The sequence below is a fragment of the Gilliamella sp. LMG 34360 genome (genome assembly GCF_984568995.1).
The window spans coordinates 807402-922744 of the sequence record NZ_OZ474900.1; the positions used below are offsets into that span (position 1 = coordinate 807402).

Annotated in this window: 106 protein-coding genes and 1 tRNA gene (2 of these 107 cut by a window edge); 73 read left to right on the forward strand and 34 right to left on the reverse strand. The window is 33.0% G+C overall.

The annotated features are described in order from the left end of the window. The 3 genes from surA to pcnB all read right to left on the reverse strand — a co-directional run. Nucleotides 1-984 carry the 5' portion of a peptidylprolyl isomerase SurA gene (surA, locus tag AC5LW9_RS03665; protein WP_493456349.1) on the reverse strand. The gene continues 330 nt to the left of window position 1, outside the view, so 984 of the gene's 1314 nt are visible here — the first part of the coding sequence; the start codon lies at nucleotides 982-984; its stop codon lies beyond the left edge, outside the window. A gap of 85 nt (nucleotides 985-1069) precedes the next feature. After that, nucleotides 1070-3427, reverse strand: a complete 2358-nt coding sequence (lptD, locus tag AC5LW9_RS03670) for an LPS assembly protein LptD (RefSeq protein ID WP_198226335.1) — start codon at nucleotides 3425-3427, stop codon at nucleotides 1070-1072. 74 nt (nucleotides 3428-3501) lie between these two features. Continuing rightward, nucleotides 3502-4803: a polynucleotide adenylyltransferase PcnB gene (gene pcnB, locus AC5LW9_RS03675; protein WP_216355795.1), complete on the reverse strand. Its 1302-nt coding sequence runs from the start codon at nucleotides 4801-4803 to the stop codon at nucleotides 3502-3504. A gap of 470 nt (nucleotides 4804-5273) precedes the next feature. Here pcnB and oxyR point away from each other — a divergent pair, with 470 nt between their 5' ends. The 3 genes from oxyR (at nucleotide 5274) to AC5LW9_RS03690 (ending at nucleotide 8079) form a co-directional block, all read left to right on the forward strand. After that, nucleotides 5274-6200 (forward strand): DNA-binding transcriptional regulator OxyR, encoded by a 927-nt coding sequence (gene oxyR / locus AC5LW9_RS03680; protein WP_086327616.1) that lies wholly within the window; start codon nucleotides 5274-5276, stop codon nucleotides 6198-6200. A gap of 2 nt (nucleotides 6201-6202) precedes the next feature. Next, complete coding sequence (gene fabR, locus AC5LW9_RS03685; RefSeq protein WP_198226337.1) at nucleotides 6203-6847, forward strand: HTH-type transcriptional repressor FabR; 645 nt, start codon at nucleotides 6203-6205, stop codon at nucleotides 6845-6847. 194 nt (nucleotides 6848-7041) lie between these two features. Further along, the gene (locus tag AC5LW9_RS03690; protein WP_198235619.1) at nucleotides 7042-8079 is read left to right on the forward strand and encodes an alpha/beta hydrolase family protein; all 1038 of its coding nucleotides are present in this window, start codon (nucleotides 7042-7044) and stop codon (nucleotides 8077-8079) included. Between the two features lie 60 nt (nucleotides 8080-8139). Here the strand turns inward: AC5LW9_RS03690 and pntB are convergent, their stop codons facing one another. Together pntB and pntA are read right to left on the reverse strand one after the other, a co-directional pair. Further along, a complete protein-coding gene (gene pntB, locus AC5LW9_RS03695) occupies nucleotides 8140-9528 on the reverse strand; it encodes a Re/Si-specific NAD(P)(+) transhydrogenase subunit beta (RefSeq protein WP_065737752.1) in 1389 nt (462 codons plus the stop codon). Nucleotides 9529-9543: 15 nt separating this feature from the next. Then, entirely contained in the window at nucleotides 9544-11076 is a 1533-nt protein-coding gene (gene pntA, locus AC5LW9_RS03700; protein WP_493456350.1) for a Re/Si-specific NAD(P)(+) transhydrogenase subunit alpha, read from the reverse strand. Between the two features lie 694 nt (nucleotides 11077-11770). Between pntA and AC5LW9_RS03705 the strand changes: the two genes are divergently transcribed. From AC5LW9_RS03705 to uriT, 4 genes are all read left to right on the forward strand, one after another. Then, nucleotides 11771-12013, forward strand: coding sequence for a carbohydrate kinase family protein (locus tag AC5LW9_RS03705; RefSeq protein WP_334319862.1), 243 nt, complete (start codon nucleotides 11771-11773; stop codon nucleotides 12011-12013). 178 nt (nucleotides 12014-12191) lie between these two features. Then, on the forward strand, nucleotides 12192-12338 hold the full coding sequence (locus AC5LW9_RS03710; RefSeq protein ID WP_493456351.1) for a hypothetical protein: 147 nt from the start codon (nucleotides 12192-12194) through the stop codon (nucleotides 12336-12338). 21 nt (nucleotides 12339-12359) lie between these two features. Next, entirely contained in the window at nucleotides 12360-12629 is a 270-nt protein-coding gene (locus AC5LW9_RS03715) for a nucleoside hydrolase (protein WP_198235618.1), read from the forward strand. Then, nucleotides 12623-14011 (forward strand): uridine transporter UriT, encoded by a 1389-nt coding sequence (gene uriT, locus AC5LW9_RS03720; RefSeq protein WP_198226345.1) that lies wholly within the window; start codon nucleotides 12623-12625, stop codon nucleotides 14009-14011. Before AC5LW9_RS03715 ends, uriT begins: the two co-directional genes overlap by 7 nt. Before the next feature lie 122 nt (nucleotides 14012-14133). On the opposite strand, the gene AC5LW9_RS03725 is transcribed toward uriT, so the two are convergent. Continuing rightward, nucleotides 14134-14628 carry a DUF4198 domain-containing protein gene (locus AC5LW9_RS03725; protein WP_493456352.1) on the reverse strand — a complete coding sequence of 165 codons (495 nt, stop codon included), beginning with the start codon at nucleotides 14626-14628 and terminating at the stop codon, nucleotides 14134-14136. After that, nucleotides 14625-14855: a hypothetical protein gene (locus AC5LW9_RS03730; protein WP_493456353.1), complete on the reverse strand. Its 231-nt coding sequence runs from the start codon at nucleotides 14853-14855 to the stop codon at nucleotides 14625-14627. Before AC5LW9_RS03730 ends, AC5LW9_RS03725 begins: the two co-directional genes overlap by 4 nt. 321 nt (nucleotides 14856-15176) lie before the next feature. On the opposite strand from AC5LW9_RS03730, the gene mukF reads away from it, so the two are divergent. The 7 genes from mukF (at nucleotide 15177) to AC5LW9_RS03765 (ending at nucleotide 26782) form a co-directional block, all read left to right on the forward strand. Beyond that, the gene (mukF, locus tag AC5LW9_RS03735; protein WP_198226354.1) at nucleotides 15177-16499 is read left to right on the forward strand and encodes a chromosome partition protein MukF; all 1323 of its coding nucleotides are present in this window, start codon (nucleotides 15177-15179) and stop codon (nucleotides 16497-16499) included. 43 nt (nucleotides 16500-16542) lie between these two features. Next, a complete protein-coding gene (gene mukE, locus AC5LW9_RS03740; protein ID WP_198226712.1) occupies nucleotides 16543-17265 on the forward strand; it encodes a chromosome partition protein MukE in 723 nt (240 codons plus the stop codon). Between the two features lie 2 nt (nucleotides 17266-17267). Then, entirely contained in the window at nucleotides 17268-21686 is a 4419-nt protein-coding gene (mukB, locus tag AC5LW9_RS03745) for a chromosome partition protein MukB (RefSeq protein ID WP_198235614.1), read from the forward strand. Nucleotides 21687-22062: 376 nt separating this feature from the next. Beyond that, nucleotides 22063-22281, forward strand: coding sequence for a hypothetical protein (locus tag AC5LW9_RS03750; RefSeq protein ID WP_086326965.1), 219 nt, complete (start codon nucleotides 22063-22065; stop codon nucleotides 22279-22281). Nucleotides 22282-22853: 572 nt separating this feature from the next. Then, nucleotides 22854-23075, forward strand: coding sequence for a hypothetical protein (locus AC5LW9_RS03755; RefSeq protein ID WP_198226358.1), 222 nt, complete (start codon nucleotides 22854-22856; stop codon nucleotides 23073-23075). 310 nt (nucleotides 23076-23385) lie between these two features. Then, the gene (locus AC5LW9_RS03760) at nucleotides 23386-24678 is read left to right on the forward strand and encodes an HlyD family secretion protein (RefSeq protein ID WP_198226360.1); all 1293 of its coding nucleotides are present in this window, start codon (nucleotides 23386-23388) and stop codon (nucleotides 24676-24678) included. Further along, complete coding sequence (locus AC5LW9_RS03765) at nucleotides 24671-26782, forward strand: peptidase domain-containing ABC transporter (RefSeq protein WP_232352922.1); 2112 nt, start codon at nucleotides 24671-24673, stop codon at nucleotides 26780-26782. The genes AC5LW9_RS03760 and AC5LW9_RS03765 overlap by 8 nt, the downstream gene beginning before the upstream one ends. Nucleotides 26783-27449: 667 nt before the next feature. Here the strand turns inward: AC5LW9_RS03765 and lepA are convergent. Then, the gene (lepA, locus tag AC5LW9_RS03770) at nucleotides 27450-29246 is read right to left on the reverse strand and encodes a translation elongation factor 4 (RefSeq protein ID WP_232352921.1); all 1797 of its coding nucleotides are present in this window, start codon (nucleotides 29244-29246) and stop codon (nucleotides 27450-27452) included. Nucleotides 29247-29378: 132 nt separating this feature from the next. Between lepA and AC5LW9_RS03775 the strand changes: the two genes are divergently transcribed. Then, nucleotides 29379-29804: a MerR family transcriptional regulator gene (locus AC5LW9_RS03775; RefSeq protein ID WP_172397822.1), complete on the forward strand. Its 426-nt coding sequence runs from the start codon at nucleotides 29379-29381 to the stop codon at nucleotides 29802-29804. A 207-nt stretch (nucleotides 29805-30011) separates the two neighbouring features. Here the strand turns inward: AC5LW9_RS03775 and AC5LW9_RS03780 are convergent, their stop codons facing one another. The 3 genes from AC5LW9_RS03780 to secG all read right to left on the reverse strand — a co-directional run bounded on the left by AC5LW9_RS03780 (nucleotide 30012) and on the right by secG (nucleotide 31593). Beyond that, nucleotides 30012-30500: a hypothetical protein gene (locus AC5LW9_RS03780; RefSeq protein WP_198235610.1), complete on the reverse strand. Its 489-nt coding sequence runs from the start codon at nucleotides 30498-30500 to the stop codon at nucleotides 30012-30014. A gap of 625 nt (nucleotides 30501-31125) precedes the next feature. Then, nucleotides 31126-31211, reverse strand: a tRNA-Leu gene (locus AC5LW9_RS03785). Nucleotides 31212-31218: 7 nt separating this feature from the next. After that, nucleotides 31219-31593 carry a preprotein translocase subunit SecG gene (gene secG, locus AC5LW9_RS03790; RefSeq protein ID WP_086326976.1) on the reverse strand — a complete coding sequence of 125 codons (375 nt, stop codon included), beginning with the start codon at nucleotides 31591-31593 and terminating at the stop codon, nucleotides 31219-31221. Nucleotides 31594-32018: 425 nt separating this feature from the next. Between secG and thiI the strand changes: the two genes are divergently transcribed. From thiI to trmL, 4 genes are all read left to right on the forward strand, one after another. After that, entirely contained in the window at nucleotides 32019-33470 is a 1452-nt protein-coding gene (gene thiI, locus AC5LW9_RS03795) for a tRNA uracil 4-sulfurtransferase ThiI (protein WP_198235609.1), read from the forward strand. 131 nt (nucleotides 33471-33601) lie between these two features. Beyond that, nucleotides 33602-34312: a response regulator gene (locus AC5LW9_RS03800; protein ID WP_198226372.1), complete on the forward strand. Its 711-nt coding sequence runs from the start codon at nucleotides 33602-33604 to the stop codon at nucleotides 34310-34312. A gap of 41 nt (nucleotides 34313-34353) precedes the next feature. Next, complete coding sequence (gene cpxA / locus AC5LW9_RS03805) at nucleotides 34354-35733, forward strand: envelope stress sensor histidine kinase CpxA (protein WP_198226714.1); 1380 nt, start codon at nucleotides 34354-34356, stop codon at nucleotides 35731-35733. A 22-nt stretch (nucleotides 35734-35755) separates the two neighbouring features. Next, on the forward strand, nucleotides 35756-36241 hold the full coding sequence (gene trmL / locus AC5LW9_RS03810) for a tRNA (uridine(34)/cytosine(34)/5-carboxymethylaminomethyluridine(34)-2'-O)-methyltransferase TrmL (protein ID WP_198235688.1): 486 nt from the start codon (nucleotides 35756-35758) through the stop codon (nucleotides 36239-36241). Between the two features lie 154 nt (nucleotides 36242-36395). Here trmL and efp read toward each other — a convergent pair whose 3' ends face one another. Next, nucleotides 36396-36962, reverse strand: a complete 567-nt coding sequence (gene efp / locus AC5LW9_RS03815) for an elongation factor P (protein ID WP_034882790.1) — start codon at nucleotides 36960-36962, stop codon at nucleotides 36396-36398. Nucleotides 36963-36994: 32 nt separating this feature from the next. Between efp and epmB the strand changes: the two genes are divergently transcribed. From epmB to nudC, 6 genes are all read left to right on the forward strand, one after another. Further along, nucleotides 36995-38023, forward strand: a complete 1029-nt coding sequence (gene epmB / locus AC5LW9_RS03820) for an EF-P beta-lysylation protein EpmB (protein ID WP_198226374.1) — start codon at nucleotides 36995-36997, stop codon at nucleotides 38021-38023. Nucleotides 38024-38353: 330 nt separating this feature from the next. Then, a complete protein-coding gene (rpmH, locus tag AC5LW9_RS03825) occupies nucleotides 38354-38494 on the forward strand; it encodes a 50S ribosomal protein L34 (RefSeq protein WP_025314679.1) in 141 nt (46 codons plus the stop codon). An 11-nt stretch (nucleotides 38495-38505) separates the two neighbouring features. Then, complete coding sequence (gene rnpA / locus AC5LW9_RS03830; protein WP_198226376.1) at nucleotides 38506-38862, forward strand: ribonuclease P protein component; 357 nt, start codon at nucleotides 38506-38508, stop codon at nucleotides 38860-38862. A 14-nt stretch (nucleotides 38863-38876) separates the two neighbouring features. Next, nucleotides 38877-39152, forward strand: coding sequence for a membrane protein insertion efficiency factor YidD (gene yidD / locus AC5LW9_RS03835; RefSeq protein WP_198226718.1), 276 nt, complete (start codon nucleotides 38877-38879; stop codon nucleotides 39150-39152). After that, nucleotides 39152-40780, forward strand: a complete 1629-nt coding sequence (gene yidC, locus AC5LW9_RS03840; RefSeq protein WP_198226378.1) for a membrane protein insertase YidC — start codon at nucleotides 39152-39154, stop codon at nucleotides 40778-40780. Before yidD ends, yidC begins: the two co-directional genes overlap by 1 nt. Nucleotides 40781-40838: 58 nt before the next feature. Further along, nucleotides 40839-41642 (forward strand): NAD(+) diphosphatase, encoded by an 804-nt coding sequence (nudC, locus tag AC5LW9_RS03845; RefSeq protein WP_198226380.1) that lies wholly within the window; start codon nucleotides 40839-40841, stop codon nucleotides 41640-41642. Nucleotides 41643-41679: 37 nt separating this feature from the next. Here nudC and AC5LW9_RS03850 read toward each other — a convergent pair whose 3' ends face one another. The 3 genes from AC5LW9_RS03850 to hemB form a co-directional block, all read right to left on the reverse strand. Then, nucleotides 41680-42480, reverse strand: coding sequence for a hypothetical protein (locus tag AC5LW9_RS03850; RefSeq protein ID WP_198226382.1), 801 nt, complete (start codon nucleotides 42478-42480; stop codon nucleotides 41680-41682). Between the two features lie 87 nt (nucleotides 42481-42567). Beyond that, on the reverse strand, nucleotides 42568-43338 hold the full coding sequence (locus AC5LW9_RS03855) for a hypothetical protein (RefSeq protein ID WP_493456354.1): 771 nt from the start codon (nucleotides 43336-43338) through the stop codon (nucleotides 42568-42570). Nucleotides 43339-43719: 381 nt separating this feature from the next. Further along, nucleotides 43720-44733 carry a porphobilinogen synthase gene (gene hemB / locus AC5LW9_RS03860; RefSeq protein ID WP_198226386.1) on the reverse strand — a complete coding sequence of 338 codons (1014 nt, stop codon included), beginning with the start codon at nucleotides 44731-44733 and terminating at the stop codon, nucleotides 43720-43722. Between the two features lie 184 nt (nucleotides 44734-44917). On the opposite strand from hemB, the gene rpsU reads away from it, so the two are divergent. From rpsU to AC5LW9_RS03930, 14 genes are all read left to right on the forward strand, one after another. Continuing rightward, on the forward strand, nucleotides 44918-45133 hold the full coding sequence (gene rpsU / locus AC5LW9_RS03865; protein ID WP_034882800.1) for a 30S ribosomal protein S21: 216 nt from the start codon (nucleotides 44918-44920) through the stop codon (nucleotides 45131-45133). Between the two features lie 130 nt (nucleotides 45134-45263). After that, nucleotides 45264-47045, forward strand: coding sequence for a DNA primase (gene dnaG / locus AC5LW9_RS03870; protein WP_198235604.1), 1782 nt, complete (start codon nucleotides 45264-45266; stop codon nucleotides 47043-47045). Between the two features lie 84 nt (nucleotides 47046-47129). Continuing rightward, nucleotides 47130-48971: an RNA polymerase sigma factor RpoD gene (gene rpoD, locus AC5LW9_RS03875; protein ID WP_065737728.1), complete on the forward strand. Its 1842-nt coding sequence runs from the start codon at nucleotides 47130-47132 to the stop codon at nucleotides 48969-48971. A gap of 67 nt (nucleotides 48972-49038) precedes the next feature. Then, the gene (locus AC5LW9_RS03880) at nucleotides 49039-50010 is read left to right on the forward strand and encodes a bile acid:sodium symporter family protein (protein ID WP_493456355.1); all 972 of its coding nucleotides are present in this window, start codon (nucleotides 49039-49041) and stop codon (nucleotides 50008-50010) included. 69 nt (nucleotides 50011-50079) lie between these two features. After that, the gene (gene pitA / locus AC5LW9_RS03885; protein WP_493455058.1) at nucleotides 50080-51594 is read left to right on the forward strand and encodes an inorganic phosphate transporter PitA; all 1515 of its coding nucleotides are present in this window, start codon (nucleotides 50080-50082) and stop codon (nucleotides 51592-51594) included. 65 nt (nucleotides 51595-51659) lie between these two features. Further along, a complete protein-coding gene (gene uspA / locus AC5LW9_RS03890) occupies nucleotides 51660-52112 on the forward strand; it encodes a universal stress protein UspA (protein ID WP_065602434.1) in 453 nt (150 codons plus the stop codon). Nucleotides 52113-52302: 190 nt separating this feature from the next. Then, nucleotides 52303-53055 carry an SDR family oxidoreductase gene (locus AC5LW9_RS03895; protein ID WP_493456356.1) on the forward strand — a complete coding sequence of 251 codons (753 nt, stop codon included), beginning with the start codon at nucleotides 52303-52305 and terminating at the stop codon, nucleotides 53053-53055. A 139-nt stretch (nucleotides 53056-53194) separates the two neighbouring features. After that, nucleotides 53195-53524 (forward strand): hypothetical protein, encoded by a 330-nt coding sequence (locus tag AC5LW9_RS03900; RefSeq protein WP_025314694.1) that lies wholly within the window; start codon nucleotides 53195-53197, stop codon nucleotides 53522-53524. 359 nt (nucleotides 53525-53883) lie between these two features. Continuing rightward, a complete protein-coding gene (gene thrA, locus AC5LW9_RS03905; RefSeq protein WP_039128552.1) occupies nucleotides 53884-56340 on the forward strand; it encodes a bifunctional aspartate kinase/homoserine dehydrogenase I in 2457 nt (818 codons plus the stop codon). Continuing rightward, entirely contained in the window at nucleotides 56341-57279 is a 939-nt protein-coding gene (thrB, locus tag AC5LW9_RS03910) for a homoserine kinase (protein ID WP_086326973.1), read from the forward strand. It begins immediately after the preceding gene. Nucleotides 57280-57388: 109 nt separating this feature from the next. Continuing rightward, the gene (gene thrC / locus AC5LW9_RS03915) at nucleotides 57389-58678 is read left to right on the forward strand and encodes a threonine synthase (protein WP_086326972.1); all 1290 of its coding nucleotides are present in this window, start codon (nucleotides 57389-57391) and stop codon (nucleotides 58676-58678) included. A 616-nt stretch (nucleotides 58679-59294) separates the two neighbouring features. Next, complete coding sequence (gene nrdR, locus AC5LW9_RS03920; RefSeq protein ID WP_039129891.1) at nucleotides 59295-59747, forward strand: transcriptional regulator NrdR; 453 nt, start codon at nucleotides 59295-59297, stop codon at nucleotides 59745-59747. A gap of 9 nt (nucleotides 59748-59756) precedes the next feature. Beyond that, nucleotides 59757-60866 (forward strand): bifunctional diaminohydroxyphosphoribosylaminopyrimidine deaminase/5-amino-6-(5-phosphoribosylamino)uracil reductase RibD, encoded by a 1110-nt coding sequence (ribD, locus tag AC5LW9_RS03925; RefSeq protein ID WP_039129894.1) that lies wholly within the window; start codon nucleotides 59757-59759, stop codon nucleotides 60864-60866. 78 nt (nucleotides 60867-60944) lie between these two features. After that, the gene (locus AC5LW9_RS03930) at nucleotides 60945-61394 is read left to right on the forward strand and encodes a hypothetical protein (RefSeq protein ID WP_039128564.1); all 450 of its coding nucleotides are present in this window, start codon (nucleotides 60945-60947) and stop codon (nucleotides 61392-61394) included. A gap of 116 nt (nucleotides 61395-61510) precedes the next feature. Here AC5LW9_RS03930 and AC5LW9_RS03935 read toward each other — a convergent pair whose 3' ends face one another. From AC5LW9_RS03935 to AC5LW9_RS03950, 4 genes are read right to left on the reverse strand one after another with little or no spacing between them, the layout of a single operon-like run. After that, entirely contained in the window at nucleotides 61511-61948 is a 438-nt protein-coding gene (locus tag AC5LW9_RS03935) for a PTS mannitol transporter subunit IIA (RefSeq protein ID WP_493456357.1), read from the reverse strand. Nucleotides 61949-62005: 57 nt separating this feature from the next. Continuing rightward, a complete protein-coding gene (locus AC5LW9_RS03940) occupies nucleotides 62006-63421 on the reverse strand; it encodes a PTS fructose transporter subunit IIC (RefSeq protein ID WP_493456358.1) in 1416 nt (471 codons plus the stop codon). 12 nt (nucleotides 63422-63433) lie between these two features. Next, a complete protein-coding gene (gene pfkB, locus AC5LW9_RS03945) occupies nucleotides 63434-64354 on the reverse strand; it encodes a 1-phosphofructokinase (RefSeq protein WP_493456359.1) in 921 nt (306 codons plus the stop codon). A gap of 11 nt (nucleotides 64355-64365) precedes the next feature. Beyond that, entirely contained in the window at nucleotides 64366-65220 is an 855-nt protein-coding gene (locus AC5LW9_RS03950; protein ID WP_086326902.1) for a tagatose bisphosphate family class II aldolase, read from the reverse strand. Between the two features lie 342 nt (nucleotides 65221-65562). Between AC5LW9_RS03950 and AC5LW9_RS03955 the strand changes: the two genes are divergently transcribed. Together AC5LW9_RS03955 and AC5LW9_RS03960 are read left to right on the forward strand one after the other, a co-directional pair. Continuing rightward, nucleotides 65563-66390 (forward strand): DeoR/GlpR family DNA-binding transcription regulator, encoded by an 828-nt coding sequence (locus AC5LW9_RS03955; RefSeq protein WP_086326901.1) that lies wholly within the window; start codon nucleotides 65563-65565, stop codon nucleotides 66388-66390. 1 nt (nucleotide 66391) lies between these two features. Then, nucleotides 66392-67357: a sugar kinase gene (locus AC5LW9_RS03960; protein ID WP_198226408.1), complete on the forward strand. Its 966-nt coding sequence runs from the start codon at nucleotides 66392-66394 to the stop codon at nucleotides 67355-67357. Nucleotides 67358-67608: 251 nt separating this feature from the next. Here the strand turns inward: AC5LW9_RS03960 and hemW are convergent, their stop codons facing one another. After that, entirely contained in the window at nucleotides 67609-68742 is a 1134-nt protein-coding gene (gene hemW / locus AC5LW9_RS03965) for a radical SAM family heme chaperone HemW (protein WP_232352475.1), read from the reverse strand. A gap of 197 nt (nucleotides 68743-68939) precedes the next feature. Here hemW and AC5LW9_RS03970 point away from each other — a divergent pair, with 197 nt between their 5' ends. The 21 genes from AC5LW9_RS03970 (at nucleotide 68940) to yfbR (ending at nucleotide 91671) form a co-directional block, all read left to right on the forward strand. Next, on the forward strand, nucleotides 68940-69812 hold the full coding sequence (locus AC5LW9_RS03970) for a D-hexose-6-phosphate mutarotase (RefSeq protein ID WP_198226412.1): 873 nt from the start codon (nucleotides 68940-68942) through the stop codon (nucleotides 69810-69812). A 181-nt stretch (nucleotides 69813-69993) separates the two neighbouring features. After that, nucleotides 69994-70278 carry a 50S ribosomal protein L25 gene (gene rplY, locus AC5LW9_RS03975; protein ID WP_198226414.1) on the forward strand — a complete coding sequence of 95 codons (285 nt, stop codon included), beginning with the start codon at nucleotides 69994-69996 and terminating at the stop codon, nucleotides 70276-70278. 184 nt (nucleotides 70279-70462) lie between these two features. Continuing rightward, nucleotides 70463-71923 carry a glucose-6-phosphate dehydrogenase gene (gene zwf, locus AC5LW9_RS03980; RefSeq protein WP_198226416.1) on the forward strand — a complete coding sequence of 487 codons (1461 nt, stop codon included), beginning with the start codon at nucleotides 70463-70465 and terminating at the stop codon, nucleotides 71921-71923. A 13-nt stretch (nucleotides 71924-71936) separates the two neighbouring features. After that, nucleotides 71937-72635, forward strand: a complete 699-nt coding sequence (gene pgl / locus AC5LW9_RS03985) for a 6-phosphogluconolactonase (protein ID WP_198226418.1) — start codon at nucleotides 71937-71939, stop codon at nucleotides 72633-72635. A gap of 411 nt (nucleotides 72636-73046) precedes the next feature. Next, nucleotides 73047-73493: a division/cell wall cluster transcriptional repressor MraZ gene (gene mraZ / locus AC5LW9_RS03990; RefSeq protein WP_198226420.1), complete on the forward strand. Its 447-nt coding sequence runs from the start codon at nucleotides 73047-73049 to the stop codon at nucleotides 73491-73493. Nucleotides 73494-73511: 18 nt separating this feature from the next. Then, nucleotides 73512-74450 (forward strand): 16S rRNA (cytosine(1402)-N(4))-methyltransferase RsmH, encoded by a 939-nt coding sequence (rsmH, locus tag AC5LW9_RS03995; protein ID WP_198226422.1) that lies wholly within the window; start codon nucleotides 73512-73514, stop codon nucleotides 74448-74450. Then, a complete protein-coding gene (ftsL, locus tag AC5LW9_RS04000) occupies nucleotides 74440-74817 on the forward strand; it encodes a cell division protein FtsL (protein ID WP_198226424.1) in 378 nt (125 codons plus the stop codon). Before rsmH ends, ftsL begins: the two co-directional genes overlap by 11 nt. After that, nucleotides 74817-76595 (forward strand): peptidoglycan glycosyltransferase FtsI, encoded by a 1779-nt coding sequence (gene ftsI, locus AC5LW9_RS04005; RefSeq protein WP_198226426.1) that lies wholly within the window; start codon nucleotides 74817-74819, stop codon nucleotides 76593-76595. The genes ftsL and ftsI overlap by 1 nt, the downstream gene beginning before the upstream one ends. A 13-nt stretch (nucleotides 76596-76608) precedes the next feature. Further along, the gene (murE, locus tag AC5LW9_RS04010) at nucleotides 76609-78159 is read left to right on the forward strand and encodes a UDP-N-acetylmuramoyl-L-alanyl-D-glutamate--2,6-diaminopimelate ligase (protein ID WP_198226429.1); all 1551 of its coding nucleotides are present in this window, start codon (nucleotides 76609-76611) and stop codon (nucleotides 78157-78159) included. Beyond that, nucleotides 78156-79511, forward strand: a complete 1356-nt coding sequence (murF, locus tag AC5LW9_RS04015) for a UDP-N-acetylmuramoyl-tripeptide--D-alanyl-D-alanine ligase (RefSeq protein ID WP_198226431.1) — start codon at nucleotides 78156-78158, stop codon at nucleotides 79509-79511. Before murE ends, murF begins: the two co-directional genes overlap by 4 nt. Before the next feature lie 18 nt (nucleotides 79512-79529). Further along, the gene (gene mraY / locus AC5LW9_RS04020; RefSeq protein ID WP_065737704.1) at nucleotides 79530-80612 is read left to right on the forward strand and encodes a phospho-N-acetylmuramoyl-pentapeptide-transferase; all 1083 of its coding nucleotides are present in this window, start codon (nucleotides 79530-79532) and stop codon (nucleotides 80610-80612) included. Nucleotides 80613-80633: 21 nt separating this feature from the next. Beyond that, a complete protein-coding gene (gene murD, locus AC5LW9_RS04025) occupies nucleotides 80634-81968 on the forward strand; it encodes a UDP-N-acetylmuramoyl-L-alanine--D-glutamate ligase (RefSeq protein ID WP_198226433.1) in 1335 nt (444 codons plus the stop codon). Beyond that, entirely contained in the window at nucleotides 81965-83116 is a 1152-nt protein-coding gene (ftsW, locus tag AC5LW9_RS04030) for a cell division protein FtsW (RefSeq protein WP_065737702.1), read from the forward strand. Before murD ends, ftsW begins: the two co-directional genes overlap by 4 nt. After that, the gene (gene murG, locus AC5LW9_RS04035) at nucleotides 83116-84168 is read left to right on the forward strand and encodes an undecaprenyldiphospho-muramoylpentapeptide beta-N-acetylglucosaminyltransferase (RefSeq protein ID WP_198226437.1); all 1053 of its coding nucleotides are present in this window, start codon (nucleotides 83116-83118) and stop codon (nucleotides 84166-84168) included. The genes ftsW and murG overlap by 1 nt, the downstream gene beginning before the upstream one ends. A gap of 148 nt (nucleotides 84169-84316) precedes the next feature. Next, nucleotides 84317-85765 carry a UDP-N-acetylmuramate--L-alanine ligase gene (gene murC, locus AC5LW9_RS04040; RefSeq protein WP_198226439.1) on the forward strand — a complete coding sequence of 483 codons (1449 nt, stop codon included), beginning with the start codon at nucleotides 84317-84319 and terminating at the stop codon, nucleotides 85763-85765. Further along, a complete protein-coding gene (locus AC5LW9_RS04045; protein WP_198226441.1) occupies nucleotides 85766-86674 on the forward strand; it encodes a D-alanine--D-alanine ligase in 909 nt (302 codons plus the stop codon). 12 nt (nucleotides 86675-86686) lie between these two features. Continuing rightward, complete coding sequence (locus AC5LW9_RS04050) at nucleotides 86687-87517, forward strand: cell division protein FtsQ/DivIB (protein ID WP_493456360.1); 831 nt, start codon at nucleotides 86687-86689, stop codon at nucleotides 87515-87517. A 21-nt stretch (nucleotides 87518-87538) separates the two neighbouring features. Continuing rightward, nucleotides 87539-88792, forward strand: coding sequence for a cell division protein FtsA (ftsA, locus tag AC5LW9_RS04055; protein ID WP_198226444.1), 1254 nt, complete (start codon nucleotides 87539-87541; stop codon nucleotides 88790-88792). Between the two features lie 81 nt (nucleotides 88793-88873). Then, nucleotides 88874-90013, forward strand: coding sequence for a cell division protein FtsZ (ftsZ, locus tag AC5LW9_RS04060; RefSeq protein ID WP_065737696.1), 1140 nt, complete (start codon nucleotides 88874-88876; stop codon nucleotides 90011-90013). Between the two features lie 67 nt (nucleotides 90014-90080). Further along, nucleotides 90081-90995, forward strand: a complete 915-nt coding sequence (lpxC, locus tag AC5LW9_RS04065) for a UDP-3-O-acyl-N-acetylglucosamine deacetylase (RefSeq protein WP_065737695.1) — start codon at nucleotides 90081-90083, stop codon at nucleotides 90993-90995. 82 nt (nucleotides 90996-91077) lie between these two features. Further along, nucleotides 91078-91671: a 5'-deoxynucleotidase gene (yfbR, locus tag AC5LW9_RS04070; protein ID WP_198235583.1), complete on the forward strand. Its 594-nt coding sequence runs from the start codon at nucleotides 91078-91080 to the stop codon at nucleotides 91669-91671. A gap of 88 nt (nucleotides 91672-91759) precedes the next feature. Here yfbR and AC5LW9_RS04075 read toward each other — a convergent pair whose 3' ends face one another. From AC5LW9_RS04075 to AC5LW9_RS04125, 11 genes are all read right to left on the reverse strand, one after another. Next, nucleotides 91760-94207, reverse strand: coding sequence for an autotransporter outer membrane beta-barrel domain-containing protein (locus AC5LW9_RS04075; protein WP_198235582.1), 2448 nt, complete (start codon nucleotides 94205-94207; stop codon nucleotides 91760-91762). Nucleotides 94208-94330: 123 nt separating this feature from the next. Further along, a complete protein-coding gene (locus AC5LW9_RS04080; protein ID WP_065737692.1) occupies nucleotides 94331-95002 on the reverse strand; it encodes a response regulator in 672 nt (223 codons plus the stop codon). After that, nucleotides 94980-96623 carry a DcuS/MalK family sensor histidine kinase gene (gene dcuS / locus AC5LW9_RS04085; protein ID WP_198226448.1) on the reverse strand — a complete coding sequence of 548 codons (1644 nt, stop codon included), beginning with the start codon at nucleotides 96621-96623 and terminating at the stop codon, nucleotides 94980-94982. The genes AC5LW9_RS04080 and dcuS overlap by 23 nt, the downstream gene beginning before the upstream one ends. A gap of 117 nt (nucleotides 96624-96740) precedes the next feature. Next, nucleotides 96741-97904: an NAD(P)-dependent malic enzyme gene (locus AC5LW9_RS04090; protein ID WP_493456590.1), complete on the reverse strand. Its 1164-nt coding sequence runs from the start codon at nucleotides 97902-97904 to the stop codon at nucleotides 96741-96743. A gap of 114 nt (nucleotides 97905-98018) precedes the next feature. Then, the gene (locus AC5LW9_RS04095; protein WP_198226452.1) at nucleotides 98019-99314 is read right to left on the reverse strand and encodes a 2-hydroxycarboxylate transporter family protein; all 1296 of its coding nucleotides are present in this window, start codon (nucleotides 99312-99314) and stop codon (nucleotides 98019-98021) included. Between the two features lie 158 nt (nucleotides 99315-99472). After that, nucleotides 99473-99700 (reverse strand): substrate-binding domain-containing protein, encoded by a 228-nt coding sequence (locus AC5LW9_RS04100; protein WP_198226720.1) that lies wholly within the window; start codon nucleotides 99698-99700, stop codon nucleotides 99473-99475. Between the two features lie 109 nt (nucleotides 99701-99809). Continuing rightward, a complete protein-coding gene (locus AC5LW9_RS04105) occupies nucleotides 99810-100475 on the reverse strand; it encodes a DUF799 domain-containing protein (RefSeq protein ID WP_493456361.1) in 666 nt (221 codons plus the stop codon). Nucleotides 100476-100478: 3 nt separating this feature from the next. Beyond that, nucleotides 100479-100838, reverse strand: coding sequence for a DUF4810 domain-containing protein (locus AC5LW9_RS04110; protein WP_198226454.1), 360 nt, complete (start codon nucleotides 100836-100838; stop codon nucleotides 100479-100481). Between the two features lie 34 nt (nucleotides 100839-100872). Beyond that, a complete protein-coding gene (locus AC5LW9_RS04115; RefSeq protein ID WP_493456362.1) occupies nucleotides 100873-101544 on the reverse strand; it encodes a CsgG/HfaB family protein in 672 nt (223 codons plus the stop codon). 486 nt (nucleotides 101545-102030) lie between these two features. Next, entirely contained in the window at nucleotides 102031-102618 is a 588-nt protein-coding gene (locus tag AC5LW9_RS04120; RefSeq protein WP_086327326.1) for a hypothetical protein, read from the reverse strand. 184 nt (nucleotides 102619-102802) lie between these two features. Next, nucleotides 102803-103507, reverse strand: coding sequence for a lipopolysaccharide core heptose(II) kinase RfaY (locus AC5LW9_RS04125; RefSeq protein WP_039127007.1), 705 nt, complete (start codon nucleotides 103505-103507; stop codon nucleotides 102803-102805). A 565-nt stretch (nucleotides 103508-104072) separates the two neighbouring features. Here AC5LW9_RS04125 and AC5LW9_RS04130 point away from each other — a divergent pair. From AC5LW9_RS04130 to AC5LW9_RS04170, 9 genes are all read left to right on the forward strand, one after another. Continuing rightward, nucleotides 104073-104807: a GntR family transcriptional regulator gene (locus tag AC5LW9_RS04130; RefSeq protein WP_039127009.1), complete on the forward strand. Its 735-nt coding sequence runs from the start codon at nucleotides 104073-104075 to the stop codon at nucleotides 104805-104807. A 9-nt stretch (nucleotides 104808-104816) separates the two neighbouring features. Next, nucleotides 104817-105665: a class II aldolase gene (locus AC5LW9_RS04135; protein ID WP_025314740.1), complete on the forward strand. Its 849-nt coding sequence runs from the start codon at nucleotides 104817-104819 to the stop codon at nucleotides 105663-105665. 20 nt (nucleotides 105666-105685) lie between these two features. Next, nucleotides 105686-106144, forward strand: coding sequence for a PTS sugar transporter subunit IIA (locus AC5LW9_RS04140; protein WP_025314741.1), 459 nt, complete (start codon nucleotides 105686-105688; stop codon nucleotides 106142-106144). Nucleotides 106145-106155: 11 nt separating this feature from the next. Then, nucleotides 106156-106443 (forward strand): PTS sugar transporter subunit IIB, encoded by a 288-nt coding sequence (locus AC5LW9_RS04145; protein ID WP_025314742.1) that lies wholly within the window; start codon nucleotides 106156-106158, stop codon nucleotides 106441-106443. Nucleotides 106444-106445: 2 nt separating this feature from the next. Further along, on the forward strand, nucleotides 106446-107792 hold the full coding sequence (locus AC5LW9_RS04150) for a PTS galactitol transporter subunit IIC (protein WP_493456363.1): 1347 nt from the start codon (nucleotides 106446-106448) through the stop codon (nucleotides 107790-107792). 190 nt (nucleotides 107793-107982) lie between these two features. Beyond that, on the forward strand, nucleotides 107983-109491 hold the full coding sequence (locus tag AC5LW9_RS04155) for an FGGY-family carbohydrate kinase (protein ID WP_198226460.1): 1509 nt from the start codon (nucleotides 107983-107985) through the stop codon (nucleotides 109489-109491). Between the two features lies 1 nt (nucleotide 109492). After that, nucleotides 109493-110527 (forward strand): zinc-dependent dehydrogenase, encoded by a 1035-nt coding sequence (locus AC5LW9_RS04160; RefSeq protein WP_493456364.1) that lies wholly within the window; start codon nucleotides 109493-109495, stop codon nucleotides 110525-110527. Between the two features lie 74 nt (nucleotides 110528-110601). Then, on the forward strand, nucleotides 110602-110973 hold the full coding sequence (locus tag AC5LW9_RS04165) for a hypothetical protein (protein ID WP_025314746.1): 372 nt from the start codon (nucleotides 110602-110604) through the stop codon (nucleotides 110971-110973). A gap of 222 nt (nucleotides 110974-111195) precedes the next feature. After that, nucleotides 111196-111492: a GIY-YIG nuclease family protein gene (locus AC5LW9_RS04170; protein ID WP_025314747.1), complete on the forward strand. Its 297-nt coding sequence runs from the start codon at nucleotides 111196-111198 to the stop codon at nucleotides 111490-111492. Nucleotides 111493-111573: 81 nt separating this feature from the next. Here AC5LW9_RS04170 and AC5LW9_RS04175 read toward each other — a convergent pair whose 3' ends face one another. The 3 genes from AC5LW9_RS04175 to AC5LW9_RS04185 all read right to left on the reverse strand — a co-directional run bounded on the left by AC5LW9_RS04175 (nucleotide 111574) and on the right by AC5LW9_RS04185 (nucleotide 114470). Continuing rightward, nucleotides 111574-112563, reverse strand: a complete 990-nt coding sequence (locus AC5LW9_RS04175) for a serine/threonine protein kinase (protein WP_493456365.1) — start codon at nucleotides 112561-112563, stop codon at nucleotides 111574-111576. Nucleotides 112564-112579: 16 nt separating this feature from the next. Further along, nucleotides 112580-113191 (reverse strand): ribosome biogenesis GTP-binding protein YihA/YsxC, encoded by a 612-nt coding sequence (yihA, locus tag AC5LW9_RS04180; protein ID WP_039127030.1) that lies wholly within the window; start codon nucleotides 113189-113191, stop codon nucleotides 112580-112582. Nucleotides 113192-113258: 67 nt separating this feature from the next. Further along, a complete protein-coding gene (locus tag AC5LW9_RS04185; RefSeq protein WP_493456366.1) occupies nucleotides 113259-114470 on the reverse strand; it encodes an aspartate aminotransferase family protein in 1212 nt (403 codons plus the stop codon). A gap of 216 nt (nucleotides 114471-114686) precedes the next feature. On the opposite strand from AC5LW9_RS04185, the gene AC5LW9_RS04190 reads away from it, so the two are divergent. Beyond that, on the forward strand, nucleotides 114687-114956 hold the full coding sequence (locus AC5LW9_RS04190) for an oxidative damage protection protein (protein WP_039127035.1): 270 nt from the start codon (nucleotides 114687-114689) through the stop codon (nucleotides 114954-114956). 8 nt (nucleotides 114957-114964) lie between these two features. After that, a protein-coding gene (gene mltC, locus AC5LW9_RS04195; protein ID WP_086326725.1) for a membrane-bound lytic murein transglycosylase MltC crosses the window boundary here: on the forward strand, nucleotides 114965-115343 show its 5' portion. 692 nt of this gene lie beyond the right edge of the window; 379 of the gene's 1071 nt are visible here — the first part of the coding sequence; it begins with the start codon at nucleotides 114965-114967; its stop codon lies beyond the right edge, outside the window.

Consider the following 115343-nt stretch of genomic DNA (forward strand, 5'->3'; position numbering starts at 1 on the left):
TGCTTCAAAACTTATTGCACCACTGATTATTGATTTGCGAATATCATTCAACTTTTGTTTAGCTATTTCGTCTGTCACCAATACATTTGTTTTAATTAAAATATGGCGAGCATTCATTTCTTCAATAGTATATTTTTGGGGAGCTTCTGTACGAGTATCATCGACTTTCAAAATATGTAATCCAACGCCAGAACGAATTGGACCAATAATACTGCCTTTCGGTGCTCTAACAAGCCGTTCTTCAAAAATAGTTGGTAGTTCGTTGAGTTTATTCCAACCCATATCGCCACCTTTTAAAGCGAAATCATCATTTGAATATGTCGTTGCTAATTTTGCAAAACTTTCACCTTTTTGTGCCCGATTTATAATATCATTTGCTTTGTTAATTGCAGTGTCAATTTGTTGTTTAGATGCTTTTTCTGGTACTGATATTAGAATATGACTAATTTTGACATCTTTATTGTTGGCTGGTTGTTCAGCAAGATTTTTAGTCAATGTTTCAACTTCTTTTTCTGAGATTTTAATTCTAGGTCTAACCTCATTCATTCTGGTCTGTTCAATTAACATGTCATTATGAATTCGCTCCCGATAACTGCTATAACTAATACCCATTATCGAAAGTTGACTTCTGAGTTCATCAATCGTCATACCGTTTTGATCTGCAATTCTGGCAATAGCATTGGTGACATCATCATCATTGATTGTGATCTTGGCTTTCGCTGCTTTTTGTAAAATTAAATTTTCAATAATTAAGCGATCCAGAATTTGTTCTCTTAATACTTTATCATTAGGTAGATTGCTCACATCTGTACTGGCCTTAATAGTTTTTAACATGTCGTTAATATCACTTTCCAAAATGACATTATTATTAACTACTGCAGCTACTCGTTCAATAACCTTAGGTGCGGCAACGGTTGATAATGGAGTAAGTAGTCCTATGGTTAAACTTAAATTTAAAGTAATCAATAGTTTTGTTAGTTTCATATTTGCGCTACTCATATTGTTTGTTACAGTATAAATATTACTGTATTAATTTAATTAGTTATATTAAGTAAAATTAATATATTCATTAAAATGTTGTTGTGTACGGTAGTTTACCAAAGTTTAACATTTTTGCTTTCGCATCACGGTTACGCCCTAAACCTTGTAATTCAAAATTAACCGAGAGTTTATTTTCGTATTTACTACTACGCGTAATTGAGTCCCAATCTGTTAACTTCCGCCCATATTGTATGGTCATTCCCCAGCAACAATCACTGTAATGTAACCCTATTGAGCTATCGGCTGTTTGCCCTAAATTGATGTCGTAATAGTATGAACCTACTGCATTGATGGTTTGTGACAATGGCCACGCCGTAACAAATCCAGCTTGTGAGATATCTTGTTTATAATTCTTATATAAAGAGTTTAAATCAACCGTATTGATATAATTATGGTTAGCATAACGATAAGATAGCTGTAATAATTTTTCACTTGATGGGCGATATTCAAATATTGCATTAGCTAAGGATACGGTATCAATTCGAGTATCATACTGTATCCCACTTCTGAAAATCATATCATTAGTAATCCGCCAAAAATTATCTGAAGCCCAAGTGATACTACCAGTATCCGAATTCTCGTCTAATCCAGTATTATGTTCACTGGTTTTTGATTTAGTAAAATAAGTAATCTGTCCTATGGATAAATTAAACTTCTCAACTTTATTGTTATCGTAAAAACGAGTTGTTACCCCTGTGGCTATATTATTAGCAGAAGCAATTCGATCTAATCCACTGTATGGTTGATCTCTAAACAGACCTACATAATCAAATTGTAATAAGGTGGAATCATAAGTTCCTATATTAGACTGATTTCGGTATGGAATATAGATATATTTTACGCGCGGTTCTAATGTCTGGGTATAACCATTAATGAAATTGAAGTCACGTTCAAATATAATTTTACCGTCAATACTAAATTTAGGTATAAAGCGGTTTACATTTTTATCTAACTGTTTATATCGATCAATATTTCTTTTTATATTATCTTGATTATAATGGGTTGCCATTATACCGGCTGAAGTTGTTAATATTGTCCAAGAATTAGTTAAAGTATAATTAATTGATGGCTCAATATGAGTGCGCCAAGCTTTAGGATTATTCTTTCCAGAGCTTATAAAATGAGATACTTGGGAAAATGTTTTAAATTTTAGCGGTCCAAAATCATAATTATAATAATTAATATTTAGTTGTGGTTGAGTTTGATACAATGAATCTTTCACGCCATCTTGAAAGGCTTGAAAATGTCTATAGCCCAAGGTAATATCCCAGTTAGGATCATTATAACCCAGTTTATAAAACTGAGTGAGATATCCTGCTGTTTGGGATGTATATCTAGAATCTAAATCTGCTAAATATTGATTATCACTTACACGTGTCGAATCAACAGTAAAACGCCAATTGTAATTAATTAATTCATCGTTTTTCCAATAGAATAACCAGCGATGACGATTGTCGTCATAGTTATCACCGTTTAATAACCTATCCCTATCTTCATCATATTTTGCATCATGTTGTAACCAATCGAATGCAAGTGTACCCAAACCAAGCTCATTTAAATAACGGAATTCAGTTTGCAATTGAATACCTCGACGTTGCAATACCCTTGGAGTGAATGTAACATCATAATTAGGTGCAATATTCCAATAAATAGGTAAAGCAAAATCAATACCACTGACGCTGTCATAACTTATATTAGGAATTAATAAACCAGAGCGACGCTTATTACCTGTAGGTAATTGTAAGTAAGGCGAATAGAGCACGGGAACTTTACCAATACGAAATACTGCATTCCATACTTCAAGTAATTCTTCTTCATTATCGTGAATAATCGTTGAACCTTTAATACTCCAAGTACTGTCATCGACAGGGCATGAGGTAAAACTGCCATTTTTTAGAATTATCAATCGATTTTTCTCAAGTTTCATCTCATCAGCATCACCACGACCAAGACGATTGACAAGATGGTACTCACCAGGGCTAATTTGAGTATCATTATTATTAAGATTCATTGATGCATTATTGCCTTTTATATTGATCAAATTATCTTGATAATTAATGTTACCTTGTAAGATTGCCATACGATTATTTTTATTCGTTGAGTCAATTGTAACTTTATTCGCTTGTACTGTGCGGTTTCCTTGTTCTATTGAAACATCACCTTGATAAATGACTGTATTTGGATAAATAGCTTTAAATTGGTTTGCTTCGGCATTAACTGGTAATGTGTTAATATCACCTTTAACTAAAGGCCGATCAAATTTAGGAACATTGGCAAGACATTGTGGATTATTACTTTCAGCTTTAGGTAAACCTATAGCGTAACAGCTATTAGACAATGAAAGGGTAACGGTAATTGCAATAAATGACGGCGTTAATTTTTTCATCAATGATTAAAGGTAGTTATGATTATTATATGCTAAACATTATAACGATTATTTACAAAAGTGCGAACGAAAAATTAATGTTTGGCTCTTCGCTTATTTGTTTTACTCAATTGCTTAACCATTACTATTCTTTTGTCAACAGAAGTATGCTGAAATTCATCCCACCATTTAGCCAGAGCTAAAAGCTCACCTTTTTCGATGGATGCACGCATTTCTAATAAGTCATAAGCTGCACGGAATTTAGGATGTTCCAAAATTGCAAATGCACGTTTACCTTCACGTTTTTTCATTCGTAATTGTAAACGCCAGATATCTCCCATTATTGTTGTCAACCTTTTAGGTATTGCAATAATTCGGCATTGTTCACTTAGTACATCATTAATAGCCATTGAAAATGCATCATGAAATAATAAACCACTTTCAACGCAAGTTAATTGTGCCTGTTCAATAATTGGATACCAAAAAAAAGCGGCAAATAAAAATGCTGGATTAACACGTTGCTTATTAGTTATGCGGTAATCAGTATTTTTTAAAACTTGCTCAATCATTTTTTCTAAATAGCTATTATTATTTTGAGTAAATAGTCGTTCAATGACAGGAAATAGCTGCTCAAAAAGATGATATTTTCTTAATAATAAATAAGTGTTATAACCATTGCCTGATTGTAATAATTTTAGCGATTCATCAAAAAGTCTTGCTGACGGAATATTTTTTAACAAAGGTGCAAGATGTTTAATTGGTTCAGAGGTTGATGGCTCAATTTGCATATCAAGTTTAGCGGCAAAACGAATCGTTCTTAACATCCTAACTGGATCTTCTCGATAACGAACTTTTGGATCACCAATTAAACGAATGATTCCATTTTGTAAATCTTTTAAGCCACCACAATAATCACGTAATGTAAAATCTTTTATACTATAATAAAAAGCGTTCATTGTGAAATCACGACGAACGGCATCTTGTTCAATTGTTCCGTATACATTATCACGCAGTAACATTCCCGATTGGGAACGTTTGGCGATATTGTTTTGTTCATCTTGGTTGCTGTGTTCACCACGAAAGGTTGCTACTTCAATAATCTCTTTACCAAACATAATGTGTGCCAAACGAAACCGTTTTCCCACTAAACGGCAATTGCGGAATGTTTTTTGTACTTGTTCTGGTGTCGCATTGGTTGCGATATCAAAATCTTTGGGTGTTTTACCAAGTAAAAGATCACGAATACACCCACCAACTAAGTAAGCTTCATACCCTTGTTTGTTTAATCTATAAAGAACTTTTAATGCATTTTCACTAATATCTTTACGTGAAATATTATGTTCATTGCGAGAAATGGAAATATACCGAGATTTTTTTTGTTCTTCAATGTGAAACATTTTACGGCAAAAGCGAGAGACATGTTTAAAAATAGTGCACCTCTGAAAGTGTATTTACTCAAGTGATATTGCGCGAAATTATATCTCAATTACTTATAACTTTCCATTTTTCTTCATTTGTTAACTTTAACTATAGTAAAATTAAATATTTTATGATTTTAGTTTAATATTGTATTTAAATTTTTAAACATAATTATCAACAATAGCACTTTATATAGTACAATTAGCAATATTGCTGTAGAAAGCAACATTATCTATTTACATGTATTTTATGTGTAATTTTACTATCTAATTATGATTAACTAACCTATATTCAAAGATTTTTAATTTATTGAAAGAAATAGTTTGTATAAATAACATGATAAATATGTGAGTTATATTTTTAATATGTTAATTTTTTCAAAACAGAATTAGTCAATAAAAATCGTTTGAGTATATACCATTAACTGATAACTTATTTTGGGGACATTATGAATATTCGTGATTTGGAATATTTTGTTTCGTTAGCTGAATTTCGTCATTTTCGTAAAGCTGCTGATGCTTGCAACGTGAGTCAACCAACTTTAAGTGGGCAAATCAGAAAATTGGAAGATGAACTAGGCGTAATGTTACTAGAACGTACTAGTCGCAAAGTTTTATTTACTCAAACAGGAATGATGCTTGTTGAGCAAGCAAAAGAGATATTACGCAATATTCAAATCCTTAAAGAGATGGCTAGCCGCCAAGGTGAAGAGATGTCTGGGCCGATGCATATCGGTTTAATACCAACTATTGCCCCTTATTTATTACCACATGTAATAACGGTACTACATGAATCTTTTCCTCAACTAGAGCTTTATTTACATGAAGCACAGACTGCTAATATTGTCGCTCAACTTGAAAGTGGTAAGTTGGATTGTGCGATAATTGCGCAAGTAAAAGAAACAGCGCAATTTATAGAATTACCGTTATTTAATGAGCCAATGTTTTTAGCTGTTCCAGCAAATAATGAGTTAGCAAATAAACAAACAGTTAAACTCTCTAATTTAAAAGGTGAAAAATTCTTAATGTTAGAAGATGGGCACTGTTTACGTGAACATGCTATGGGATATTGTTTTCAAGTAGGTATTGACGAAGATAAACAATTTAAAGCAACCAGTTTAGAAACCTTGCGTAGTATGATTTCTGCTGGTCGAGGAATAACCTTGTTTCCTGAGCTAGCAGCTCCAAATGAAAGAATACGAGATAATATATGCTATATTCCATGTACTGACCCTGTTCCAGTACGTAGTATTGCTTTGATTTATAGACCTGGTTCACCTTTGCGTTCACGTTATGAAACAATAGCAAAAACGATTCGTGAACATATGCCAAAAGTATTTGCTGAAAAAGAACGTTTATTAACATCAACAAATTAAAAATGAAAAATATTAAAACCAGTGGTGTACGCGCACAGCAGAAACAGAGAACTCGTCGGTCACTAATTGATGCAGCTTTTAATCAATTGAATGCAGAGCAGGGATTTGCCAGTTTGAGTTTGCGTGAAGTTGCTCGAGAAGCAGGTATTGCTGCAACATCATTCTATCGACATTTCCGTGATATGGATGAATTAGGTTTAGCAATGGTTGATGAAAGTGGTTTAACTCTTCGCCAATTGCTGCGCCAAGCACGAAAACGTATTGAAAAAGGTGGTAGCGTGTTGCGTACTTCAGTAACAACGTTTATTGAGTTTATAGATAAAAATCCCAAAGTTTTTTTACTATTACTTCGTGAAAAAGCTGGGACTTCATCGGCCTTTCGGTCAGCCATTGCGCGTGAAATTCAACATTTTATTGAAGAATTGGTTGACTATTTGGATAATGCTAACCAAATGCCTCATCATTATAACGTAGCACAAGCAGAAGCAATGGTAACCATTGCTTTTAATGCAGGAGCAGAAGCGATTGATTTTGATATCATTCAACGTCAAAAATTAATCGAAGATCTTATTTTCCAGCTTCGAATGGTTTCACGTGGTGCCTATTATCTTTATCACAAAGAATTAATTAAAGAAGGAAAATTTTAATTATAAGTTTTTATACTCAAACGTATAGTTAACCTGAAACTTTTTGACAAGAATTAAATTACCATTCTGTTTATTCATTGCGTAGCCTAATAAAATAAACTATTGATTAACAATTTGTTAAATTTATTATATCGTTAATTAAGCGTAATTGTTAAAGTTAAAAATAGCTGCATATTTTAATAGGAATTAATTTAATGGTTAAACTATACTTTTTGCTTAATTTTCTTATTTTATTTTTTCCATTTATCTGTTCTGCATCAGAAAATATAGGTTTTAAGAAAATTCATTATGATAAACAAGATGGTAGACCTATAGATATTGCCGTTTGGTATCCTACTAACAATAACCATGGCGCTGTTACTATAGCTGAAAATGCTATTTTTTATGGTCATGAAGTTATTCCTGATGCTGTACCGAAAATCAGTACGACTAAATATCCATTAGCTTTGCTTTCACATGGTTATGGTGGAAGTTGGCAAAATCTAAGCTGGCTTGCTAATGAACTTGCTTTAAAAGGTTATATTGTTGCTGCTCCCAATCATCCAGGAACAACAATATTTGATCGCAATATTGAACAATCATCTAAACTATGGTTACGTCCACAAGATTTAAGTAAAACAATTGATGCTTTAATTAGCAATCAAACATTTTCAAATATTGTTAATTTTAATCAGATTGCCGCTATAGGGCATTCTCTCGGTGGTTGGTCTGTAATAGCGCTTTCTGGCGCTAGATTTTCGACTAATTCCTTTAATCAGGATTGTAAGATACATTCTTATTTGAAAGGTTGTCATTTGCTATCTGAACTTGGTTTAGCAAATTCAGAGCTGAATAAAAGTATGTTAGACCCAAGAATAAAAGCTTTCATATCTTTAGATGCTGGTTTGACAAGAGGATTTACAATTGAAAGCTTGCAAGAAATTAAAATACCTTCTCTTATTATTGGTGCAGGCGTTGATCTAGATGATACAAATGCTCAACTTGAATCGGGCTACTTTCAACAATTTTTAGTAAAGTCATCTTCCACTTATATTACTATTCCGGATGCAATGCATTTTAGTTTTATCCAAATGTGTAAAACTAATGCAATAGAGATATTAAACCAAGAAAAACATGGTGAAGGAATTATTTGTAAAGATGGAGGAATTCGCCAAAGAAGTGAAATACATAGTGAAATCACACGTCTTGTAGTTAACTTTTTGTCAGATATATTTTCAAATAATAAAAATTAATGCTCAAAAAAACTGCGACAAAAGTCGCAGTTCATTTAGCATGTTTATAATAGTTAATTATTATAAATTTTGTAATACTTTCTCAACACTATCTTTGGCATCGCCAAATAACATATAGCTATTTTCTTTAAAGAATAGTGGGTTTTGCACGCCAGCATAGCCGGTATTCATTGAGCGTTTAGAAATAATCACTGTTTTTGCTTTCCAAACTTCAAGAACAGGCATACCTGCTATAGGGCTATTAGGATCTTCTTCAGCCGCTGGATTAACAGTATCATTTGCACCAATAACCCACACAACATCGGTATCAGGGAAGTCGTCATTGATTTCATCCATTTCAAGAACGATGTCATAAGGTACTTTTGCTTCTGCTAATAATACATTCATATGACCCGGTAAACGACCAGCAACAGGATGGATACCAAATCTTACTTCAATACCCATTGCACGCAATTTTTCAGTAATATTACTTACTGCACCTTGTGCTTGAGCTACAGCCATACCATAGCCAGGAACGATGATAACAGAACGGGCTTCTTTTAATGTTTGTGCAACTTCAGCAGGTTGCATTTCACGATACTCACCTTGTTCTTCATCAGATGAACTCGCTGCGCTACCATCGCTCCCAAATCCACCAGCGATAACACTGATAAATGAACGATTCATTGCTTTACACATGATATAAGAAAGAATTGCACCAGAAGAACCCACTAACGCACCAGTTACAATTAGAAGATCGTTTTGTAACATAAAGCCTGCCGCTGCTGCCGCCCAACCAGAATAGGAATTAAGCATTGATATAACAACAGGCATATCCGCACCACCAATTGATGCTACAAGGTGGAAACCGAATACTAGTGCAATAATTGTCATGATAAGTAAACAAACTAGGGCGCCTGCACCAGTTTGTGCATTGATGAATGTAAACATCAAGATAACTGATACAACTATTGCCGCTAGATTTAGATAGTGTTTATTTGGGAGAGATAATGGTTTTGAACTAATTTTACCATTTAACTTTCCAAAGGCTACAATTGAGCCAGAGAAAGTAACTGCACCGATAAATACACCTACAAAAATTTCAACTAAATGAATTGTTATTTCATTCGCTGCAACTGTGTGTGGATCTAAAAAGCTGTTTATACCAACAAGAACGGCTGCCATACCCACAAAGCTATGTAACAAAGCAACCAATTCAGGCATTTGTGTCATTTCAACATTTTTCGCTAGATACAAACCAATAGCAGCACCGATAATCATAGCAATAATGATCCAGTGTAATCCGCCATTTATGCTGGCAATTGCTGCGATAAGAGCTATTGCCATACCGATCATACCGTAGATGTTTCCTGATTTAGCTGATTCTTGATTGGAAAGACCTCGTAAACTGAATATAAAAAGTAATGCAGCAATAACATAGGCTGCTTGAATAATTCCGTTACTTAACATTATTGATTCTCTCCTTTATTTGCCACGTTGGAACATTTTTAGCATTCTTTGGGTAACAAAGAATCCACCAAAAATATTAATACTAGCAATCAAAATAGCAATAAATGCTATTGCCGTAGTTAAGCCATTATCATCGCCGACTTGCAATATAGCCCCAACTAATATAATTCCGGAAATAGCATTCGTTACAGACATAAGTGGTGTATGCAGAGAATGGGTAACATTCCAAACTACGTAATAACCAACAACGCAAGATAGTGCAAATACAGTAAAATGTCCTAAGAAGCTTTCAGGCACTGAGTTTGCTAACCAGAAGTAAGCAAGAATAATTAACGTCAAAATCCCATATTTCTTCTGAGGATCCATTGGTTTTGGTTCTGGTTTTGCAATAGGTTCGGCTGCTTTTTTCTGAGGCTGAGCCGATACTTGAATTGGTGGTGCAGGCCAAGTGATTTCTTTATCTTTGACTACAGTTACGCCACGAATAACTACATCTTCAAAGTTAATATCAATGCTGCCATCTTTTTCTTTAGTAAGCAGTTTTAATAAATTAACAATGTTAGTCCCATAAAGTTGAGATGCTTGAGCTGGCATACGATTAGCTAAATCAGTATAACCAACAATTTTTACATTATTGTCTGTTTCAAATACTTCACCTGGTTTTGTTAACTCGCAGTTGCCTCCCGTTAAGGCTGCTAAATCAACGATAACGCTACCTGGTTTCATTGATTCAACCATTTCTTTCGAAATAAGTTTTGGTGCTGGTTTTCCAGGGATTAATGCTGTAGTAATAATGATATCTACGTCTTTTGCTTGTTCAGCGAATAATGCCATTTCAGCTTCAATAAAGGCAGCAGACATTTGTTTTGCATAGCCGTCACCAGAACCGGCTTCTTCTTCGAAATCTAACTCTAAGAAGTCAGCACCCATACTATTAATTTGTTCTGCAACTTCTGGGCGCGTATCAAATGCACGAACAATCGCACCTAAACTAACTGCTGCGCCAATTGCTGCAAGGCCTGCAACACCTGCACCAATTACCAAAACTTTTGCTGGCGGTACTTTACCTGCAGCCGTTACTTGACCAGTAAAGAATCGACCGAATTGATTTGCTGCTTCAATAACAGATCGATAACCTGCAATATTAGACATTGAGCTTAATGCATCAAGAGACTGAGCGCGCGAGATACGTGGAACACAGTCCATAGCCATTACAGTTATATTTTTAGCTGCAAGCTTTTCTAAAAGTTCTTGATGTTGGGCTGGATAAATATAGCTAATGAGAGTTAATCCCTCTTTCATTAGTAAAATTTCTTCATCAGTTGGTGCATGAAATTTTAAAATAAGGTCATTTTGCCAAATATCATGATTATTTTGAATTGTTGCTCCAGCATCAATAAATGCTTGATCTTCAAAATGAGCAGCGTGTCCTGCACCTTGTTCTACAGAAACTGTAAATCCAAGTTTTAACAGTTGTCCAACTGTTTGGGGAGTTGCTGCAACTCTAGCTTCATTGGCTAACCGTTCTTTGGGTATACCGATATGCATTGCATTTCATCCTTATGTTAAAGTGAGTTGGTAATAGTGCTTTGATTCTAGCATAAAATAGCGTCAGAGCGAGTAAGTAATTTATTTTTTATCATTCAGTCCACATTATTATTTTTTATAATATTATATGATTATCTTGATAGATACGCTAAATAGTAAAAAGCAATCGTAGATATAAAATATCTGATTGTTTGTTTTTAAGTCAAAATTGTTGCTTTTTTAAGATATTTTTCTATTTTTAAAGCAATTGACCGTATTTAAGTTTGGTTCCGTTTGCTTCTGTTTTACTTCATAAGATATGATGATTAATACTCTTTTAATGATTCAATTCAGATCTAATCCAAATTAGATATTCAGAAGAAAATCAAAAAACGAAGAGAAAATGCGAATAACAGCATGCGTGTTTTAAAGCAATTAATGTTAGCATCGTTGCTCAAATATTTAGGGGTATTAAAAGGTAGTAAAGTAATGTTAGTAAAAAAACATGACAAACCAAGCTTAAAATCATACTAATCAGTCTTTTGTTACTAGTTATATTGAAGAAAAGGTTTATTTTGCTATCTAAATTGAAACATATTAATTTATTTAATTTGAATATAATCTTCACATACTAACAGAAATTAATACGTTTAATTTATATCAATCTAAGAAAGAATCGATAAGTAATGCAGTTATTTATGTTTCAGATGAAAGTATGATTGCCATGTATGTTAGGGGGAATTTAACAATTACTAATAAAAAAATTGTAATCTTAGAACCTTATTTTAAAAAATCTGATATTTTATTAGACCAATTTGAAAATATTATTAATACTGTTTTTAATGCAATGAAATTACCTAAATCTGTAGGAGAAAAAGTTGTATTTAATCCTACTCCACACTCTAAAGATATCATTCAACTATTATCGCAAAACAGCACCGAGGCGAGTTTAATGTGACTAATTTAGATACAGCAAAACTTGTTGCTTAAAAAATATATTCAGTAGGTATTCAACCCATTATTTTTACTTTAGTTAGTAAAGATTCACTGATTTTTAATGGTAAAGATCATCAATACATTAACGCTTTTTAGCTGTAACTTTAGATATAACAAGTGCAAAAGATACTTTTTATGGAGTGCTTTGTGTCTCACTAGCAAAAGGCGAATCACTTTACTACTCAGCAAGTTATGCTTCTGTTTTTGCTTCTTTGACAATAAATAGTGAAGAAGCACTCAATATGCCGTTTCATCAAAGTTTACTTCAAAAAATGGCTAATAAATAAATTTACTAGAGGAAACGATTTATGACAAATCAGCCGAAAAAAATTATTTTAGATTGTGATCCCAGTCATCATGATACTAACGCGATTTTATTGGCACAGGGTAATCCTAATATTGAATTAATTGCTGTTAAACCCTTTGTCAGAAAAGTCGACAGAACGCTAAATATTAATAGTGATTCAGAATTAGATGTTCAAGTACGACCAGAAGCATCTATACAATTAGGCTCAAAATATTCAATTGATTTAATTCTTGATTCTTTAGAACGCTCCTGTGAGGTAAATGTATGTTAGATCAAAGTAAGGAAAAGAAAAATATTATAACATTAATGGTTGCGTTACTTGCAGCTTGTGTTGCATTTCAACTTAATGCAAGCATGTTAAGTCCAGTATTAGTAACAATAGCTAAAGAGTTAGGAACCAATGATGCAGCTGTTGGTTTATCGCAAACCTCTTTTTTTACTGCTGCCGCTTTATTTTCACTATTCTTACCTCGTTTGAGTGATATAAAAGGTCGTAAAAAAGTATTAACCTTTATGTTGCTTATTATGACATTAGGTACCATACTTGCAGCACTAGCACCCAATATAGAAGTATTGTATGCAGCCCGAATCATACAAGGTGTATCAGGTCCTGTTGTACCACTCTGTTTATTAATGCTTAGTTATGAAGTTAAAGATGCCAAACAATATGGTATGTTAATGGGAATTATTACAGCTGTAAATGGTGGTATTGCTGGTGTTGATGCAATTGCAGGTGGCTTACTTGCTACATATTTTGGATTCCGTTCAGTATTTTGGGTTATTGCTGTCGTTGCTGCTATTTCTACCTATTTTGTCTATCGTTTTGCTCCAGAATCAAAACCGTCAGCTGGAACTAAAATGGATTGGATAGGTGTTCTATTCATTGTTCTTACTATTGCAGCTTTGCTATTAGCACTTAATGAGGCTGGTAATATTGGCAATGCCAATTGGCTTTATGTCACTGGACTCACATTGTTTGCTATTGTTTGTTTTATGTTATTTTGGCGTACCGAAAAACGCAATAAACAACCTTTGGTTACAATCGAACATTTAAAAAGAAGAGCGACGTGGGCTTTATTATTAACCACAACATTAACCATGACAGGTATTTTTGCGATAGTAAATGGTTTAGTTATGTCAATAGCACAAAATCATGAAATAGGTTTTGGACTTGATCCTGATTGGGCTTCACTTATTCTTCTTACTCCATATGCATTAATTGGTTGGTTTATTGGCCCATTCTCAGGTCGTTTAGCTCCAACGATGGGATATAATAAAGTATTAAAACTAGGTTTATTGGGTTGTATTATTGGTATTTTAGTAATCATGTTTTATGGTATTCATTCCTTAACAATTTTATCTATTTGCGTTATAGCATTAGGTATTTTTTATGCAGGAATGGCTAATATTATCTTAAATGGATTAGGTATCGTTTTATCGCCATCAAATAATCCAGGGTTTTTACCGGGTATGAATGCTGGTGCATTTAATCTAGGTGCAGGTTTAAGTTTTGCATTGTTACCCGCTATACAAATGGTAAATGCAAATACATTAACTGGTTATTTCAACGGTATGTTATTGGGATTAATTATTACCATTTTAGCTTTACTTTCTAGCTTTCTAATTCCTAGACCTATTAATGCAGAGTTATAAAAAATATTAAACTTTCAGCGAATCCTAGATAATACTATCTAGGATTTTTAACTCTGAGTGCATTTAATAAATAGTCTCTTTATTGGTTTACTGCTGTTTAATGTTTTTCGAAAACTTATATTCTACTCTTCTGATATTAAAGTAAAAACTAATGTTGTGAAGAATTTATCTTGGGTAGCTAACTTGCTATTTTTAATTGGAAAACCAATTTCAACACCAATGACATTTAAACCTTGGTTAGGAACAATAATATCAACTTCTCCGTTATTATTGGTTTTTATAGTTTGATCTAAATTATTTACTACATCAATAATTATAGGAACATTTGCAAGAGGTTGACCGTCTTTATAAACAGTAATAGGTAATGTGTCCCCACGTTTTAATTTAGTTGGATCAATTTTAGGTACGATTTGTAATGGAATATCTTTAATGATTTTAGGGTTAGTAACTGATGATAAATAATTTACACTATATTTTATGGCATGAGTACCAGTAGTGGCGCCTTGGACTTGATTCATTGGTAAATTGACATATTTTCCATGTGCATTTTGCGCCCAGTATCCGTAATCAAAATCAATCGTTACCACTGATATTTTATCGGATGGCTCAACGGTCACATAATTACTGTGATCTTTTTTATGATAGATGATGGCACCCAATCATTTGTGTAGGCATGAATTTGTTTTACCGTATCTGGGTTATAACCGTTATCCAATGGGCCTTCACCTAAAATAATCTGTTTTTGATCAACTCGATTGGCAATCCATATACCATGGGCAGAGACTGTTTGAGTTATAAAGCAAGTAGCAAATCCTACTAGAGTTAAAAGAAATATTTTACGCATATATTCACCTTTATTTCAAATATAAGTGATAATGATTATCATTATTATTTTTGATGTTTGGTAATGTTAAGCTGAGCATGGGTGATGGATAGGATAAATTTTATAAAAGCAATATGGAATCTAAAATGAAGCTAGATAAATAAATGTTCACTTACTGTTTATATTCAATCACCTAATGATAAATCTTAAGTTTGGTTATTTTTAACTATTACAAATTGTTATATAATCGGTAATATTTTGTCTTTAAAACTATATATTGCGTTTATTAAACTTTTTAAGGTACTTTTACATAAAACGATACGTTAATCTAAGGAAACCTCTATGATGGATTTTTCCCAATCAGTACCTGAACTGGTCTCTTGGGCAAAAAAGAATGATTTTTCAATTACGTTACCTGTTGAAAGGTTAGCTTTTTTATTGGCTATTGCTGTATTAAATAGCGAGCGTTTCGATGGTGAAATGACTGAGTCGGAATTAATTGATGCTTTTCGGCATGTTTCACAGATTTTTGAACAAAGTGAAGATACTATCACTGTAAGAGCCAATAATGCCATTAATGATTTAGTGCGTCAGCGTTTAATTACACGTTTTGCAAGTGAAATGACTGATGGTTATTCGATTTATCGTTTAACTCCCCTTGGAATAGGGATCTCTGATTATTATATTCGACAGCGTGAATTTTCGTCACTCCGTTTATCCATTCAATTATCTATTGTGGCACAAGAATTGAAACGTGCTGCAGATGCAGCAGTCGAGGGAGGAGATGATTTACATTGGCATCGAAATGTCTTTGCCCCTTTAAAATATTCGGTTGCTGAAATTTTTGATAGTATTGATATAACACAACGAGTTATGGATGAGCAACAAGCTGAAGTTAAGCAAAATATATCTGCTTTATTAAGCCAAGATTGGCAAGCAGCAATTAGTAGTTGTGAAGAATTGTTAACAGAGACATCACAAACACTTCGTGAGTTGCAAGATACTTTAGCTGCAGCAGGCGATAAACTACAAGCCAGTTTGTTATTAATTCAAGATGCAACGCTTGATAATCCTGAACTTGATAAAATTAACAATGTAGTACTAGATTTACAAAGTAAATTAGATCGAATTATTGGTTGGGGGCAAAAAGCGATAGACCTTTGGATAGGTTATGATAGACATGTTCATAAATTTATTAGAACAGCGATTGATTTAGATAAAAACCGTGTATTTTCTCAACGATTACGTAAATCAATTCAGAGTTACTTTGATTTACCATGGTCTCTTACGTTTGCAAATGCTGATCGTTTACTTGATATGCGTGATGAAGAACTCGCATTACATGAAGCAGAAGTTACAGGTGAATTACCTTCAGAACTTGAATTTGAAATGATTGAAGAGATTCAAGAACATATTATTAAACATATTGAACAAAATTTATTGATTTTTAAACAAGAAAATAAACCACTTGATATTGGTATTGCAATTTGTAGCTATTTAGCACAATTTCCACGCGAGCAACATTTTGATATAGCAAGGTTATTTATCGATCAGGCTATTCGACTTGGTATTGCCGAAGATGATTTGCTCGGTATACCTAACGAATGGAAACCTATTAACGATTATGGAGCTAAGGTACAAGCACATGTCATCAACAGATACTAAAGATTTTGAAACACAACAAACAGCACATCATCTTGATGAAGTTATGGGACGCATAGCGGCAAGTTCACAAGCATCCATTGATAAATATATGCCAGTTAAATTGGCGCAAGCAATTGCAAATCCAATTTTTCCTGAGCTTGATAGTACTTTGCGTTCTGGGCGTCATATTGGCATTGATGAGCTTGATCATCATGCATTTTTAATGGACTTTCAACTAGAACTTGAACAATTTTACCAACGTTATAATGTTGAATTAATAAGAGCACCAGAAGGTTTTTTTTATCTCCGACCTCGCTCAACAACGTTAATTCCTCGCTCGGTATTATCTGAGTTAGAAATGCTAGTTGGCAAAGTGCTTTGTTACCTTTACTTAAGTCCAGAACGATTAGCTCATGAAGGGATTTTTACGTTGCAAGAGTTGTTTGATGAACTGATATCATTAGCTGATGAAAGTAAATTGCTTAAATTAGTTAATCAGCGATCTACTGGATCTGATTTAGATCGTCAAAAGTTATTTGATAAAGTCAAAACTGCTTTAAATCGATTACGTAGACTTGGTATGATTTTCTTCATTGTTGGTAATGACAGTAGCCGTTTTCGCATTAATGAATCAATTTTTCGTTTTGGTGCAGAAGTTCGTAGTAGTGATGATGTGCAAGAAGCTCAATTGCGTTTAATCCGTGATGGTGAAGCAATCAAGATAGAATCATCACTTACCTTAGATGATAATAATGAAGACCAAGATGTTAATGAGGAGATAGAATAATTATGATTGGGCATGGTAAATTTCACTCATTGACACTGATAAACTGGAATGGTTTTTTTGCTCGAACCTTTGATTTGGATAAATTGGTTACAACTCTTTCTGGTGGTAATGGTGCGGGTAAATCAACCACAATGGCAGCTTTTGTTACTGCTTTAATTCCTGATTTAACTTTATTACATTTCAGAAACACAACTGAAGCAGGGGCAACATCTGGTTCACGAGATAAAGGTTTACACGGAAAATTAAAACCTGGTGTCTGCTATTCTATGCTTGATGTAATTAATTCTCGTAATCAACGTATAATTTGTGGAGTACGTTTACAGCAAGTAGCTGGTCGAGATAAGAAAGTCGATATTAAACCTTTTTTGATACAAGGTTTATCTGTTGGTATTACTCCAACAGAATTAGTCACTCAACGTTTAAACGATAAACAAGCACGAATCCTTTCATTACCTGAGTTAAAAGAAAAAATTGAGGGAATGGATGGCGTAATTTTTAAACAATTTAACTCAATTACTGACTATCATTCGGTGATGTTTGACTTTGGTATATTACCAAAGCGTCTGCGTACATCGTCCGATCGTAGTAAATATTATCGCCTGATCGAAGCTTCTCTTTATGGTGGTATTTCAAGCGCTATTACCCGCTCACTACGTGATTATCTATTGCCCGAAAATAGCGGTGTACGTAAAGCTTTCCAAGATATGGAGGCCGCACTACGTGAAAATCGAATGACATTAGAAGCTATTAGAGTTACGCAATCTGATCGAGATTTGTTTAAACATCTTATTACCGAATCGACTAACTATGTAGCTGCTGACTACATGCGTCATGCTAATGAACGTCGTGTGCACATTGAATCCGTGCTAGGCTTACGCCGAGATATGTTTAAAACACAAGATCTGCTTTTAAGTAATCAATTCCGCCAAGTTGAAATGGCGAAAGAGTTGAAAGAATATCAAGAAGCACAAAGCGATTTGGAAACTGATTTACAAGCAGCCAATGATCATCTAAATCTTGCACAAACGGCATTGCGTCAACAAGAAAAGATTGATCGCTATCAAGCAGATTTAGATGATTTAAATGTAAAGCTTGAAGAACAAAATGAAGTAGTACTTGAAGCTAAGGAACAATATCAAATTTATCGTGATCAATTTGAACACACAGAACAAGAAGTTGATGAAATAAAAACACAACTGGCTGATTACCAGCAAGCGCTTGATGTTCAACAAACCCGAGCTATTCAATATCAACAAGCACTGCAAGCTCTTAAAAATGCGCAGTCTTTATGCCAATTACCTAAATTAGGTCTTAGTAATATTGAAAATCATTTTGAGGAGTTTGATGAAAAACAAAAAGAGATAACTGAACAAGTATTAGAACTTGAGCAAAGACTCAGTGTTTCTGATGCTGCGATCAATCAATTTGATAGAGCTTATCAAATTGTTGTCAAATTAGTAGGTGATGTGGTTCGCAGTGATGCATTTGTTGCAGCCAAAGAAGCATTAAGGATATGGCCGTCACAATGTTATCAAGCTGATCAAGCTGAACATTTACAATTACAACTAGATGAATTAGAACAACGTTTTTTTGAGCAAAAAGAAGCAGAATCATTATTAACCCAATTTTGTAAACGTATTGGACGTCAAGTTAATTACGATGATCTGGATGAATTAAAACAAGCGCTTGAAGTACAATTAGAAGAAAGTGCGGAGCTAGCTCATGAATCAAGTGAAAAACGAATTGAATTTAGACAAGAACTGGAACAAATTCAAGCGAAGATTACTGAATATCGGCAAAAAGCACCTACATGGTTAAAAGCGCAAGATGCTTTAATTTCTTTGCAAGAACAAACTGGTCAAACATTTACTCATAGCCAAACGGTCACACAACATATGCAGCAATTGCTTGAACAGGAACGCATACTTGTTACTGAACGTGATCAAATCAATTCTAGACGTAATCAACTGGATATACAAATTGAACAACTTAATCAACCAAGTGGGGTTGATGATGGACGATTATCGGCATTGGCAGAACGATTTAATGGTGTATTACTATCTGAAATTTATGAAGATGTCACTATTGATGATGCCCCTTATTTTTCAGCAGTATATGGTCCATCAAGGCAAGCTATTGTGGTGCCCGATTTATCCTTAGTAAAAACACAACTTGAAACTCTTACTGCAAGTGAAGAAGATTATCCTGAAGATATCTATTTTATTGAGGGTGACCCATCATCATTTGATGATAGTGTATTTGACTGTGAAGAAATGGATAAAGCAGTATTGGTTAAAACGGGGGAGCGCCAGTGGCGTTTTTCTAGCTTTCCTAAAGTACCATTATTTGGCCGGGCTGCGCGCGAGGTTCATCTTGAAAAATTATCAGTTGAACGAGACCAACTGCATGAACGTTATGCAACTGTATCATTTGACTTACAAAAGTTACAACGAATTGAGCAAAATGTTGGGCAATTTATCGGTCAGTATTTAGCGGTAGCTTTTGATATTGATCCTGAAGCTGAAGCACAAAAATTAGCAACTAGGCGTACTGAAATCGGACGTCAGTTATCATCACAAGAAAGTATTGATAAACAAAATCAGCAACAAGTATCAAGCCTTAAAGAACAATTAACTATCGTTAATCGACTTGTTGCACAAATGCATTTATTGGCTGATGACGATCTTGCAGATCGAGTTGATGACTTGCGTGAACAATTAGCAGAAGCACAAGAAGCAGTACAATATGTCAGTCGGAACCATAATACAGTTTCAGAGCTGGAGCCAATTGTTGCAGTTTTACAAAGCGATCCTGAACAAAATGAAGCTTTACGCGAGCAATACAACACCGTAAAAGCGCAACAACAAACTATTCGCCAACAAATATTTGCGTTAACTGAAGTGATGCAGCGTCGATCTCACTTTAGTTATGAAGACTCGGCTGGTATGTTAGGTGAAAATACTGATTTAAATGAAAAATTGCGTTCTCGATTGGAAGTGGTTGAAGCACAAAGAACTGAATCTCGTCGTCAAATGCAGCAATATCAAGATAAATATAATCAGTATAATCAGACATTTGCCTCATTAAAAAGTGCTTTTGAAACTAAGCGAGATATGCTTAATGAACTACAGAATGAGATAGAACAAATTGGTGTAAAAGCCGATGCGATTACCGAAGAGCGTGCCAGAATACGACGTGATGAAATTCATCAAAAACTTAATAATAATCGTCAGCAATGTACCTCACTTGAAAAACAATTGATTGTTTGTGAAGGCGAAATGACACAAATGCAAAAACGTTTGACCCAAACATTACGTGATTACAAGCAATTACGTGAACAAGTGGCACAAGCTAAAGCTGGGTGGTGTTTAGTATTAAGATTAGTCAGAGATAATAGTGTTGAACGTCGATTACATCGCCGGGAACTTGCTTATCTAAGTGCTGATGAGCTACGTTCTATGTCGGATAAGGCATTGGGTTCACTACGTTTGGCTGTGAATGATAATGAACATCTGCGTGATGTATTAAGGCTATCCGAAGATCCAAAACGGCCTGAGCGTAAAATTCAATTCTATATTGCAGTTTATAAACATCTGCGAGAACGAATTCGTCAAGATATAGTGAAAACTGATGATCCAATTGAAGCTATTGAACAAATGGAAATCGAATTATCTCGCTTAACTGAAGAACTTACTTCGCGTGAGCAGCAATTAGCGATAAGTTCCAAAAGCGTGGCAAATATTATACGTAAAACTATTCAACGTGAGCAAAATCGTATCCGCATGTTAAATCAAGGTTTACAAGCAGTGGCATTTGGTCAAGTTAATGGTGTACGTTTAAACGTAAATGTTCGTGAGGCCCATTCTTCATTATTAGCTGCTTTGTCTGATGAGCAAAGTGAACATCAAGATCTGTTTAGCAACAATCGAATCACTTTCTCAGAAGCTTTAGCTAAACTGTATCAACGCTTAAATCCACATATTGATATGGGGCAACGTACTGCGCAGAATATCGGTGAGGAGTTGCTTGACTATCGAAACTATTTAGAGATGGACGTTGAGGTTAATCGTGGCGCTGATGGCTGGTTACGTGCCGAAAGTGGTGCTTTATCAACTGGTGAAGCGATTGGTACTGGTATGTCAATTTTATTGATGGTAATTCAAAGCTGGGAAGAAGAATCTAAGCGCCTGCGTAATAAAGATATTTCACCATGCCGACTATTATTTTTAGATGAAGCCGCTCGTCTTGATGCTAAATCAATTGCAACGCTTTTTGAGCTATGTGAACGATTAGAAATGCAGCTCATTATTGCAGCACCTGAAAATATCAGCCCAGAAAAAGGGACTACATACAAATTAGTTCGTAAAGTTATTAATAATCAAGAGCATGTTCATGTTGTTGGATTAAAAGGCTTTGCTTAATAATATTGCTGGTGATTGCCAGCAATATTTTATTTTTTAAGAAATTTAGTCGTATATGATGTATGCTAAAGTAGAAAAATATTTTATCGTTTAATTTTGTATTTATGCAAAAAATAGTTCTATTTTTGTCAAAAAATATATTTTTTTTATTTAAAAAAGTTAAGGTTAAGTAAAAAAAATATCATTTCCCTTGAAATACTTATAATTAATCAAAAGGTTATTTATTTTCATGTGAAAATTAACTGTAATCATAATTGACTTGATTCAAATTTTATTTTCTGTTTAAATATTTATGAGTTTAAACAGTACCATGTATTAATGGTATTTTTTAGATTCTAGTATTGAAAATAACTATTGTGGAAAAAAGGAACACATTATGAAAGAATTAAATTTAGTAGAAGTAGAACAAGTTTCTGGTGCTGGCTGGATCGCTGATGCAGGCGGTGCTTTAGGTGCTGGTATTGGTGCTGTTGTTGATGCAGCTCATCATAACGTAAGCACTGCTGGACAAGATTCAGGTAGATTATTAGGCCAAGGTATCGGTCAAGTTGTTGAAGCTATTATCGGCTTACCTTTCCCAACACTTCGTCCTTAATTAATGTCTTAAAACGGGAAGCGATTATTCGCTTCTCGTTTTATTGTTAAAAATCATATAGGAATGAAATATATACCTTAAAGGTAAAATTTAGCGTTTTTATTTTGAAATCATTAATAATTGTTAAATTAAAATATCAACTAACATGTTAAATGGTTTATTTCTATATGGATTTTATTAGATATAAATTATCCATGAATATGAAAGTAAAAATTTTGTCATTATTTCCTTATTTATCATCAATTAATTTGAAAAGGGAAACATGTATATGAAATTATTTTTCTTGTTTACCTTCATACTATCAAAAAAATAACAACCTCCTTTTGCTTACCTAACATTAATTTTTTATCTATAAAAAGTTAATATTAAGTAAAAATAATCATTAATTTTAAAACATTTATGTTCAATTAAACCTTCATTTTTTTCATGTGAAAATTATGCGTAATAATAATTGACTTGATCGATATTTTATTTTCTGTTTAAATGATCATGAATTTAATTGATACCATGTAATAATTGGTGTTTTTTAATTCAAATTTGCAAAAAATTATTATGGAAAAAAGGAACATATTATGAAAGAATTAAATTTAATTGAAGTTGAACAAGTTTCTGGAGCTGGTGCTATTATGGATGCAGCAGGTGCTTTAGGTGCAGGCATTGGTGCTGTAATTGATGCAATCAATAATGATTTAACTCAATCTTCCCAAAATGCAGGTCAAATATTAGGCGAAAATATTGGTAAGATTGTAGAAACTCATTTAGGTCTACATTTTCCAGGTTCTGTTCGTTTTTAATTAATATTGTTTAATATAGTTAAACGAGAAGCGATTGTTCGCTTCTCGTTTTGTTTTAAAAAATGATCTAGTTATTTGAAAATAAACAAAAATTTAATTAAGAACTTATTTTATTTGGTTGGTCATATATTATGGAATCGATCTGATTTTTAAGTAAATTATATTCAGTAATAGACTTATTAATATATTTTAAACGTGATTTTTTTATCAAAATTAAAACTTATATAATTGAATAAATTATTGAAATAATTAAATAATAAAAATTATTATTAACAACTAAGTATAAAAGTACAAACAGGTAAAATATTTTATGGAAAATAATGGATTGTTTCGTCAAGAAGCTATTAATTACCAGAAAGCAAAATGGATGGGAAAAGCATTATTAATAAAAGGGTATTCTGCATGGTTTGTCTTTTTATTATCGATTGTTTTTATTATCGTTTTAGTACTTGCTGCCATATTCGGTACTTATACTAGACGAATTAATGTACCAGGTGAAATAACTACACAACCAAGAGCGATTAATTTATTTTCAACACAGCAAGGTTTTATTATTAACTCTCATGTAAAAGTAGGCGATAAAGTTAAAAAAGGTGACCCCATTTATGATTTAGATGTTAGTCAAACTACGCAGTTAGGTAATGTCACTCAAAACACAATCGAATCAATTAATAATCAAATCAATAATATATACGAAATTATCGAAACTCTAAAAGAAAATAAACTAATCACATCAAATGCATTGAAACAACAAATAGATGAATATAATAGATTTCATCAAGATTCATTATTACTCGTCAAAAATGCAGAAAAAGGTATGAGTGAAATGTTTGAAAGCATGCAAAACTATGCTGATTACCAAAAAAAGGGACTTATTAATAATGAACAATTCAATAATCAAAGATATTTATATTATCAGCAACAAAATTCTTATCAATTTTTACAAAATCAAATAATACAAGAGAACTTAAGTATCATACAACTCAATAGCGAATTAGTTACAAAAATAGCTGATTTTGATAACAAAATATCTGAATACCAATTTCAATTAAATGCTCTACAACGTCAATTAACAGAAGTAAATGCTAAAGGAACATTAATTATTAGCGCTCCTAGTGATGGGCGAATTGAATCACTTAGTGTAACAGACGGTCAGATGGTAAAAACAGATGATAGTCTAGCACAACTTATCCCTGCTAATGCTGATAGTTACTATTTAGTTCTTTGGGCACCTAATGAAAGTGTTCCTTATATTTCAGTTAATGATAAGATTAATATTCGTTATGAAGCTTATCCTTATCAAAAATTTGGGCAGTTTTCAGGTGAAATTATGTCAATATCCAATGTGCCTGCCTCTAGCCAAGAAATGTCAACGTATAGTAGTTCGCCATTATCTCAAAATAATATTAATTATCAAGCTTACTACAAAGTAATGGTTTCGCTGGATAAACAACAAATGGTTAAATTTAATAGTAAAATTAAATTAACAAATGGAATGAAAGCTGACATTACTCTATTTTTAGAAAAAAGACCTATTTATCAATGGATGCTATCACCTTTTTATGATATTCAGAAAAGTATTACAGGACCAATCAATGAATAGAAATCAGTTTCAGCATATACTTCAAAGTTTACATTTTGGTTGGAAAAGAAAAATACCACAAATTATACAGACAGAAGCAGCTGAATGTGGTCTTGCATGTTTAACTATGATTTGCCGTTATTATGGGATGAACGTAGATTTATTTAGTCTAAGGAATCAAATTGGCGTGTCATCACATGGAGTAACTCTTGCTACATTAATTAATATGTCAGCTTCTGTACATTTAAGAAGCCGTCCACTTTCCTTAGATTTAAATGAGATAAAACAGTTAAAAACCCCTTGTATTTTACATTGGGATCTCAATCATTTTGTTGTATTAGTTGCGGTTAAAAAAAGTAAATTTATTTTACATGACCCTGCATTTGGTCGCCGTGAAGTAGGTCTTAATGAAATGTCAAAACATTTTAGTGGGATAGCGCTTGAGTTGTGGCCAGATAAAGAGTTTAAACCTCGCACAGAACGCAGTCAACTTAGTTTGATTAAAATGCTCTTTCAAATTGATGGTTTAAAAGGGTTTTTAGTTAAAATTTTATCACTATCTATCATTATAGAATCCATTAATTTATTGCTACCCGTTGGAACTCAATTGGTCATGGACCATGTAATTATGGCAAAAGATCATAGTTTACTCGGATTAATCTGTGTAGGATTACTGTTTTTTATATTATTTAGAACATTTATTGCTATGTTACGTTCTTGGTCATCATTAATTATGGGATCTTTAGTCGATATTCAATGGAAAGCAGGTCTTTTTGGTCATTTAATGAAGTTACCATTAGCTTATTTTGAAAAAAGAAAACTTGGTGATATTCAGTCTCGTTTTTCATCCTTAGAAATAATTTGTAAAACACTAACTAATAATATAGTAAAAAGTATTATTAATATTTTGATGTCAATTGGTGTTTTTATCATGATGTTTTTGTATGGGGGCTGGTTGGTATGGATTGTCTGTGGTTTTACTCTAATATATATAATATTACGTGTGGCAACCTATCAGCGTTATCGACAAGCATCAGAAGAAAAAATAGTGAAAGAGGCAAAAGCTAATTCCCATTTTATGGAAAGCTTATATGGTATTGATACCTTAAAATCACTGAAACTCACTGAGTCAAGGGCTCAATATTGGCTCAATATGAATATTGATACAACTAACGCAAATATTCGTCTTACTAAATTAGAAATGATATTTAGTGGTGTTAACACATTGATTATGATGATTGAGCAAACGTCAATATTGTGGATTGGTGCTGCACTTGTTATGGATGATAAGATGACGCTAGGTATGTTTATCGCATTTACTGCATATCGAGCTCAATTCTCAGAACAGGCTGCAAATTTGATAAATATGGTATTAGATTTGAAAATGCTAAATTTACATACTGAACGACTAACCGATATTGTGTTAACTGATACTGAAAATGATATTGAATCAAAATACTCATTCCCTAAAGATATTCCTGTTGAATTTGAATTGCGCGATATAGCGTATCAATACGATAATCTTTCTAAACCTATTTTTACTAATATAAACATGAAAATTCGAGCAGGTGAAAGTGTTGCAATTATTGGTCCATCAGGTGCGGGTAAAACAACATTGATGAAAGTTATGAATGGATTGCTTACACCTACACATGGTGAAGTTCTTATAAACGGAATTGATATTTATAAATTTGGTGTCAATAATTATAGAGATATTATTGGTAGTGTATTACAAAATGATAAACTTTTTGCTGGTTCTATATCTGATAATATTTCAAGTTTCGATACTGAAAAAAATTATGAATGGCTTGTTGAATGTGCAAAATATTGCAATATTCATAACGAAATTATGAGTATGCCTATGGGATACGAAACGTTAGTGAGTGAGTTAGGAAATAGCTTATCTGGTGGGCAAAAACAACGGTTGCTAATTGCAAGAGCATTGTATCGTAAACCTTGTTTATTATTTCTTGACGAAGCAACAAGTCATCTAGATGATGATAATGAATTTACAATTAATAAGGCAATATCTTCATTAAAAATAACGCGTATTATTATCGCTCATCGAAAATCAACAATAGAAAGTGCTGATCGTATTGTTGATATTGGTTCAGTAAACCGTTAAAAATTAGCAAGTAAAATAGACAAAAATAAATAATGAGAAGCAAAAATTTTCACATATAAATAGGTAATAAAGTTTTTTAAAATTAAAGAAGTAGTTTGAGATGATAAAATACTTCAATTTATTAACAATAATATGTGATTTATAATTTTGGATGACAAAAGAATTAAAGCTAGTATAAACATTGTTACTACCATGTTTAATTAGAAAATTTTCTGCAATAGTAATATTCCTGATATTTTTCGCTTCTCATTTTCACTTCTCTATTTGCAGAAAGTTGCACATTAAAATTAAGAGTAAAAAAATTATTTAAGTTAGTTTATTCTGAATATTGAGATTCAATAATTAAAAAAATAGTTATTTAAGTTTTTTTGTTTTAGTTATGTTCAGAATACTAAGTCTATAGAATATGATAATTATCTAAATACAAAAATAAAGATATAGTAAGAACACAGTAGCTAATACCACAGGTATATAATGTCATCATTAATTTTCTGTTATCGAGAACTTTATATTGTTGTGTTAAGTGGGATTACATAAAAAATAATTTATATTATGTACGATAAAAAGTTTTGCCAACGATTGTCAGCAAAACTTTCTTTATCCGAGTTTATTAGAAAATAACAAAATATTAAATTATATACAATTAATACAGCAACTATTAGTATTATCAATGAATATCCAATACCGCATGAAATGCTTCTTGTGGGATATCAACACTGCCAAACTTACGTTGCCTAATTTTATTTTCCTTAATATTTTTAGCTATCTTTTTCTTTTTGGATGCAGATCCGGAATAGCCACGTCCTGTTACACTTTTACGTAATGGTGGAATGTCTTCCCTTGCAATGACTTTATTTTCAACTACTGATTGTACTGGCATTGGGTAGAGTTTACGAGGTATAACATGTTTCATTTTTTGAACTATTTGTTTACCGCGTTCAAAGCTCTTATCTCTTGGCAAAATAAAGGAAAAAGCATCGACAATTTCATCATTCAGCCAAATATCCATTTTAACCAAATCAGTTACAATATAACATCGGTCTCGATAATCTATTGATGCATATCCATGAGTAATTGATTTAAGTGAATCATAAAAATTATAAGCAATTTCTGAAATTGGCAGTTTAAATGTCAACTCGGCCATTTTATTATTCAGATAAATCATATCGACATAAATACCGCGTTTTTCCTGACAGAGTTCCATAATTTCGCCAATATTTTCCATAGGAATAATAATTGCTGCATCAATAAATGGTTCTTCAATATACTCGATCTTTTCAAAACTCGGCAGTAACATAGGGTTGTTAACGCTAATAATTTCACCATTTTTTAACGTTACACGATATTCAACGCTAGGAAATGTAGATAGAATTTCGATTCCATATTCTCGTTCAAGTCTTTCTTGAATAATTTCCATATGCAAAATACCTAGAAATCCACATCGAAATCCCGCTCCAAGTGCCATTGAATTTTCTTGTTTATAAATGAATGCTGAATCGTTAAGCGATAATTTTTCAACGGCATCTTTCAGTTTTTCTTGATCTTCATTTTTTATTGGAAATAGGCCGGCATAAACCATTGGTTTAACCTCTTTATAACCAGGCACTGCATTGGTATCAGGTTTATTGGGTTCAATTAATGTATCACCCACTTTTACATTTGACACAATTTTAATATTTGTAGAAATAAATCCTACTTCACCAGCCATAAGTTCTTCGACCGATTTCATGGCAGGTAAAAATACCCCTACTTGTAACGCTTCAAATTCAAGCTCACTTTTGAGCATTTTAATTTTCATCCCAGTACGAATTGAACCATTAAAAATGCGAACATGTAGCACAACACCTCGGTAGACATCATAATGGGAATCAAATATTAATGCCTGAAGAGGTTTATCTTTGTTGCCTTCAGGTGCAGGAATATTTTCAATGATGGATTCTAAAATGTTGTCAACTCCAATCCCAGTTTTAGCCGAAGCTAAAATAGCATTGTCTAAATTTATACCCTCAAGTTCTTCAAGTTCCTTAATTACACTTTCAGTATCAGCATTTGGCATATCAATTTTATTAATAACAGGAATGATAGTTAAATGTTGTTCTTGAGCTAATTTCAAATTTGCAATAGTTTGTGCCTGCACGCCTTGGGTAGCATCAACAAGTAACAATGCACCTTCACAAGCAGCTAAACTCCGTGAAACTTCATAATTGAAATCTGTATGGCCAGGGGTATCAATTAGATTTAATTCATATTCAATACTATCAGATGCTTTATAATACATACGAACAGTTTGAAGCTTAATAGTAATACCACGTTCTCTTTCAAGATCCATGTTATCTAATAATTGCTCTTTCATATCACGTTCAGAGACCGTATTTGTCATCTCAATTAATCTATCAGCTAGAGTCGATTTACCGTGATCGATATGGGCAATAATACAAAAATTTCTTATATTATTTGGGTTCATTTTAATTTCTCCCATACTTTTATTAAATATTGGCGTGAACTATAATGGTTAGAGTAACTCTAAGTCAAGTTTATCAAATCATTATGATTAATAAGCTATTTAATTGATTTTTATGAATACATGGGTATAAATATGGTAAATATAAATGACTGTATTGCATCAATAGCTCAAAATGGTGAACTAAACCAAACACCTAAGTATACAGTGACTAAAGCAGCTAAAATGTTAGGCCTATCAGTACATACACTAAGGTATTATGATTCATTGAAATTATTTCCATTTCTACAACGCGATCAGAACGAAAAGCGACTTTTCTCTGATGCAGATTTGCAATGGGCAAAATTGATTGAATGCTTACGTAATGCGAATATGTCAATTAAAGAGGTACAACATTATGTTAAGTTATGCTTACAAGGTGATGAAACATTGGATGAACGTCTAACTATCATTAATCAACAAGAAAAGATTTTAATTGATACCATAACTGAACTAAATGAGCAATTAGCATTATTAAGGTTTAAGAAAAGTTATTACAAAAAGAGTAATAATCTTAAATAAAAAAATAAGTTATTATTGATAAAATTTATAACTAAAAAGAGACGAGACCTTTTATATTGTATCTTTAAGTATAATTGGTTAAGAATAAATAATTTTTAGTTTTTTAAAAGGTATAAGCTAATATAATTGATAAAAATCTGCTTAGAACTCAGTCATTATCTCAATTATATTAACTTATTTATCTTATTCGAGAATCATAAGGTAATTTTAGAAATTACTTAAGTCAGATTGCCAAAGAATATAAGGATCATAGTCGTCATCACCATTTGGTAAAGCTCCTGTTTTCGGAGGAAGCATAAAATCAGTAGTGACTAGTTGATTGTTATCAATATAGTCTATTTTCCATTCTAATAAATCTTTTTTATTTTCTGGTTTATCAAAGTTAAAGGTAATTTTGGAAAGTGAATTATGATAAAGGAATTGTCGCCAACATTCATCAGAATCTTTAACACAAAATTCAACACTCAACGGTTGATATTTTTTACCATCTTTAAATAATACAGGTATTGCCTTTTGCTCTTGGTTATCGACAAAAAATGATAAAAAAACATTATCAGCCAACTGAGCTTTATACTCTGTGTATTGGTTATTATTTTGTGACTTAGGTTGTTTTTGAAAACTACTTTGGTTTTCATTAGCATAACTATGACTGCAAAATAAACTACTTAACAATAATATTGATATTAATTTTTTCATAATATATTCCATTGATGAGTTTAGTAATTATTTTGATAAAAAAAGAGAATAAAGACTAATAGAAAAACTATTAAATGAACTTTTATAGCATAGCCGAAAATAGAGGTGATATATACTTTTTTATATTTTTCTTTCGCTTTTTTAATAATAATTGATTTCTTATGATTTAAACAAAAAAATAAACCTTTATAAAAAGTATCATCAATTTATATCTAAAAATAAGGATAGGTCATATTTCAAAAATTTACTAATGGTGGTTTATATTCTAAAAATTAATTATTCTAAATAAAATAATTTTTAGATGTTATGTTTTATTAGTGATAATTGCTAAGTAAAAAATATAATAGTATGTTTAATAACATGATTAATTTAGTATTATATATTTTTATTTGTTGACAAAATAACGTTTTGATTTGGATATTAATTAACGAGGTGGTTATACGTACCATAGTTACACGATTTTTAGTTATATTGCATCCGTATAACTATTCATATACCTAAAAAATTTGGTTGTAAATGTGTATCTTACTGATGCTTAATGAATAACAGAATAGACGTTAAGCCTTGTGTTTGTTAGTTTTGATGTGTTTTAAAGAATTTAAAAGAATGTTTCTGTTTATTGATTTGGTGCCGTGGGCGGGACTTGAACCCGCATGCCCTTAGAGCACTACCCCCTCAAGATAGCGTGTCTACCAATTTCACCACCACGGCGCCGTTTTTATTCAGGAATATCTGATGTTGGATTTATTTGTCCAGGTTGAACAACAGGATCTGTTGTTGGAGTAATGCCACTCTCGCTTTGCTGAGTTGTTACCGGAGCAGTATCTTCGAGATTATCAAATTCACCAGTTGAGGTGATGTGAGCACGACTACCTAAATTAGATAAAACAATACTTATCACAAAAAATAATATACCTAATAAAGTTGTTGTGCGAGTCAAAAAGTTCCCACTTCCTGATGAACCAAATAAAGTTGCTGACGCACCCGCACCAAAAGAAGACCCCATATCGGCGCCTTTTCCTCGCTGAATTAAAACTAATACGATTATTGCTAGTGCAATGATCAAATAACTTATAATTAAAAGTCCGTACATTTCAACCTGTCAATTTTATGTTTTATACAACAGAATTTATTGAAGCGAAATATTAACGAAAGACAGAGCAACAAGCAAGTAAAATTTAAGGTATTGTTGGTATAATTTGAGTTTCGACGTTTTAAAACTATTATCAATATTAATTTTTATACAAAAAAATTATATTCGTTTACTGTTTTTAATCGGTAGGGTAGTTGATTTATAGAAATTCTTTATTTTTAGATACAAAATAAAACTTTATTACATCAATTATGATCAAGTTACAGTAATAAATATCATTTTAAATTAATATTTTCAAATGATTTGATATAACAAATTGTTTTTCTAATCCATTTTAGATTCAATATTTGTTGGATTAAATTGTATGTTTTTTTAGAAAAACAGTATAATGACCGCTATTTTTATTTAGAACATATCTTAGTTTTATGAAATTTATTGTTAAACTCTTTCCTGAAATCACGATTAAAAGTGATTCCGTTCGTTTACGTTTTATCAAAATATTAACTAGCAATATTCGTAATATATTAAAACATCATATAGAAGATGTTGCTGTTATTCGTCATTGGGATTTTATTGAAGTTCGTCCAAAAATAGCAAATAGTGAATCCTTAATTCTAGAACTACTAACCCGAATCCCAGGTATTCATCATATTCTAGCTGTCGATGAACTAACTTATGTCGATATGCATGATATTTTCGAAAAAGCTTTAAATTACTATGCCCCTTTAATTGAAAATAAAACTTTTTGTGTAAGGGTTAAACGCAGAGGAAAGCATGACTTTACTTCAATTGATGTTGAACGTTACGTTGGTGGTGGACTTAATAAATATGTGCCTTCAGCTAAGGTAAAGCTAACACGCCCTGAGGTTACGGTTAATTTAGAAATTGACAATGATAAGTTATTACTTGTTAAAGGTCGACATGATGGTATTGGTGGTTTCCCAACTGGTACTCAAGAAGATGTTATCTCACTGATTTCTGGTGGATTTGACTCAGGTGTATCAAGTTATATGCTGATGCGACGAGGTAGTCGAGTTCATTACTGTTTTTTTAATCTTGGAGGAAAAACTCACGAAATTGGTGTAAAACAGATGGCTCACTATTTATGGGAACGTTTTGGAAGTTCACATAAAGTACGTTTTATTGCTATCAATTTTTCAGATGTTGTTGGTGAGATTTTGGAAAAAATTGATGATGGACAAATGGGTGTAATCTTAAAAAGAATGATGATCCGTGCCGCATCTAAAATAGCTCAGCGTTATAATGTACAAGCTCTTGTGACAGGTGAAGCTCTTGGTCAAGTATCAAGTCAAACATTAACTAATTTACGCTTAATTGACAATGTTAGTGATACATTGATTTTACGTCCACTAATCACTCACGATAAAGAAACCATTATCAATCTTGCTCGACAAATCGGCACTGAAGATATTGCTAAAACCATGCCTGAATTTTGTGGTGTAATATCTAAAAGTCCAACTGTCAAAGCCATTAAAGAAAAAATTGAAGCAGAAGAGTTGAATTTTGATTTTTCAATACTTAATAAAGCTATAGAAGATGCAGAAAACATTGATATTCGTGAAATAGCTAAACAATCAGACACAACAATTCAACAGGTTGAAACCGTATCGACTCTTAATAACGATCATATTATTATTGATATTCGCCCATCAGATGAACAAGAGGATGATCCTTTACTATTAGGCGATAATGTTGAAATTAAAATAATTCCTTTTTATAAATTAGCCTCCCAATTTGGTGATTTGGATCAAAGCAAGCAGTATTTGCTTTATTGTAACCGTGGAGTGATGAGTAAATTACAAGCACTTTATCTTATTGATCAAGGTTTTTCTAATGTTAACGTATTAAAATTGTAGAACTTAACAATTATTTACTATATTGTTAGTATTGATAGCATTTTTTGCATATATAATAATTTGGCAAAGTGTGAAACCTTGATGTAATTCGATAAAAATAAATATGATATATGAGTAAACAGAGGATTGTAATGAACAAATTACTTGTAGTGGATGATGATCCAGAAATCGCCTCGTTGTTATCCGAGCTTCTTGAACTAGAGGGGTTTGAAGTTGAAACGGCGAATAATGGCGTGCAAGCTTTAGAGAAGTTTGATATGTCATTTGATTTGGTTCTGCTCGATATAATGATGCCTGAAATGAATGGATTAAATGTGTTATCTCAACTTAGAAGCAAATTTACTGTCCCTGTTATTTTTTTAACGGCTAAAGATAATGAATATGATAAAATTATTGGGCTTGAACTTGGTGCTGATGATTATATTTTAAAACCTTTCAATGATAGAGAACTTATAGCTAGAATCAACGCGCTATTACGTAGAACGCGCTGGGATAATTTAGTTAATGAAACAGATGATCTTCCTCAACAGTATACAGTTGATAAATTGGTATTAAATCGAAAACAGCAGTCAGTTTATTATGATAATAAGTATATAGAATTAACTGGTACGGAATTTCAAGTATTACTTAAATTTCTTGAAAATGGTGGTAAAATCATATCTAGAGATACGTTGAGCGAAACAGTCTTAGGTAAGGAATTTATTCCGCTTGCTCGCTCAATTGATGTCCATGTATCTAATTTAAGGAAAAAACTTCCTCCTCGTAGTGATGGTTTACCGTGGATTAAAACCTTACGTTCTAAGGGATATTTATTTGTTATTGATAATCATGATGATGTATAACGAAATCAGTATAGTTTTAAATTAGGTGTGGTGATATGTGGATTTTTGATCGTTTAACTGTTCGAATTTTCACTATCTTCCTTTTGACGATAGCTTTTTTTTTAGCATTAATCATTTTATTACCAAATTTAGATTCTAGAAACTTAACTTACATTGCAAATAAAGAGCGAGAAACCGGTAACGAGTTAGCTAAACAAATAGAAAAAGATCTATCCAATGTACCTAAAGATAGCTTTCGTTGGTGGATGCGTTTTATTGTTGTAATGGATACTTACCAAAAATCTGGTCAATTTTTATTTATTGTCACTCCAAATGAGCAATATATTACTGCCGACACCAAGAATATTGATTTAGTTAGAAATTTTAGCGAAATATCACATAATATTTCAGATCCAGCTAAGAAGATTTATGATTTCCAAGAAATTATAGGACCATTTTTGGTTCATTATGCTGATGAACCATATCAATTATATGTTTTACAACCAGCATCCGATGTTCAATCTCAATTTGTTAATTTACTTTTTGATCATCCTCTATTGTTATTAACACTAATGATGTTAATCAGTTCTCCTTTTTTACTATGGTTATCATGGAGTATCGCTAAACCTGCAAGAGGATTAAAAAAAGCGGCAGATCAGGTTGCTAAAGGTAATTTACAAGAGTGGCCTGAGCTAGAAAAAATAGGATCTACTGAATATAAAGCAACAGGCGCTAGCTTTAACCATATGTTAAGAGAACTTAAACGGATGCAAGAAGTACAACAACGTCTATTTTCCGATATTTCCCATGAACTTCGTACTCCTTTAACACGTTTACAACTTGCAACATCTTTATTACGACGTAAACAAGGCGAAAGTAATGAAGTTATACGTATCAATAATGAAGCATTAAAGCTTGATTCTATGATTGGTGATTTATTGTCATTAGCAAGACAGCAATATGATAATAATGAAATTCGTCAATTTAAGAAAATTAATCTATTATTCAAACAAGTACTTGATAATGCTACATTTGAAGCAGAACAAATAGGGAAAAAGTTTTTAGTGACTAACTTTCCAACTAGTCATACTATTTTATGTTATCCTATGGCTTTATGTAGTGCTCTTGAAAATGTTATACGTAATGCATTCCGCTATTCTAATCATGAAATCGTTGTTAACTTTATTGCGCAGCAAAATCAGATAATAATTAGTATTGACGATGATGGAATTGGTGTAGCTGACAAGGAACTTGAGCAAATTTTTAGACCATTTTATCGTACTAGTGAAGCGCGAGATCGTCAATCCGGAGGAACTGGTTTAGGGCTAGCTATTGTTGCTAATGCCATCATGCAAGATCATGGCAATGTTAAAGCAGAGAAAAGTCATCTTGGAGGACTTAGAATTGTGATAGTATTACCAATTCAGAAATATAAACAATAGAAGAGAAAGTATTGTGTCAAACATTGCCTTAAATATCGTTTTATTTGAGCCAGAAATTCCAGCTAATACTGGTAACATTATCCGTCTTTGTGCTAATACAGGTTTTAATTTGCATATTATAGAACCAATGGGATTCTTTTGGGATGACAAAAAGCTGAGAAGAGCAGGTCTTGATTATCAAGAATTTGTCAACGTAACGCGTTATAAAAATCTTACTCATTTTTTAGAGATAAACCAACTTAACCTAATCACACAAGTTTATGCATTAACGACTAAAGGTCAAAAATCTCATAGTGAAGTGAATTTTAAGTATAATGATTTTTTGTTGTTTGGTCCCGAAACTAGAGGTTTACCTGCATCAGTTCTTGATGCATTACCGCAAGATAAAAAGATTCGTATTCCTATGTTAGCTAATAGTCGAAGTATGAATTTATCTAATTCTGTTGCGGTGGTGGTTTATGAATCATGGCGCCAATTAAATTATTTTGGTGCAAAACAATTTAATTAATTCATTATTAACAATGAAGTTATCACAATTAATATAAAGATTAATCTGTTGTCATTGAATTAAATGTATACCATTTAAAACTACTTAAAACAAAAAAGAGGTTAACGTAACCTCTTTTTTTGGTTAATAATATTTTTGTATAAAACCACCATCATTATTTAACACGTGATACATATTCACCTGAACGAGTATCCACTTTAAGCACTTCACCAATTTGTACGAATAATGGTACACGAACAACCGCACCAGTTGATAAAGTTGCTGGTTTTCCGCCTGTTCCTGCAGTATCACCTTTTAAGCCTGGATCGGTTTCAATAACTTCTAATTCAACAAAATTTGGAGGTGTAACAGCGATAGGTTGACCATTCCACAATGTTAAGATACATTCAGCTTGATCAACTAACCATTTTGCATTATCACCAACGGCTTTAGCATCGGCAGATAGTTGTTCAAAAGTATCATTATTCATAAAATGCCAGAATTCACCATCAGTGTATAAATATGTTAAATTCATATCAACAACATCAGCGGCTTCAACTGATTCACCTGACTTAAAAGTTTTATCAACTGTTTTGCCTGAAAGTAGTTTTTTAATTTTTACTCGGTTAATTGCTTGTCCTTTACCAGGCTTATAAAATTCATTTTCAACAATTACACAAGGCTCGCCATCTTGCATTATTTTAAGACCAGCTTTAAACTCATTTGTACTATAAGATGCCATAAAAGCTCCAACTATCATTCTGAATTACAAAAATGAGTCATATTATACAGCAAAAAATTGAACAACCAAATAATAAAGATGAATGGATATTAGATCTAAACAATGTCGTGACAGATATCAAGGAACTTTATTCTTATTTAGAATTAGATCCTAATTCCATTTCAATTACTATGTTACAAGCGAAAAAACAATTTCCGCTTCGTGTTCCTATAGCTTTTATAAATCGAATGAAAAAGGGGAATTATAAAGATCCATTGTTATTACAAGTTCTTTGCGATGATCATGAAATGATTAATGTAGATGGATACAGTAATGATCCTTTGGATGAACAACAAAATACTATTCCAGGATTACTACATAAATATCATAATCGTGCTTTATTAATTACTAAAACAGCTTGTGCCATAAATTGTCGTTATTGTTTTAGGCGACATTTTCCTTACCATGAAAACCAAGGAAATAAAAAGAATCTTAGCATTGCGCTTGATTATATTACCAATCACCCAGAACTTGATGAAATTATTCTTTCTGGAGGAGATCCTTTAATGGCTAAAGATCATGAGATTGAATTTTTGATAAAAGAATTAGAAAAGATACCTTACATCAAACGGTTACGAATTCATACTCGTTTAGCCGTTGTGATACCATCACGAATTACATCAACACTTTGTCAGCTATTTGCTAAAAGCCGATTACAAATTATCATGGTTACTCATATCAATCATCCAAATGAAATTGATGAAAATGTAGCTAAAGCTATTTCACTGTTAAAACATCAAGGTGTAACTGTGTTTAATCAAAGCGTTTTATTAAAAAATGTTAATGATAAAGCCGAAACATTAGCGCAATTATGTAATAAACTATTTGATATTGGCATTTTGCCTTATTACATCCATTTACTTGATAAGGTGCAGGGGGCCGCTCACTTTATGGTAAATGATGAGAAAGCCAAACAAATAATGAAACAACTAGCAGCTCAAGTTTCAGGATATTTAGTGCCTAAATTAGCGCGTGAAATCGGTGGTGAAAAAAGTAAACGTGTCATTGCATTTAATAATTAAGAAATTTAATTTTCGTATCTCTTTTTTGGAGTTGTTTTTGATACATGATATCAGCCTATAAAGAAGATAAATTAATCTCATAAACTATTATTTTGCTGATTATTTATCGACAATAAGGATTAAAATATATGCTTAAATTAATAGGGTATGTATCAGTTTTTTATATAATTGTATCTTAATCAGGAGTTAATGGATTTCTTAAAAATTTATCTGTTAAAATCTCATTGACGACAAAGGAAATAAACACTATAATTCCGACCTCTTTAATTAATGCTGTGGAGTTTACACTCTACAACCTTGTTGATAAATTAGATTTGGATATAAATCGTCATGAAACGCACATTTCAACCATCAGTATTAAAACGCAATAGAACTCACGGTTTCCGTGCTCGTATGGCAACAAAAAACGGTCGTCAAGTTCTTGCTCGCCGTCGTGCTAAAGGCCGTGTTCGTTTAACTGTTGCTAGCTGATTTAAAGTTGAGTGATTAAATTCACTTATCCTCGGGAGTTGCGATTGTTAACTCCCTTTGATTTCAGTTATGTTTTCCAAGAATCCATCAGAGCTGGATCTCCTTTCCTTACGCTTGTTTCACGTAAAAATAATTTAGCACATGCTCGTTTGGGATTTGCCATAGCTAAAAAGCAGGTAAAGCGTGCCCATGAACGTAACCGTATCAAACGGCTTGTGAAGGAATATTTTCGTTATCATCAACATCAATTCCCTAATATTGATTTTATTCTAATGGCTAAATCTCCTGTTATTGACTTAGATAATCAACAAATAGTTGAGATATTTGATAAACTATGCCAACGAATCATAGCCAAGCAAAAAATTTAAATAAATTAAAATTAATGATAAAAAGGCATGTTTGTGCATTTAATTTATTGATAATTAATATTTTTATATTTTTTATTCGGATATATCAACGTATCCTTAGTCCCTTATTTGGTCCTAAATGCCGTTTTACGCCGTCATGTTCACAATATGCTGTAATTGCATTAAGACGCTTTGGAATAATAAAAGGTGGTTGGCTAATGGTTAAACGTGTATTAAAATGTCACCCTTTACATGAAGGAGGAGAAGATTTTGTTCCTCCTAAAATTAAAACCAATAGAGAAAAACACTAATGGGATCTCAACGTAATATTTTAGTCATTGCTTTACTTTTTGTATCTTTTTTTATTTGGAAAGCGTGGGAAGAAGATCATGCTCCCAAGCCGCCTGTGATTAACCAGTTAACACAACAGCTAGGGGAAGATAATTCAACTAATAGTGCCGTGCTTGGTAAAACAATCACTGTAAAATCAGATGTATTATCACTTACTATCAATACTTATGGCGGCGATGTGCAAGCTGCTCAATTATTAAAATATGAGCAAACACTTCATTCAGGTACTCCTTTCCAATTATTAACATCAAGTCCTGATTTTGTTTATGTTGCTGAAAGCGGCTTAACTGGTAAAGATGGCCCTGATAATGCAATTCAAGGATCAAAACGACCAGTATATCAAACAGAACAAACCGAATACGTATTAGCTGATGGACAAGATGAATTGCGTGTACCACTGACTTATCAGGTTAATGGTGTTAGCTATACTAAATATTATATATTACATCGAGGTAATTATGCTATAGATGTACAATATGACATAAATAACCAAAGTGGAAGTCCTATTGATGTTTCGATGTATGGTCAATTAAAACAAACTATAGAGTTACCTAAAGGTACTGTGACTGAAGGTGGCGGAGGGTTAGGCCTAAATGCTTTTCGCGGTGCGGCTTATTCTAGTTCTAACACTAACTATAGTAAATATAGTTTTGATGATATAAAAGATAAAGCTTTAGATGTAAGTACCCAAACAGGTTGGGTTGCAATGCTACAGCACTATTTTGTAACGGCATGGGTGCCAGCTCAGGATCAAAACAATTTATTTTATTCTCGGGCTACAGCTAACAAATCTCAAGCAACGATTGGTTTCAAAGGTGAATCAACTATTATTCAACCAGGTAATAGTCAAACTATTGGTGCAAAATTATGGTTGGGACCTGAAATTCAAGACCAATTGAAAGAGACAGCCAATCATCTTGATTTAACCGTTGATTATGGTTGGTTATGGTTCTTATCACAACCACTATTTTATTTGTTAAAATTTATTCATAGTTTTGTAGGTAACTGGGGCGTTGCAATTATTATTATTACTTTTATTGTCCGTGGTATTTTATTCCCATTGACACGTGCACAATATCGTTCAATGGCAAAAATGAAGTTATTACAACCTCGTATAGAAGCATTGAAAGAACGTTATGGTGATGATAAACAAAAAATGAGTATGGAAACCATGGCGATTTATAAACAAGAAAAAGTAAATCCATTAGGTGGTTGTTTGCCAATATTTATTCAAATGCCAATTTTCTTATCACTATTCTATATGTTAGGTAATGCTGTAGAGCTACGTCATGCCCCATTTGCGCTTTGGATTTATGACTTATCCGCACAAGATCCTTATTATATTTTTCCTTTATTAATGGGCGGTACCATGTTTTTAATTCAGATGATGTCTCCAACACCAGCGGCTGACCCATTACAAAAAAGGTTAATGACTTATATGCCATTAATCTTTACGGTATTCTTCTTATGGTTTCCAGCAGGTTTAGTTTTATACTATATCGTAAGTAACTTATTTACAATTGCCCAGCAACGCATCATTTATTGGGAACTTGAGAAAAAAGGACTTCACGAGAAGAAAAAGAAATAATATTGATAATAAAGGAGGTTAAGACCCTCCTTTTTCGTTGTTTTTGGTGTAAATTGATATGAATATACAGCAACAAATAAATTTGAATGGTAATGAAACAGGTTATTGGTTTGTCAGTAAAAATGGACGACTATGGTTACCAAATGGTGAAGTTCCTGTTGGAAATGCCAGACAATTAGGTTTTACAAATCTAATTGCCCAACCTATTGGTGAGTGGAATGGTCAAACAGCTTGGCTTATTTGCCGAGAAATGAAAACAGCAATGAGTTCAATTCGAACTTTGCTTGGTAATAATGAACAATCATTATTTTATATGGCTGGACGAGCCGTTCAATTATCAGAGTTTTATCGTTCTCATAAATATTGTGGTTATTGTGGGCACGAAATGCATATTAGTACAACAGAATGGTGTTGTATGTGTCGCAACTGTAATGAACGCTATTATCCACAAATTTCGCCATCTATCATTGTCGCTATTCGCAATAAAAATAAAATATTATTGGCAAAACATGTTAGGCATAATCAAGATAGTTTATACACTGTTTTAGCTGGTTTTATTGAAATTGGTGAAACGATGGAAATGGCAGTTAAGAGAGAAGTATTTGAAGAAGCAAAAATAACAATTAAAAATATTCGTTATGTAGGTTCGCAGCCTTGGCCATTTCCTAATTCATTGATGATGGCTTATTTGGCAGACTATGAAAGTGGTGAAATTCATGTAGATACTAGCGAGTTAGTTGAAGCAAATTGGTATCATTACTCTCAGTTACCTAAGATTCCCGAATATGGGACTATTGCTCGGCGCTTAATTGAAGATACCATTATACTTTGCCGAGAATATGATGAGTATGGTAATGATTAATCATATTCTCTTTAATATTAAAAAATAATAAATAAATCTATTGATATTCAATGGTTCTTATTAAATTAACGGTTTTTGACTCATTACCAGTCGTTACACAGATTGCTTTTGTCCAATCTCGGTTTTCATTATAATCAGAATAAGTACAAGTTTCAGTTATTTCAACTTCTTGTTCGTTTTTGTTATTAATTATGATGTCACCATTCGATGATAGTTTAAATGACTTAGTGATAGTTTTTTCTAATTGATTATTATCATTGTAAATAATATCTTTTTCTTGTACTAACACAGGAAATTTGGTTTTTTCATTAACTGGAATATAAGCATTATATAAAACCATCTCAACTCGATCTTGTTCATAAATTATTTTGCTATTAAAAATAATATTATTTTCTGCAAAGTGAGATAAAGTTGTTTCTACTAAATGGCCTTGCTCATCAAATTCAGAAATAGCAACGATATCTCCATTACTATTTTTCATGCCAAGAATGTTTTTTGCATTGTCAAAGGTAATTCCATATTCATTTCTAGTTTCTTTCATCCCGTAAATGTATTTGGCTTTATCATAATTGATTTCACCATATAATCCTTCTAAATTATAATTATCTACATAGCCTAAATTATTATAGTTAATTAATTTATTCGATGAACCTTCAATTTTTTGCTGTTTAAATAATTTGTTATCTGGTAATAATTCTGGTTCTGTATGAAAAAGATAACTGTTAATAACCGCAATTTGAGTTGGGTTTCTATTAGTTAGTTTTTTGTCATCACAACCACTAATTAATAATATACTGCTACATAAACTTATATTTAAAAGAGAAATATATTTTTTCATAACATTATCTTCCATTATTAGTATTATTGTTTAAAAATATTTAGAGTAGAACATCAAACTATAACTCATCGTACTATGTTTACTGTTTTAATGACCTTTACACCAAATAGATAGGGCTTCACAATTCCAATTTATCATCATTTCACACCATACAGCTCGCCATCGCCTTACGGTATTGTTCGTCAATTTTAGTTTTTTTTCTATTTGTGTATTGTCTTGCCCATCTATAAGTAAATCAATAAAGCTCAACCATAATTCAGATTTGGGTAAACGGTTTAGTTTAGTATTGCTTAAAAGATTAAAACTATGTCGACATCGTTTACACCGGTAACATGTTCGTTTGCCTATTTTGACCGTTTCTGTTGAGTTACAGTGTAAACAAGGGGGCGTTTGTGTATTAAGTAAAGTATTTATTTTTGATTTGATATAATTATGTTGTTCAATTAAGATTGGATTTAAGGTTGTCTGTTGTTTATTGATATACCATTTATATAATGGTAAATAATGTAGCTTTAAGCGATTAATTATTGCATGGTCACGGCGCATTATTTTCTCAGTTGAACATTCAAATATATTTGCTATTGCCTGATAACTGTAATTTTTTATACGGCTAACAAAAATGGTATCTAACCAATTAAAAGGTGTTAGACGGTTAAAAGGTGTATTCGTTGCTGCCGTAAAATATTTATAGCAAGCTTTACAACGGTAAGTGGTAGTTGGTTTTGAACGGATTAAATAAAATTCCTTTTTATCACAAAAAGGACAAACCTCAACATGTTGTGAGGCTATTCTCTCTAAATCATTACGAAAATCATTAAGCTCTTTATGTAATTCATTCGGTATGAGTTTATAAATCATTTTTCATTCCTTTGTAACTAATCTGATGAAATATTACCAAATTTTTACATAAACATATAGTTTTCCTGAAACTTTTTTACATGCTTTATGAAACACAGGTTGTTAATTTTATATTGGCATTAAATCATTTTAATTATTAATATTTACAATTGATAGACAAAATAATTATGAAAAGAGTGAAGCTATAAAATTCAAGCCATGATAATAAAATTGAAATACCATTAGTCATTTGGGGAAACTTGAAAATTTTTTTGTATTTAATAGCTAATTTTGTAAAAAAATAGAATGAATAAATCCGATAAAATAAATGAATTCTTTTACTTTTTTGATAAATATCCCCACTATATAAATATGGGGACTTTATTGTGAGTTCATTAAATTTTATTGTTTTTGAACTAACCATTCAGCTACTTGTTTAGCGAAATAAGTTAATATTCCATCTGCACCAGCGCGTTTAAAGCAAAGTAAGGATTCCATAATTACGGACTGTTTATCTAACCAACCGTTTTCAATTGCTGCGCACAGCATGGTATATTCGCCAGAAACTTGATAAGCAAATGTTGGAACGGCGAAGCTCTCTTTTACTCTTCTAACCATATCAAGATAAGGCATACCTGGTTTTACCATGACCATATCAGCCCCTTCGCTAAGATCTTGATAAATTTCTTGCAAAGCTTCATTACTGTTGGCGGGGTCAAGTTGGTAAGTTTTTTTATTACCGCCTTTTATATTTGGAGCGGATCCAACGGCATCACGAAACGGACCATAAAAACTTGAAGCATATTTTGCTGAATACGCCATGATTTGAGTGTTAACAAAATTATACTTTTCTAACTCATCGCGAATTGCGCCGATGCGTCCATCCATCATATCACTTGGCGCGATAATATCTGCACCAGCTTGGGCTTGAATTAAAGCTTGTTTAACAAGAATTTCGACAGATATATCATTTTGCACATAACCATGTTCATCAATAATACCATCTTGTCCGTGCGTTGTGTAAGGGTCAAGGGCTACGTCAGTTAGAATACCTAACTCAGGAATTTCTTTTTTTAATGCTCGAATCGCTTTGGGTACTAATCCATTTTCATTATAAGCTTCCTGTGCGAGTAATGATTTTTTTGCTGGTTCAATGGCTGGAAATAATGAAAGAACAGGAATACCTAGTTTAGCTACATATTCAGCTTCTTTTAATAGTATATCAATACTCATTCGATCAACGTTTGGCATGGATGAAACGGGTTCAATGATATTGTTTCCTTCAACGATAAAAACAGGATAAATTAGATCATTAATCGTTAGCTGATTTTCTGCAACTAAACGGCGACTAAAATCATAAACACGATTGCGGCGTAAGCGGCGCTTGGGGTACTGACCGGTAATAAACGATGACATAAAAATACCTATCTATATTAATAAAAATGGTTTTATTATCTAATTGAGTAGGGAGATTAGCAAATTAATTTGTTATGATACAATAATTGGATATTTTACTTTACAACATATATCCATTAGAGGTAAAATTGCGCACTAATTTTTAGTCCTTTGTGATATTAAACAAATTTGAGGTGAGAGGCACATGCCAGTAATTAAAGTACGTGAAAATGAACCTTTCGATGTAGCATTACGTCGTTTTAAACGTTCTTGCGAAAAAGCAGGAGTTTTAGCTGAAGTTCGTAATCGTGAATTTTACGAAAAACCAACTACTATTCGTAAACGCGCAAAAGCAGCTGCTGTTAAACGTCATGCTAAAAAATTAGAAAGAGAAAACGCTCGTCGCACTCGTCTATATTAATAGTTATACTAAAAGTTTAAATTGATATAAAATTCAATTTTATCTATTTTTTATAAAAAATTTTTACAAGCCGTACATATATATACGGCTTGTTGTCTTTGCGTATAGTGCCAATATCGGTTGAATTATCATGAAAGGTCTTATTCCTCGCGATTTTATTTTAGACTTGATTGCTCGCACAAGTATACTTGATGTGATCAGCAAACGTGTCAAAATGAAAAAAAAGGGGAATAATTACTTTGGTTGTTGTCCTTTCCATGATGAGAAAACTGCCTCTTTTTCATTGAATGAAAAAAAACAGATCTATTATTGTTTTGGTTGTGGGGCATCTGGTTCGGTTGTAAATTTTTTAATGCAATATGAACGTTTGTCTTTTCCCGAAGCTATTGAAGAATTAGCTAGTATGCAAGGAATTCGAGTTCCTTATACGGATAATGAGAATAACCAAATAGATCAATCAAAACAGATTGAATCTCGAAATATTCGCCGTGATCTGTATACGTTAATGGCCAAAATAACCAATTTTTACCAACAGCAATTAGCATTATCAACCTCGATTGATGCACATAAATATCTAGAACAACGTGGGCTAAATACGGAAATTATAGCTAGGTATAAAATTGGTTACGCCCCTAATTCAAGCCAATTAGCTTTTCAAACTATTGTAAAGACAAAAAACGAAGCAGAGTTATATGATAAAGCAGGGATGTCAGTTAATAATGATAGAGGTAATCGATTCGATCGCTTTCGCGGGCGAATCATGTTCCCAATTCGTGATAGACAAGGTAATGTGATCGCCTTTGGTGGAAGAACTATCATTAATGACTCGGCAAAATATTTAAACTCACCAGAAACGCCTATTTTTCATAAAGGTTTTCAGTTATATGGACTTTATGAAGCTTTGGAAGCCAATCGTAACCCTCTACAATTAATAATTGTAGAGGGTTATATGGATGTTGTATCTCTGGCCCAATATGATATTGATTATGCGGTAGCAGCTCTAGGGACAGCAACATCAGAAGAACATATTAAACTTCTATTTAGAGCTACAGATTCTGTTATCTTTTGTTATGATGGAGATAATGCAGGAAGGAATGCTGCTTGGCGAGCATTAAATGTTTTATTACCCTGCTTGATTGATGGTAAAGAGATAAGCTTTGCTTTTTTACCTCAAGATGAAGACCCAGATAGTTTTGTACGTAAAGTCGGTAAAACAGGTTTTGAAGATTACCTGAAAACCGCACCAAACCTGTCTAAATTTTTATTTGATGAATTACTAAAACAAGTTGATTTGAAAACACCGGAAGGGAAAGCTAAATTAAGTTCATTGGCGCTTCCTTTACTTGATCAAATAAAAGCAAAGGCTTTCCGATTAAATTTATTACAACAACTTGGGCGTTATTTAGGATTACTTGATTTGTCTCAAATAGAGCAATTGATGCAATCTAATCGCCAAAAATATGAAAGTAAGGTTCCAGAAACTGCACCAATAGCACAAATGAAGTTAACAACAATGCGTATTTTGATCGGTTTATTACTTCAATATCCTAATCTTGCGCAGCTTGTTTCCGATATTAATGCTATTGGTCAAGTGAAAATGGCTGGTATTGATATTTTTATTGAACTACTTGAATTATGCCAGCGCTATCCTAATATAACTACTGCACAAATATTAACTGAGTGTTTAGAAAGGCCGTTTTATAAGCAAATTAGTCGTTTATCAACCTGGGAGTTTCATTACCAAGATGATGATATAGAATCTATTTTTAAACATACTTTAAAAGAGTTATATGATAATATACTCGCCCAAAGACAAGATGAACTAATCGCAAAAGAGAGAGTCTCCGGCTTAAGTACCGCAGAGAAAAAAGAATTAGCGACATTAATACTTGTTTTATCAAAAAAAGACTAAATATATAGGGTATACGTAGATAACAGCTAATGTTCTACATATATAATATACACATGACCAAATAACTAAAAGTGGATACCTTTTATGGAGCAAAATTCTCAATCACAGCTAAAACTCCTAATTATTCGTGGTAAGGAGCTAGGATACCTAACCTATGCTGATGTCAACGATCACTTGCCTGAAGAGATTATTGATTCAGATCAGATTGAAGATATTATCCAAATGATTAATGATATGGGGATTCAAGTTCTTGAAGAAGCCCCTGATTCTGATGAGTTATTACTTTCAGATAATGTCCCTGATGAAGAAGCCGTTGAAGCAGCAACAGCATTAGTATTATCTAATGTTGAGTCAGAAATAGGTCGAACAACCGATCCTGTTCGTATGTATATGCGAGAAATGGGAGCGGTAGAACTTTTAACTCGTGAAGGTGAAATTGATATTGCCAAACGTATTGAAGATGGCATTAATCAGGTTCAAACTTCAGTGTCTGAATACCCAGAGGCGATTACTTATCTACTTGAGCAATATAACTTAGTCGAAAGTGGAGAAGTTCGTTTATCTGATTTAATTACCGGTTTTGTTGATCCAAATGCGGAAGAAGTAACAGAAGAATTACCTGAAGATTTAGAAGATAGTGAAACCGAGATCGAAATAGACGATAGTGACGATGAAAATGAAGATGAGGATGGTGATTCATCTGCAGATGAAGATGTTTCGATTGATCCTGAAGTAGCTAGAGCAAAATTTGCTGAATTACAAGAACAGCATAATAAAACTTCTGAAGCTATTAAAAAATATGGAAGAGGTCACAAAAAAGCACAAAAAGAGATCGAAAATTTATCAGAGATTTTCAAACAATTTCGTTTAGTAGCTAAACAGTTCGATATACTTGTCAACAATATGAGAAGTATGATGGATCGTGTAAGAGCACACGAACGTGTAATTATGAAGATCTGCGTTGAACAATGTAAGATGCCGAAAAAACAATTTATGAATTATTTCACTGGAAATGAAAATAACATGGATTGGTATAATAAAGCATTAACTTCGAAAAGTGCTTTTGCGGCTAATTTAAAAGATTTCGAGGAGCAAATTGCTGCTCAAGTTAACTTGTTGCAACAAATTGAAACGGAAACTAATCTTTCTATTGAGCAAATTAAAGATATTAATCGTCGTATGTCTATTGGTGAAGCAAAAGCACGACGCGCTAAGAAAGAAATGGTTGAAGCAAACTTACGTTTAGTTATTTCTATAGCAAAAAAATACACTAACCGTGGATTACAGTTCTTAGATCTGATTCAAGAAGGTAATATCGGTCTAATGAAAGCTGTAGATAAGTTTGAATACCGTCGAGGTTATAAATTCTCAACTTATGCAACTTGGTGGATTAGACAAGCTATCACACGTTCAATTGCCGACCAAGCAAGAACAATTCGTATTCCAGTACATATGATTGAGACGATTAATAAGTTAAATCGTATTTCACGCCAAATGTTACAAGAAATTGGTCGCGAACCGACACCAGAAGAGTTATCTGAACGTATGCAAATGCCAGAAGATAAAATTCGTAAAGTGTTGAAGATTGCTAAAGAACCAATTTCAATGGAAACACCTGTTGGTGATGATGAAGATTCACATTTAGGTGACTTTATTGAAGATACCGCACTAGAGCAACCATTAGATGCAGCAACATCTGAAAGCTTGCGCAGTGCAACACGTGATATCTTATCTGGTTTAACGCCACGCGAAGCAAAAGTATTACGTATGCGATTTGGTATTGATATGAATACCGATCATACGCTTGAAGAAGTTGGTAAACAATTTGATGTAACACGTGAACGTATTCGTCAAATTGAAGCTAAAGCGTTACGTAAATTACGTCATCCAAGTCGTTCGGATGTTCTTCGTAGCTTCTTAGAATAAGTATTCTTACTCGTAAACTATATCGCCACTATTGTGGCGATTTTTTTAGCAAAAAAGATTGGTAACTATGAATATACTCCAACGTTTGAAGATTGATCCATTCTTATTGACTTTAATTTTTGTTGTTATTTCTGCAAGTATTTTGCCTTGTAAGGGACAAACTAAAATATACTTTGAGCACCTTACAACTTTTGCCATTGGATTGTTATTTTTTATGCATGGCGCTAAACTTTCTTTTCAATCCATTATTATTGGCATAAAAAATTGGCGATTACATTTGTTAATATTTGCAACGACCTTTGTGGTTTTTCCTATCTTAGGCGTTATGATGCAATTTTTAGTGCCAACTTTTTTATCGCAAGAATTTTATTTAGGCTTTGTGTACCTTTGTGTTTTACCTGCAACAGTACAATCAGCAATAGCATTTACTTCGATAGCAAGAGGAAACGTAGCAGCTGCAATTTGTAGTGCCTCTGCATCAACATTATTGGGTGTTTTTATTACTCCTATTTTAGTTGGGTTACTAATGAATACTCAAGCTGTTGCTTCAATGGATATAGTCGATGCAATTACCTCAATAATGTTAAAATTGATGTTACCTTTTATTATTGGTCATTTATCGCGTCGCTTTATAATCAAATGGATAGAAAAATACAAAAATATCATTTCTAAAACTGATCGTTTATCAATTTTATTGGTGGTTTATGTTGCTTTTAGTGATGCAGTTATTAATGGCATTTGGGCACAAGTTGGTCTTTTATCGTTATTAAACATAATATTTTTCTCAATTGTATTATTAGTTATTGTTTTATTGATTACGACCTATAGTGCAAGACTATTTGGTTTTAGCAAAGAAGATGAAATTACAATCGTATTTTGTGGTTCAAAAAAAAGTTTAGCTAGTGGTATTCCCATGGCCGGTGTTATTTTTCCAATGTCGATTATGGGAATTATGATTTTACCTTTAATGATCTTTCATCAGATTCAATTAATGATCTGTGCTTTTTTAGCTGCCCGCTATGCTAAACGAAAAATGTAAAATTTGTTTTGCTCATTATCCTATTCTAAAGGATAATAGTGTCGTTAATTAACAACAGAAAGATCTATTATGTTTCATCTATTTTCTGATTTAGAATTTTCAACTATTGTATTATTAGTCTTTGCATTGTTATTTGTGCTTTTTTACGAGGCTATAAATGGATTTCATGATACAGCCAATGCTGTTGCAACGGTTATTTATACCAGAGCATTGAAAGAGCAACTTGCCGTTTTTATGGCAGGAGTGTTTAATTTCTTCGGTGTGTTGCTTGGTGGCCTTAGTGTTGCTTATGCGATTGTGCACTTATTACCAACCGATTTATTACTCAATGTGAGTTCTACACATGGGCTTGCAATGGTATTTTCTATTTTATTCGCAGCAATTATTTGGAATTTAGGAACTTGGTATGTTGGCATCCCTGCATCAAGTTCTCATACCTTAATTGGTTCTATTATTGGTGTAGCACTTGCTAATGCATTTATTATGGATACATCAATTATTGATGCGCTTAATATTCCGAGAATGATTCAAATCTTTTTATCATTAATTATTTCACCAGTAATTGGTCTTGTTGTTGCTGGTTTAATGATTTTTTTACTACGTAAATATTGGACACGTAAAAGTCAAAGCAAAAAAAGTAGTAAAAAAAGAGAGCGTATTTTCATGACACCAGAGCAACGTGAAAAACTCTATGGTAAGAAAAAGCCTCCATTTTGGATTCGCATAATGCTTATTATATCAGCAGCCGGTGTTAGCTTTTCACATGGCGCTAACGATGGGCAAAAAGGAATTGGTTTATTAATGTTGGTGCTAATGGGCATTGCTCCCGCAGGTTTTATTGTTAATATGAGTGCTTCAACTTATGATATTACTAATACACGCAATGCTATCCACAATATTGAAGACTATTTTGTTACTCATAATCAAGATTTAACAACTGTAATTGGCTCTCAATCTACAGTTGACTCTAACGTGCCTATCGGCGATTTAAATCAATATCATTGTGATTATTCGCGTTCTTTTATTACATTAAATATTGCTAATAATCTATTTAATAAAATGAATGATTATGAATCTCTTACTGTTGAGCAACGCTCACAAGCTAGACGTATTCTACTTTGCTTGTCCGATACTGTTTCACATGTTGCTAAACAACCAAATGTTTCATCAGAAGATAAACAATATTTAAATTCGGTCAATAAGGACTTACTTAAAACAATTGAATATGCACCTATTTGGATCATTATCTCAGTGGCTTCAGCGCTTGCTATTGGTACCATGATTGGATGGCGTCGGGTTGCTGTTACCATTGGTGAAAAAATTGGTAAAAAAGGAATGACTTATGCTCAAGGTGTTTCGGCGCAAATTACCACAGCACTTTCAATTGGTATTGCTAGCTATACGGGGATGCCAGTATCAACTACTCAAGTCCTTTCATCATCGGTGGCTGGAACAATGATTGTTGATGGTGGTGGTGTACAAAGCAAAACGATTAAAAATATTGCATTAACATGGATTTTGACATTGCCGATTTCAATTTTGTTATCCGGGTCACTTTTTTGGCTTGCTCAAAAATTAATTTAGTAGTAAAAAGAGAGTATAAATTCAAAATTTAACCTGAGCGTCAAAATAGGAAGGAGTAAAATATCATGGCTTATAAACATATATTAGTCGCAGTGGATTTATCACCTGAAAGTGAAGTTCTTGTCGAGAAAGCGGTCTCTATGGCAAGGCCATATAATGCTCAAATCTCTTTGATTCATGTTGGTATTAACTATTCTGATCTATATACAGGGTTAGTTGATATTAATATGAATGATATGAAAGACAAAATCACAGAAGATGCGCACATTGCTTTAAATAAACTGGCTGATGATGCTGGATATCCTATTGCACACACACTTTCAGGAAATGGTGAATTTGGTCAAGTATTGATTGAAGCGATTCATGAATATGGCGCTGATCTTGTTGTGTGTGGTCATCATCAGGATTTTTGGAGTAAGTTAATGTCTTCTGCACGTCAATTAATCAATAATACTCATATTGATACATTGATAGTTCCATTGAAAGACGAAGAACCATCAGAAGAACTTGCTAAATGAAATGTAAATATTAACCCGCTTTTTTAGCGGGTTTTTTATAAAAGTTATTTTGCATTATTGTCAAGAAGTTTCAGGTTAACTATACGTTTAAGTAAAATTATTTATTTACCACTTTTTGCATATTTATCATATTGATTATGAGAATATACTCGTATCTATATTATCTTTAAGCCTATAAGGAGCTTTTACTATGAATATTGCTTTAGTTACTGGCGCTTCCTCTGGATTTGGACAAGCTATTTGCTGCAAGCTAATAGCAGATGGCTATAAAGTTATTGGTGTCGCTAGGCGAACCGATAAACTACAGAAAATAGCTGATGAATTAGGTTCAAACTTCTTACCATTGTCTTTAGATGTAACAAAAAAAGATGCAGTGGAATCAATTTTGTTACAACTTCCTAAAGAGTTCCAACCAATTGATATTTTAATTAATAATGCCGGATTAGCTTTAGGATTAGAGCCAGCATACCAAGCAGACTATAATGATTGGGAAACCATGATTGAAACCAATATAATAGGCTTAGTACATTTAACTCACCAAATTTTGCCAGGAATGGTCGAACGTAATTTTGGATATATTATTAACCTTGGTTCAGTAGCTGGTAGTTATGCTTATAAAGGCGGTAATGTTTATGGTGCATCGAAAGCATTTGTTAAGCAGTTTAGTGCAAATTTACGAACAGATCTTTTAGGAAAAAAAATTAGAGTTACCAATATTGAGCCTGGTTTGTGTGGTGGTACAGAATTTTCAAATATACGGTTTCATGGAAATGATGAACAAGCGGCGGAAGTATACAAAGGTGTAGATTATATCACGCCCGAAGATATAGCAAATACCGTATCTTGGTTAGTTAATACACCAACGCACTTTAATGTTAACTCAATTGAGATAATGCCTGTTGCACAAGCTTCAGCCGGATTATCTGTTTACAAGGATTTATAATAATAAATTTATTAGCTATTAATTGGTATATGCTGTTTATTAAAAATAAAAAACTATGTTTAATAAACAAAATACACTTGCACTTCTGCTGACGGGTTGCTATCCTTTCATCTTGTGATTTTGATTGGGGTTTATTGCAATGACATTTTCTGAAGTAACGAAAACATTTGCGACAAGTTTGCCGGGTACGGATAGTTATGTAAAACTACGCAAGGCGATGAGAGCATTAATTCAAGAAGATCCGAAAAATGCATCGGTCTATTTTTTGATCTTTGGATTTGCCCGTACTTATGTCATGTTATATGAAGATCAGGAAGTATCACCGCAGTTTGCCGAAGACAATCAAAAATTAATGTTGTCGTACCTCAATATCCTTGATGAAGCATTAAATAAACAAGATGCGCAAAGTATATATCAAGCTTTGAATAAAGTTGTTAATGAGTACGAAAACAGCAAAAAAGTTTTTTAGAATTACAGCCTGACATGAAAATGTCGGGCTGTTTTGTTTAGAGTTTAAGTGAAAAAGTTTTAGGAAAAATAATGATTATTTCAATCCGTATGACAGGCATTATTGGCACCTTAGGTACTATTACGCGATCTAGGGCGGGTTGATTTTTCCCAAAAAATATAAAAAACCCGCTCCTAAAAGGCGGGTTTTTTTATTGTGTAATAAATATTTTTATTAAAATTAAACTATAGTTTGAAAATAAAATTATAACTAAAGTTATAACACTAAAGGGTTTTCATAATACCTATCGATGTAAAAAAGTCGAATAATTGTATTTTGAATCGTAATGGCATAAATAAAAAAGATAAGTAAGGTGTGATATGAAAGTTTTAAAATTTGGAGGAACATCTGTTGCTAACGCAGAACGTTTTTTGCGAGTAGCGGAGATAATTGAAAATAATGCTAAACAAGAACAAACAGCGACTGTTTTATCAGCACCTGCTAAAATCACTAATCATTTAGTTGCAATGGTTGAAAAAACAGTTGCCGGACAAGAAATCAAAAACAATATTTATGATGCGGAAAAAATTTTTGCTGATTTATTAGCGGGGCTTGCAAAAGTACAACCTAATTTTGCTTATGAAGAAATGAAACGTTTTGCGTTAAATGAATTAAATCATATTAAGCAATTGCTGGAAGGAATTCGCTTATTAGGTCAATGCCCAGATAGTATTAATGCATCAATTATTTGTCGTGGTGAAAAACTGTCAATTACTATTATGCAAGAGCTGCTTAAGGCGAAAGGTCACACCATTACCGTAATCGATCCTGTTGCAATGCTTATTGCTGAAGGTGGCTACTTAGAATCTACGGTTGATATTCCCGAATCAAGTCATCGAATTGCACAGATGTGCATTCCACAGCAAAATATTATTTTAATGCCTGGATTTACAGCGGGTAATGACAAAGGGGAGTTGGTTGTACTTGGTCGTAATGGTTCTGATTATTCGGCTGCAGTTCTTGCAGCTTGTTTAAGAGCCAATAGCTGTGAAATTTGGACCGATGTTGATGGTGTTTACACTTGTGATCCTCGCACTGTTCCTGATGCCAAATTACTAAAAACTATGTCATATCAAGAAGCGATGGAACTTTCTTATTTTGGCGCTAAAGTTCTTCATCCTAGAACCATTTTACCTATTGCACAGTTCCAAATTCCATGTTTAATAAAAAATACCAATAACCCTGATGCACCAGGTACACTTATTGGCGCCAATGTTGTTGATTCAACCACTCCTGTAAAAGGGATTACTAATTTAAATAATATGGCGATGATTAACGTTTCTGGTCCTGGTCTAAAAGGCATGGTTGGTATGTCGGCTCGGGTTTTTTCGGCGATGTCTTACGCAGGTATATCTGTTGTTCTTATTACACAATCATCATCTGAATACAGTATCAGTTTTTGTGTACCACAATCTGAACTTTATCGTGCAGAAGAAGCTTTAAGTGATGAATTCTTCTTAGAATTAAAAGATGGATTACTTGAACCAATTGAAATTATTGAAAGACTGGCTATTATCTCAGTTGTGGGCGATGGTATGCGCACATTACGTGGATTATCAGCCAATTTCTTTACTGCATTAGCTAGAGCAAATATTAACATTGTCGCTATTGCACAAGGATCATCTGAACGTTCAATTTCAGTTGTGGTTGATAATGATGTTGCGGTAATGGGCGTACGAGTTGCTCATCAAATGCTATTTGGAACAGATAAAATGCTTGATGTTTTTGTAATTGGTGTTGGTGGTGTGGGTGGCGCACTTGTCGATCAAATTGGTCGCCAACAAAAATGGCTTAAAAACAAACAGATTGATTTACGGGTATGCGGTTTATTTAATTCAAAACATAGCGTGCTTAATCGAGATGGTATTATTCTTGATAATTGGCGTGAACAAATCAAACAGAGTGAAATGAAATACACATTAGATAGTATTATTGAATTTGCCAAAAATAACCGACTGCTTAACCCAATTCTAGTCGATTGTACTTCAAGTAGCGAAGTATCCGACAAATATGCTGACTTTTTAGCTAATGGTTTCCATGTGGTTACTCCAAATAAAAAAGCAAATACCAGCTCTATGGCCTATTATTTACGCTTACGCCAAGAAGCTGCAAAAAGTAAACGCAAATTCCTATATGATACCAATGTAGGTGCAGGCTTACCGGTAATTGAAAACTTACAAAATTTACTAAATGCGGGTGATGAGCTTATTAAATTTTCAGGGATATTATCAGGTTCGCTTTCTTTCATTTTCGGTAAGCTTGATGAAGGAATGTCATTGTCTGAAGCAACTAAACTAGCTAAAGAGAAAGGTTTTACTGAGCCAGATCCTCGGGATGATTTATCTGGAACAGATGTTGCTAGAAAATTACTTATTTTAGCGCGAGAAGCTGGATTACAACTTGAACTCGATCAAATTAATGTTGAATCTGTTTTACCCGCTGAATATTCCCAAGGCAATATTGATGAGTTTATGACTAAATTACCGCAATTAGATGCTGAATTTAAAGCAAAATCTGAACAAGCAGCCAAAAACGGAAAAGTATTACGATATGTTGGTAGTATCGAAAATAATCAATGTAGTGTTAAAATTGAAGCAGTTGATAGTGAAGACCCTCTTTATAAAGTTAAGAATGGCGAAAATGCTTTAGCATTTTATACTCGTTATTATCAACCAATTCCATTAGTACTACGTGGTTATGGGGCGGGTAATGACGTGACTGCAGCGGGTGTTTTTGCTGATATTTTACGCACTACATCAGGTAAAATCGGAGGTTAAATGAGTCATAAATCTTTAACAGTATATGCGCCAGCATCAATGGCGAATATCAGTGTTGGTTTTGATATTTTAGGTGCTGCCATTAATCCGATTAGTGGTGTGATGTTGGGTGATCTGATCACAGTTGAAACCGCAACAGAATTCTCTCTTACTTGTAAAGGAATATTTGTTCAAAAGTTACCACGCGATCCTAAATACAATATTGTATATCAATGCTGGCAGCGTTTTTGTGAAGCGATGGGTAAAACGCTCCCAGTTAGTATGACACTTGAAAAAAATATGCCTATTGGTTCAGGATTAGGATCCAGTGCATGTTCAGTAGTAGGGGCATTGGTTGCTTTAAATGAATTTTTTGATAAGCCATTTAGTGAGTTTGAAATGCTTTCTATGATGGGAGAACTTGAAGGTCGGATTTCTGGAAGCGTTCATTACGATAATGTTGCACCCTGTTATTTGGGAGGAATGCAACTTATCCTTGATGAAATGGGGATTATTAGTGAATCCATTCCACATTTTGACAATTGGTATTGGGTGATGGCCTATCCAGGTATAAAGGTATCGACAGCTCAAGCACGAGCTATTTTGCCTGCACAATATCAAAAAGCGGATTGCGTCGCTCATGGTCGATATGTTGGTGGTTTTATTCACGCTTGTTACACAAATCAACCAAAACTTGCTGCAACAATGCTGCGCGATAATATTGCAGAACCTTATCGTAAACAACTATTACCTAACTTTGATGAAACGCAAAATCGGGTAAAACAACTTGGTGCTTTAGCATCGGGTATTTCTGGATCAGGACCGACCATGTTTGTCATTGCTGACAAACTTGAAACAGCGCAGCAAATTGAATTGCTACTGAAAAATTGCTACTTACAAAATGAGGAAGGTTTTACGCATATTTGTAAGATAGATAACCAAGGCGCAAGAGTTATATAACTCTATCTACGATATAAAGCATGAAAGTTTCCAGAGCGTTATCAATAGGTCAATAAATGACTAACAGATAAAGTAAACAATATAAGCATAAAGATAATCGGAAAATATTATGAAATTGTACAACTTAAAAGATCACACACAGCAAGTTAGCTTTGCACAAGCAGTACAACAAGGATTAGGAAGAGGACAAGGTCTATTTTTTCCTCAAGATTTACCAAAATTTTCGCTAAATGAAATTGATGCATTATTAAAACTAGATTTTGTAAGTCGTAGTGCCAAGATTTTATCCGCTTTTATTGGTGATGAAATTGGTGATACTGATATGCATAGATTGGTAAAAAATGCATTTCAGTTTCCTGCTCCAGTCAAATCAGTAGAAAAAGATATAGGTTCATTAGAGTTATACCATGGCCCAACATTAGCCTTTAAAGATTTTGGTGGTCGCTTTATGGCCCAGGCTTTGGTGCAAGTTGCGGCTGATAAAAAAATTACGATTCTAACTGCGACATCCGGCGATACTGGAGCAGCGGTTGCTCATGCATTTTATCATTTACCGAATATTCGAGTAGTGATTTTATATCCAGAAGGAAAAATTAGTCCATTACAAGAAAAGCTATTTTGTACGCTTGGCGATAATATTCATACTATTGCGATACAAAGTGATTTTGATGCTTGCCAAGCGTTAGTTAAAAAAGCATTTGATGATGAAGATTTAAAAACAGCCATTGGCTTAAATTCAGCTAATTCTATTAATATAAGTCGATTATTAGCACAAATTTGTTACTATTTTGAAGCTTTTGCTCAGTTAACCCCAGCACAACGTGAGCAATTAGTGATTTCGGTACCAAGTGGCAATTTTGGTGACTTAACAGCAGGTCTACTTGCTAAGACAATGGGATTACCAATTAAACGTTTCATTGCTGCAACCAACGCCAATGATACTGTGCCACGCTATTTGGAAACAGGTAAGTGGGAACCTCATGCAACGGTAGCAACGCTATCCAATGCTATGGATGTTAGCCAACCTAATAATTGGCCTCGTATTGAGGAGATTTATAAAAGAGAAAGGTGGTCGCTTAAATCACTTGGTCATGCTGCAGTCTCTGATGAAGTATCCAAACAGACGGTACAGGAACTTGACAAAAAAGGTTACCTTTCTGAACCTCATGGTGCAATTGCTTATCGTGCACTGCGTGATCAGTTACAAGAAGGGGAATATGGACTATTTTTAGGTACTGCACATCCAGCTAAATTTAAAGAAGTGGTAGAAGACATTCTTGGTAAATCAATTCCTTTACCGAAAGCACTCGCAGAACGTGCAGATATGACATTGCTTTCCCATTATATGCCAGATGATTTTGCTAAATTGCGTGATTTTTTAATCAAATTAGATTGGTAAATCTTTATTTCCGTCGTTAATTTGGCGACGGAATTTTTGTTTTATTATTTTTTTATTAACTTAATCTATTGGATTATTGTTTAGTTTTCTTATAATTGGTGAGTCCTTAATACCTTTCTAATATTAATATTGAAGCTAAAAATTTTTCCTTAATAGTTTAGATTAGGTAATGCCAATTTCGACTTACCACAAGTTTTTTATTTTAAGAAAATTATGATTTAATGTGTCTGCGTATTTTTCGTTTCTGTTGATGTGTTTACCGTCAATTATTATTGTTGATCTAGATTATAATTATTTGATTTCTTATTCTTTCTAGCTTTTCTTGTTATGCGACCTTAAAACTATAACTAAAAAACGTTAGAATTTTTAAACATTTATCAATGTTATAGCATAGTGGCAATAAATGTAATGAAATGATAAGAATAATAATGTATATATTCATTAATTTAATAGTTTTTTTAATAAATTAATGAGGATTATTTCTTAATTTTAGTTATGTTTAAAATGAATAGAATCATAAATTTATTAATGTAACAACCATTCATTATTGAAACCTTGTTTTAATTGATATTTTCAGCTATTGTAGTGTTAGTTGTGACATTATTAGGATAATTTTATGCACTGTCCGTTTTGTAATGCTGATGATACCAAGGTGATTGATTCACGTCTTGTTGGTGAGGGTTTTCAAGTTCGTCGCCGTCGACAATGTGTAGAATGCAATGAACGTTTTACTACATTTGAAGTTGCTGAATTAATTATGCCTAATGTTATCAAAAGTAATAAAGTTCGTGAGCCGTTCAATGAAGATAAATTACGCAATGGTATAAAACGCGCATTAGAAAAGCGCCCAGTTGGTCTTGATGCAATTGAAGACGCAATTACGCGTATAAAATCAAAAATTAGAGCAACCGGTGAACGTGAAATACCAGCTAAACTTATCGGTAATTATGTTATTGAAGAACTAAAAGATCTAGATAAAGTTGCCTATATCCGTTTTGCTTCAGTCTATTTTAGTTTTCATGATATTGAGCAGTTTAGTAATGAAATTGCTAAACTACAACAAAAATAATTACGTGATATGATAAGAGATAAAGATCAATTTTATATGCAGCAAGCAATTGAGCTTGCTAAACTCGGACGCTTTACTACCCCTCCCAATCCTAATGTCGGTTGTGTTATTGTTAGAGATGATCAGATAATCGGCAAAGGTTATCATCAAAAAGCTGGTGAACCTCATGCAGAGGTTTATGCGCTAAAAATGGCTGGCAATAAGGCACAAGGAGCAACCGCTTATGTGACATTAGAACCATGTAGTCATTTTGGTCGAACTCCTCCCTGTGCTGATGCATTGATAAAAGCAGGTATAACTCGTGTTGTTGTTGCTATGCAAGACCCTAATCCCAATGTTGCGGGTAACGGTATTAAACGATTAAAAGATGCTGGAATTGAAGTTATTGTTGGTGTTTTATATGAACAAGCTGAAGCCATTAATAAAGGTTTTTTAAAATGTATGCGTACAGGCATACCTTATGTCCAACTTAAACTCGCTTCTTCGTTAGATGGTAAAATTGCTATGGCATCAGGCGAAAGTAAATGGATCACTTCAAGTACAGCAAGACAAGATGTACAACAATATCGAGCTCAAGCCAGTTGTATTTTAAGTACTCGAGCAACGGTTCAGGCTGATAAGGCAAGTTTAACGGTTAGATATGACGAATTACCTAATGAGATTAGAAAAATCTATCCAGCAGAAAATATTCGACAACCGATTCGCATTATCATAGACAGTCAAAATCGATTAACAGGGGATGAAAATATTTTCAGACAATCAGGTGAGACATGGATCGTGCGCAAACAAAATATCCCAATTATTAAACCCAATACCAAGTTAATTATTGAATCTTCACCTCAAAATTACATAGATCTAGTCCAATTATTAAAGGAATTAGGTAAAAATCAGATTAATTCTGTTTGGGTTGAAGCGGGGGCTCATCTTGCTGGTGCGTTGATTGAACAAGATTTAGTTGATGAACTCATTATTTATTATGCGCCTAAATTGCTAGGTCATAATGCAAAAGATTTATGTGTATTACCTAATCTTAAAAAATTATCCTTAGCACCCCAATTTCAATTTGAATCCGTAAAAGCAATAGGTGATGATTTAAGGATTATTTTAAAAAGAAAGTAAACTGCTTTGGTCATGATTCAATAAGTTAAATAAGTTAAATAAGATGAAAACTGGAAATAGAAAAGCGATTTAATTGATATGTATGATAAAACAAAATTTAGTATGCTCAATATTGATGATTTTTTTTGTTCAAATCAATATCAAACTTTTGAAGATTTTAGTTACGCTGATGTCCAAGGCATAGGAAAAGGTGGTTATCAAATTCTATTTTTTTATATTTTAGATCGTGTTGAGGCATTATCAATTGAAGAAGTTACAGATAACGCTTTTTTAATTGATAAAGCTAATCAAATTTTAAGTTACCTTGGTTTTGATTTTAAGATTGGTCACCCGTTTGAGTTAACTGATGAATTTAATCATAACTATAGATTTAAAGATAGTATTATTGAAGATCAGATACGTTATTATTATGATTTTGAAGGAATGTTAATTGTTCTAGGTATTACTTGGGAAGGCATTTTGGACTCATTTGAAATGGTTAACAATGAAACAATTATCAATAATCGTCTGGAGTTTTTTACTACCTAATATTCTTCATATAGTTTAAAAACTAACTGTATTAACCGATTTAATTGATTAATCGTCAATCAGATGGAGATAACCTCCCATGAGTTCACATCATTTCTTCTCATGGGATGATTATATTAGTTTCCTTGAAGGATTGTTAATAGTTCTTCTGGTTTTTTAACTGATTGAATTCGCTCTATTGTATTTTCAGCAATAACCGCTCGCGTTAATTGCCGTAAAATATCTAAATGTTCATTATTTTTAGCTGCTATACCGACTACCACATAAGCAATATTGTTATCTTCATCCCATTTTATGCCTTGCGGATAATATATTACTTTCAAACCAGTTTCAATTACACTATTTCGTTTGTCTGTAGTGCCATGTGGAATGGCAATACCGTTACCCAAAAATGTGGAAATTTGTGCATCACGGTCAAACATGGCTTGAGTATAGTCATCTTTTACTAAACCAGATTTAATCATGTTTGCTGCTACAGCTTGAATTGCTTCTGATTTAGAATAACATCCATTAATGATTGAAATATCATCGACTGTTAATTTTAAATTGCTCATTTTATTTCCTTGTTGATTTAGATAAATAGAATATTAAATGATATATCAGCTGGTTAATTATTTAGGTGTTTTAGTCGCTAATTGTCGGTTTTGATGAATACGCACTAAACCTAACAATATTGCTCCAACTAATGCGCCAGTAAAAATACAACCGACCCATAAAAATGGTTTATTGACTAACGGAAGTACTAAGAAACCACCATGAGGTGCAGGTACTTGTATTTGACTAATAAATGTTAGTACTGATGCGATAGCTGAAGATAACATCATAATAGGAATTACGCGTAGTGGATCTTTTGCTGCGAATGGAATGGCTCCTTCGGTGATATGGGTGGCTCCTAAAATATAATTTACTACACCTGCGGCACGTTCTTCTTCAGTAAAAGCCTTACCTCGAAAAATAGTAGTGGAAAAAGCGATAACAAAAGGAGGAACAATACAAGCAGCTGAAACACCCGCCATAAAGTAGAAGTTGCCCTCACCTAATAACATCGTACCTGTTACATAGGCAGCTTTATTAACAGGTCCACCAAAGTCGAATGAACACATTGCTCCAATAACCATACCAAGTAAAACAGGATTAGCAGATTGTAATGATTCGAGGAATGATTTCATTGCATTGTTAATATCTGCTATTGGGCCACCCAGTAAGAACATACCAGCGCCGATTACAAATACACCAATTAATGGCATAATAAATATGGATTTAAGGCCTTCAAATGAACGAGGTAGTCCATCAAGTAATTTTTTGACAAAAAGCATCAAGTAACCAGCAGCAAAACCAGCTATGATGCCCCCTAAGAATCCTGCACCAGTGACATTGGCTATTAATCCGCCAACAAAACCAGCAACCATCGCAGGCCTTCCGCCTATTGAGTAAGCAATAAAACCAGTAAAGATTGGTACCATTATGCCAAATGCTTGTCCTCCTATTTTCATCAATAACGCTGCAAACTCATTGTATTGAGCATTATTGGGATCGGCAGAATAGATTCCCCATAAAAATGATAAAGCAATCAAGACTCCACCAGCTACCACAAAAGGCAACATGTTTGATACACCACTCATTAAATGTTTATAGATTTGACGTCCAATCGACTCTTTTACTACCACTTGATTTGATGATGTCGTGTTAGTAGTACTATTTTGCGTCCCTTTACGAATAGGAATCGTTCCAGAAGTAATTTGTTCAATTAATGTCACAGCTTTATGAATACCATCTTTAACGGGAACTTCAATAACAGGTAATCCATTAAATCGATCGGGATTGACGTCTTTATCTGCTGCGATAATCACGCCAATCGCATTTGCAATATCAGCATCAGTAATAGCATTATCAACACCTCCAGCACCATTTGTTTCAACTTTTATTTCTATTCCTGCTTTTTGGGCTGCAGTTTTCAACGCTTCTTCTGCCATATAAGTATGGGCAATGCCTGTTGGGCATCCTGTAACGGCTAATATTTTCTTCATAACATTCCCCTTTTATTTAATTTTGGTTACTGCTAGTTTGTCCATATAGACGTTGATTTTATCAAGTAAACCTAAGCCATCTGATTCGGCAACATTAGCGCCCGTTGCGGAAGCCTTTTTCATTGCATTCTCAATATTTCCTTGTTCTGGTAACCACTCGCTTAAAAAAGCTGCCAGTGATGCATCACCCGCACAAGCAGAGCTAACCAATTTGATTGTAACGGCATCGCAAAACCAAATGTGTTGCCTATTTGAAAAATAGAGACCTTTAGATCCCATCGTTAATAAAATATTTTGAGCACCCAATGAGTGCACTGTTTCTATAGCTGTAATGACTTGTTCAATTGTTTGGGTTTTTAATCCAAAAATATCATTTAATTCATCATCATTTGGTTTAATTAACAAAGGATGATAAGTGAGTAATTGTTTTAATTTTGGATGGCTGATGTCTAAAATAACTTGTATATTCTGTTTATGACATAACTCTATGATAGATTGGTAATAATCAGATTCAATATTATTTGGTAAACTACCACTAATGACCAAATAACTATTTTTTTCAAGATTACAGATAATATTTAGCATTTCTGCCTTTTTGTTATCTGGAACAAAGGGGCCTTTACCAACTAATTTATATTCTTTCTGTCCATCATTAATAAAAACATTAATACGTGTGATATCGTCAATAAAGCAAGGCATTGTTTGAATTTGCATCTTAGTTAATTCTTCAACGATATATTTACCGGTAAATCCTCCAAAAAATCCTAATGCACACGTTGGTTTGTTAAATTTATGCAACACTATTGAAACATTGACTGCTTTGCCATTTGGACTGTATTCAGTATGTGATGTACGATTGACAGAATATGGAATTAATCCTTGGCAATGTATATTCATATCAATCGCAGTATTAAGTGTTAATGTATAGATCATTATATTGGCCTCTACAATTTACCTGCACATCCACAAGTAGTGATAATTTTTTTAACAATCTCTTTCATTGCCGCTTTTGCGGGTTTCATGTAATGACGAGGATCATTAGCATCTGGATGCTCAATAAAATATTCTTTTAATGCATCAGAAAAAGCGATTTTCAATTCTGTTGCTACATTGACTTTACATATACCCCGTTTAATACATTCCCGAACATCTTTATCAGGAACACCTGAAGCACCATGTAGTACCAGTGGAATATCTACCATAGAACGGATCTCTGATAAACGCTCAAAGTCAAGTTTAGGTTCAGATTTATAAAGTCCATGAGCTGTGCCTATTGCAATTGCAAGTGAATCAATACCTGTCTTTTCAATAAAATCTACCGCTTGTTTTGGATTTGTATATAACGCATCTTTAGCATCGACCATTAGATCATCTTCTATACCGCCAAGGCGTCCTAGTTCTGCTTCAACACTGACATCATAACGGTGAGCATATTCAACAACTTGTTTTACGATGGCAATATTCTCTTCATATGGAAAATGTGAACCATCGATCATTACCGATCTTATGCCTGCATTAATTTTGTAAGCAATATCGTTATATTCTTCATGGTGATCTAGATGCACAGCTAAAGGAATATTATGTTTTTTCGATAACTCTTCAGCAATGGCGATGATATTTTCCGTACCAGCATAACTATAGGTACCAGGTGTTCCAGCTAAGATAACTGGAGACTGTAATTCAGAAACTGTTTCAACAACAACTTGTATCGTTTCTAAATTATGGATATTAAAGGCAGGAACAGCATAATGTTCTTTTTGTGCTTTTTTTAACATGTTATGACTGGAAATGATAGACATGTGTTTTCTCCTTAAATTTCTAAAAATTGTAAAAAATTATAACTTTCAATTCGAAACTTATAATTTAAAATTATGCTTACAAAACGAAAGTTGTGCTAGTGTTAATCGCGTGAGGAAGATCACAAAAATGGATTTTAATATTCAAAAAATAATAAATTTGTTGCCAAAATTTAGTTTTGGCGGTTAACTATTTACTACCTAGATTAGGTTGTAAGAACAATATAATTATTCTTGATTTTTTTAAAGAATTAAGTAATTATTCGATCAATTGATATTGACCACTAGTATGATAAATTTTATTATCTTTGTTTTAATAATTATCAGTTATATAGGAAGTAAAATTTGGCTAGAGCGTCTTCAGCCCTACTAAAACGACGATTAGATATTGCCGAAATCGTACGCAAACAAGGTGAAGTAAAAGTGGATAAGTTATCTGATATGCTTCGAGTCTCGAATGTTACGATTCGACAAGATTTGACTTATTTGGAACAACAAGGATATCTAAAACGTTCTTTTGGGGGAGCGATTTATATTTCACCTGAGAATTTGATTAATCATACAACTATTGAACCACTAAATTACACTAATATAGGTATGGAAAGAGGTGAAATAGATTTAGTAAAAAATTGTTTAAACTATATTAATGATGGCGATACTCTTTTTTTAAGTCATGGCAATTTGATTCGAAAACTTATTCCTTTTTTGCATAACAAAAAGTCATTAAGATTGATTATGAATGACATTAATAATGCTCAATTAGTTAAAGAATTTTCTGATGCAGAAGTTATTCTTGTTGGGGGGGTTTTACAAGATGGAAATACTCTTCAAAATAGTAATACATTAACTCCTATCCTTAATCAATTTCATATTTCGCATTTCATTTTTGAACTAGCAGCTATTAATGATAATAATCATTTGATTATAGAAAATAGTGAACAACAAAATACGTATCAACAGATATTTAAAAATGCTGATCACACCATCGGTGTTTTGCCTCAACGATTTTTATTACCTGATAACTATAGTATTGGAAAATTAAAACATATGGATGTCGTAATATTATCAAAAGCAGCTGTTACTGAATATCATCAACAATTAATAGATTCAGATTTTAAGCAACGTGCTATAAACAAATACTGCATAACTTATCACAATTCAAAGGTAACTTAATATGCAATTTAAAATTTGTACTATTGGAGAATTACTTGTTGAGTTTTTAGCAAAAAAGCAAAACCAACGTTTTGATCAAACTGGTGAATTTATTGGGCCTTTCCCAAGTGGCGCACCTGCAATATTTGCCGATCAAGTAGCAAAATTAGGTTTTCCTGTCATTTTTTTTAGCTGTATAGGTAAAGATCCTTTTGGCAATATGTGTATTAAGCGACTTAAGCAAGATGGGGTTATTATTGATGGTATTACTACTCATAATAAGGCGAATACCGGTAGTGCTTTTGTAACTTATAAAGGTTCAAATGATAGAGACTTTATTTTCAATATTCCTAATAGTGCATGTGGCTTACTTTCGTTCAATCATATCAATGAGAACTTATTAAAAGACTGTACTCATTTACATGTTATGGGCTCATCACTATATTCTTTTCGGGCAATTGATGCGATGCGTAAAGCACTTGATATCATTAAAAGTAAGGGTGGTACAATTTCGTTCGATCCTAATTTACGCAAGGAAATGTTTAATATTCAAGAGATGGAGCAATCTTTTGACTATATTATGGAATATACTGATATATTTTTACCAAGTGAGAGTGAAGTCAGTTATTTTGCTAGTAGTAACGATGAAAGTGAAGATCAAACAATGTTTGCATTGCTCAATAAGGGTATTAAACACATTGTGGTAAAAAAAGGTAGTAAAGGTGCTAATTATTATGGTCGAGACGATAACAATAATTTATTAACATTGCATGTTGACGGCTTTATTACAACACCGGTTGATCCAACTGGAGCTGGGGATTGTTTTGGTGCGACATTTATCAGTCTGATGTTGGCTGGGTATTCAGTTGAGCAGGCATTGCAATATGCTAATGCCAGTGGTGCGTTAGCGGTATCGAAAACAGGCCCAATGGAAGGAACTTCTACATTTGCTGAATTAAAACAATTTATAGCTCAGTATAAGCAATAAATAAAAGTGTTGTATTATTGTTCACAAAGAAACTTAGGTAAAAAAATCCCAATAACAAAGTTATTGGGAAAACATAAGGAATAGGAAAACAATGAAATAAATGCATTGTCGAGCGTTAGTATGCGCTTTTTTTCCAAGAATGTATGTAAAAATAAATAAATTATTAATTAAATGGTTAGTATTAATATCGTTAAATAAGTGTAAATTTTAAAAATTATTTTCTAATAAATTTATATTTATTATATAATTATTCATAAAAATATTTCTAATAACGAATTTAAAAATAGTTTACCTCGTTCAGTTATTTGCCAACCCAGTTCATTTTCAATTAAATAATTCTGTTCAATAGCAAAATTAATTTGTTTGTTTACAGTCTGTCGAGGTAAAAAAGTTCGTTGCTCAAATTCATGTTTAGGTACAATTTCAAATAACCGAAAACGATTCATAAAAAATTCAAATGGTAATTCTTCTTTTGCAACAATATAAGATCTATCTAAATAACGTCCTTCCAAATAACCTCTAGGATGACGTGTTTTTATTGTACGAATAATCTCACCATTCGATCGCGTAATTTTGCCATGAGCTCCACAACCAATACCTAAATAATCGCCGAAACGCCAATAATTTAAATTATGTTGACATTGAAAATCTGGTTTAGCATAAGCTGAAGTTTCATATTGTTGGTATCCATGATCCGTTAACAATTGGTGACCTTGTTGATAAATTTCCCATAGATTATCGTCATCTGGTAATACAGGTGGTTTAGAGCCAAATAATGTATTGGGCTCTATCGTTAATTGATACCATGATAAATGGGGGGGAGCAATCTCAATTGCTTGTTTTAAATCATATAAAGCATCATCCACACTTTGATTAGGTAAACCGTGCATTAAATCTAAATTAAAGCTACGTAAATTTAGGTTATGAGCAAGCGTTCCTGCATTTATGGCTTCCTCTGGATTATGTATACGCCCTAAGTTTTTAAGTTTATTGGCTTGAAAACTTTGAACACCAATTGAAATTCGATTAATTCCTGCTTGTTGATAACCATTAAATCTATTCACATCAACAGAATTGGGGTTAGCTTCAATTGTGATTTCTGCATCCTTTTTTATCGGAATGATTTGGTTAACCTTTGTCAAAAGTTTAGCAATTAGTTCAGCAGAAAACAGGCTTGGTGTACCGCCACCAATGAAAATTGAGTGAATTGAACGATCAGAGCACAGAACAACATCTTGTTGCAGATCTTTAATCAAATTATCAATATATGCTTCATAATCAGGGATTTTTTTCACAGTATGTGAATTAAAATCACAATAAGGGCATTTTTGCACACACCATGGCATATGAATATATAGGCTTATTGGGATTTTATACTGAAACATATACATTTCCTGAAACTTTTTGACAAATAATAAATGATGATTTAATGAGTGCGGGGTATATTACTCTAATTAACTAAAAAAAGCTTATTTACGTTATATCGTTTTTATAATGCGCTCAAAAAGCGTAAAATCAATACCAGTATTTAAATTAATTTTTTAGACATTGATCGTCGATCAAGTTAAATATAGGAGTCAATATGAATATTTATAAACAAATTTTAGATAGTACTACAGAATCAAAATTATTAAGCTCATCTGTAAAACAGACAAAATTTGGTGAATTACCTATTTTAGTTATTCAGCATAAAAGTTGCTATGCTGCTGTTAGTTTGCAAGGTGCACATTTATTATTCTGGCAACCTTCAACTGAGCAGACGCCTGTTATTTGGTTAAGTAAACAATCAAAATTTGAAAAAGGTACCGCAATTCGTGGCGGAGTGCCAGTTTGTTGGCCTTGGTTTGGACCTTTAGGAACACCTTCTCATGGCTTTGCTCGTATTGTTGAATGGACTTTAGACTCATGTAATGAAGATGATAACGGTGTCGATCTTGTATTGGTACTCTCTAATAATCAACAAACAAAATCTTATTTTGACAAACCGTTTAATGTATCTTTAAAGATCCATTTAGGTAAAACTTGTGAGGTGACTTTGAGCTGCTCAGGCGACTTTGAAGCAACCAGTGCGCTACATACTTATTTTGGCATTGACAATATTAGTCATGTTGTTGTTAGTGGATTAGGTGATACTTATCAAGACCGACTTACTGTTGAAAATAAACCAGTTACTGTTGGTCAAATGACTTTTAATCAAGAAGTTGATCGTATTTATACAAATGCCAATACTGAAATAACTATTAATGATAATGTTCGAACTATTAAGCTTACCACTACTAATGCAAGCGATGTGGTTACTTGGAATCCATGGATAGAAAAAGCTAAAGCAATGGCTGATTTTGGTGATGATGAATATCAATCTATGGTTTGCGTTGAAGCAGGACGCATCAATAAACCGTTAAAATTGTCACTAAATGAACAATCAACTTATGGTTTCAAGATAGAATTGATTTAATTATTTTTTGATTATAGTTGTACACGCAATCAATATGATACAAAGTCGATAGTATTATTTGATTGCGTTTAATCGGATTAAACTTTATAATCGCTAGCGCTTTTTAAAGCACCTATTTTATAGCCAACTACTGGGTCGCCTGTAATTGGTTTTTATTTTAAAATAATTAAGAGAAATGAAAATGTTTAAACTTAAAGCAGAAGTTAGAAAAGAGCATGGTAAGGGTGCGAGCCGCCGCCTGCGTCACGCTGGTAAATTCCCAGCCATTATTTATGGTGGAACTGAACCTGCAATCTCTGTTGTGCTTGATCACAACCAAGTCTTCAATATGCAAGAAAAACCAGAATTTTATTCTGAAGTTTTAACTATTGAAGTTGACGGTAAAGCCGTTAAAGCGAAAGTGCAGGCGGTACAACGTCACGCGTTCAAGCCAAAACTAGTTCATATGGATTTTGTTCGCGTATAATTATATTTTAATTGGATATTATCCAATCAAAGATTTAAGATAAAGGTCACCTACATGGTGACCTTTTATTTTAGAAAAAATAAGGCAAATGCCTATTATTATGATTTACCCCATTAACTAGGTATACATAGGTAATACAACAGAATAGAATTAAAAGTATATTCTACCACCTTAGGAGAGAACCATGTCTGATATCCCAGCTTGCAATTTAGTTATTTTCGGTGCTAAAGGGGATTTGACAAGACGCAAATTATTACCGTCTTTATATCAATTAGAAAAATATGGAAAATTGCCAACACAGACCAAAATTTTAGGTGTCGGGCGTGCAGATTGGGATCATGCCGCTTATGTTGAAGTTGCGAAAGATGCATTAACCACCTTTATGTCAGAACCATTGGATGAAAATATTTGGCAAAGATTTAGCCAAAGGCTTAACTTCCATAAATTGGATGTTAATAATCTTTCAGGTTTTAATGCACTCAAAAATGAGCTTGATCAAACTAGACCTACTATTTTTTATTTTGCGATGCATCCAGGGGCTTTTGGTACTATTTGTCAAGGTCTAGCTGAAGCTGGATTAAATCAAGATCAGAATCGAATCGTCATGGAAAAACCGCTGGGTACTGATTTACAATCATCGCGTGAAATCAATGATTCAGTGGCAAAATATTTCAGTGAATCACAAGTGTATCGTATTGACCATTATTTAGGTAAAGAATCCGTTCTAAATCTATTGGCATTACGTTTTGCTAATCCACTGTTTGCCTCATTTTGGGATAGAAATTCGATCGATCATGTGGAAATAACGGTAGCCGAACAAGTTGGTATTGAGGGTCGATGGGGATATTTTGATAAAGCTGGTCAAATGCGTGATATGGTGCAAAATCATTTATTACAAATTTTAACTATGATTGCTATGTCGCCTCCTGCTAACCTAGAAGATAATAGCTTACGTAATGAAAAAATAGCAGTTCTTGATGCACTTAGACCAATAAATAAAACGAATATTCGTGAGAAAGTTGTAAGGGGTCAATATACTGCAGGATTTGTAAATGGTATTAATGTCCCTGGTTATTTAGAAGAAGATGGAGCAAATAAAGAGAGTAATACCGAAACATTTGTAGCCATTCGTGTTGATATTGATAACTGGCGCTGGGCTGGAGTACCTTTTTATTTGCGAACAGGTAAACGTTTACCAAGCAAATGCTCCGAAGTTGTTGTTTATTTTAAACCATTACCACTTAATTTATTTAATGAATCTTATCCAGAGTTACCACAAAATAAATTAACCATTCGGTTGCAACCGGATGAGGGAATGGATATTGAAATTTTAAATAAAGTCCCAGGATTAGATAGTACGCATACGTTACAAACAACTAAGCTTGATCTCAGTTTTAATGAGGCTTTTCATCAACATCGTGCTGATGCTTATGAACGATTATTACTTGAGGTTATGCGAGGAAGACAAGCTCTATTCGTCCATCGTGATGAAGTCGAAGCCGCATGGAAATGGGTTGATTCGATTATTAGCGCTTGGGAATCAGACAAAGAGTCACCAAAAACTTATCAGGCAGGTACATGGGGGCCGGTTGCATCGGTTGCCTTAATCACTAAAGATGGGTATTCATGGCATGAATTTGAATAAAGGAAAATTAAATATGTTTACGTTAAACAAATATGAAAATAGTCAGTTGTTGATTAAAGATTTAACCTCACATATTGTTAATGCTTTAAAACAAGCAATTGAAAAAAAAGGTCATGCTTCTATTGCTGTTTCTGGAGGTAAAACACCTATTCCATTGTTTACCTTACTAAGTCAACAAGATCTAGAATGGAATCGAGTTTTTATCACGTTAGTTGATGATAGATGGGTTGATGATACTGATGATGCCAGTAATGAAAAATTAGTAATGACATACTTATTACAAAATAAAGCAAAATTAGCTAATTTTATAGGACTAAAAAATAGTTATGACAATCCATTTGATGGATCTGAACTTACCGACAAAATTTTAGATAAAGTACCAATGCCATTTGATGTGGTCATTTTAGGTATGGGGGAAGATGGTCATACAGCTTCATTATTCCCTGGAGCAGATAATTTGCAAGCGGGCTTAGATATGAAATCAGGTCGTAAGGTTGTTGGCATGACTCCGTTGACCGCTCCTCTTGATCGTATTACCTTGACTTTACCAACTATTTTGAATAGTACAAATATCTATTTGCATTTAGTTGGAGAAAGTAAAATGGCTGTATTAGAGCAAGCAGAAAATGGCGATGACGTTAATGAAATGCCAATTCGAGCCATTTTGCAGCAAAATAAAGTTAAAGTAACTGGATTTTGGTCAGCTTCTTAAATTACATATATTAGCCGACAAATGTCGGCTAATTATTTTCAGATAAATTAATCCTTTGTAATATTTTGTTAATTCTTATCATTACTAAAGCAAATATTTCTACTCATTTAGCCCCATATTGTTAATCAGTTTGTGTGATTTTTATACTCAAAAGTAGCATGATCATTCGAATGTTATCTTTAACACTTTGTTATTATTTAAAATAAAAACTTTGGTGATTTTTAGTTTATTTTTAAAAAATAAAATAGAACTGTGTTGTTAAACAATGAGAAATTAATTAATTAAATGCCTATTAATTTTGTGACTTTTGTGGTAAAAAGTGGGGTTAAGTGGCAAGAAAGTCATAATTATTTAACTAATTGATTATTAACAAATAAAAAATACTAAAAATTTATAACTAACGGTGCTTTTATGTTCAGCGGTGCAACTTCAGTCACTTTAGATAGTAAAGGGCGGATGGCTATTCCTACTCGCTACCGTGAATTTTTGTCTGAAGGTATGGTTTGTACTATTGGGTTATACCATCCTTGTCTTACTCTTTACTCCATGTCTGAATGGAAAAGAATTGAGCAACAACTTTCGACACTTTCCACTGTGGTTGAGGCTGAACGTAGAGTTAAACGATTATTATTAGGTTATGCAATTGAGTGTCCAATGGATAATTCAGGCAGAATTTTGTTACCGCCAACGTTACGCATATATGCCAAACTAGAAAAACATATCATGTTTGTTGGACAATCTAATAAATTCGAGATTTGGGATGAAGTAATATGGTATCAACAAATTAGTGATGATATTGCAGCATTATCAACCGATATCGCAAGTTTATCTGATAATTTGAAAAGTTTAACTATTTAACAAAGAGTAAAAAAATTAATGAGCTATCAACATACAACAGTTTTATTGAATGAAGCCGTAACAGCATTGAATATAAAAAAAAACGGCATTTATGTTGATGGAACTTTCGGTCGAGGTGGGCATTCTCGTCTGATACTAGAACAACTTGGAGAGCAAGGAAAGTTAATTGCTATTGATCGTGACGCGTTAGCACAGCAAGCCTCAGCTGAAATAAAAGATCCTAGATTTACCTTTATTCGTGGAGAATTTTCTAATGTTTATCAATATATTGATAATTTAGGATTACTCGGTAAAGTTGATGGTTTTTTATTAGATCTTGGTGTCTCATCACCACAATTAGATGATCCTCAAAGGGGATTTTCATTTATGCGTGATGGTCCTCTTGATATGCGAATGAATAGTCATAAAGGTATGACTGCAAGTGAGTGGTTATTAACTAGCGATGAAGCTGATATTGCTTGGGTGCTAAAAACATTTGGTGAAGAAAAGTTTGCTAAACGTATTGCTCGGGCAATAGTTGAACAAAATAGAATTACGCCAATAACTCGAACCTTAGAATTGGCGAATTTAATTGAAAAAAACACACCTAAAAAAGATAAATATAAACATCCTGCAACTCGGAGTTTTCAAGCGATTCGTATTTATATCAATAGTGAATTAGAAGAAGTTGAACAGGCATTAAATAGTAGTTTGTCAGTACTGGCCGATAAAGGTAGATTGGCAATAATTAGTTTTCATTCTTTAGAAGATAGAATAGTTAAACAGTTTATTAGTAAAAATAGCAAAGGACCAGAACTTCCTGCTGGATTACCACTAACAGAACAACAAATTAAACAATATGGTGGGGCTAAACTAAAAACACTTGGTAAAGTTAAGCCAGGTGCTGATGAGATTAACCACAACCCTCGTTCACGAAGTGCAATATTAAGGATAGCTGAAAGGAAAAATGAATCGTAATCAAAGTAATGATTTTGATAACTTACATGCTGAAATCGATAGCCAAAAAAGGCCAAGAAATAGTCTATTTGGTTTAATTATTGGTGATCTGATTAAGAATCAAAAATTTTCATTACTATTACTAGTTCTTATAATTTTGTCGGCTAGTGCTGTATTAATCACAACTCAACAGGTTCGTAAACAGCTATTTGAACGTGAACAACTTTTATTAGAACAGGATGTCTTAGAGAGTGAATGGCGTAATTTAGTCATCGAAGAAAATGTACTTGCAGATCCGAAACGTGTTGAATATAGAGCAAAAAATCAATTAGATATGTCTTATGTGACACCAGAAAATGAAACCGTCATTGTGATAAAGAGTAAATAATGAAACCTGTTAAAAAAAATAATAAAGATAAATCTAAAAAGGTTTTTAAGACAACTAAAGTAAACAAACTGAATAATAAAAAACAGTTTTTTACACCTAATCGTTTTTATGTGGTATATGGTCTTATCATTTTTGCTATTGTTTGTTTGATTATCCGAATGGCAATTTTGCAAATCATAGAACCAGATAAACTTATTGCAGAAGGTGATAAACGATCAATTCGATATCAAGAGATGGATGCGCCAAGAGCTATGATTACTGATCGTAATGGACGAGCCTTAGCTGTGAGTGTACCAATGTTTGATGTGTGGGCTGATCCAAAAATTGTTGTACAAAAAGGTGGTGTAAAAACTGATGATATAAGGTGGCAAGGATTAGCAAAAACGCTAAATATTCCGATATCAACGCTTGAGCAAAAACTGAGTAATCCGTCTATGCGCTTTGTTTATTTATCTAAACAAATAACACCGACAATCTCAAATTATTTAGAACAATTAAAATTGCCAGGGATTTCGTTTGCAAAAACGTCAAAACGCTACTATCCGGCAGCAGAGAACATTGCTCAGCTTATTGGTTTAACGGATATCGATGAAAATGGTACGGAAAAAGGTGCTGAAGGCATCGAAAAAAGTTTTAATAAATGGTTAACGGGTGAATCTGGGCAAAGAGTTATTAGACGTGACCGAGTAGGACGCGTCATTGAAGAAATAGAACGAACAGAGAGTGAAGCAGCAGAAGATTTAATATTAAGCATTGATGAACGGTTACAATCTTTAGTTTATAGCGAGCTTAGTCAAGCAGTCGCATTTAATAAAGCGGATAGCGGTACAGCCGTTTTAATTGATGTACACACGGGTGAGATTTTAGCGATGGTAACTAGTCCTTCTTATAATCCTAATAATCGCTCATCAATTGATTATAATTTGCTGCGCAACAGGGCTGTAACGGATGCATTTGAACCAGGTTCTACGGTAAAACCTTTGGTTGTGATGGCTGCATTAGAGAAAAAAATCGCTGATTTGAATACCGTTATTGATACTAGACCTTTTTTAGTGAATCGTTACGAGATTAAAGATGTGTCATATCAAAAATCATTAAATTTAGCAGGTATTTTGGAGAAATCGAGTAACGTTGGTGTGAGTAAATTGGCTTTGCAAATGCAATCTGGCGAACTTGTTGAGTATTATAGTCGTTTCGGTTTAGGGCAGCCAACAGGACTCGGACTAGGTGGGGAAGTCAATGGATCAATAGCTGCAGATAGAACCAGAAAATGGGCAGATATTGAAAGAGCAACATTTGCATTTGGATATGGATTAAGTGTGACACCGCTACAATTAGCAAGAGCCTATGCAACGATTGGTAGTTATGGCATTTATCGACCTGTTTCTATTTTAAAAGTTAATGAACCTATCGAAGGTCAGCGAGTTGTACCAGAAAAAATAGCGAAAATAGTTGTTCAATTAATGGAAGCGGTAGCTGTTTCAGGTGGTGGGGCAAAAGCATCTGTGCCTGGTTATAGTGTCGGGGTTAAAACCGGTACTGCTAAAAAATTATCAAGTGGGCGCTATGTCAATCAATATTTGGCGTACACGGCAGGGATTGCACCAGCAACAAGGCCAAAATATTCGTTGGTCGTAATTATTGATAATCCGAAAGCTGGTCAATATTACGGAGGTTCTGTTTCTGCCCCAGTTTTTAGCCGCATTATGGGGGGCGTACTTAGAACTATGAATGTTAAACCAGATCGGCAAGTTGACGGTCAAACGATTATTTATTAATAGGTGGTAAATGATGGCTACAAGCACATTTAAAACATTATTTAAATTATTAGGGGGGGATGAAACTCTAAAACTAAAAAATTTCCCGCTTAATAATTTGCGAATTGATAGTCGCAAAGTGAAAGAAAATGATGTATTTGTTGCTATTAAAGGTTATTCAGTTGATGGGCGAAAATTTATTTCTGAAGCTATTTCAGCGGGCGCTGTTGTTATTTTAATTGAAAGTCATATAAAATCGAATGATTTAAAAATTGATTATTTGAAAAAAGATGATCAATCAGTTATACCACAGATCAGTGTTTTTCAACTTTCACAGCGCTTATCTGTTATTGCAAATGATTTTTATCATTCTCCATCAAAAAAATTATCGGTTATTGGCGTAACAGGTACGAATGGAAAAACTACGATTACGCAACTTATTGCTCAATGTACAACATTGCTTAATGATAAAACAGCTATATTAGGTACCATTGGAAACGGAATTTATAATCATCTAGAACCATCAATTAATACAACGGCATCCGCTATAGATGTTCAATCATTATTAGCTGATTTTGTGAAAAAGCATGTTAAAGTTGTGGCGATGGAGATCTCATCTCATGGACTTGCGATGAATCGAGTAAAAGGCTTAAATTGTGCCGCAACGGTATTTACTAATTTAAGTCGTGATCATCTTGATTACCATAAAACCATGAGTAAATATGCTAAAGCAAAGTGGTCGTTATTTAATCCTGATGAAAAAGAAAAACACGTTTCAAACTCGGGTAAGTCAATTATTAACTATGATGACAAATATGGTAAACGTTGGATTGAAAAGCTTTCACAAGTGACGGCTGTATCTTGTCAACCTAAATCTTTAAGGCGATTAAAAGCGTTAAATACTCCTTATGTTGGCGTATCTATGATTGAATATCATGATAAAGGTGCCAAAATTCATATGGAGTCTACTTGGGGTAATGCCATTATCAACAGTCGATTATTAGGTGAATTCAATGTGTCTAACATATTGTTAGCTATAGCAACATTATTAACGCTTGATTATCCATTTTTTGCTGTAATTAATATGGCATCTTTTCTTAAACCAATTTGTGGACGAATGGAAGTCATACATTCAAACAATAATCCAACAGTCATTGTTGATTATGCCCATACACCTGATGCATTACAAAAAGCGTTACAAGCAAGCCGAATTCATTGTAAAGGATCTTTATGGGTAATTTTTGGGTGTGGTGGAGATAGAGATACAGGCAAAAGACCTTTAATGGCTGAAATAGCTGAGCAATTTGCTGACAAAGTAGTATTAACTAATGACAATCCTCGTACAGAAGATGAAATGAATATTATTCATGATATACAGCAAGGTTTCCATGATAATAAAGAGATACAAGTGATCACAGATAGAGCGCAAGCTATTACACAAACACTTGCACAAGCAAAGCCAAATGATGTGATATTAATTGCAGGAAAAGGCCATGAAGATTATCAAATTATTGGCAAAACAAAATATCACTATTCGGATCAAGAAACAGTCAGACAGCTTTTAGGAATTGAGAGTCAATTATGATCCCATTAAGTATTGAAAAAATTAAGCAACTGATAAATGGAAAATCTTATCATATTGATAATGAAAATTGGGTAGTTGAATCTATAAGTACCGATTCGCGTAAAATTTCTAATAAGTCACTATTTATAGCGCTTATTGGCGATAATTTTGATGGACATGAATTTGCCGAGCAAGCGATAAAAAATGGCGCTATAGCGGTGATTGTTAATCATAAAATTGATCATGAAATACCACAAATTATTGTAAGCGATACTCATCAGGCTTTAGGCAAAATAGCTGCATTTATTCGTCAACAAAGTAAAGCAAAAATTGTAGCGCTTACTGGTTCTTCGGGTAAGACATCAGTTAAAGAAATGACCGCTTCGATTTTACAAAATTGCGGACAAACACTTTATACACAAGGTAATTTCAATAATGATATTGGTGTACCATTAACACTATTTCGTTTAACACAACAAGATGAGTTTGCTGTAATAGAATTAGGCGCTAATCATATCGGTGAAATCGCCTATACAACCAATATTGTTAAACCTCAAACAGCTTTAATTAATAATATTTCTGAGGCGCATCTTGAAGGTTTTGGTTCACTTGAAGGTGTGGCAATAGCTAAAGGTGAGATTTTTCAAGGGTTACCTAAAGATGGTATTGCAATAATTAATTTGGATAGTTGCAGTGATAAATGGATTACTCAATTAACGAATAAAACTGTCTGGACTTTTTCATTGAATAATTCATCGGCAGACTTTTATGCTAGTAATATTCATATTTCAGAACATACTCGATTTATTTTACATTCCCCTCATGGCGAATGCGAAATTATATTACCATTAATTGGACAGCATAATGTTTCTAATGCTATTGCAGCTTCAGCTTTAGCTATTTCGGTAGGCGCCAATTTTGAACAAGTGGTTAAAGGTTTATCTACTTTAAACCCTGTAAAGGGGCGATTATTTCCAATAAAATTAAATGGAACACAATTAATTTTAGATGATACTTATAATGCCAATGTTGGATCGATGTCTGCTGCGATTAAAGTTTTAGCAAGCCAACAAGGGTATCGAGTGTTTGTCGTTGGTGATATGGCTGAACTTGGATACGAAGCAGAAAAATATCATCAAAAAATAGGTGAAATAGCTAAACAAGAGCAAATTGATTGTGTTGTAAGTGTTGGAAAACTCAGTCAGAGTATTAGTGAGTTTAGTGGTGTAGGTCACCATTTTAGTAATAAACAAGATGCGGTTAGCTATTTACTAACTTTACTTCGTCAGTATCCAAAATTAACTATGCTTGTTAAAGGTTCGCGTAGTGCAAAAATGGAAGAACTCATCGAAAAAATACAATTTAAACAATAGTGAGTCAGGATAAAAATTATGTTGGTTTTATTATCAGAATATTTAGTAAAATATTTTACATTTTTTAATGTTATCTCTTATTTAACGGTAAGAGCTATTCTAGGTTTATTAACTTCATTAGCCATTTCGTTAATTATGGGACAAAAAGTCATTGATTGGTTGCAAAAATTACAAATCGGTCAAGTCATTCGTAATGATGGCCCAGAATCTCATTTAAGTAAAAAAGGCACTCCAACTATGGGTGGGATTTTAATTTTGGCATCTATTTCGTTATCCGTATTTCTATGGGCTGATCTTCGTAATCCTTATGTTTGGATAACACTATTTGTATTAATTGGTTATGGAATAGTTGGCTTTGCTGATGATTATTTAAAAGTAATTCGTAAAAATAGCGCAGGACTGATTGCAAGATGGAAGTATTTTTGGCAATCGGTTATTGCTTTAATTGTAGCGTTTGTTCTTTATGCTTATGGTAAAGATAGTTCAGTCACAGTGCTCGTAGTACCATTTTTTAAAGATGTCATGCCACAATTAGGTATATGTTTTATTTTACTTACTTATTTTGTCATTGTAGGGGCAGGTAACGCTGTTAATTTAACTGATGGTCTTGACGGACTTGCGATTATGCCAACTGTTTTTGTCGCCGCGGGTTTTGCACTGGTTTCTTGGGCGACAGGTAATGTCAATTTTGCCGCTTATCTGCATATTCCGTATATAAAATTTAGTGGTGAATTAATGATTATTTGTACCGCTATTATTGGAGCAGGGCTAGGTTTCTTATGGTTTAACACCTATCCTGCCATGGTATTTATGGGTGATGTTGGTTCATTAGCTTTAGGTGGAGTATTTGGCATTATCTCTGTGTTATTACGGCAAGAATTTTTATTACTGATAATGGGTGGTATTTTTGTTATTGAAACATTATCGGTCATATTGCAAGTAGGCTCCTTTAAATTACGGGGAAAAAGAATATTTCGCATGGCACCTATTCATCATCACTATGAATTAAAAGGTTGGCCAGAGCCTCGAGTTATTGTGCGTTTTTGGATAATCTCATTAATGTTAGTTGTAATTGGTTTATTAACTTTGAAATTACGCTAATCAAAATATCAGGATTGAATCATGGTTAACTATCAGGGCAAAAATGTTGTTATTATTGGATTAGGCATCACAGGTTTATCTTGTGTTGATTATTTCCTTGCTCAAAATGTTATTCCCAAAGTCATTGATACGCGTCTACATCCACAAGGATTAGAACAATTAGATAAGCGCGTTGATTACTATTTAGGGGAATTAAAAATTGATTGGCTATTAGCTGCTGATTTAATTATTGTCAGTCCTGGTATTGCGCTATTCACACCAGAATTGAAACAAGCCGCTGACAAAGGTATTGAGATTATTGGTGATATTGAGTTATTTTGTCGTGAAGTGAATCTACAAAATAATAAAAAGATTGTCGCGATTACTGGTGCGAATGGAAAAACGACGGTGACGACTTTAGTCGGTGAAATTGTTAAGTCTGCAGGTATTAAAGTAGGGGTTGGGGGTAATATTGGTCAGCCGGCATTATCTTTATTGAATCAAGACTGTGAAGTATATGTACTTGAGCTCTCAAGTTTTCAGTTAGAAACAACAAGCAGTCTAAAAGCCACTGCAGCAACAATTTTAAATATATCCGAAGATCACATGGATCGTTATCCACTAGGTCTAAAACAATATACAGCGGCTAAACAACGAATTTATCATAATGCAAAATATTGCATAATTAATCATGATGATCAATTAACCTTTCCAATATCTAAACATCATTATACTGTTTCATTTGGATTAAAAGAAGGTGATTACCATTTAGATGAACAATGTAAATATTTAATTGCTCAAAATCACGCAGTATTATCAACTAAAGATATGAAACTGACAGGTAGTCATAACTATCTTAATGCTTTGGCTGCATTAGCTATTACTGATAAATTAAATATAGATAGGCAATCCAGCTTAGCTACAATCATGAACTTTCAAGGTTTACCGCATCGCTTTGAGTTAGTTTTAGAGCAAAACGGTGTGAAATGGATTAATGATTCTAAAGCAACAAATGTTGGTAGTACAGAAGCCGCATTGAAAAGTGTTGTCTGTCATGGAAAATTATATTTGTTATTAGGTGGTGATGGTAAATCAGCTGATTTTTCACCTTTAATTCCTTATTTACAAAATAAAAATCTCGAAATTTTCTGTTTTGGTCGAGATCGCGATTTATTAGCTAAATTAGCGCCTAATTTAACTACTGTTACAGAAACAATGGCAGAGGCTATACAAATTATTGCCCAGAAAGTACAATCAAATGATGTAGTCTTGCTTTCCCCGGCTTGTGCGAGTTTAGATCAGTTTAAAAATTATATTGAACGAGGAAATCAATTTGCCAATGTAGCCAAACAGTATGTTCTAAGGAGTGAAAAATGACACTTTTTGGAATAAGAAAACAAGTTAATCCAAATATACCATTTGATAATTCATTACTTTGGACTGTGATTAGTTTAATGGTATTTGGTTTGATAATGGTAACATCTGCATCAATGTCATTTAGTGAAAACGATCCTTTTTTTTATACGCAGCGTGAATTGATTCAAATAACAATTTCATTGTTATTAATGATTATTACTTTATATATTCCTATGCAGCGCTGGCAACAATTTGGATCTGCATTATTAATTATTGCCATTATAATGTTAATTGTAGTTTTAGGTATAGGTGCTTCAATTAATGGCGCTTCAAGGTGGATTCCATTAGGTGTATTTAATTTTCAACCAGCAGAGTTAGCTAAATTATCACTGTTTATCTTTTTGGCAGGATATTTATCAAGAAAGTCAGATGAAGTGCAAAATCGATTTTGGGGATTTTTTAAACCTATGGTCGTAATGACTGTTCTTTCTATTTTGTTGCTTAAACAACCTGATTTAGGGACAGTTATTGTATTATTCATGGTAACAATCGGCATACTATTTATTGCTGGAGCCCAATTATGGCAATTTATTGCTATTTTATTAACTGGTGTAGGTGCGGTAATTTGCTTGATATTGTTTGAGGCTTATCGTTTAACTCGTTTACTAACTTTTCTTGACCCCTGGCAAGATGCTACAGGTTCAGGGTATCAATTAGTTGCATCATTAATGGCAATCGGTAGTGGCGGTATCACCGGTCAAGGAATGGGTAATTCTATTCTTAAATTGGGTTATTTACCAGAATGTCATACTGACTTTATTTTTTCAATTATTTCTGAAGAATTTGGTTATGTTGGTGTAATTACTTTATTAATTTTACTTTTCTTTTTGACATTTAAAGCATTAGCCATTGGATACCGAGCGTTAAATGATGGTTCTTTGTTTTCAGGATATTTAGCTTGTGAAATAGGTATATGGTTTGGTTTTCAAACTTTCGTCAACATTGGCGTTACATCAGGTATGTTACCAACTAAAGGATTAACATTACCATTTATTAGTTATGGTGGTTCAAGTCTTATTGTAATGAGTATTGCTGTAGCAATATTATTGAGAATTGATTTTGAATTTAGACAAAAACAGGCGCAAGCAAGAATAAGGATTATAAAGTAATGAAGAAATTGTTAGTTATGGCAGGCGGTACTGGTGGCCATGTTTTTCCTGGTATTGCTGTTGCGCATTATTTGATGCAACAAGGTTGGCAAGTGAAATGGTTAGGTACTGCAGATAGAATGGAAGCACGCCTTGTACCTGAAAATGGTATAGATATTGATTTTATCGAGATTTCAGGACTACGTGGTAAAGGGGTAATGGCATTATTAAAAGCTCCTTATAAAATTTTAAAAGCAGTGTTACAAGCCAGAAAAATCTTAAAAACTCATCGTCCTGATGTTGTTCTAGGTATGGGTGGATATGTCTCTGGTCCAGGTGGTATAGCTGCTAAAACTCTTGGTATACCTGTGGTATTGCATGAACAAAATGGCATAGCAGGTTTAACAAATAGATACCTTGCAAAAATTGCAACAAGAGTGTTACAAGCATTTCCAACAGCATTTCCTAATGCTCAAGTAGTTGGTAATCCAGTAAGAAGTGATTTGTTAACTATTGCTAAACCTGAGGACAGATTTAAAGATCGAAATGGGCCTATTAGAGTATTAGTGATGGGAGGCAGTCAGGGAGCAAAAGTTATTAATGACATAATACCTCAAGCGATAACAAAACTATCTGATAACTTTGAGGTATGGCATCAAACGGGTAAAGGTATGTTGAATTCAGTCATTCAATCTTATCAAAATTGTGATATGACAAAGATTAAGGTTACTGAATTCATTTCTGATGTAGCCGAAGCTTACAGTTGGGCAGATATCGTAATTTGTCGTAGCGGAGCATTAACTGTGAGTGAAATTGAAGTTGTAGGTATTGGAGCAATATTTATTCCATTTATGCATAAAGATCGTCAACAATATTGGAATGCAAAATCCTTAGCTGATGTCGGTGCGGCGCACATTATAGAACAACCAAATTTTAATGTTGAAGCGTTATCAGATTTATTATTAAATTTGAATCGTGATAAGTTAATAGATATGGCCGTTAAAGCAAAAAGTTTATCTATTGTCGATTCTACAGAAAAAGTGGCTGAAACTATTTGTTCAGTGGTAAAATAATAGTTTTTACATAATGTTATGTAATGGTTTTGGTTAATTTAAAGTGTTGGGATAAATGTTTAATTGAATTTAAAAATTAGTATTATGATTTCAATTTTCAATAAAGATTTGACGATAGACACTAAATAAAATGATTAGGAGTTAAATTGTGAATACTAAGGAATTAGCTGAATTAAGGGCAATTATTCCCCAAATGAAACGTGTCAAGCATATCCATTTTGTTGGAATTGGTGGCGCAGGAATGGGGGGTATTGCTGAGGTTCTAGCTAATGAAGGGTACCAAATTAGTGGTTCAGACATTGCTGAAAATGCGGTTACTCAACACTTAGAAACATTAGGTGCAAAAATTATTATTGGGCATGCTGCTGAAAATGTTCTTAATTCAAGTGTTGTCGTTATTTCTTCAGCCATTTCACAAGATAATATTGAAGTAATCGCAGCTCGTGAAGCTCGTATACCTGTTATTCAAAGAGCAGAAATGTTAGCTGAATTGATGCGTTTTCGATATGGTATAGCAATCGCTGGTACTCATGGTAAAACCACAACAACAGCAATGGTGACAGCCATTTATGCTGAGGCAAAACTTGATCCCACATTTGTTAATGGTGGTTTAGTTAAAGCTGCTGGAACACATGCAAGATTAGGTAGTAGCCGATATTTTATTGCAGAAGCAGATGAGAGTGATGCCTCATTTCTTCATCTACAACCGATGGTATCTATAGTAACAAATATAGAGCCTGACCATATGGATACTTATAACGGTAGTGTTGATAATCTTAAACAGACATTTATTTCGTTTTTGCGTAATCTTCCGTTTTATGGTTTAGCTGTTATGTGTTATGACGATCCCATTAATCGTGAATTATTGCCGATTGTTGGACGTAAAATCATTACTTATGGATTCAATGAAGAGGCAGATGTCGTTATTAAAAATTATCGTCAGGAAAGAGGTGTAAGTTATTACACCGTTTGTCGCCCTGACCGTGAAGATTTACAAATTGAGTTAAATGCACCAGGAAAACATAATGCCCTAAATTCAGCGGCCGCTATTATTGCTGCAACTGAAGATGGTATTGATGATGAATCGATTGTAAAAGCATTAGCTAAATTTGCAGGTACTAGCCGACGTTTTGATTTATTAGGTATTTTCCATAATTCGGATGGAGGCGATATCATGATGGTTGATGATTATGGTCATCATCCAAGTGAAGTTAATGCAACAATTCAAGCTGCAAGAAATGGTTGGCCTGATCGTAGATTAGTAATGTTATTTCAACCACATCGATATACGCGTACACGAGATTTATTTGATGATTTTGCACAAGTATTATCACAAGTTGATGCACTTGTCATGTTAGATGTCTATTCAGCTGGTGAGCAACCAATTGCTGGTGCTGATAGTCGTTCATTATGTCGAACTATTCGCAATCGAGGTAAAGTTGATCCAATTTATGTGTCTGATTTAAATTTATTACCTGAAATTATGCAAGAAATATTAAAAGGTGGTGATCTTTTATTGACACAAGGTGCTGGTAGTGTTGGTCGAGTAGCACGTCAGTTGGCCAATACACAATTATTTACAAAAGAGGAATTATAAATGGTTGATAAAGTTGCCATATTATATGGTGGTACCTCTGCAGAGCGAGAAGTATCGCTTAAATCAGGTAATGCGGTACTAAATGGTCTATTAGCAAATGGTATTGATGCACATCTTGTTGATACTAAAGATCACTCTATTACTAATTTAAAACAAAAAGGATACACAAAGGCTTTTGTTATTTTGCATGGGCGTGGTGGTGAAGATGGTATTGTTCAGGCAATACTGACTTATCAAAATATTCCTTATACTGGTAGTGACGTATTGGCTTCAGCATTAACGATGGATAAATTAAAAACCAAATTAGTTTGGAAATCATTAGGTTTACCTGTTGCTGATTATGTAATGGTAGAAAAAACACAATCTTTTGATATTGACGCTATTGTTAAACAATTGGGCTTACCATTGTTTGTCAAACCAAGTCATGAAGGTTCTAGTGTAGGTATGACTAGGGTTAATCAAGCATCGGAATTAAAAGCTGCACTTGAGGTTGCCTTTAAATATGATAGTGTTGTGATGGTTGAATCATTTTTAGCAGGGCCAGAATTTACAGTAGCAATAGTCGGAGATGAAGTTTTACCTTCAATTTACATTAAGCCATCTACCCAATTTTATGATTATGATGCAAAGTATTTATCAGACACAACTCAATACTTTTGTCCAAGTGGATTATCCGATGAAAAAGAACAAGAGATTCGTAAATTAGCTTTAGATGCTTATAAAGCTGTTGGTTGCAGAGGTTGGGGGCGAGTCGATATTATGTTTGATGATAATCAAAAACCATATTTACTTGAAGTTAATACTGCTCCGGGCATGACGGATCATAGCTTAGTGCCAATGGCAGCTAAACAACATGGTTGGTCATTTAATCAACTAGTTAGCGAAATATTACAACTAGCAGCAGTTTAACTGGCTAATTTTATGAAACAAGTTAGACAAGCAGCACATAGAAGAGATGAAACTAGAAGAAAGCTGCTTATTTTTCGTAGTAAGGAACAATTGATAGGATTTTTGTTCTTTATTACGATTATTCTAATAAGTGCTTGGATTGTACAAAGTGTTAAAAACTGGATGGATGATCCCGAACAAATGGTACTGTCACAGTTAACATTAAGTGGTGAACACATTTTTACAACAGAAGATGATCTTCGGGAAGCCATTTTAGGATTAGGATTGCCTAATACTTATGTTGGGCAAGATGTTGTTGATATTCAGCAAGAAATAATGAGATTTCCATGGGTTAAGCAAGCGAGCGTACGAAAACAATGGCCAGATAGGTTAATTGTCTTCGTAGAAGACTATAAACCAACATATTATTGGAATGACTTGTTTTTTCTTGATGAAGAAGGGAATGTTTTTAGTGTGCCATCGGATCGTATTGCTGATTTAAAGTTATCAAGGCTTTATGGTCCAGAGGGTAAAGCTAAGTCTGTACTTGAAAATTATTCTAAATTAGAAAATCTTTCTAAAAAATTAGCTAACAATCAGTTGGCATTAAAGATTAACGCTATAATATCAGATGAGCGTAATTCTTTACAACTGAAGGTAATACAATGTATAGCTGGTGTATGTGAAGACAATCAGGAAATGAAATTAGTGTTGGGAAATAAAAATATTGAAGCACGTTATGAACAATTTATTAAATTGTTTCCTGAAATTCAGTCAAGAACACCGGTTGATGAAAGAATAACGGTCGCTGATTTACGTTATGAAAATGGTATTTCAGTACAAACAGAGAAAATAGCGCAGTAAGGAATCAATAAAGGCTGAAATATGAAAGCAACAGAAAAAAAATTGGTTGTTGGATTAGAAGTTGGTACCTCTAAAGTACTTGCTCTAGTTGGTGAAGTTCTTCCCGATGGTATTATTAATATTATCGGTGTAGGTCATTGCCCATCAAAAGGTGTTGATAAAGGTGGTGTTAACGATCTAGAGTCGGTAGTGAAATCAATCCAACGAGCAGTTGATCAAGCAGAGCTAATGGCTGATTGCCAAATATCTTCCGTTTATTTAAGCCTTTCAGGAAAACATATTCGTTGTCAAAATGAGATTGGTATGGTGCCAATAGCAGAAGAAGAAGTGACAGCAGAAGATGTTGAAAATGTTGTGCATACAGCGAAATCAGTTCGAATTTTAGATGAACACCGTATACTGCATGTGATTGCCCAAGAGTATTCTATTGATTTACAGGAAGGGATTAAAAATCCAATTGGTTTATCCGGTGTACGAATGAAAGCAAAAGTACACTTAGTTACTTGCCATAACGATATGGCAAGAAATATTGTAAAAGCCGTTGAACGCTGTGGATTAAAAGTTGATCAACTTATTTTTTCTGGTTTGGCTTCTAGCTATGCTGTATTGACTGACGACGAAAAAGAACTTGGTGTCTGCGTCATTGATATGGGTGGAGGTACAATGGATGTGACTGTCTATACAGGTGGCGCATTACGACATTCCGTTGTCATACCTTATGCAGGGAATGTAGTTACTAGTGATATTGCTTATGCATTTGGTGCGCCGCCTATGGATGCTGAAAATATTAAAATCCGTTATGGGTGTGCCGTAGGTTCATTAATTGGTAAAGATGAAGTGATTGATGTGCCAAGTGTAGGTGGAAGACCATCACGTTCTTTGCAAAGACAAACGCTTGCTGATGTAATTGAACCTCGATATTCAGAACTTCTTTCATTAGTACAAAAAGAGTTGCTTACTTTACAAGATGAACTGAAGAAACAAAATGTCAAATACCAATTAGCAGCAGGGATTGTATTAACAGGTGGTGCAGCACAAATTAAAGGAATGGTTGAATGTGCTGAGAAAGTTTTTCAAAATCAAGTGCGTATTGGTCAGCCTTTAAATATTTCGGGGTTAACTGATTATGTACAAAAACCTTATTGTTCAACGGCAGTAGGATTATTGCATTATGGAAAACAAAGTTTATTAAATGATGATTCGAAAGATTGTGATAAATCATCATTAAAAGGGATAGCTAAACGTTTGACCGGTTGGTTTAAAAAAGAATTTTAGCTAATATATTACAAGAACTTCGTGGACATTGCAGGCGGTTATCTGTACAATGTTCATAGAGCGTAAATTTGGAGATAAGTTATGTTTGAGCCTATGGTTGCAGATGATGAACCAGCAGCAGTCATTAAAGTTATTGGTGTAGGTGGTGGTGGCGGTAACGCTGTCGAACATATGATTGCTGAACATATCGAAGGTGTAGAGTTTTTTGCGGCAAATACAGATGCACAAGCATTGCGAAGAATTAAGGTAGGTCAAACTATCCAAATCGGTACCAATGTTACTAAGGGACTTGGTGCTGGAGCTAATCCAGAAGTGGGTAGAAACTCTGCAGAGGAAGATCGTGAAGTAATTCGTAGTGCTATTGAAGGTGCTGATATGGTATTTATCGCAGCTGGAATGGGTGGAGGCACCGGAACAGGTGCAGCGCCAGTAGTTGCCGAAATAGCCAAAGAGTTAGGTATTTTGACTGTAGCTGTTGTGACTAAACCTTTCGGTTTTGAAGGGAAAAAGCGCATGGCTTTTGCTGAGCAAGGTATAGCTGAATTAGCAAAACATGTTGATTCGCTTATTACTATACCAAATGATAAATTATTAAAAGTGTTAGGTCGTGGTGTTAAACTACTTGATGCTTTTGCCGCGGCTAATGGTGTGTTAAAAGGTGCGGTACAAGGTATTGCTGAACTGATTACTAAACCAGGTCATATCAACGTAGACTTTGCTGACGTTAGGACTGTTATGTCTGAAATGGGTTATGCCATGATGGGTTCAGGCTGTGCTAGTGGTGATAATCGCGCTGAGGAAGCAGCTGAAATGGCAATTTCTAGTCCATTACTAGAAGATATTGATTTATCTGGAGCACGTGGTGTCCTTGTCAATGTAACAGCTGGTTTAGATCTTGGATTAGAAGAATTTGAAACAGTGGGTAGTACAGTTAGAGCTTTTGCTTCTGACAATGCGACTGTTGTAGTTGGTACAACTTTTGATCCAGACATGTCCGATGAAATTCGTGTTACAGTTGTAGCAACAGGTATTGGTATGGACAAACGTCCAGAAGTAAAAATAGCTAAACCAATGACCCAAAATCCATTATTTGGTCAAACTAGTAACTTAGGACAACAAGAAGAGAGATTAGCTAAAGTTGTGAATGAACAAGGTATTTCTCCTCTTGAAGAAAATAAAATTTTAGATATTCCTGCTTTTATTCGTAAGCAGGCAAATTAGTATTGAACTTAGTTGAGTTTTTATTGTCTAATACGACAGTAAAAACAAATAGAATAGTAGGTGCAAAGTGAAACAAAGAACATTAAAAAAGACAATACAAGCGACAGGTGTAGGTTTGCATACTGGCAAAAAAGTTACTTTGACCTTACGTCCCGCACCTGAAAATACAGGGATTATTTATCGTCGTACTGATTTAAATCCGTATGTAGATTTCCCTGTTGATGCTAAATCTGTGCGTGATACTATGCTTTGTACGTGTCTAGTGAATGAAGATAATGTTCGCATTTCAACTGTTGAGCATATTAATTCAGCACTAGCCGGTCTTGGTATTGATAATCTTATTATTGAAGTTAATGCGCCAGAAATTCCAATTATGGATGGTAGTGCAAGTCCATTTGTTTATTTATTGCTTGATGCAGGTATTACCGAGCAAAATGCATTAAAAAGATTTTTACGAGTTAAAGAAACCGTTCGAGTTGAAAATGGTGATAAATGGGCTGAATTGAGACCGTATAATGGTTTCAAATTAGATTTTACTATCGATTTCCAACATCCGGCTATTGATAGTAGCTCACAGCGTTATCAATTAGATTTTTCTTCTGAATCTTTTATTCGCCAGATTAGCCGTGCTAGAACATTCGGTTTTATGCGTGATATTGAAGCATTACAATCAAAAGGTTTGTGCTTAGGTGGTAGTTTGGATTGTGCTATTGTTGTTGATGACTACAAAGTACTTAATGAAGATGGTTTACGTTTTGAAGATGAGTTTGTTCGTCATAAAATGCTTGATACTATCGGTGATTTATACATGAGCGGTCATAACATGATTGGTGAAGTTGTTTGTTATAAATCAGGGCATGCTTTAAATAACCAATTATTACAAGCATTATTGGCAAAACAAGAAGCATGGGAATATGTGACATTTACTGAAGAGCAAAGTGTTCCACTTGCTTTAGGTACACAGCAACTTGTTTTAGCATAAAACTCTAAATCAATATATTTTAATCGATTGAACGCTTCCATTATATGGAGGCGTTTTTATTTTCTAAAAAAGAGAATTTTATATGAACGGCAGCCATTTTTTTGCTCACTTATCACGATTAAAATTAATTAATCGTTGGCCATTAATGCGTAATGTAAGAACTGAAAATGTATCTGAACATAGTTTGCAAGTTGCTTTTATCGCACATGCCTTAGGGATTATAAAAAACCAAAAATTTAATGGTAATGTTAATCCTGAACGAATTGCATTATTAGCTATGTATCATGATGTTTCTGAAGTGATAACAGGGGATTTACCAACGCCAACAAAATATTACAATCCACAAATTACGATTGAATATAAAAAGATTGAAAAAATAGCACAACATAAACTTATTAATATGCTTCCTGAAGAGTTACGGGATGATTTTAAATTATTGATCGATGATGACTATTACGATGAAGCAGAAAAAAGTATAGTAAAACAAGCAGATGCCTTATGTGCGTATTTAAAGACGATTGAGGAACTGAGTGCTGGTAATAACGAATTTAGATTAGCTGAACAGCGTTTAAAAAAAACCTTATCAGAACGTAATAGTCCTGAAATGGACTATTTTTTAGAAGTCTTTGTTCCTAGTTTCAAATTATCTTTAGATGAGATCACCATGGATAATTAATACATTATTAATATCTAAAAATTTAATATTGAGATCTATGATGCTCATAAATAATATATATGTAGCATCATATTTTTATTTTAAATTATTAAAAACCGAATTTAGCAAGTGCTGTAATATAGTTTGAGTTTTTCTTGCTTTCACCATAATATTGATAGTCAATATTAAAATCAAAAAGATTATAGTGATAGGTTAGTCCAAGACCTAGATTGTATTGATTGTTGGAGCGATTGGCGGTATGAGCACTCATTTTTGCTAATCCATTCACTCCATTGATAGTGATATCACTATCAAATTCATTATGACTTAAATTTACTATATATCCTGTTTTAGCTCTTAATGATATTTGATTATCCTGATCTTTGAAAATTGAATAATCAATGGTCATATCCATTGGTATTAAAAATGCCGAATTCGACGCTTTACCATATTTAACTAAATCAATTTTATTATAGCTAGCATTATGGGAACTGTTTTCAGTATAAAGGTAATTTAAACTAATACTCGGTATTAAAGTTAACTTTTCTTGGACTTGCCAATTATATCCAACAGTACTTCCAACATTCCAAGTATTACTGTGGAATTTTTCATTAATTGAATAATAATTGTCATGGGAATCTAGGTGATTTTTTCCATAAGTATAGCCAACATAAGCAGAAGTAGTAATATTATTAGAAAAACGATAACCAGAATATAATTGGATCTGATAATTATTTATATCAGAATCATTTGAGGATGCCGCTTTATCTTTATATTTACCGGAAGTATAACTAAGTGTTGTGCCAACTAAAAAATTATCTATTATTTGTTTATCATATCCCACGATGAAACCATTAGACGTATATTTGTATCCAGAGATACCTTGGTAATTATTTGCACTCTGATGATGATTAATTAAATTTATCCAAAAATTATCATCCATTCCTTTGTTAGTTTGATCAAAATGTTCAATACGTTTATTTAATGTATTTCGAGTATAATTAAACGAACTCAGTGCGATTTCTGTTAAATGCAACCCATGATTATTATTATATAATCCTGCTAAATTCCGATTGAAATATAATGGAGTATTTTTATTTTCAATAGCCAAATTTCCTCTTCCTATGGCAGCTAGAATATCCCAATTTAAATCACCAGCTAAAGATTTATCAGAACTTACATTGCCATTTGTGAATGTATTGTAAAGTGATTGGTAGGATACTTTTGCTAAATTTTGTGCAAAACCTTTGGCAATATTTTTAACTTTTGTTCCAACTTGCTCGTAGTAACGAGAAATTTGTCGTTCTGCTGCCAATTTGGTATGTTGTATATTACTAAAGTCGGTGACATTACTTGCATTAACAAATTTGAGTTCATTTCCAATTTTTTTAAAGTTTAGGTCACCATAAATATTCTGAATTAGCGCTTTAGTTTCGCCATCTTTAATATTAGAAATATTTAAGGAATTATTTGCAGATAATACGGTGGCATTTATTTCAGAGGAAATGTATTTAAGACTGTTTTTAATAAAGTCATCAGTTGCAGAGATTTTAGCGGAAGATAGAATATTAACATTATCTCCATGAATAGTATTATATTGTTTGGTATCTGATATACCAAAATTAATGGTTCCAGCAATATTCAGATGAGAGGTATTATTATGTTGATTACTTATATATAGCGAACCTTTAGTTGACTCAATTGTGGCTTTTTTATCAATATTAAGTTGTCCATTAGATGAAAGTTTAACAAAACCATCCCCTCTACTAGCCGTTAATATACCTTTATCAATAACATCAAAGTTACCACCATGACTTAAATCAACAGTACCTCCGCGCATAATGATCATTTTTCCGGTTTTACCTATTACAACAGAAGATTTTTGAATATCATTATTAGTTGTTTCTAATACTGTTTTAGCGCCGATAATTTCAATATCGCCACCCGTTATATTAAAACTACGTGTAATTAGTTTTGCTGGCGATGATGATGTTCCCGCTAAATGGTTATCACCACTACGGATATTGGTATCACCATCTACTTTCACTGTTATTTTTCCAGTAGTTATAGGGCCTGTTCCCATGACATTACCAGATAAAATCATGAGTCCGCCTCTTTTTTTGTCAGCGCCTAATTCGACATTAATGTCTCCAGTTACATGCAAATCAATATTATGATCAACAGGATTATATGGAAAATCAGCATGTAACCCTAAATACTCAGTAAAAAACTTTGTATCGAATTTGCCAATCCAAGTATCATTATAAATTTGAAAATTACCGTTAACTTTCATATTGATATCACCGTTAGCAATCGAAGCAGGTTCTGTTGCGGTTTTACCGGTAAAACCGAGATGAAATGATCCTTCACTATTAACGGTCAAGTCATCAGATGTCGTAATATTGATAGGTAGATTACTGCTGTTTGTGAGAAAATAGCGTTCATTGATCTGGTTAAAGGGTAACTTTATATCTGTTGATGCATCATAATTATATGCTTGAGCATAACTTGCGCCAAATAAAGCTGTTATTAGAAAAGAAATTAGTTTGATTTTCATTGTTTTATTTAAAAATTATTATAAGAAAATAAAATAATAAACTATTGAGAATGATAATCAATGAGTTTCAAGTTGTACGTTTATTGGTTCAGCTTAATATCTACTTATTTGATAACAAAAAACTTACTTTTGATAGATATAACGTTTTACCGGTCGGCCAATTGATAAATAAGTTAAATAACTTTCAAGTTCGCCTAGTTCTTCCAAATAATCAAGATATTTTTTTAATGATATTCTTGATAAAGTAATTAATTCAACAATATCACTCATTGAGAATTCATTATTATAGCTAATGATTACCTCTCTAACCTTTTTTAATGTTTGGCTATCGATACCTTTAGGTAGATTTTTATAATGAATAGTTGGTTTTGCAAAGATACGATCGTCTAGCTGATGTTGATTAAGTATTTTTGATGATGATAATAAACGAATTCGTTCTTGGTATGAAATGAGTGCTGTTCTTAATCGTTCAAAAGTAAAAGGTTTAACAATGTAATCAATCACACCTAACCGTAATGCTGTTTGGATATCGCCAGTATTACATGCGGCTGTAACCATAATTATATCGATTTGTGGATAACTAATACGTATATGTTGTAAAAGTTCAAGACCATTTAATTTTGGCATAAAGACATCAAGTAAAATAAGATCAATATGGTTATCATGGATAAAATGTAATGCTTGTTCTCCATTATTGACATTGGCAATAAGATTGAAACCTGAGATCATTTGTAAATATTTTTTGTTTAATTCAGCAACCATAGGGTCATCTTCAACTATTAAAACTTCTATCATGAATTTCTTTCTCCCTGTAGATCTCTTTTAGAGGCAATAATACTTTAAAACAGGCGCCTTTTTTATTATCTACATCACATAATTGAATATGACCATTTAACTCATCGATGCTTGCTAAAACTAAATAAAGTCCAATACCTCGATTATCCCCTTTAGTTGAATATCCTTTTTGAAAAATGTATTGTGTATCTTCTTCTGAAATACCATTTCCATTATCAATAATCTCTATTTGAAAGGTATTATTGGATATAACTAAATTTACATTTATCTGTTTCTCATCTAAAAATTGAACAGCATCTAAACCATTATCAATAAGATTACCAAGGATTGTTATTAAACTATGAGTCACAGAGGTATTGGGAATAAGTTTTAATTCACCATCCACATTTAAAGATAGACAAACACCTAATTCTCTCGCTCTGCTAAATTTGCTATTTAAAAAACCAGCAATAATAGGATCTTTTATTGTTTGACTAATCACATTTGATTCGGCTTGTTTATTTCCTATTATTTCTTCTAAATAATCAATTAGTTCTTGCTTGTTATTGTTGAATGCTAAACCATAAATTACATGCAATTTATTGTTGAACTCATGGGATTGAGAACGTAATGCATCAGCATATCGATTCACTCCGGTAAGATTTTCGGCCAATTGTCGAACCTCAGTCATATCCCGAAACGAAGCAATGGCTCCAACTAAAGATTCTTTTACAAACAAGGGGGTTCTATTGGTAAGAATCACGACACCATTGATATTTTGCTCACAATCATATTGAGCAACACCCGTCATCATGACTTCATATAACCGAGTATTGGGAATGATGTCGTCAATCTGTTGTCCAATGATATTCTCTTTACTATTACTAATGCGTAATATGCGCCTTGCTTCATTATTAATTTGGGTTATATCCCCTTGACGATTAACCACAACAATCCCTTCTTTAACCGTTCTGATGATTGCATTTCTCTCTTCAAAAAGCTGCGCTATTTCTAATGGCTCAAGTCCATATAGGATTTTTTTTATATTACGGGATAATAATGAGGCTAAAATGATGGCAATGACTAGGGATGCAACTAATGATAACCAAATAGGTTGACTTGTCCTTGCTGCTAAATGGTCAATTTTTTTTAAGGTTTGACCTACTAGTACTCCGCCAATTTGCTGATGATGCTCATTAAAAATAGGGCTAAATGCACGAACAGAATCACCTAATGTTCCTTTAGCGATCGATGTATAAGATTCACCTTTTAATGCTCTTTGCTCATCCCCCCCAACAACGAATCGACCTATTTTATTTTTATCAGGATGAGAATAACGAACACCTTGCATATTGAAAATGACAACAAAATCAACTTGCGTCAACTTTCTAACTTGCTCAGTATTTGTTTGAATAAAATCTAGATTTAGTGGGATTGGGTTTTGTATTCTATCAATAAAATCAATTGAATTTGAAATTATATTAGCAACATTTTCAACTTGTTGACGAGAATTAGTTAAATATTCATCGTTCACAATGTGGATAATATAAATATTTTGCGCAATAACTGAAAGTATAAATACTAGACAAATTAAGCTAATGAGTTTAAATTTTAACGTCAATCGATTAAAAAGATATTTCATTTTATTATTCAATTTATTAATACTAACATCATTGTACTAAGGTATTAAATACCTACTAACAAAAAAGATTATTAGTAGGTATATTTGAAATAAATTAGATAATTTTAGAATGGTCAATTAATATTTAGCTGCATTTTTTACACTTTCTGCAACTATTTTTGCTACATTTGGTTCAAAGGCATTTGGTAAAATACAATCTACTGATAATTTATCATTCGATACAATGCTTGCTAAACCTTTGGCTGCGGCTAATTGCATTTCTAACGTAATATTTTTGGCTCTTGCATCTAAAGCCCCTCTAAAAATACCCGGAAATGCTAGAACATTATTGATTTGGTTAGGATAATCACTACGCCCTGTACCAACAATATAAGCTCCAGCCGCTTTGGCTTCTTCTGGAAAGATTTCAGGTGTTGGGTTAGCCATAGCAAAAATAATCGATTTTTCTGCCATTGTAGAAACCCATTCAGGTTTTAATACACCTGGTGCTGAAACACCGATAAATACATCTGCATTTTTTACTGCATCTTGTAAGGTTCCTCGTTGTTTTGAACGATTAGTTCTTTTTGCCATTGCCATATGATGAGAAGGTAAAGAACTATCATCTTCAGATAAAATTCCTATTTTATCGACTACTTTTAGATCTGTTACCCCAGCAGCTAATAGCATATCTGCAATAGCAATACCTGCCGCGCCTCCACCGTTTATTACCACTTTGGCTGATTCAAGTTTTTTATTTGCAACTTTCAGGGCATTATATAATGCAGCTAAAACAACAATTGCAGTGCCATGTTGGTCATCATGGAAAACAGGAATATCTAAAATTTCTTGTAAACGTTTTTCAATTTCAAAACAGCGTGGAGCACTGATGTCTTCAAGATTAATGCCACCAAAGGATGGTGCAAGCGCAGCAATATGTTTAACAAGTTCATTAGGGTCTTGAGTATTTAACGATAAAGGAATTGCATCTACATTGGCAAATTGTTTAAACAATATCGCTTTACCTTCCATAACCGGAATCGCTGCTTCTGGTCCAATATTACCAAGTCCTAATACCGCAGAACCATCGGTAATCACTGCCACTAAATTACGTTTACTTGTATATTCATAAACAGATTCAGGATGTTGTGCGATCTCTGTACAAACCGCTGCTACTCCAGGCGTGTAAGCAACACTAAGATCCGACATTGAATTAACGGGTACTTTTGAGTTGATTTCAAATTTACCATGCATTTGTTTACTAATGGCTAAAGCTTTTTCTTGAACTGTTTTCATGATTATTCCTTTCTGATTACACTTAAAAACTATTAAATTAATAACTAATATTTTTGTTGTTTATATTGTATTAATTACTTTTAAAATCATAGTTCTCATTACTTTTATAATATTATACAACTACATATGTAAGTATCTTAATAATGCTGTGGTACATATTACCATTAAAGCCCCTCCTAATCTTGTTGCAACTTGTGCAAATGGCATTAAGTTCATTCTATTTGCTGTTGACAGTATCGCTACATCACCCGTTCCACCCATACCACTTTGACATGATGAGATGATTGAAGCTTCAACAGGATACATTTTTAGGAAAAAGCTACAGACAAAACCTGTCATTGATACGGTAAATACTACAGAAATAATGGTTATAAAATAAGGAATAGTTAAAACATTTACAACACTGTTTAAATCAATATATAGTAGACCTAGGCCAGTCATTAAAGGGAAAGTAAAATTACCCGAGATAAATTTATACCATTGTTGGCTACCACGTTCGACACTTTCAGGTAATAAACGAAAATATTTAACAAATGCAGTGGCAATAATCATTAATACCGGACCAGGGAAATGAGTTATCTTTTCTAAAATCATACCAAATATGAATAATGTGGCTAAAATCATCACCGCCCCACTCATTGCTCTGGCGTCTAATGGCGTTTTATCTTCTTTTAAAGCATCAGCTAAACCATCAAATTCAATTTTTACTAATTGCCCATGGCCACTTAAATGAGGTTTAACTTCACCAATTCGACTCATTATGGCGGTAAAGGTAATTGCAAAAAAGTTACCTACTACGGTTGCAGGAATTAAAGCACTTACAAATTTATCATAATCCTGCTCAAGGATATTACTATAAGCGTTAGACAGTTGTAATACGCCTTCACCAATTCCTCCAGCCATAACGGGCGAAACAGTATAGAAAAAAGCATGTTCCCAAGTATCACCAAAAGCAACGGCAACACAGACACCGACTAAAGCAGCTAGACACATACCAAGTAACATCGGAATCATCATCCGAATAAAACCTTGTATTAAAATGACTCTATGCATACCTAAAATACTACCACATACTAAGCTGGCAATATAAAAGAGTAGGAAATTAGAGTTTCTCATTAACATGTTGGCCGCAGATAAAGTATTTTCATCAAAAACACCGCAGTAAACTAATAGTGACGGTACAATTAACGATAAAATTGCCGGAGCTCCAAATTTTTTAAAAAAAGGTATATTTTGACCTACTGTTCCTAAAAACCAACCTAATGGTAAAATAACAGCAAATCCCCCAATCAGTGTTTTTGGCAACATATCTAATTGGGCAGCAATAATCACAATAATTGAACAAATCGCAAAAATGGGTAAGGGTAGCGATCCTATGTAAATTTTGTTAATTTTGAAATCCTTCGTCATGCTCATAACTCAACCTTTTGTTGTTTAACTTCGCTTTGGAATCTTAAACAGTATAGTTGTTGATGAAAAATTCAGAAGAATAAGAAAGTTATATAACTAATTATGTAATTAATGTAAGTCATTTAACTATCTTTCAAAACATTAAATTTTTAAATAATAGTCATTTAGGAAAAACCGTATCTAAGTAAGCACTCTTGCACTTGCTTTTTTTGTAAAAAATCGATAAATAATTTTGCATCAATATTTGTTGGATTGAGTAGGGCCATACTGTATTCAATAGTAGGAAAAAGGTGATTAGGTATTTCAATAACCGTTAATTGGGCATTTTGTTGTATTAAGGGAGCATAATTAGCATAACCAATATAAACATTTATCGTATTATTTAAAAATATTGAATAAAAATAAAGTACAAAATTACTTTCTTAATAAAAAAGCGGTAATTAATACCGCCTTGAGTTTACTATAAAGTTATTAATTTATATGGAGTTAGATTAAATTAATCTATTTTTCTACTTTAGTCGTTGCATAAGGTCCATATAATATTCCATTTGCTTTTATTGGATTTGGTGTAAATAATCGTGCCGTAGCAACTCCAGAAATTGCAATACTGTGATCTCTGACAGTATCGGTGATTTGTGTAATTGCAGCAGAAATTAAACTCGATATTAGACTATTGCTAGATTGTTGATTTTCTAAACTTGAAGCAGATGCAAAGCCAGTCCAAAGAATCTTTTCAGAGCGGGCATCGACTAGTTTTGCGTCTAATGTTACCCGTGTGTCACTTTGAATGACTTGATAATTCGTTCCATAATTTTGGATATTGATATATAAAACAGCATCAGGATTAAAGATTTGTCGTATTTTTGCTAGGCTAACCGATTGTATCTCATCCGCAACGGTTAATCCATTTTTTTTAAATACTTCATTAGTTAAGTTAACTGGAAAAACATAGTATCCAGCTTCTGATAGTGGCAATGTTACTTGTGAAAAAACCCCAAAGCTGGCATTAATTTCGTTTGACTGATTGGTTGGTAATAAGACCAATATAGAAGCGGGTTTGCTTTCTTTAAATGCGGTGTAATCGTAGTTTTCTTTTTGTGTTGAACAACCAACTAGCATAAAGAGTGCGAATAAAGTTCCTAATAGAGCAATAAATTTATTATTCATTAATTAACGTCCTTGATATTTGCGTTCAACAAACTCAATAAAGTTTTTGGATTCTGGAAAAAGTGTTTTTTCCAATTCAAATTGTTCCATAGCTTTATTGTTGTTTCCTTGAGTTGTATATAATAATCCCAAGTGAGCATGTAACCCCGGGGGAATAGGTTTATTGGCTGATTTTGCTTTTTCAATGGATTTTTCTAAAGCTAAGATTTGTTCAGAATAGCTTGATTTATCAGGTTGATTATAGTTATAAAGATTTTCTTGATAACCATCCCAATAATAGATTGTATTTGAAGATTGGCAGCCACTTAATAACAACAAAACTCCTGAAAACAATAAATAGGTAATATATTGTTTTTTTAACATTATGATAATCCTTTAATAATTGATTTTTAATTTTTTATTTTGTTGCAGGTTTCCATGCACCATTATTTAATCCATTAACTAGATTATTAATCGCTTCTCGAATAGCGAGATCCAATACTTTTCCGTTGAGAGTTGAATCGTAACTAGCTGTGCCACCAAAACCTATAACCTCACGGTTGGATAAACTGTATTCACCTGCGCCTTGCACGCTATAAACCACTTGAGATGTATTAATATCTATGATGTTCAAATTAACTTTGGCATAAGCAATCTGCTGTTTACCCTTTCCAAGAATTCCCCATAACTGATGATCCCCAACTTCTTTGCGTCCAAACTCAGTGATATCACCAGAAATAATATAATTGGCGCCGATTATGTTTTGCTTTTGTTTTTTATAATTTGCTTCAGCAGCCAGTTCCCCCATATTTGTTCTATCTAATACATTGAAATGATTAGTTTGCTGTAAATGACTAATGAGCAATGTTTTTGATTGATTACCTAACCTATCAACTCCATCTGAAAATATACCATTTTGATAATTAGAACGGTTTTCAAATTTACCTACAGCAATACTGGTTTTCACACCGTTATATTGTGAATTATAACTATTGACTGTTGGGGAAACGATGGTTTGTGATGACTCTTTAACACAACCAATTAATAAACTACTAAAAATAATAATTCCAACTAATTTTTTTGTATCCATGTCTATCTTGTCCTTTTTTATTAAATGATGAATATTTAGCCATAAATAATATAATAATAATGACCATTATCAATAATAATTTAGTCATTATCATTAAATTTTAATAATTCGACTGTTAGATTAATTATTGTAATATTCAAGTCGGCGATGAATTTGTTAAACAGTTATATTATTTAAATGATGGCATTACTATAAACTACATTCTTAATGTTATTTAAATTCGCAATAGCATAACAACAATCATGATGCTAAAGATTCCTTAAATAAAGTAACAAGAACTTTAATAAGAGGGAGGGATTGATATTGGTGTCATCTGATTTACAATGGAAAGTAAGTATAATCTACAACAATAATAATTATACTAACAATATATTGTATTGAATGATTTTATTTTTTACTAAAAACAATTACATAATTAAATAAAATATACTCAAACGTATGCTTAACCTCAAACTTTTTTACAGAATTTTATACATTACGGCAATCTTATTGGCGTACTAAACACTCCTGAATTTTATCTACTTCTTTATTTAGAGCCTCAATAACCAAGTCTGGATGAGCTCTTTCAACCGTTTTGATATACTCAAATCCATCATTTATTGATGAGCCAGTATATTGCTGAGCTTGCTTAATATTACTAAATAGGTAATTAATACCATTTTTATTACGAGTAGTCGTTAAAGTATAACTTATAAAATATTTTGAGTAATATTGATAATCCGTTACAGCATTAGCAACAACATTATTACCTTCAACAAGTTTTATTGTGTCACCACCACTGACAGTAATTGATTGATGATTATTCATATTGTAATAAGACCACCAATTTGAACCATAATAATTTTCATTAGTAAGTACTACAGGACTATTATCAAGTTCTTGAGCGATGCAGAGTGATAATGAAGAGCGAAGTATGGTGATAGGTCTTGATGTACTATATTTCTTCAATATATCTATTCCTGACGAGTTTTGACCAATTTCTACTCCTTCAGTTTGATAAATTGACATCATTTTTTGAGATGTACAGCCAGTTAGCAAAGCAAATATTGTAAAAATTCCAAGTAACTTTTTCATGTAACGCCCTTTTTAGGATAAGCTAATTAATTCTAGCTGTTTACGTATTGATTTGCTAGTGTTTGCATAAGGAATAAGACTATTAATCAAAAATAGAACGTTTATTGATATTAATTCAATAAGATATACTGTTAAAGTGCAAATTAGAAATGTGAGAGAAATAAAATTTCTCTCATTTGTTATATTAGACTTCTTTACCTCGTAATTTACGAGATAATTTTTTAAATCCGTGAGTAAATTTTTTAATTGCCATTGCCATAACGGGTACTTTAATTTTGATATTGAAACGTTCTTTTAGCTCGATAGCATCATTGGCCTTAGTTAACCAAATAAAGCCCGAATTGGTCAAATCAATTGCTTTAATCTTTCCTTCTGGCGTTAAAATAAAATTACCACCATGTACGTCATTCGAAACCAAATTATAACTATGTAATTTTTCAATACAATCCTTTACTTGATCGCCATATTTATTCATTTCTTCCCATTTCAAGGAACGACCTTCAACAAAATTGAATATCATATAGTGACGTTTGGTTTTTTTATCAAATGCGACCAAATACAGCTCATAAGCGATGTCGCATTTATCAAGTGAAATTTTTGCTAACTTATGAATTAAATTGAAATAAAAATCACCTGTAATTTTAGCAATAATTCGACGCTCTAAACGTTCTTCTACTCCACCATCAATTTTAAAAATAAATTTGCTTTGATTATGATTAATTAGATAAGTATATCGTTCTAATTTATCGCTGGGATCAAGTAACTCATGATGTCCTTCTTCCGCTAAAAACTGATCAAAAAGTTCTAAATAATTTATTTCATTATTTTCTACATAAGCGAACTTCATATCGCCGCGTTCAATTTCAATAATGTTTGCAAAGTTATTCAAATTTTAAGTCCCAAGATACATCAAAAAATTGGTTTATCTTAAACACTATCAAGCTTAAAGTAAATGAAACTGTCAATTTTTAAGAAGATACGAATTAGGACAAACAATAGAGATCAATGAGTAATTTTCAATTCTACTCCTTAAAGTTAATAGAAAAAGATATATAAATTGACAAAATAAAGAACCAATTATTAATAGTCTATTGGTCTAGTCTGATACCCAATCATCTAAATCTTCTAAATGGAGATATGAGTCATTGATTTTTGCATAAACTTAAAAGTGTTGGCTTTGTTAATGATTCATAATAAATTTGTTTTTAATTTTTGTCAAAATTGATACTTTTCATTTGCAAAAAAAAGATATTTCTTCAACAATTCTATATTGTTATTTAGTTACAAATTATTTTTTATTAGATGGATAGCTAAATGCTATCCATGTTCTGAATATTATCAATTAACAATAAAATGTGATTAAGTTCACATTTTGTTTAAAAACAGGTTGTCCATAGTTGTACATAGTTGTCTATGGATGTATATTTAACTTAACCAATATTTTGGGGTAACCAATGAATATAAACAAATTTTCTAGCACACCACTTTACGTACAAGTGAAAGAGTGGATAAGAAATCAGATATATCGTAATGATTTGAAAGCTGGAGATAGAATTCCTTCAGAAAATGAGATTATGAGCATACTTTCTGTTAGTCGAGGCACAGTTAGAAAAGCGGTTGAATTATTGATTAATGAATCTGTTTTAGAACAAATTCAAGGAAAAGGAACTTATGTAAAAGCTGAAAATATCTCCTATCAATTAGGCTATGGTTTACAGTCATTTGCAGAATCGTTAGAGATGCAACATGTTAAGTTCACTACCGAAGTTATTACTAAAAGAGTTGAAAGAGCAAACGAATATATTAGTGGAAAATTACAAGTTCCAGTTAATTCGAACATTTTTTATATGGAACGGGTAAGAAGCGTTAATGGCGAAAAAATTATGTTTATAGAAAATAGAATCAATTTGTCTTTATGTCCAGAAATAGAGCATGTGGATTTTACAAAATATAGTTTATTTAGTGAATTAGAGCGGATTAGTCATAAAAAGATAGATCACTCGGATTGTCGATATTCAGCCCGAGTGGTAGGAAAAGAACGCGCAGATATATTAAATATTAGCGATATATCTCCAGTTCTTCATTTAGAACAATTAGTTTACTTTGATGATGGTCAGCCAATTGAATTTGGTAATGTATGGTTAAAGTCAAATGTTAACTACTTGGGGACAACACTTAGACGAAAGTAGGAGTAAATTATGGCATTAGTCAATGGGTATACTTTAATAGGTGAAGCTAAAAAACAGAAAACTTTAGCTGGCGCATTTAATACAACAAATTTGGAAACAACATTAGCCATATTAGATGCAATTGAGGAAAGTAATATTCCAAGTATGGTTCAAATTGCACCAACAAACATTGTGTTATCTGGTTACAAATATATTGTAGATATGGTACGTAATCGAGCTAGTACGATGAAAACACCCTTTTGTTTACATTTAGATCATGGAAAAACTTTTGAGGATGTAAGGCAAGCCGTTGAAGCTGGGTTTACCTCAATTATGATTGATGGTTCTCATTTACCTTTTGAAGAAAATATTCAATTGACGAAAAAAGTTGTCGACTTTTGTGGTGGATATAATATCCCTGTAGAAGCTGAATTAGGTGCTATTACTGGAAAAGAAGATGATGAGGTTAATGAAGCGGATCGTAAAACAGATCCTAATCAAGTCCTTGAGTTCGTGAAAAGAACTGGCTGTGCAACACTTGCCGTATCAGTTGGTAATGTTCATGGATTTGAACAACAACCGAAAATTGATTTTGATTTACTGGGTAAATTATCTGATATATCGCCAGTCTCACTAGTTATTCATGGAGGTTCAGGAATTGATGATCAAACTTTACAAAAAATTAGTCAATATAATGTAGTCAAACTTAATATTGGTGGTGATTTGCGTAGAGCTTATATTAGTTCAATTGGTAAACAATATGTTGCTAATAATAATGAATACAATCTTATTAAAGTTCTACTTAAAGCAAAAGGTGATGTTCAGCAAGTAGTTTACAACAAAATATTATCTATGAATTTATTAAACATCCATCATTAAAATAAAAATAGGTGGTCATTATGGAATTAGAACAATTGGATGACAATATTATATTTTTAAACAAAAACTTTTCAAGTCGAGAAGATATGTTTAAATCTATAAGTCATGAATTATTAGATAACAATTATGTGACTGAGCAATATTTAGAAAAAGTTATTCAAAGGGAAAATGAACATCCTACAGGATTTAAGTTGAAAACACTAAATGTTGCTATGCCTCATGTAGACTGCGAATTTGTTAAAAAAGATGGCATGTTTGTTGTAACCAGTAAAGAAGGCATTATTTTTAAAAATGCAGAGACTGATGAGGATCTACCCGTCAATATTATATTTGGATTGTTACTTAAACAATCCGATACACATTTAACTTTTTTAATGAAATTAGCATCATCGTTCAGCAATGACATGATTTTGCAAAAGATAGTTGAAAGTAATAACAAATTTGAAATTAAAAATATTTTAAAAGATATTTTGAAATAAGGAGCATCATTATGAAAAAAAGAATTATTTTTGCCTGTACTAGCGGTATTGCTACTTCAACTATTGCAACGGAAAAAGTCAAAAATTATTGTGCTGAACACGGAATTGAAGTCGAAAACATTCAGTCAGATGTGGCAACGGTTCAATCTCAAGATGGTATGGCTGACTTAATTATTGTGACTTCTAAAGTATCCTATAAGTTAGAAAAAACACCAATTATCAATGGAGTACCTTTAATCACTACAATAGGTGAAGAAGATGTCCTGGCCGAAATCGTTAGGATTTTGAAAGGGGATTGATTATGGCTGACAAACTACTGGAAGTTGTTCAATACATATTAGGATTTGGTCCGACCGTCATGTTGCCTGTTGTGATCTTTATTATGGCACTTTGTTTAGGTGTAAAGATAGGTCGGGCAATTCGTTCATCATTAACCATTGGTATGGGTTTTGTTGGTATTTTTGTTATCTTCGACCTATTGGGTACGAGCCTAGGCAGTGCCACCTCGGACTTAGTTGAACATGCAGGAATTCATTTACCAGTAATCGATTTGGGATGGCCTCCATTGGCAGCAATTGCTTGGGCATCTCCGATTGCACCTTTTGTAATACCAATGACCATTATTATTAATATTGTAATGTTAACCCTAAATTGGACTAAAACAGTTGATATTGATTTGTGGAATTTTTGGCATTTTACCTTTGTTGGTGCATTAGTTTACAGCAGTACTAGTAGTTTTATGTATGGGTTAATTATAGCAGGCATAACTGCAGTAATAACCTTTATTCTTGCTGATTGGTGTGCCCCTATGATTCAAAAATATTTTGAATTACCGGGTATATCATTACCGACACTTTCTTCTGTCATTTTCTTTCCTATCGGTGTATTAGGCAATCTAATATTAGATAAAATACCAGGATTGCAAAAATTACATGCTGATCCCGAAACTATTCAAAAAAGATTTGGTATATTTGGCGAGCCGATGATGATTGGATTTGTGATAGGAGGGGCAATAGGAATTGCAGCAGGTTATGATGTTAAAGGTATTTTAAATTTAGCTATCAATCTTGGTGCTGTAATGTTAATTATGCCGAGAATGGTTAAATTGTTAATGGAAGGATTATTGCCATTGTCTGATGCGGTAAAACAATTTTTGAATAAAAAGTTTCCTAACAGAAAAAACTTATACATCGGCTTGGATATTGCTGTTGCTGTTGGTCATCCGTCCGTACTTTCCACTGCATTATTATTAATTCCTGTCGGCTTGATTTTATCAATTATTTTACCTGGCAACCGACTATTACCATTAGGTGATTTAACAAATATTTGGGTGCCTATATCAATGGTGGTATTAGCTTGTCGTGGTAATATCGTCAGATCATTTATCATAGGTATACCTTGTTTAATTGCTAATCTTTATGTTGCTTCATCTGTAGCACCAATTATTACCAATATTGCAAAAAGTATTAATTTTCCAGTAAAAACCGACGGTGAATTTTCAAGTCTATTAGATGGTGGCAATCCTTATCGTTTTTGGGCAGTCAAAGTATTTGAAGGAAATTATATTGCTCTAGCTTTAATTCCAATAATATTTGTGACTTGTTTCATATTGTATCGTCATACAAAGAAATCTTGGGATATAGCCTAAAAAATAACGTACACCCATATTATTAATCAATGTATTAAATCAGATAAGTTAACTTATCTGAATAGGGAAAGCTACAATTTTTTTAAAGATAAGTTGTTTCAAATATATAAATAAATTGAATTTTTTATTTTGGGTGTACATTTGATTTGCTTGAAAATAATAGACAAAAAGAGTAAATAAGGAGGTTAATATGTATTCAATTGGCGTTGATATTGGGACGACAAATTGTAAATTGTGTGTTTTTGAATTGCCATCTTTAAAACTAGTAAATAGCTTTTCTTTTGTTACACCAAAAGTAATCACAAAATATGGTTCTGATTTTGATATTACAGAGTTATACAATCAATTAGAAAAAGGGATAATTGAGATAATTGGCTCACTTTCTGATCCTGAACAAGTAAAAAATATTGCGATTGCTAGTGTGGGTGAGTCTGGTGTTCTTATTGATGAAAAAGGAGATGTTGTAGGTCCTGCTATCACATGGTATGACACAAGGACAAAAAATAATCTCGCGGATATTAATACAAAATTTAGTGATGACGAACTTTATACCATTACAGGTATTCCTATTCATAGTAATTATAGTTTAACTAAAATTTTATGGATAAAAGAAAACTGTGATATTAACCTAAATAAAGTTAAATGGTTATGCATAGCCGAATATATTGCATATAAATTAACTGATGTTAAAAAAGCTGAACCTTCATTAGCATCAAGAACCTTGGTTTATGATTTAAAAAACCATTGTTGGTCAGAAAAAATTTCGTCAATTTTTAAAATTAATAACTTATTTTCTGATTTTGTTCAATCAGGTAAAAATATTGAGAAATTAAAGTCATCATTAGCAAGTAAACTTAATTGTAGTCAGCCTATTTATGTATCAATTGGTGGTCATGATCATATGTGTGGTTCTATAGCCGCTAGACTTAAATCAGGAGAAATACTTAATTCGACTGGTACTACTGAAGGATTGTTGCTTTTACTTAAACAAGCTAATTTTGATAAAAGCTTTTTAAACAGTCATTTGTCAAACGGTCAATATGTAATTGATGATTTATATACTCTTTATGCATCTCTTCCTTCGGCTGGATATAGTATTGAATGGTTTAAACGGACTTATTGTGTAAGTAATGAAGATTTTGATCTACTTATCGAATCACTATTTAATAAACTCTCCGATATTAACTATATAAAGCAGAAGTTAAATATTTTCATTCCACATTTACGTGGTAGTGGCCCTCCGAAACGTAATATTGATTCTAAAGGCTTATGGTATGGTTTTGCTGAAAACAGCTCTTTACAAGACACATTGTTGGCTATTTTTCAGGGATTATGTTTTGAACTAAAAAATATACTTATAACTATTGAGAAACTAACTTCTACTCATCATCCAATAATAAAAGTGATAGGAGCAGCTGCAAAAAATCCAGTTTGGTTGCAGTTAAAGGCCGATATTCTTGGAAGAGAAATAGTATCTTGTAATATCAAAGAAGCCGTATGTAAAGGGGCAGTTATGTTAGCGGGGTATCAAAATCATTATTTAGATAAAGATATTGATAATCAATTTGAAAATCAAATAGTCAGATATATGCCTAATCAACAAATAACGCAATATTATGACCAAGTATTTAATAACTATTATCAACCATTTTATGATTTAAAAACTCAATTAGAATTCCATCGAAAAAAGGGTAATTAAAATGAAAGCGTCAGTGTGTTATAAGCAAAATGATTTAAGAACAGAAGATCTTCCTATTCCTGAAATTTCCGATAATGAAGTATTAATAAAAATGCTTGCATGTGGTTTATGCGGTACTGATATTCAAAAGATTCGTGGTGATTCAGTCAATAAACCTACAGTTTTAGGACATGAAGTTGTCGGTGAAATTGTCAAAAAAGGTAAAAATGTTAGCAAGTTTGAGATAGGGGATAGAGTGATCACTGCTATACATGTCCCTTGTTTTACTTGTCACTATTGTAATAAAGGACACTATACGATTTGTGAACAATTTAGAACCAATAATATCGATCCCGGTGGATTTGCTGAGTTTATTCGTATCCCTAAATTACATTTGAACCATTTAACTCATAAAGTTTCAAATAATGTAACCGATGAAGAAGCTACATTAATCGAACCTATTGCCTGTTGTTTACATGGATTAAAGCAAGCAGATATTAGACCAAATGATAGTGTTTTAATCATGGGATCAGGAACAATTGGGATATTACATGCTCAATTAGCCAAGATTAAAGGCGCCAATAAAGTGATTGTCAGTGATATGTCAGAATTTAAATTACAAAAAGCACTAAAAGTTGGTTGTGATTATGCAATAAATATTAAGGAAAAAAATATTATAGATGAGGTGAATAAAATCACTGATGGTCAAGGTGTCGATGTAATAGTTATTGCTGCTGGTGTTTCCTCTTTAGTTGCAGATGCTGTTAATATGGTGAGAAGAGCTGGTAAAATAATTGTATTTTCAGGATTTGATAAAAATAAATTAGTCACACTTGATGTCAGTCGTTTTTTCAAAGATGAGATATCCATTATTGGAACCTATTCCGTTACACCGTATGAGTTTCCAGAAGCGTTAGATCTGCTTGAAAAAAGGAAACTCAACACAGAAGAGATGATAACCCATGTTTATCCATTAAAAAAATTGAGCGAAGCTATTGATATATCAACGAATCCTGAGCAGCCAGTATTAAAAGTTATTATTAAAGCTGAAGTTTAGAACAGTATTATTATTTATATTTACTAGACTTTTGAAATTATGAAATGAGTAAAATTTAAAGTAAGGTAGCACCGATGAAAAAGATACCGATTATTCTGATTTTAACAGTATTATTGTTTAACTTTTTTTCTATTAGTTATGCCTTATATTTAAATTTTACTGAATATCAATTTGATATTTTGTCAACGTTACTCTATTTAGTGATATTGTCTTCTATCGTATTTTTAATCAATTTAATCATTAAAAAAAATACTAAAGCACCGATTTTTCTATCTTATTATTTTGTTCTTTGCTTAATTACCACTATGGCAGAAATTACTTATCTGTCTTACCAAGAAATAGGAACTAGTAATAACATGATCTACTTTCTAATCTATTTTTCACTTTTTATTTATGTCACTAAATCAATTAGTCTAAAAAAATATTTTTCTACTAAAAACAATTAATAATGATTTTTCTAGACTGAAAAATATCAATTTTTGCTTTATCAGCCATGGTTCAACAGATTTGAATCAACTACAATAATTTTAATAATGTTTGTAAACTTCTCGACTTCTTTTAAAAGAAATACATCGGATTAAGTTAATAACTAAAGCATATAAAAATATATTTATACACAATCAGTGTTATCATACCCAATTTGTATCTTAGTTATAAAAAATATTATTATGCAAAATAACGCTGTAACATGGTTTTTATATATTATTAGAACATCTAACCAATCATTGTATACTGGAATCACAACAGATGTATCTAGGCGGTTACAGCAGCATCAAAATGGTCGTGGCGCTAAATATCTAAAAGGTCATAAAGATATTTATGTTGTTTATCAAATAAAAGTTGGCGACAGGTCTACCGCTTTAAAATTAGAGTATCGTATAAAGCAACTTTCCAAGCTGAAAAAAGAACAATTGGTTGCAAACTCTCCAGACTTAACTAATTTATTAACATTACTCAATCAATAATCGACTAATTAATTTTATGCAAAGTTTTGGATTTATAACCGCAATCTATTTGGATTTATTATTTACTTTATCAGTTAATATTTAGAATATCGACATCAATTGTAATGGTGGCGCTTTAAGGGCATTTATCTGTTGGTTGAATTCAGATAGTTGTCGTTTCCAAAAATCAATATCAGTTATCCATGGAAAGGCAATAGGAAAGGCTGGATCTTGCCAACGCTCAATAATCCATGCCAGATGATGAATTATTCGCATTGCTCGTAAAGGCTCAATCAATTTAAGTTGTTCTTTATCGAAATCATAAAACTCTTGATACAATTCAAGCAGTTCATCTAACTGTAGGCGTTGTTCTTGTTGATTACCATAGAGCAACATCCAAAGATCTTGAATTGCTGGGCCATTACGAGAATCATCAAAATCTAAGAATATAGCATTATCATCACGCCACAAAATATTACCAGCATGGCAATCAGCATGTAATCGTATTGGTTGCCAATCATTATGCCAATATTTTTCAATCGTTTTGATCAGCTTGCTCAATACTGTTTTGAGATCGAGTTGAATGCTATTGGGAATATAGGTTGAGGATAATAAGATCTCTTGCGGGCGATAAACATATTCCTCAAGTCCAATAGTTGGGCGGTATGAAAAAGTTTCAGTTGCACCAATTTGATGTATACGACCAATCATCGTACCTACCGATTCCATTTGATTTGGATTATCCATTTCATAGGGTCTACCACCCAAACTAGGAAATAAAGCGAATAGATAGCCTTGATATTCATGTAATGTCTTATTATTGATTACGAGTGGCGACACTACAGGAATATCAGCACGGTATAATTGTTCAGTAAATTGGTGTTCTTCAAGTATTTGTTCTCGACTCCAACGATGAGGACGATAAAATTTTGCAACATAACGTTTATGTTCTTCATCGTGAAATTGATAGACGCGATTTTCATAACTATTTAAAGCCGTTAAACCCGAATCTATATAAATGCCAATTGAAGCCAAACTCTCGACAATAAGATCGGGTGATAATAATTGAAATGAAAATGCTGAACTATCCATTGAATGATTCCTCTAGTTACTGTTGATTAAACCATTCATCTAGTTTTTGTTTTAATGCTTCAAGTCCAACTCGTTTAGGAGATGAAAATGGTGCAACAGTAATATCACCTTGGAAAGGTAAAATGGCTTCTTTTACCATATTAACTTGCTTCTTAACAGCACCAGAGGCAAGTTTATCCGCTTTAGTCAGTAACAACATGACTGGAATTTCAACCGAAACTGCCCATTGAATCATCTGTTGATCTAAATCTTTTAAAGGATGTCTTATGTCCATTAAAACAACTAGCCCCAATAAACTTTCGCGTTTTTGTAAATATTCTCCTAGCGATTTTTGCCATTGGCGTTTTATCGCTTCAGGAACTTGGGCATAGCCATAACCCGGTAAATCCACTAAACGGCAATTTTTTTCTACCTCAAAAAGATTGATTAATTGGGTTCGCCCAGGTGTTTTACTCGTACGAGCTAAAGACTTCTGGTTAGTTAATGTGTTGAGTGCGCTGGATTTACCTGCATTAGATCGACCAGCAAATGCTACCTCTACACCACTATCACTGGGTAAATGAGAAATATCTGGAGCACTTAAAATAAAATGTGTTTTTGCATAATTTAATGGACGAATATCAGTCATAAAAAGTATCCTTTAAATGCTTTAACGGCACTTAATTGATTTAAATGCCGCTACTGTATAGAAAAACTCAAGCATTGACAACTTTTTCGACTGCTTTTGTAAATCGCATCATGCCTTCTCGAATCTCTTCTTCCGAAATAATTAACGATGGCGTGAAACGCAACACATTTGGCCCTGCATTTAATATCATCACTTTAAATTCTGTTGCAACATTTAAAAAATCACGGGCTTTATGGTGGAATTCTGGTTGTAACTCTGCACCTAATAATAGACCTTTACCCCGATATTCTCGAAATACTCTAAATTTATCATTAATGTTTTCAAGCTGCTCAATGAAGATTGCACGACGTTTTTGTACCCCCTCTAAAACCTCTGCGGTGTTAATGATATCGAATGCTTCACAACCAACTGCACAGGCCAAAGGATTACCGCCATAAGTTGTACCATGGATGCCGGGATGCATTACTGTAGCAATGTCTTCTGTTGTTAACATAGCACTAATTGGAAATCCACCCCCAAGCGCTTTGGCAGAAGTCAAAATATCAGGTGTTACACCATATTGTTGATAAGTATATAAGCTTCCAGTTCGGCCCATTCCACATTGAACCTCGTCAAAAATGAGTAAGGCATGATATTTATAACAAAGTTCGCGAACACCTTGTAAAAACTCAAGTGATGCGCAGGTTAATCCACCTTCACCTTGTACAGGTTCTAGCACAACAGCACAGGTATGATCATCTATCACTGCTTTTACTGCATCAAGATTATTAAATGGAACATGGATAATGTCAGCAGGTTTTGGACCAAAACCATCTGAATATTTAGCTTGACCACCGACAGAGACTGTAAAAAATGTTCGTCCATGAAAAGATTGATGAAAGGCGATAATTTTAGTTTTATAAGGATTGTATTTTTCAATAGCATAATAGCGAGCCAATTTGAAAGCCGCCTCATTTGCTTCTGCTCCAGAATTGGCAAAAAAGATGCGATCAGCAAAAGTATTATCAATAAGTTTTTGTGCTAAATTTAAGGCTGGCTCATTGGTAAAAACATTACTAACATGCCATATTTTTTCACTTTGTTCATGCAATGCTTTAACTAGTCTAGGATGGCAATGACCAAGGGCATTGACTGCAATACCACCAGCAAAATCAATATATTCTTCACCATTTTGATCCCATACTCGGCTACCTTTCCCTTTAACTGGTATAAATTGGGCTGGCGCATAAACGGGTAAAATGATCTTATCAAATAGTTGGCGTGTGATCTTTGGCTGCATTGTTAAATCCTTATCTGTTTTTATTGAATAAATTACCATTTATTTTATGCTAATTAATAGCAGAGTAAAGTAAATAATTATTCAAATATAATGAATTAATATTCATCTGTAAAAAATTTTTAAATTCAAAACATATTCAATAATTTACTTCTTTTCTTTAATTATTTTCAGGTATAATCGAATTCTGTTGGTTAATTGCATCTAAAAGAGTTAAAAATGAGTCGTATTATTTATTGCCATTATTTAAAAAAAGAAGCAGACGGTTTAGATTTTCAGCTTTATCCTGGTGAACTTGGTAAACGAATTTTCAATGAAATATCAAAGCCTGCATGGCAAGAATGGCTCAAAAAGCAAACCATGTTAATTAACGAAAATAAACTTAATATGATGAATCCAGAGCATCGTAAACAGATTGAAGCAGAAATGATTAAATTTTTATTTGAAGGTGAAGAAGTTGTTATTGATGGATATAAACCCCAAAACTGAGGTATAACATGAAAAACAATAAAAAGATCATTACGTTGTTTATAGCAATGAGCCTTTTAAATGGATGTTCAGGTGGTAATTCATCTAAGAATAATGAAGATTTTTATATTAAAGACACTAATGCTTTCAATATTTTAATTGGTCAATATGCGAATAATATAGAAGAAATTTGGGGGCCTCAGGAAGTCCTTATCGCTGGCCCAAAAGATTATGTTCAGTATGAGGATAATTTACAAACTCGAGTTCATATCAACTTTGTTTCTGGTGTGATAACAATTGAAACTTTGTCTGATTCTCCCATAGAATCGTTAAAAGAAGCGATAGTTTCAACATTACTAATGCCCGAACCTGTCGATATCATACGTCATGATAAAATTAGTCAAGATT

Coding starts and splice junctions, on each gene's coding strand:
- nrdR (WP_039129891.1), top strand. CDS start 59,295: ATGCACTGTCCGTTTTGTAATGCTGATGATACCAAGGTGATTGATTCA.
- efp (WP_034882790.1), bottom strand. CDS start 36,962: ATGGCATCTTATAGTACAAATGAGTTTAAAGCTGGTCTTAAAATAATG.
- AC5LW9_RS03900 (WP_025314694.1), top strand. CDS start 53,195: ATGACATTTTCTGAAGTAACGAAAACATTTGCGACAAGTTTGCCGGGT.
- AC5LW9_RS04140 (WP_025314741.1), top strand. CDS start 105,686: ATGGAATTAGAACAATTGGATGACAATATTATATTTTTAAACAAAAAC.
- AC5LW9_RS03690 (WP_198235619.1), top strand. CDS start 7,042: ATGGTTAAACTATACTTTTTGCTTAATTTTCTTATTTTATTTTTTCCA.
- AC5LW9_RS03705 (WP_334319862.1), top strand. CDS start 11,771: ATGATTGCCATGTATGTTAGGGGGAATTTAACAATTACTAATAAAAAA.
- pntB (WP_065737752.1), bottom strand. CDS start 9,528: ATGTTAAGTAACGGAATTATTCAAGCAGCCTATGTTATTGCTGCATTA.
- AC5LW9_RS03775 (WP_172397822.1), top strand. CDS start 29,379: ATGGTAAATATAAATGACTGTATTGCATCAATAGCTCAAAATGGTGAA.
- murG (WP_198226437.1), top strand. CDS start 83,116: ATGAAGAAATTGTTAGTTATGGCAGGCGGTACTGGTGGCCATGTTTTT.
- oxyR (WP_086327616.1), top strand. CDS start 5,274: ATGAATATTCGTGATTTGGAATATTTTGTTTCGTTAGCTGAATTTCGT.
- pfkB (WP_493456359.1), bottom strand. CDS start 64,354: ATGATCTATACATTAACACTTAATACTGCGATTGATATGAATATACAT.
- AC5LW9_RS04155 (WP_198226460.1), top strand. CDS start 107,983: ATGTATTCAATTGGCGTTGATATTGGGACGACAAATTGTAAATTGTGT.
- lepA (WP_232352921.1), bottom strand. CDS start 29,246: ATGAACCCAAATAATATAAGAAATTTTTGTATTATTGCCCATATCGAT.
- ribD (WP_039129894.1), top strand. CDS start 59,757: ATGATAAGAGATAAAGATCAATTTTATATGCAGCAAGCAATTGAGCTT.
- AC5LW9_RS04120 (WP_086327326.1), bottom strand. CDS start 102,618: ATGAAAAAGTTACTTGGAATTTTTACAATATTTGCTTTGCTAACTGGC.
- AC5LW9_RS04145 (WP_025314742.1), top strand. CDS start 106,156: ATGAAAAAAAGAATTATTTTTGCCTGTACTAGCGGTATTGCTACTTCA.
- AC5LW9_RS04150 (WP_493456363.1), top strand. CDS start 106,446: ATGGCTGACAAACTACTGGAAGTTGTTCAATACATATTAGGATTTGGT.
- AC5LW9_RS04105 (WP_493456361.1), bottom strand. CDS start 100,475: ATGAATAATAAATTTATTGCTCTATTAGGAACTTTATTCGCACTCTTT.
- rplY (WP_198226414.1), top strand. CDS start 69,994: ATGTTTAAACTTAAAGCAGAAGTTAGAAAAGAGCATGGTAAGGGTGCG.
- murE (WP_198226429.1), top strand. CDS start 76,609: ATGGCTACAAGCACATTTAAAACATTATTTAAATTATTAGGGGGGGAT.
- AC5LW9_RS03715 (WP_198235618.1), top strand. CDS start 12,360: ATGACAAATCAGCCGAAAAAAATTATTTTAGATTGTGATCCCAGTCAT.
- AC5LW9_RS03950 (WP_086326902.1), bottom strand. CDS start 65,220: ATGTCTATCATTTCCAGTCATAACATGTTAAAAAAAGCACAAAAAGAA.
- AC5LW9_RS03850 (WP_198226382.1), bottom strand. CDS start 42,480: ATGAAAAAATATATTTCTCTTTTAAATATAAGTTTATGTAGCAGTATA.
- murD (WP_198226433.1), top strand. CDS start 80,634: ATGGTTAACTATCAGGGCAAAAATGTTGTTATTATTGGATTAGGCATC.
- AC5LW9_RS04130 (WP_039127009.1), top strand. CDS start 104,073: ATGAATATAAACAAATTTTCTAGCACACCACTTTACGTACAAGTGAAA.
- thrC (WP_086326972.1), top strand. CDS start 57,389: ATGAAATTGTACAACTTAAAAGATCACACACAGCAAGTTAGCTTTGCA.
- AC5LW9_RS03800 (WP_198226372.1), top strand. CDS start 33,602: ATGAACAAATTACTTGTAGTGGATGATGATCCAGAAATCGCCTCGTTG.
- yidC (WP_198226378.1), top strand. CDS start 39,152: ATGGGATCTCAACGTAATATTTTAGTCATTGCTTTACTTTTTGTATCT.
- AC5LW9_RS03930 (WP_039128564.1), top strand. CDS start 60,945: ATGTATGATAAAACAAAATTTAGTATGCTCAATATTGATGATTTTTTT.
- pitA (WP_493455058.1), top strand. CDS start 50,080: ATGTTTCATCTATTTTCTGATTTAGAATTTTCAACTATTGTATTATTA.
- rpmH (WP_025314679.1), top strand. CDS start 38,354: ATGAAACGCACATTTCAACCATCAGTATTAAAACGCAATAGAACTCAC.
- murF (WP_198226431.1), top strand. CDS start 78,156: ATGATCCCATTAAGTATTGAAAAAATTAAGCAACTGATAAATGGAAAA.
- yfbR (WP_198235583.1), top strand. CDS start 91,078: ATGAACGGCAGCCATTTTTTTGCTCACTTATCACGATTAAAATTAATT.
- rpsU (WP_034882800.1), top strand. CDS start 44,918: ATGCCAGTAATTAAAGTACGTGAAAATGAACCTTTCGATGTAGCATTA.
- AC5LW9_RS03940 (WP_493456358.1), bottom strand. CDS start 63,421: ATGAAGAAAATATTAGCCGTTACAGGATGCCCAACAGGCATTGCCCAT.
- pcnB (WP_216355795.1), bottom strand. CDS start 4,803: ATGTTTCACATTGAAGAACAAAAAAAATCTCGGTATATTTCCATTTCT.
- ftsW (WP_065737702.1), top strand. CDS start 81,965: ATGACACTTTTTGGAATAAGAAAACAAGTTAATCCAAATATACCATTT.
- AC5LW9_RS03970 (WP_198226412.1), top strand. CDS start 68,940: ATGAATATTTATAAACAAATTTTAGATAGTACTACAGAATCAAAATTA.
- AC5LW9_RS04175 (WP_493456365.1), bottom strand. CDS start 112,563: ATGGATAGTTCAGCATTTTCATTTCAATTATTATCACCCGATCTTATT.
- thiI (WP_198235609.1), top strand. CDS start 32,019: ATGAAATTTATTGTTAAACTCTTTCCTGAAATCACGATTAAAAGTGAT.
- ftsZ (WP_065737696.1), top strand. CDS start 88,874: ATGTTTGAGCCTATGGTTGCAGATGATGAACCAGCAGCAGTCATTAAA.
- yihA (WP_039127030.1), bottom strand. CDS start 113,191: ATGACTGATATTCGTCCATTAAATTATGCAAAAACACATTTTATTTTA.
- AC5LW9_RS04045 (WP_198226441.1), top strand. CDS start 85,766: ATGGTTGATAAAGTTGCCATATTATATGGTGGTACCTCTGCAGAGCGA.
- uriT (WP_198226345.1), top strand. CDS start 12,623: ATGTTAGATCAAAGTAAGGAAAAGAAAAATATTATAACATTAATGGTT.
- AC5LW9_RS04190 (WP_039127035.1), top strand. CDS start 114,687: ATGAGTCGTATTATTTATTGCCATTATTTAAAAAAAGAAGCAGACGGT.
- epmB (WP_198226374.1), top strand. CDS start 36,995: ATGAGTCATATTATACAGCAAAAAATTGAACAACCAAATAATAAAGAT.
- AC5LW9_RS03960 (WP_198226408.1), top strand. CDS start 66,392: ATGCAATTTAAAATTTGTACTATTGGAGAATTACTTGTTGAGTTTTTA.
- AC5LW9_RS04095 (WP_198226452.1), bottom strand. CDS start 99,314: ATGAGCATGACGAAGGATTTCAAAATTAACAAAATTTACATAGGATCG.
- AC5LW9_RS04075 (WP_198235582.1), bottom strand. CDS start 94,207: ATGAAAATCAAACTAATTTCTTTTCTAATAACAGCTTTATTTGGCGCA.
- nudC (WP_198226380.1), top strand. CDS start 40,839: ATGAATATACAGCAACAAATAAATTTGAATGGTAATGAAACAGGTTAT.
- ftsL (WP_198226424.1), top strand. CDS start 74,440: ATGAATCGTAATCAAAGTAATGATTTTGATAACTTACATGCTGAAATC.
- AC5LW9_RS03755 (WP_198226358.1), top strand. CDS start 22,854: ATGAAAGAATTAAATTTAATTGAAGTTGAACAAGTTTCTGGAGCTGGT.
- AC5LW9_RS03730 (WP_493456353.1), bottom strand. CDS start 14,855: ATGCGTAAAATATTTCTTTTAACTCTAGTAGGATTTGCTACTTGCTTT.
- mukF (WP_198226354.1), top strand. CDS start 15,177: ATGATGGATTTTTCCCAATCAGTACCTGAACTGGTCTCTTGGGCAAAA.
- lptD (WP_198226335.1), bottom strand. CDS start 3,427: ATGAAAAAATTAACGCCGTCATTTATTGCAATTACCGTTACCCTTTCA.
- dcuS (WP_198226448.1), bottom strand. CDS start 96,623: ATGAAATATCTTTTTAATCGATTGACGTTAAAATTTAAACTCATTAGC.
- AC5LW9_RS04165 (WP_025314746.1), top strand. CDS start 110,602: ATGAAAAAGATACCGATTATTCTGATTTTAACAGTATTATTGTTTAAC.
- zwf (WP_198226416.1), top strand. CDS start 70,463: ATGTCTGATATCCCAGCTTGCAATTTAGTTATTTTCGGTGCTAAAGGG.
- dnaG (WP_198235604.1), top strand. CDS start 45,264: ATGAAAGGTCTTATTCCTCGCGATTTTATTTTAGACTTGATTGCTCGC.
- AC5LW9_RS03855 (WP_493456354.1), bottom strand. CDS start 43,338: ATGATTTATAAACTCATACCGAATGAATTACATAAAGAGCTTAATGAT.
- uspA (WP_065602434.1), top strand. CDS start 51,660: ATGGCTTATAAACATATATTAGTCGCAGTGGATTTATCACCTGAAAGT.
- mukE (WP_198226712.1), top strand. CDS start 16,543: ATGGGACGCATAGCGGCAAGTTCACAAGCATCCATTGATAAATATATG.
- thrA (WP_039128552.1), top strand. CDS start 53,884: ATGAAAGTTTTAAAATTTGGAGGAACATCTGTTGCTAACGCAGAACGT.
- secG (WP_086326976.1), bottom strand. CDS start 31,593: ATGTACGGACTTTTAATTATAAGTTATTTGATCATTGCACTAGCAATA.
- AC5LW9_RS03750 (WP_086326965.1), top strand. CDS start 22,063: ATGAAAGAATTAAATTTAGTAGAAGTAGAACAAGTTTCTGGTGCTGGC.
- ftsI (WP_198226426.1), top strand. CDS start 74,817: ATGAAACCTGTTAAAAAAAATAATAAAGATAAATCTAAAAAGGTTTTT.
- AC5LW9_RS04160 (WP_493456364.1), top strand. CDS start 109,493: ATGAAAGCGTCAGTGTGTTATAAGCAAAATGATTTAAGAACAGAAGAT.
- AC5LW9_RS04170 (WP_025314747.1), top strand. CDS start 111,196: ATGCAAAATAACGCTGTAACATGGTTTTTATATATTATTAGAACATCT.
- AC5LW9_RS03880 (WP_493456355.1), top strand. CDS start 49,039: ATGAATATACTCCAACGTTTGAAGATTGATCCATTCTTATTGACTTTA.
- AC5LW9_RS04110 (WP_198226454.1), bottom strand. CDS start 100,838: ATGTTAAAAAAACAATATATTACCTATTTATTGTTTTCAGGAGTTTTG.
- AC5LW9_RS03765 (WP_232352922.1), top strand. CDS start 24,671: ATGAATAGAAATCAGTTTCAGCATATACTTCAAAGTTTACATTTTGGT.
- rpoD (WP_065737728.1), top strand. CDS start 47,130: ATGGAGCAAAATTCTCAATCACAGCTAAAACTCCTAATTATTCGTGGT.
- AC5LW9_RS03895 (WP_493456356.1), top strand. CDS start 52,303: ATGAATATTGCTTTAGTTACTGGCGCTTCCTCTGGATTTGGACAAGCT.
- pgl (WP_198226418.1), top strand. CDS start 71,937: ATGTTTACGTTAAACAAATATGAAAATAGTCAGTTGTTGATTAAAGAT.
- AC5LW9_RS04115 (WP_493456362.1), bottom strand. CDS start 101,544: ATGGATACAAAAAAATTAGTTGGAATTATTATTTTTAGTAGTTTATTA.
- rsmH (WP_198226422.1), top strand. CDS start 73,512: ATGAGCTATCAACATACAACAGTTTTATTGAATGAAGCCGTAACAGCA.
- mraZ (WP_198226420.1), top strand. CDS start 73,047: ATGTTCAGCGGTGCAACTTCAGTCACTTTAGATAGTAAAGGGCGGATG.
- AC5LW9_RS03935 (WP_493456357.1), bottom strand. CDS start 61,948: ATGAGCAATTTAAAATTAACAGTCGATGATATTTCAATCATTAATGGA.
- pntA (WP_493456350.1), bottom strand. CDS start 11,076: ATGCATATCGGTATACCCAAAGAACGGTTAGCCAATGAAGCTAGAGTT.
- hemW (WP_232352475.1), bottom strand. CDS start 68,742: ATGTTTCAGTATAAAATCCCAATAAGCCTATATATTCATATGCCATGG.
- AC5LW9_RS04080 (WP_065737692.1), bottom strand. CDS start 95,002: ATGATAGAAGTTTTAATAGTTGAAGATGACCCTATGGTTGCTGAATTA.
- AC5LW9_RS04135 (WP_025314740.1), top strand. CDS start 104,817: ATGGCATTAGTCAATGGGTATACTTTAATAGGTGAAGCTAAAAAACAG.
- AC5LW9_RS04050 (WP_493456360.1), top strand. CDS start 86,687: ATGAAACAAGTTAGACAAGCAGCACATAGAAGAGATGAAACTAGAAGA.
- AC5LW9_RS03780 (WP_198235610.1), bottom strand. CDS start 30,500: ATGAAAAAATTAATATCAATATTATTGTTAAGTAGTTTATTTTGCAGT.
- AC5LW9_RS03760 (WP_198226360.1), top strand. CDS start 23,386: ATGGAAAATAATGGATTGTTTCGTCAAGAAGCTATTAATTACCAGAAA.
- hemB (WP_198226386.1), bottom strand. CDS start 44,733: ATGTCATCGTTTATTACCGGTCAGTACCCCAAGCGCCGCTTACGCCGC.
- ftsA (WP_198226444.1), top strand. CDS start 87,539: ATGAAAGCAACAGAAAAAAAATTGGTTGTTGGATTAGAAGTTGGTACC.
- thrB (WP_086326973.1), top strand. CDS start 56,341: ATGAGTCATAAATCTTTAACAGTATATGCGCCAGCATCAATGGCGAAT.
- yidD (WP_198226718.1), top strand. CDS start 38,877: ATGATAAAAAGGCATGTTTGTGCATTTAATTTATTGATAATTAATATT.
- fabR (WP_198226337.1), top strand. CDS start 6,203: ATGAAAAATATTAAAACCAGTGGTGTACGCGCACAGCAGAAACAGAGA.
- mukB (WP_198235614.1), top strand. CDS start 17,268: ATGATTGGGCATGGTAAATTTCACTCATTGACACTGATAAACTGGAAT.
- mraY (WP_065737704.1), top strand. CDS start 79,530: ATGTTGGTTTTATTATCAGAATATTTAGTAAAATATTTTACATTTTTT.
- AC5LW9_RS04185 (WP_493456366.1), bottom strand. CDS start 114,470: ATGCAGCCAAAGATCACACGCCAACTATTTGATAAGATCATTTTACCC.